Origin of the sequence: Streptomyces sp. NPDC058751 (assembly GCF_042746485.1) — a bacterium.
Taxonomy (GTDB): Bacteria; Actinomycetota; Actinomycetes; order Streptomycetales; family Streptomycetaceae; genus Streptomyces.
Window position 1 is genome coordinate 141,834 of the sequence record NZ_JBHYPZ010000002.1, and the last position, 110,607, is coordinate 252,440.

The following is a 110,607-nucleotide window of genomic DNA, read 5'->3' on the forward strand; positions in this document are numbered from 1 at the left end:
GGCTGGAACTCGGTCTCGACCAGGGCGACGGGCGCGGCGACCCCGGCGGGCCCCCCCCCCCCGGTCGCGGGCGCGGGGTGCCCCGCGCGGGAGGGGGGGGGGCGGTGGGGGGGGGGGTGGTGCAGGGCGGCGCCCCCCCCGCCCCCGCGGGGGGGGCGGCCGGGACACCAGGATCCGTGACGAGGGTCCGTGACGCCGGTCCGGCGGGAGCCGCCGTCAGCCGAGCTTGCCCCGGCCGCTCAGGGCGTCGCGCAGCCGGTCGACCATGCCCACACCCGGTGCCAGGAGCTTGTTGGCGGGCGGGGTGTCGGGGGCCGACGGGTGCGGGCGGGTGGGCGCCACCTTCTTGGCCTGGCGCACCTTGTCGCCGAGATCGTCCAGAGCCTCCGGAGGGCACGCGGCGCGCAGCATCGGGAAGAGGTTCTGTTCCTCGTCGGCTACGTGGGCGCGGATCTCCAGCATCAGGGTCCCGAGGAGCCGGTCGAACTCGGGATCGTCCGCCCCGTACCCCTCCAGGTCCTTCATGAGCCGCTCGGCCTTGGAGTGGTCCTCGATCTCCCGGTCGGCCAGCGCGTCACCGTTCGGCACGTGCTTGCGCACGGCCGGGTACAGGTAGGCCTCCTCGGCCACCGAGTGACGCACCAGTTCCATCGTCACCTGGTCCGCGTAGACCTTCCGGTCCTTGTCGCCGGGCGCGCACCGGTCGATGCGCCCGAAGATCTCCTCGACCTCCCGGTGATCGGTCGTCAGTTCCGCGATGACGTTTCCACCGTGCCCCATGTCCTCCACCTCTCAGACGCGGTGACGGCCCCTGGATGGTCCGTCCGGTGTGCCTCCGGGTGCCCACCGGCCGCCGGTTGACACGGCTTTTCCCTCCACCGGCCGCCGTCGGCTCCCGCTGTGGTGGGCAGGGTCCGGGACGTTTGAGGCCGTGGCTGGGGGACACTCGCACGCCCCCTGCCCAGGAGGTGGTCGGACATGAGCGAGCGGTCGGTGATCGTGTACCCGCCCACGAAACGCGACGGGCGTCAGGTGTGGGTGGACGGAAAGCTCGTGGGAACGGCCCGGGATCTGCGGGTTCTGACCGAACTGCTGAACGCGGCGGGCTGGGAGGACATGGACGAGGTCGACGTGGCCGAGTGGGAGGTCGTCAAGTGGTACGGCGGAGGGCCGGAGGCATGGTCCCTGTGGTCCGACCCGTGGCCCGCGAGCGCCCGGCAGTCCGGAGTCCGGTGAACTCGTCCCGGTCCTGGTCCCGGTCCCGGTCCAGGCCCTGGCCCGGTTCGGCCGGCTGAAGCCGTGTCGCCGGGCCGCGATCGGGCCGGCTCCGCGTGGTCGGCTCCGTGGAGGAGCCGTGTCAGCCCACGCCCATGCGCAGGTACTTCACTCCGCACTCGGGGCAGAAGGGATCGGCCGCGGCGCTGCCCCACGCCTCCGGCGGCTGCGTCCAGGCGGCCGGATCGAGCCGCCGCCCGCAGAGCGTCACGGCCCTGCCCGCCGCCGTCATGTGCCAGAGCGCGACGCGCGCGCCGACCGATCCCGGCGGGGCGCCTTCCGCGTACTCCGCGCGCAACTCGTACTCCACGAGCCGTCCTCGCCTCCCTTCCGAAGAACCCGTACCGGGTTCCCGCGGCGGTGCGGGCGAATCACCGGCCGGGCGCCGTGAGAGGAGGGACATCGTGGGAACTGGGAGGGAGACACCTGGGCGGCCGGTGGACGGGGCCGGCGCCGTTCCGCCGGGCGGAGCGCGATCCTGGACCACGGACGAAGCGGGTGGCACGGTGAACACCGAGGACGAGACGGCCGACGTGACCGGTGACGCCCATGTCGTGCGCGCCGTGTTCGACCAGATGCCCCAGATGATGGCCGGCCTGGAGGGACCCGAGCACCGGGTCGTGGCCGCCAACGGCGCCTTCCGGGAGGGCGCCGGCCGGGCCGCCCCGGTCGGCGCGACCCTGCACACCGTCTTTCCGGAACTGGCGGGTCCGCGGATGCGCGAACTGTACGACCGGGTACTGGCCACCGGGCGGACGGAGTCCCTGCGCGAGGGGCCGGTCCGTACGGAGACCGGCGGCCGGGTGGTGGAGGGCTTCTACGACTGCACCGCCGTCCCGCGTCTCGGCGCCGACGGCACGGTCAGGGGCGTGTCCGTGTCCGTCACCGACGTGACCGACCGGATGCGTGAACGGCGGGCCGCGCACGACCGGGCCGAGGAGGCGGAACACCGCTGCGCGCAGGCGCGCGAGACGATCGCCGGACCGCGGCGGGCCCTGCCGCCCCAGTACGTTCCGGTGCTGCCCTCGGTGAGCGTGGCCGCCCGTCACATACGCTCCGGGGCCGACGAGAGGGCGGGCGGGGACTGGTTCGACGCGCTGGATCTGCCGGGCGGCCGGATCGCCCTGGTCGTGGGGGACGTCGTCGGCAGTGACGCGGCCGCCTCCGCCGTGATGGTCCAGCTGCGGACCGTCGTGCTGGAACGGCTCCACAGTGGTGAGGGTCCGGCCGCGGCGCTGGCCGCCGCGGACCGCTTCGCGGCCCGGGTGCCGGGGGCACGCACGGCCACGTGCTGCATCGCCGTGCTCGTCCCGGGCGACGGCCGGCTGCTGTACGCCTCGGCGGGGCATCCGGCGCCGCTGCTGGTCGCCCCCGACGGGACCACACGGCACCTCGCCCGTGGAGCGGGCCCGTTGGGAACCGGTGCCTCCTACCGGGACCAGGACGACCGGATGCCGGACGACAGCGTGGTCCTCCTGTACACCGACGGCGTGACCGAGCGTCCCGAGATCACCTGGGCCGAAGGCCGCGCGGGGCCCGCACCGCCGGCCGACGGCGCGGTCCCGGACCGTGCCGTCCGGCGGGGGAGTCCGCCGGACGGCGTGGAACAGGCGCTGGAGCGGACCCTCGGGCGCCTGCCGCGCGAGGGCGGGCACGGCGACGACGTGACCCTGCTCGCCGCCCACCGCACCCCGCCCGCGCCCGCCTTCGAGACGGTCCTGCCCGCGGTCGTGGGCAGCGTCCGCGCCGTCCAGTTCGAACTGGGCCGGTGGCTGCTGCGCCTGGGCTGCTGCGACGAGGACGAGACCGCCGTCCAGCACGCCGTCGTGGAACTGGTCACCAACGCGGTCGACCACGCCTACCCGGACACGGACGTACCGGACGCCGACAGGAGCGTGCGGGTCAGTGCCCGTCTGGCGGAGAACGGGACGGTCGTCGTCGAGGTCGCCGACCACGGCCACTGGCCGGACGACTCCGGGCCGGAACCTCTGAGGGGACGCGGGCTGGCCATGGTGGAACTGTTCACCGGTGCCTTCACCGTCGACCGCGGTGACGCCTCGACGGGCAAGGGAACGACGGTGCGGATCAGCCACCGGCTGCGCCGCCCCGTCGTCGTCACCACCGGTACCGCCCCCGCGGCCACCCGGCCCTGGGAACTGCGGATCGAGGAGGAGCCCGACGTCATCGGCCGTCTCGCCGTCCGCGGCATCGTCGACATCACGACCGCGCCGCGGCTGAAGGCCGCTCTGATGTCGGCCTCCCACGGGGGCACCACCGACCTCACCCTCGACCTGTCGGCCGTCACCCACCTGGCCGGCGCCGGCGTACGGGTCCTCCACGACGCCACCGCGCTCTGCGCGGAGAACGGCCGGACCGGACTGACCCTGATCGCCCGTGCCGGCTCCGTCGCCGCGAGCGTCCTCGAACTGGCCGACCTGCCGTACACCCCCGGGACGGCCCCGTGACCCGGGCGAGGAGCCCGCGGCCTCAGCCCTGGGCGTGGAGGTGCTCCAGGGCGTCCAGGACGACCGTCCGCCGGTACCAGGAGTTCCAGCGGGCCAGATCGTCCGCCAGGGTCCGCAGTGCGGTGAACCGCACGTCCGTCAGCCACGGGCCCGGCCGGGAGTGGTGGACGGTGATGACGCCGGTGCACGTGCCGTCCTCGGCGAGGACGGGCACCGCGTACAGGGCACGGCTGCCCGTGGCCAGCGCGGCCCGGCCCTCCACGGTCGCGGCGAGGTCGGGGTCGGTCGTGACGTCCGGGACGAACACCGGCCGTTGCAGCAGACGGGCCCGCGCGCACACGGCCGGAGGCCCGTTGACCTCGGCGACGTGGTCCCGGTAAACGGCGTCGAGACCCGAGTGGGCCTCCAGGACGAGGGAGTCCCGCAGGGCGGGGTCGACCAGGTGCACTTCCGCGCCGTCCGCGTCGGTGACGGCCACGACCTCGTAGACCAGGGTGCGCAGCACCTGCCGCCGGTCGTACGCCCCCTGCTCGGGGACGTCCAGCAGCTCGGGTGAGGGCGGGGGAGTGCGCAGGCGGCCCGGGAACCAGCCGGACGGGCGTGCCGCGGGGCGCGGCGCGGTCACGAGGGCGGAGGCGAGGACGCGCAGCGGCACGTTGTGGTGCTGGGAGGTCTCGCGCAGCAGGTCGAAGGCGGCCTGGAAGCCGGCCAGCGCGTAGCGCTCGAGCACGACTCCCTGGGCCATTCCGATGACGGCGCTGGTCCGGGCCTTCGCGCGCAGGCCGAGGAGTTCGTCCGACTGGTCCTCCAGCCCCTCCGCCGTCTCGGCGGGCCGGCGCGGAGCGGTCTCGGGCAGGGCGGCCAGGGCCGCGTCGAGGGTCGGGCAGACGCGCAGGCCGGGGGCGGGGGCGAGAGTGAAGATCTCCCGTACGTGCGGGGCGGCGGCGACCACCAGGACCGGGGTGTCGGACAGATGGCGCGTGTGGGTGTCCAGCACGTGGATGCCGGCCGCGCTCAGCAGCCGCAGCCCCGTCAGATCGAGGATCACGCGCCGGTGGGAGCCCGTCGTCCGCAGGTACGCGGTCAGTTCGTGGCCGAGCGCGGTGGCGCCCTCGGTGTCGAGGATGCCGGACAGGCACAGCACGTCAGCGCCGTCCGTCACCCGTCGTACCGAGAGTGTCGCGTTCAGCTCCCGGCGACCGGTCCTCGGGGTGACCACGTGTTCCTGTGACATGCGGCCCGTCCTTCCCTGGGCGTCGGCCGCTGTCCGACCCTGTCTCCACCTTCGCTCCGTGAGGGCGTCAGGGCAAGCATCGACTCCGGACGACCCGGAGCGTTTCCCGCGCAGACCTTCCGGCCGTGGACGAGTCTGCGGGCGGGTCCGCGGACGAGAGCCCTCCGACCCGTACGGCGGCGGCGCGAAAACGCACCTTTGCGTCCCCCGCGGACGGGTACCCGGCGCGCAGTCGGCAGTCCCCGGGCCGGCCGTCCGAGATCCTGGCCGAAGCAGGAGGCGGTTCGCCCGTGACGAGTTCCCCGCGTCCCCCGAAGACCCCGGCGCTCGACGTGGCCGGGCTGCGGGCCGTGCTGAGTGAAGGCGTGGACGGCGAGGTCAGGTTCGACGCCGGGAGCAGAGGCGCGTACGTCACCGACGGCCCGGCCGGCCCTCCGGAGCGGCCCGGTGGGCGGCCACCGCGGGCGCCACGGTACTCGCGGCCGGCCTCGTGACCACGGCCGGACGGGCCGTGCACGGGCGTTGGCGCCGCCCCTGACCCGTGCCCGGACCGGGCACCGGCCGAGACCGGCACGCACCGGGACCGGGCAGGCGGCCGGACCGGGAACCCGCCAGGATCCGGCACCCGACGAGACCGCCCGCGAGCCCGAACCCCCGACCCCGGAAAACCGAAAGGTCCCCATCATGTCGAAGAAGGTCTCCGACCACGTTCTCGAGCGTCTGCGCGACTGGGGAGTGGAGCACGTCTTCGCCTACCCCGGCGACGGCATCAACGGACTGCTCGCCGCCTGGGGCCGCGCCGACGACAACCCCCGCTTCATCCAGGCCCGCCACGAGGAGATGGCGGCTTTCCAGGCCGTCGGCTACGCCAAGTTCTCCGGCAAGGTCGGCGTGTGCGCCGCGACCTCCGGGCCCGGCGCCATCCACCTCCTCAACGGCCTGTACGACGCCAAGCTCGACCACGTGCCCGTCGTCGCGATCGTCGGGCAGACCGACCGCAGCGCCATGGGCGGCTCCTACCAGCAGGAGGTCGACCTGCTGAGCCTCTACAAGGACGTCGCCTCCGACTTCTGCGAGATGGTCACCGTCCCCGAACAACTGCCCAACGTGCTCGACCGCGCCCTGCGCACCGCCATGGCCCGCCGCTCCGTGGCCGCGGTCATCATCCCGGCCGACGTGCAGGAACTCGACTACACGCCGCCCGGGCACGCCTTCAAGATGGTCCCCTCCAGCCTCGGCACGCCCCACTACGCGCCGGTGCCGGGTGACGACGACCTCGCCCGTGCCGCCGAGGTCCTGAACGCGGGCGACAAGGTCGCGATCCTGGTCGGCCAGGGTGCCCGCGGTGCCCGGACCGAGGTCATGGCCGTCGCCGACCGGCTGCGTGCCGGGGTCGCCAAGGCCCTCCTCGGCAAGGACGCCCTCGACGACGAACTGCCCTACGTCACCGGCTCCATCGGCCTGCTCGGCACCCGGCCCTCGTACGAGATGATGACCGGCTGCGACACCCTCCTCGTCATCGGATCCTCCTTCCCCTACACCCAGTTCCTGCCGGAGTTCGGACAGGCCCGCGCCGTGCAGATCGACATCGACCCGCACATGGTCGGCCTGCGCTACCCCTTCGAGGTGAACCTCGTCGGCGACGCCCGCGAGACCCTGACCAGGCTGCTGCCCCTGCTGAAGAGCGGCGGGGACAAGGGCTGGCGCAAGAAGATCGAGAAGGACACGGCCCGCTGGTGGGAGGTCATGCAACGGCGCGCCGCCGTCGACGCCGACCCCGTCAACCCCGAGTACGTCGTGCACACGCTCAACGACCTGCTGCCGGACGACGTCGTCCTCGCCGCCGACTCCGGCTCCGCCGCCAACTGGTACGCCCGGCACCTGAGGCTGCGCGGCGCCATGCGCGGCTCGCTGTCCGGCACCCTGGCCACCATGGGCCCCGGAGTGCCGTACGTCATCGGCGCGAAGTTCGCCCACGGCGACCGCCCGGCCATCGCGCTCGTGGGCGACGGGGCCATGCAGATGAACGGCATGGCCGAGCTGATCACGATCGCCAAGTACTGGCGCGAGTGGGCCGATCCGCGCCTGGTCGTGGCGGTGCTGAACAACCGCGACCTCAACCAGGTCACCTGGGAGATGCGCGCGATGTCCGGAGCCCCGCAGTTCCTGCCCTCCCAGTCGATCCCCGACGTCCCCTACGCGGATGCCGCCCGTCTGTTCGGTCTGGAGGGCATCCGGATCGAGCGGCCGGAGGACGTCCAGGGCGCCTGGAAGACCGCGCTCGCCGCGGACCGGCCCTGCGTGCTGGACTTCGTCACCGACCCCGCCGTGCCGCCGGTCCCGCCGCACGCCGACCTCGACCAGATCGAGGCGGCGGCGCTGTCCGTCGTCAAGGGAGACAGCGACCGCACCGGCATGGTCCGCCAGGGCTTCAAGGCCAAGGTGCAGGAGTTCCTGCCCGGCCGCCGGCACCGGGAGGACCGGCCCGGAGCCGAGGACGGCACGTGAGCGACACCCCGGTCGTGGAACGGGTGGACACCGCGGTGTTCACCGTTCCCGCCGACACGCCCGAGGACGACGGCACCCTGACCTGGGACAGCACCACCCTCGTCCTGGCCGAGGTCCACCGCGGCCTTGTCACGGGCCTCGGCTGCACCTGCGCCCCCGCCGCCCCGGTCGGCCCCGTCGACCGGCTCCGCGCGCCCGCCCGGCCGAGGAGCCCGTCTGCCACGACACCCGCCACCCGCCGGGCGCGGCGCCGACTGCGGTGCCAAGCACGCCGTCAACGGGTTCACCCCCGCGCTGCGCACCGAACTGCGGCACCGCGGCAGCAACGTCCACGTCACCATCGCGCAGCTGCCCGCCGTCGACACCCCGCAGTTCTCCTGGGTCTCCTCCCGCCTGCCCAGGCATCCCCGGCCGGTCCCGCCGATCCACCGGCCGGAGGTGGCCGCCCGCGGCATCGCGCACGCCGCCGATCACCCGCGCCGCAAGCGGTACTACGTCGGCGCCACCACCCTCGCCACGATCTGGGCCAACCGCGTGGCCCCCGCCCCGCTCGACCGCTACCTGGCCCGCACCGGCTTCGGCTCCCGGCAGAGACGACATCTGGCACCACCGGTCCCTGGAGGCGGCACTGGCCCGGCACCCGGCGACGGCCGACGCGGTGCTCGCGGCCGGCCTCGCGGTGGCGGCGAAGACCGGACCGGCCGGACGGCGCGCTACCGCTCCACGGCGCGGCCCCCTGGCTCCCGTACGGCGGTGAGGGTCGCGTACACCACCACGTTGCCGCGGTATCCGCCGTTCCCGGCCCGGCCTCCGCAGGTGATCACACGGAGTTCGGGCCGCCCGGAGCCGCCGTAGACCTTCTCGCTGGGGAAGCCGTCCTTGTCGTAGACCTCCACGGCGTCGACGGTGAAGACGGCGGTACGGCCGTCCGCCCGGCCGACCTCGACCGTCTCGCCCTTGGTGACGGCGCCGAGCCGGTAGAAGACACCGCGACGTCCGTCGCGCGTGTCCACGTGTCCCGTGGTCACGGCCGTGCCCCGCGAACCGGGTGCCGTGCCCCCGCCGTACCAGCCGGCGAGGCCGGTGTCGCCCTCGGGCGGGGGCTTGAGCGCCCCCGCCCCGTCGAGGCCCAGCCGTGCCAGGGAGGCGTCCACACCGATCGCCGGGATACGGAGCCGGACGGGCACGGAGCGGGGCAGCGGCGGGACGGCGGGGTGTGCCGGCGGGGCGGCAAGGCCAGCCGACGGGGTGGAGAACGCCTGGTCGGCCGACGGCTGCGGGGGCCGCCTGTCGACCGTCGTGCCGAGCACCAGCAGGATGCCCGCCACCAGGGCCACGACCAGATACGCGACCGGTGGGACGAACGGACGTGCCGGCGCGTCGGCCTCGTCCCTGGATTCCTTCAACGTCGGGCCTCTTGCCTGGAGGGAGCCGGGTGGAACTCGTTCCCGCGGCGCGCGGAACGAGGCTGGGGCCGGGGAGGCCGGAGCGCAGGGTCAGGCCCGGGTGCCGTACGAGCGGCGGCGGATCCTGTACAGAGCGCCCGCCGCGGCCGCGGTGATCAGCGCACCGCCCGCGGCGACCTGGGTGTTGGTGTCCTGGACGTCCCCGAAGCCGGCCCGGACGGCGCCGTTCGGCTGCGGCTGCGCGATCTCGTAGGTGTCCGTGAGCTTGATCCGCGGCGGGCACTTGATGGTGACGGTGTCCGTGCCTGACGCTCCGTCGGCCGGGATCTGGAACTCGCCCGTGAGCACGCCCGCGCGCTCGCCCCCGAAGAGGTGGAACTTGCCGCCCACCACCGACTCGCCCTTGCCGTACGTCACGTCCGGGCCGCAGGCCGTGACCGTGACCGTGACCGTGGAGCCCGGCAGCGCGCTGCCCGGGTCGATGCGGAGCGCCGGGTCACCGGCGGCCACGGCGGCCGGGCTCTGCAGGGCCAGGACGCCCAGGAGCAGTCCGACACCGACGCCAACATGTGTGTTTCGCAAGGGAATCCTCCGACAAAGCAGTGGCCGACCTGTCCGCTCGGCGCTCCTGTGATCTCCTCCGACGAGAAAACCGACGCTCCGTCAGCTCCGCAACAGGAGGCGGGGGCACGGGCGTCACCCGGGCGGATGCGACGACTGTTCGGGGACCGGCGTTTGCGCAGGTCGCGGAAGCGGTGGCCGGGTCGCCGCGGGAGGCGGATGGGCTAACGGCCCTCATCCCGAAGGGGGCAGGGGGCGTACGGCCGTATGCGCGGGGTCAGGTCGCCGCCCGGTCGGAGCCCACCCGCTTCACGGAACGCCGGCCCCGGTGGCGGTGTGGAGGCCGTCACCGCCGTGGGCCGTGTCCGGAGCGCGCGCGGGAAGACGCCGCACGGACGGGACGCAGAGGAGCGCGAGCGCCGCGGGGACGCCGACGGCCGTCATCGCGTACAACGTGGGCCGCAGGCCGAGGGCGTCGGACACCGGGCCGGCCAGCACGAGGCCCAGCGGCATGAGTCCCGACGACAGCAGATGGTCGTAGGAACTCACCCGGGACAGGGCCGCCTCGGGTATGTGCGTCTGCAGCGCGGTCTCCCAGGTGACGAAGAAGACCGAGACGGCGACGCCGGTGACTGCCTCGAGGACGGCCGTCACGGCGACGGACGTGCCGAGGCCGATGACGACCGCCTGGCAGGAGGCCACAGCGAGCGCCGCGGCGGCGAGCGCCATCGGACGCCCGACCTCGATCCGGTAGGCGCACACGTCCCCCACGACGGAGCCGATGCCGAAGCCCGCCGTCACGACCGCCCAGCCGGCCGCGCCGCCCCACCGGTCCTCGGCCAGGACGGGCCCCAGCACGAACACCGACGGCAGCACGACGACGTGGTAGACGGATATCGCCGCCATGCCCGACCACACCCACGGACGGCCGCGCACCTGCGCCCAGCCGGCGCGCAGCTCCCCGAGGAACCTTCCTCCCGGGGCGGGACGGGCCGCCTCGGCCGTCATCTCACGGGGTGTCAGCCGGGCCAGGAACGCGGCGCTGACCGCGAAGGTCAGCGCGTCCACCGCCAGGGCGCCGCCGGGGCCGGCCGAGGCCACCAGGAGACCGGCCAGGGCCGGACCGGCCACCAGCCCCGCCGACTGGACGAACCCGCGCAGGGCGTTGGCCTCACGCAGCCGGTCGGCGCCGACGAGCAGGGGGGTCAGTCCCGTGGCCGCCGGCATGAAGAACGCGTCGGCCGTGCCGAACACGGCCATCAGCAGCACGAGATGACGGACCTCGGCGACGCCGGTCAGCAGCAGGACCGCGGCGAGCCCCTGCGCGGCGAACCGCACCAGGTCCGACACCAGCATGATGCGGTGCCGCGGGAAACGGTCCGCCCACACCCCGCCCACCAGGGAGAACAGCAGCGTCGGTACGAGTCCCGCGGCAGCCAGCAGCCCCACGTCGGAGGCGGACCCGCCCACCGAGAGCGCGGCGAACGGCACGGCGACGAACGACACGCGGTCGCCCAGTACCGACAGGGACTGCCCGATGAACAGGCGGGCGAACTGCGGCTCGTCACGCAGCACGCCGGGAACGACAGACTTCACGAGGGGGACCGATCAGGGACGGAGGACAGGGACCGCGGCGCCCGATGGTAAGCGGTGCCGTCCTCGCGGGTCACCCGTATTCCGCGGGGGAGGGACCGGCCGGCCTGCGCAGGAGCCACTGGCCGAACGTCCGGCGCGGGGGCCGCACCACCACGCGGCCGTGGACCTTCTCGCCGACCAGCTCGACGCGCAGGACGACCGGCGTGTCCGGACGCGCCGGAGTCCGGTGGTGTCCGATCCGGCAGTGGACCAGCCGCAGGCCGTCGGTGTCGACCACGACGCCGGGCCGCGTGACCAGCGTCAGGGTCTTCCCCACCATGCCCACGTCGACGCGCAGGGTGTCGTGCGTGATCACGGCCTCGGTGAAGTCGAGCGTCACCTCGCAGAACGTCACCGCGAGTTCCAGCCTCCGCGGCACGACCCAGCGCCCCACGCGCTCGACCGCGCCGCTGTGGACCTGTTCGATCCGGACCGTGTCCTTGGCCTCCGCCCCGGCCGCGCCGACGGGTGGCAGGTCGCCGGTGAGCGCGGCCAGTTCGCCCAGGGTCCGTGCCGACAGGGCGACTTCCAGGCGCTCGTCCAGCTCGTCCGCGGTCAGCAGGCCGTCCCCGGCCGCGATCCGCAGCACGTCCACCACCCGGTCCCGGTCCGCGTGCGAGGCCCGCAGCCCGGGCGGCGAACCGGTGCCGACGGACTTCCCGGCGGGTGCGATCTCTCCTGACATGCTTCTGTCCTCGTCCCCTCGAACGTCTCTGCACGACGCGGGCAGCGGCGCCGGAAGAAGGTTAACGCTATATCGCGATACGGATCGTGGCCGGGCTCCATCGCTTCGTGGCGGCGAGCAGGAACCCTGTCCCGCACGTGCGGGACAGGGTTCTTTGCCGTTCGGGGCGGGGCCCGCCCCCGCGGACCGTGGTCTCCTACGGGTGCGCGATCCCGGTGATGACCTGGTCGTAGCGCCGGACCGTCCCGGTGAAGGCCGAGTTCGGGTACTTGTTCCGCAGACGGGCCAGGGCGGCGTCCACGTAGGCCCACATGTCACCGGCGTCGGAGTGGGCGTCGAAGACGGCGTGCGCGACCCATTCGCCCTCGTCGCTGCTGACGAAGGCCTCGTACTTCTGCTCCTCGGTGGTGACGGCCATGGCTGTGTCGGTCTCCTGGGTCGTGGTGTGCGGGGTGTCGTCACTCGTGGCGCCCGAGGACGGGGCCGCTTGCGCCGTCCCTGGCGCTGTGAGGAGCGTCGTCGTCGCGGCTGTGCCGACGGCGGCCCCCAGTACGGTCCGCCGGGAAATCTCTGACACGGTTCTCCCCCCCCTGTGCCGGCCCCCTCGCGGTGAGGGGCCCGTGACCGACCCTATATTCAACTACCTTCGACAGATGGGGAGTTGATGGCCGGGCGTGTCATCTCCGCCCTGGGGGGTGCCGACGGCACGGCGCATGAGCCCGCGACGGGGCGGGGCGGTGGGGAATCCGGGCTACCGGCGTGCCCGGCGGTAGGCGATCAGCAGTCCCAGGAGGATGCCGACGAGGAGGGTGACGGTCAGGACGATCCACAGGGGGAGGGTCACCTGCGGGATCCAGAGCCGGATGGTCACGGAGCTGGTGTTGGCCGCGATGAACCAGATCGCCAGGCCCGCCAGCACGAAGAAGCCGATGTTGCGCAGCCGGTAGTCCCGCCCCTTGACCGTCACCGTGGACGGCCCGTGTGCCTTCGCGGTCTTCTGGCCCATGAAGCCAGTATCCGGCCGTTCGTCCGAGCGGGCGACTCGATGAGGCCGGTGACCGGCCGGTTCGAGCAGGAAATCCGGAATGCGGGCCGGACGGGACGGCGTCCCCCTCCGTCGGCCCCCGCCGGGCGGACGCGGCCGTCCTGCGGCCGGAGCCGACCGGTAGCCTCACCCCATGGACGCGCTCGTGCCCTTCGCGTCATGTTCGGCGGCCTCGCCGCGGTCCTGGGCTTCCTCGTATGGCTCGCCGCCCGCGTGCGCGCCCGGGGCCTGGCCGGCGGAGCCGTCAACGCGGCGCTCGCCTCGTACGAGGAGGCGTTCCGCGCGACCTCGCACGCGGCCCACGTCGAGATCCAGGTCCAGAAGGAACGCAAGGCACCGCTCCTGTCGCCCGACGACCACCGGGAGCGCGAGCCGGGCGGCAGGAGCCCGGCGGGTTCCCGGGACCGCCGGTCCGAGGCCCGCTCCCGCGTACGCCGCTCGCGATGGACCCTCCGCCGCCGGACCGGCCGCTTCCGGGGAGATCACTGAGCCGTGCCACCCGACGGGCCCCGGGCCGCCACGGTCCCGGCGGCTTCGCGGACCCGTCCGGGCTCAGGCCGCGGCCCCGTCCAGGGGGACGCCGAGCCGGCCGGCCACGGTGGTCAGGGCCGTACCCAGGGGCAGCGCGACCCGGGCGACGGCGTGCAGGTCGCCCCGGGTCGCGTCCCGGTTGACGATCAGCACCGGCTTCCCGGCCTCGGCCGCCTGGCGGACGAACCGCAGACCCGACATGACCGTCAGCGAGGAGCCCAGGACCAGCAGGGAGGTCGCCTCGCGGACCAGCCGACGGCAGTGCTCGACCCGCGGCGGCGGAACGGACTCGCCGAAGAAGACCACGTCCGGCTTGAGGACGCCCCCGCACACCGTGCACGGGACCACGTGGAAGTCCCCGACCTGCTCGTCGGTGAGGTCGGCGTCACCGTCCGGGTTGACGGCGGCCGCCACCGGGGCGAAGCCCGGATTGGCCTCCTCCAGCAGACGGGCCAGTTCGCGGCGCGGCGTGCGGGAACCGCAGGAGAGACAGACGACCCGCTCCAGACTGCCGTGGAGTTCCACGACGTCCCGACTGCCGACCGCCTGGTGCAGCCCGTCGACGTTCTGGGTGATGACCCCCGACAGCAGACCGTGCCTCCCGAACGCCGCCACGGCCCGGTGCCCGTCGTTGGGGCGGGCGCGGCCGAAGGTCCGCCAGCCCAGGTGGCTGCGCGCCCAGTACCGCCGCCGGGCCTGGGCGGTCGCGGTGAAGTCCTGGTAGGTCATCGGGGTGTGCCGGCGCAGGCTCCCGCCCTCGCCCCGGTAGTCGGGGATGCCCGACTCCGTCGAGATGCCCGCCCCGCTGAGCACCAGCACACCGCCGGTGCGCAGCGCGGCGGCTACCGGCTCCAGATCCGTCGTGCCGGGCGGGAGATCCCCGGAAGGGATCCAGCTCAGAGTGGGGCGCATGCGCATGCGTCCAGGGTACGGAAGGGCCGGCGTCCCGTACGGGCCCGCACGGCACCGCCGCGACCGCTCTCCCCGGTGCCCCGGAACGCCTCCTCCGCCGTCACCGGCCGTCGTAGGGTGACCGCCGTGAAGGTGGGAACGGAGGAGACCCGGCTGATCGTCCTGCGCGGCAACAGCGCCTCCGGGAAGTCGTCCGTCGCCGCCGGTCTCCGCGACGGATTCGGCCGCGGTCTGGCCCTGGTCGGCCAGGACAACCTCCGCCGCGTCGTGCTGCGCGAGCACGACCGGCCCGGAGCGGCGAACATCGGTCTGATCGACCTGACCGCCCGCTACGCCCTGGACGCCGGCTACCACGTCGTGGTCGAGGGCATCCTCTGCGCCGACCACTACGGCCACATGCTCGCCCGCCTGCGCACCGACCACCGCGGCCCGACCCACGGCTACTACCTGGACGTGCCGTTGACCGAGACCCTCGCCCGCCACGCCACCAAGCCGATCGCCGGCGAAGTCGACGAGGCGCGGCTGCGCGACTGGTACCGGCCGCTCGATCTCCTGCCCGGCGGCACGGAGACGGTCATCGGCGCCGGCAGCGCCCTGCACGAGACCGTCGACCGCATCATGCTCGAAACCGGTCTGGCCCACCTGCCCGCGCCGGACCGCTGACCGGGGCGGTGCCGGGAGGCGAGGGCTCCCGGCACCGCCGCGTGGTCAGTCCCCGTCGCGCAGCCGGGAGGCCAGGGCGGCCAGCTGTTCGGCTCCCTCGGCGTGGCCCCGGGCGGTCAGCAGGGACACCGCCTTGTCGAGGCGGGCGAGGGCGGGGGCGACGCGCTTCAGGTAGACGCCCTCGACGGCACCCGCGAAGCGGACGCACTCGGCCCACTCGTCGGCCCGGTCGTCCCCCGGTCCGGGCTCGCCGAGCAGGGCGAGCGACTTCTCCAGCGCGGCCAGGGCGTCCTCGTACCTCCTGGCGTAGGCGTTGACCCGCCCGTGTTCGTAGGCCAGGGCCGGGTCCAGGGGACGGCCCCGGGGCTCGTACCCGGCCTCGCGGGCCTCGTCGGCGATCCGGCTGGCGTCGGCGAGGAAGGCGAGGGCACCGGGGAGGCCGTCCTCGCCCTGCTGCTGGGCCTGCAGACGGGCCAGTTCACGCAGGCAACCGCTCAGCTGCTCGTAACGCGGTGCCCGCGCGTGGACGGCGATCGCCTGGGCCACGGCCTCGCGGGCAGGGCCGAACTCGCCGGACTCGCCGAGGAGCACGGCCGCCTCGGAGGCGATCATGCCGTGGCTTCCCGGGTCGTCGTCCCAGCCGGCCGACTCGGCCGCGAGGGCGACGAGTTCGGTGGTGGCGGCCTTGAGGTCCTCTCCCGCGTGCAGGGCCCGGGCGCGGGTCAGGCGCAGCTGGGCCAGGAGCCGGTCGTCCAGCTCTCCCGCCACGACGTCCGGTTCGGCCATCAGGGAGTCGAGCAGGGCGATGCAGTCCTCGACCCGGCCCATGTCGAGGCTGAGCTGGGCCGCGTTGCTGTAGGTGCAGAACGCGTCGGTGCGGCTGCCGTGACGGAGGTCGAGCTCCGCCGAGCGCGTCAGGTGGCGCAGCGCCTCGTCGGGCCGGCCCAGGTGCATGCAGACCTCGGCCAGGTCGCCGTGGAGGCGGCCGGTGTCGACCGCCTCGGCGGGCCAGTCGGCGGCCAGCCGCAGGCCCTCGGACAGGCTCGCGTGCGCGGCTTCCGCGTCGCGAAGGCCGAGCTGGAACCGGGCCCGCAGCCCGAGCGCGCGGGGCAGGTGCCAGGCGGGGCCGTGCTCCCCCAGCCGGCCGAGGAGGCCGTCGACCCCGGCGACCGCGGCGGGCAGGTCGCCGGCGAGGGCGTGCGTGCCGGCCTTCAGCAGCAGCGCGCCGGCGATCTGCCCGACGACGTCGTGCCGCGTGGCGAACGCGAGGAGCAGGTCCACCTCGGCGAAGACCGGTGCGGCGTCCTCCTCGTTCCCCGACGTCTGCAGACGCAGGGCGAGCACGGTGGCCCGCAGCCGCAGCATGCGGGCCTCGTGGACGGGCGTGAGGCCGGACGTCCCCTCGTGCAGGGCGACCATGGACGCGTGGGCGGCGGTCAGCGCGGCCGTTTTCGTCCCGGACCCGTCCTCGACGCCCTCCGCGGCGGCGAGCAGGGCACCGGCGCGGGCGAGCGCCGCCGGGCCCGGTGCCCCGGCGTCCTCGTACAGGCCCGCGGCCTCCTCGTACAGCGCCTCGGCCTCGGCGAAGTCGTCCTTGTCGCCCGCCCGGCCCGCCTCGTCGTCCAGCAGGTCCGCGCGGAGCAGTACGAGCGGGCCCACCGCCGGGTCGTCGGGGTGGACGTAGTCGCGGGCGGCCGTGAGCGTGCGCAGGCGTGCCCAGTGGGCCGATGAGTCGGGGTGTCCCTGTTCGTCCAGCTCCCTTGCCCGGAGGATCGATTCGCCGACCGACTCGGGCACGGCGGCGGTGGCACGGGCGGGGGGTGCGGCGGCCGGGACGGCCGTGGCCATGTCGTCCAGGCTGCGGGGGCGCAGGGTCAGCTCCAGCGCGTCCAGGAGCGGGGCACGGCCGACGCGGGCCCCGCGCCGGTCGGTGTGGGTGGTGGTCCCGTTGCGGGCGTCGAAACGCGCGGCGAGGTCGTCGGCGCGCTCTCCCGCCTCGGCGCGCAGCGCGGCCACCGTCCAGGCGCGGCCCGCGAATCCGGCGGCGGGCAGTTCGCCGTGGCCGAGGTGCTCGACCCGTCGGAGGAGGACGTCCACGCCGGTGAGGAAGTCGAGCATGTCCCGCGGCGACTCGACCTCGTCGAACAGTCCCCGGTTCTCGGCGAGCAGTTCCAGACCGCGGGCCTCGTTGCCGGTCAGCGCGCAGAACTCCAGGTGACGGCCGACCTCTCCGGCCATCGAGGGGTTGCGGCGGCAGGCGCGGTAGCCGGCGAGGTGCAGCTCGACGGCCCGTTCGAGGGCGCCGGTGCGCAGCAGGGGCAGCAGCGCGTGCGAGATGGAACGGGCCGGCTCCTCCTGGCAGGAGTCCTTGCCGGCGAGGACGGGCTCCCACACGCGCAGAGCCCGCTCGTCGTCGCCCGCCGCGAGGTGGTGGAGGGCGCGCTCGCAGATCTCGCAGGCCTCGCAGTCACTGAGCTGCGTGCGGGGCCGGCCGGCCCACAGTTCGAAGGCGAGGGCGGTGTCCTCGCCGATGTGGGCGGCGAGCTGGTACGCCTGTCCGTAGCAGGGCTGGAGGCCGAGGCCGGCCTTCTCGTACCGGGTGCGCATCTCCGTCTGCCACTGGCGCAGGCTGCTCAGCGGTACCTCGGGCAGCGAGAGCAGGGCGTTGGCCACCCACTTGAACCGCCAGAACAGCAGGTGGCGCAGGCGCGCGTCGAAGGCGTCGGGCTGTTCGTCGAACAGGGTGAGCAGACGGGCGAAGACGACGGGCGACTTGCGGGGTTCGGAGCCGTAGGTGTACGCCTCCTGCAGTTCGAGGAGAGCGCGGACGATCGGTACGGGCTCCGCGAACTGCTCGGCCGCCTCGACGAGTTCCTCGGCGGTGACGGTGCGGGTGCGGCCGTAGGGGCGGCAGCCGTTCTCCTGGAGCGCCCGGAGCAGCTCGTCGGTGGTCTGGGGTGCGGTCGGCATCGTCAGCTGTCCTTGCGGAGGGCGTGGGCGAGGAGGTCGAGGAAGGAGCGGTTGATGAGGCTCGACTCGGCGGGCCTGAGCGGACGCCTGGACAGCATCGCGGCCTGGCCGTAGAGGGCTTCGGCGCTGGTGCGGGCGAGCTCGGGCTCGGTGATGGTGACGGCGGTGCGGACCAGCGGGTTGAGCTGGTTGAGGATGAGCTGGGCCCGCGGGGCCTCCTGGCGCAGGGCGCCGAGGATGTCGCCCCACACGCCGCCCTCCTGCTCACGGGCGAGCTGGGAGCGGGTGCGCTCGTGCCGGGCCTCGCGGCTGTCGACGAGGAGGGCGGGCGCGGAGGCGGGCTGGAAGGAGCGCAGGGCGACGTCGCAGTCGAAGACGGCGAGGGCGTCGCGGGCCCGGGCGAGGTAGGCCGCGGCGGCCAGCTCCGTCTCCCGGTCGACGGGGTCGAGGTGGGCCGTGAGGGTCGCCGGGTCGAGGTCCGCGACGCTCGCCCCGGGCCTGATCTCCGGCAGCCGGTGGACGAGTTCACGGTCGTACGTGTAGCCCCCGTTGACGACGCCGAGCCCGGCGGCCGAGGCGATCGCGGCGACCTGCCGGAACTCCTCCACGCTCGACGTCACGAGCACGGTGCGGTGGGTGCGCGCGAACTCGTCGAGCGTGGCGTGCCCGTCGGTGGTCTCGAACGGCAGCCAGGGCAGCAGCATCCGCAGGATCTCGTCGTCGTGCACCGCCAGCGACTTGACGGCCAGGTGGTGCACCTGGAGGAAGCGGGCGAGCAGGTCCGGGTCGCTGGCGGCGGCCCGGGCGATCCACTCCCGCAGCCGTTCGGCCAGGGCGTCGCGGACGGCGGCGAGGGTGTCGTCCTCGTACAGGGACTCGCGGGACGCCGTCGGGCGCAGGCTCTCGGCGTCGACGACACAGCGGACGAAGAACGCCCACTCGGGCAGGATCTCCTCGGCCTGCTCGGACAGCAGCATGCCCTTGACGTGCACGCGGTGGCCGTGGCGGCGCCCGGCCGGCACCGTCTCGGGCAGCACGCAGGCGATGCCCTTCAGACCCACGGCCGGCAGGTCCAGCTCGATCGTGTCCAGCGGCTTGAACCCGAGGACGTCCTCGCCGTACGCGGCCAGGGCGCGCGAACGGGCTCCCGGCGTGGGGTACGTGACCGCCCAGGGCGCGGGTTCGGGGTTGACCGGCGCGGGCGTGCCGCCCGTCCCGTCGGTGAAGGTGACGGGGTGGCGCAGCAGGGAGCCGAAGTGCCGGGCCAGCGCGTGGACCTGGACCGGCCGGGTCCACTCGCCGGCGTCCGGGCGGGGCGTCAGGGTGACGGTGGTGCCGGGGCGGGGGCGGGCGGACGCGGGCAGGGTGCGCACGGTGTAGCTGCCGTCGCCGCGTCCCCGCCACTCGACGGCGGGGGCGTCGGGGGTGCGGGCGGAGCGGCTCAGGACGTGGATCTCGTCCGCGACCAGGAAGCAGGAGAGCAGACCGATGCCGAACTGCCCGATGAAATCGCCGCGTTGCTCGGCGATGCGCTCCGCGCGCTTGCTGCTGCGGCCGATCGTGGCGAGGAAGGTGTGCACGTCGGCCTCGGTGAGACCGACGCCGTCGTCCTCGACGCGTACGACCGAACCGTCGGCGTACAGACGGATCCCGAAGGCACCGGTCGGGGCACCCGGTTCGAGGGAGTGCCGGGCCGTCAGCGCGTCCACCGCGTTCTGCAGGAGTTCACGCAGATAGACGCGGGGGCTGGAGTAGAGGTGGTGGGAGAGGAGGTCGACGAGGCCGCGCAGGTCCACTTGGAACGTGCGGTCGTCGCCGACCGGGGTCGCGGCGGTGTCGGGCAGTGTCATCGGGCAGTCCGGAGGGGGAGAGGAGACGGGTGGCGGGATCGGCGTGCGTCCGGGCGCCGCGGTGGCGGGACCGGCGTGCTCAGGTGCTGCGGTGGCGGGACCGGTGCGCGCTCAGGTGCTGCGGTGCCGGCGGACCGGTGTGTGCTCAGGCGCGGCGGTGGTGGCGGGCGAACTGCTTCTCCGGCTCGGCGAAGTACGTCCAGGGCCAGCTCGTGTACGCGCCGTCGAGCGTCTGGAAGACACGCCGGACCGTGTGACGCTCGCCGGCCAGCGACAGCGCCATGGCGAACATGTTGAAGTCGTGCTGCCAGCCCGGGTGCCACGCATAGCCGGGGTGCAGGATGCTGTGGTCGGCCGCCTTCCGCAACTCGTCCTGGATCTCCGGGGTCTCGAGACAGTCCGCGCTGTCCGACTCGACCCAGTCCTCGATGTGCGCCATGGCGACGACGCAGCCGAGGCGGTGCCCCTGCGGGGCGCGGCCGATCGCGTCGCGGGCGAACGCCAGGGCCTGGCCGGGATCGCCGCCCCAGCGGGGCTGCAGCTGCGACACCCACTCGACGTGGGTCTCCAGGTCCAGCGGGTCACGGCGCAGAGCGGCGTCGAGCCGGGTCTCCTTCACGACCTGGGGCAGCGACATGCCCCGGGCGGAGGTGAGGAGGCGGCGCCACGGGGTGACCCAGTCCGGCCGCAGCTCGGCGGCCTCCAGCAGCTGCTCCTCGCCGATCAGGAGCCGCTCGCGGAAGACGCGCCACTGCTCCTGGGTGACGTTCACGGCACGCGCGCTGGTGCGCGCCTCCCAGCCCCAGTCGATGTGGCGCGTCCCGGATATCAGCAGGGCCGTCGCCCGGTGCTCCTTGTCCTCCTCGACGGCCCGGCCTATCCAGTCCTGCACACCGTCCAGCTCGGCCAGCTCGGCGAGGACCTTGTGGTTGCGGCCGAGATCGAAGGGGACCAGCGCGGCCTTGACCGCCTCCCAGTCACCCGCGTCGGCCGATTCCACCAGCTCGAGCACCCGTACGTCCCCCAGGGCGCGCAGCGTGTACACCCCGTTCCTGCCCCTGCGCGGCACCGGGAGCGCGTACGGATCCGCCGCCGTCGGTCTGTCCGCGTTCCTGCCCGTCAGCCTGCCCCACATGCCGCACCCTCCCCTGGTCCTTCATGATCGTCCGGTGCAGCATAAACGGACCCGCCGACACCGCCGCCACGGAGTTTCCCGGGTGCTTCACGATCCCGGATCCCGCGCCCGGGCCGGATCCCGCCGAGCCCGCCGACCGGGCGAGGCGGCGGGCGGTCCGGCATGGTGCGCGGGCCTGGACCGGAGGGCGGCCGGAGACCGGTGGCCCGGTTCCAGGATCGAGCGGGAGAGCGCATGGACGACCTCGGCAGCGCAGGCTCCCGCGGATCGGTGAGCGCCGTCACGGACCGGGGAGCCGCCAACCGGGCCGGGGTGCCGAGCACCGCCCTCGCCGGCGTACTGGCCTTCGCGCTCTCCTCCGGGCGTGGCAGTGGTTCTCCACCTGCCTCGGCGCCACCCTGCTCGCCGCTGATCCTCGCCCGTACCCGGGCGCCGGTTCCCGTCCCCGGCGCGCGGTCCGCGTACGTGCGGAGCCTGACGGCCTGTCGGACACCGCCGGGACCGCGTCCCCGGCGTGACCCTGCTCGGCGACGCGGTCCACCTGATGTCCCCCTTCGCCGACGAGGCCGCCGACCTGGCGATGCTCGACGGCGCCGAACTCGCCCAGGCCGTCGCCGCCCACCGGGGGACCGGGAGGCGGCCCTCGCGGCGTACGAGGAGGCCCTCTTCCCCCGCAGCGAGGCGTCCGCCGCCCAGTCCGCCGCCGGCCTGGAGACGATGTTCGGCGAGAAGGGGTCGGCGCGGATGACCGAGTTCTTCACGTCCGCGCGGGACGGCGCGTGACGGGACCGCTCCCTCCCTGACGGTGTCGGCCGGCACCGGAGGGCGTCACCGGAGGGCGTCGAGCCGGGTGATCTGCTGGGCCACGCTCCTCTCGATGACGGCGGCGAGGTCCTTCGCCCGCTCGGCGCTCCCTGACGTGCGTTCACTCGTGCACAGCCTGCGGACCTGGACCAGATGGGCCCGCAGGCTCTCGGTGAAGAGGCGGTCGAAGCTCTCCCCCGTCACCGTCCTCGCCCTGCGCACCGTGTCGAGCGTGACCATGCCCGGCATGTCGTGCCCCTCGTGGGGGCGGGTGTCGGGAACACCCGAGACCTCCAACAGCTCACGCAGATCGACGAGTTCGTCCTTCAACCTCCTTCCCGCCTCCTCGGCCCGGCCGGCCAGGGCCGGGCGACCGGCGCGGGCGGGCGCCAAGTCGACGAGCAGCGAGGCCCGTTCGTCCATGGGGATCATCAACTGGATCCATGCCGTGTCGGTGTCGTCGAAGGCGGCGGGCGCGGGCCTGTCGGCCGCCGGCTGCGGGGTGCAGCCGGCGACCGCCAGGCCCAGGAGCAGGGCGGCCGCCGTCCGCCGGGTCAGAACGTTCCGGCGGAGTTGCACTTGGCGCTCTGCACGATGCAGTCCTTCACGCGCTGCCCGAGGGCCGCGGTGTCCCAGGCGTTGAAGAAGTCACCGTGGATGGACGAGGCCATGCCCGACGCCAGGCTGAACCCGTCGGCGCTCCCGCTGGTCGGGTAGCCGATGACGAACGACACCGAGGGGATGGCGACCGGGTAGGCGCCGCTGCACTTGCCGTCGTAGGTGAAGGCGACGTGCGACTTGTGGTCCGGGCTGTCGAGGTGCTTGCCGTCCCAGCAGTCCGGGAAGACCAGCTGGTACACCAGCTTGGCGGTGGGGGCGCACAGCGGCCAGTTGCCGTCGGCGCTGCGGCCGGTCTCGCCGCCGGGTCCGGCGCACCAGAACTGGTTGGGCGAGCCGGCCGGGGTGGCCACCTGCGACTTGGCATTGCCCGCGATCATGCGGAAGCCCTGCGGGAAGGGCACGGTCGCCGTGGCATCGGGCAGCCGCGACCCGTAGTAGACGATCATCCCGTCGGGTTCGACCGCCTTGCCGCGCTCGTAGAGCGTGGGGATCCAGTACGCCGAGAGGTCCTTGGCGGGTGTGCAGGTCGTGCCCGTGTTGCCCAGCAGGCTCTGGGTGGTGGTGAACGCGTCGGTGCTCCTGTTGCCGAAGAAGCTGTGCATGTGGGACGCGCCGGGCAGGCCCGGGGCGACGATCGGGTCGTCCGGCTTGGAGTGGCTGTAGGTGCAGGTGGCGTTGAACTCGGGGACGCGCACGGCGTCGGCGGGCACCGGCGCCGGAGTCATCGCCCGGAACTGGGCCAGCTGGGCCTGCCACTTGGTCTGGTCGACGTCGACCCAGCCCGGCGCGGGCTCGTCGCCGCCGCTGACGAACGAGAACCAGTTGATGTTGACGAAGTCGCCGGGCGTGGTGCTGCGCAGGACCGCGAACACGGTCTGGGCGCCGGTCGGGTGGGTGGTGACGTCGGCGCTGCGCGTCGCCCAGGTCTGCCAGCCCCCGGTGGGGCCGGTCTGGAACACGGCGAGCAGGGGACCGGTCAGCGAACCGGTGCGCAGTTCGACGGACCCGCTGCCCGTGGCGGCGGCGATGCGCGCCGACACCGTCAGGCGGCCGGCGGGCCCGAGGTCGACCTGGTCGAAGCGCATCCAGTCGCCGTCGGCGAGGTAGGCGGCGTTCTGCCCGCCGCCCATGTCGGCGGTCGTCTCCAGGACGACGCCGGACTGCGCCGCGTAGGACTCGGCCTGGACGGTGACGGTGGCGGCCCGCGCCGCGGGGGCGCCGAGGGTGATGCCGAGGGCGGCGGCCAGGGCGATCACCAGGGCACCGACCAACACGGGATAGAGGTGTAAGGAGTGTCTGCGCATGTCACTTCCTCATCGGAGGGGGTGGGGCGGCTGCGGTCCGGCCCGGGACCGAGGTGTCCGGGCCGGACCTGACAAGGGGGCCGGTGCCGGCTGCGCTACTGGTACACGCGCACGTAGTCGACGAGCATCCGGGACGGGAACGGCGTCGACGCGTCGGTCGGGCCGGGCCAGTCGCCGCCGACCGCGAGGTTGAGGATCATGTAGTGCGGGTGGTCGAAGATCCAGGGTCCGCGCGTGCGCTCCACCTGGTCCTTGTCCAGGGTGAACACGGTGCGCCCGTCGAGGCTGAAGACGATGCCCTTGCTGTTCCAGTCGGCGGCCCAGGTGTGGAAGTCGTCCGAGAAGTCGGCGCCCGAGGGCAGCCGGTAGGGCGAGCCGATCCCGTTGCCACCGTTGTAGGCGGGGGCGTGCACGGTCGAGTAGGCCGTCTTCACGTCCTTGCCGAGGACCTCCATGATGTCGACCTCGCCGTTGTACGGCCACGGACGGCCGGTGAGGAAGTCGGCGCCCATCATCCAGAAGGCGGGCCACAGCCCGTTGCCCTTGGGCACCTTGACGCGGGCCTCGACGCGTCCGTAGGTGAACTGGAAGGTGGCGCCGGTGTTCATGCGGGCCGAGGTGTACTGGCAGGTGGTGCTGCCGGTCAGCGGGTCGGGCGGGCAGGCCCGGCCGGGGCTGGCCTCCTTGCGGGCCTCCATGACGAGGTGGCCGCCGCCGTCGAGCGCGGCGTTCTGGTGGTCGGTGTAGTACTGCAGCTCGCCGTTCTGGCCGGTGCCGGGGTCGGCGCGCCACTTCGCCGGGTCGGGCTTGCCGCCGACGGCCCCGTCGAAGTCGTCGCTCCACACCAGCCGCGGCGGCTGCGCCGGGTCCGGCGGCAGCGGCGGCGCCGGGACGGGGGAGCCTCCGGTGCCGTACACCTGGAACTCCCAGAGGGAGTAGCCGTAAGGGGTGGCGCGTTCGGTGCCGTACATGCGGACGTGGCGCCCCGTGCCGGAGACGGCCAGGGTCTGTTTGAAGCCGGTGCCGGACGTGGTCGAGTAGACCGGCGTCCAGTCGGTGCCGTTGGGCGAGACCTGGATCTGGAAGGACTTGGCGTAGGCGGGGTCCCACTGCAGGACGACCTTGGTGATCTGCGCGGTCGCGCCCAGGTCTACGGAGATCCAGCCGGGGTCGGTCCAGCCGGTGGTGGAGCTGGTCGCCCACCGGGAGGCCGGGTCGCGGTCGAAGGCCCGGGCCGGTGTGCACTCCCAGCAGTTGCCGTCGCTCTGCGACGAGGAGGCCGCGCCGGTCTTCCCGTACGACAGCAGGGTGTCCCCGCCGCCGGGGTCGCCGCCGGCCGTGCCGTACACCTGGAACTCCCAGAGCGAGAAGCCGTATTGAGTGCCGCGCTGGGTGCCGTACACGCGGACGTGGCGGCCGGTGGCCGTGAAGGTCAGGTTCTGGGTGCCGCCGGTGCCGTCCGCCGTCTCGTGGACGGTGGACCAGGTCTCGGCGTCGTCCGACACCTGGATGCGGAAGGCCTTGCCGTAGGCGGCCTCCCACTGGAGGGTGACACGGCTGATCCGGGCCGGGGCCCCGAGGTCGACCCTGATCCACTGCGGGTCGGAGAAGGCGCTGGACCAGCGCGTCGCCGGGTTGCCGTCGACGGCTCCCGGCGCGGTGAACGGGTCCTCGGTGCTCGACGCGACGACGGGCCGGCCCTGCGACAGCAGGGTCTCGGCGGCGTGGGCGCGGGGCGCGGGCAGGCTGACGAGGGTGAGCAGGACGGCCGCGACCAGGGCGGGTAAGCCGAAGCGGCGGAGCAGGGGATGCACGGGCGACTCCTCAGTGGGGGAAGGGTGAGGGAGCGCTCCCTGAGGGGTGAGAATGGGCCGGTGCCGGTGGCCTGTCAAGGCTTTCGGCAACAGGCCCGTAACACCACCGACGCACGTGCCGCGTGTCAGGGAACGGTTCCTGAGATCCACTGCGGCGGTGCGCGCGACGCCGGCCGACCGGCGCCGGAGACCGGCCGGTCGAGGCGAGGGACCGTCAACCAGGTGCACGGGAGGCGTCGTTGACAGGCGGATCGGGCCGAGGTCATCCTGGGGGAAACGCTCCCTGGACTCGACGACCGGGCACCGGTGATCGGAAGGCGATGAAACGACCCACGCTCACGGTGGTCGCCGCCCGGGCCGGCGTGTCCAAGTCGAGCGTCTCCCGGGTCATCAACGGGGAGACCACCGTCGCGCCGGAGATCCGGGACGTCGTCATGCAGGCGGTGCGGGAACTCGGCTACGTGCCGAACGCCGCCGCCCGCAACCTGGTCACCCGCCGCACGGACGCCGTGGCCGTGGTCGTGTCCGACCCGCCCAAGGGCGTGGTGTCCGACGACCCGCTGTTCTCCACCGTGGTGCGCACCGTCAGCCGGGAGTTGGAGGCCGTCGGCAGACGCGTGGTGCTGATCCTCGCCGAGTCCGACGAGAGCCGGGCCCGGGTGGAGCGCTACGTGGCGGGGGGCCACGTGGACGGCGTGATGCTCGTGGCGCTGCACGGCGCCGATCCCCTGCCGGCCGCGCTCGCCCGCATGGGCCTGCCCGTCGCGTCCTTCAACCGCACCGCCGCGACGGACGTCCCGTACGTGGCGCTGGACAACGCGGGCGGTGCGGAGCTGGCCGTACGGCACCTGCTGGAGCGGGGCAGACGCCGGATCGCCACGATCACCGGGCCGCTGGAGCTGTACGAGTCCCGCGAACGGCTCGAGGGGTACCGCGCGACCCTGCGGGACACCGGCCGCCGCTCGATCGTCGCGCTGGGCGACTTCACACGGGTCTCGGGCGCGGAGGCCATGCGGCAGCTCCTGGAGGACGACCCGGACGTCGACGCGGTGTTCGCGGCCAACGACCTCATGGCCATCGGGGCGCTGCGCACCCTGCACCAGGCGGGCCGCCGGGTCCCCGACGACGTGGCCGTGGTCGGGTTCGACGACATCGAGGCCGCCGCCTACACCACTCCCGCGCTCACCTCGGTGCGCAGTTCCATGGTCGACCAGGCCACCGCGACGGTGCGCCTGCTGCTGGCGCTCATCGAGGGCGGCCCCAGGAAGCCGGTGATCATGCCGAACGAACTCGTGGTCCGCGAGTCCAGCTGAACGGAGGGCCCGGGCCCGTTTCCCCGCGCCGGTGGTCTGGTTCCAGATGGTGAATGGGACGGTCGTCTCGAAGTGGTGGCGGGCGGCGGCGAGGTTCGCGGCCCACCGGGCGTCCTGCGACCGGGGCGCACCCGCTTTCTGGCTGGCGACAGGTGGGACCGGTTGCTCTCACCTGAGATCCTGGATGAGCTCCGCCGAGCTGACCTTGACGGCGTCTTGCTGGATGAGGCAGCCCGGTCCAGCGGCAGCCCGTGGGACCGGGGCCTGTCGAGCAAGTGACGGTGAGTCGCTGTCGCGTCTCTTCCTCGACTCGTTGCCCAGCGGCGGGGTGGGTGGCTCACATGGTGACGGTCGCGCGGACCAGGTTGTGGTCCGAGAGGCCCTTCGTGCTCTCGACCGCGGCGTTGCCGGCAACAGCGCCCCGCACGACCACGTGGTCGATCCACTGTGCCTTCGAGCCTGACGTGCGCGGCCGTGTCGGCAGGCTGTTTGGCGGGAGGTCCACGACGGCGAAGCCAGTGCCCAGAGCCGACGCTACGGTGGCACGGTCGGTGTTGAAGTCCCCGAGAAGTACTGCTGCGTATCCCCGGGGAGAGGTGGCCAGTTCGGCCAGGCGTGCCAGCTGGCGCGTGTGCCGCTGATCGCCGCTCACGTGCGTGGCGACGATCAACGTTCCGGCGGTCTCGACGGCGAGCGCGCCCTTCCCCGGGTCGTCCTCGAAGGACTCGGCAGTGATCTCCCGGGTCGGTCCGTCGACAAGGAGCACGAGGTACTCCTCGGGGTTGCGCAGCGAGCAGGTGCCGTGGCGCGGTGTCGGGACGCGCGGGTACCTCAACGCGTGGATGGTCCGGTCGGTCAGCGCAAGGCGGAGGCTGGCCAGTTGGTCACCGCTGACCTCCTGCAGGGCGATGACGTGCTCGTCCCGTCCCACCAGCAACGCCGTGACCGCGGCGATCCGCTCCGACTCGTCCGGGCAACTTCTCAGGACGTCCTCGCCCCAGTTCTCGGCGTGGACGCGGTGCAGAACGTTCCAGCTGGCAACCGTGATCACACTTCGCGATGTTAGACGGTGATGTCCCACCCGTAGTCCGGTCCGACAACTGAGCGGAACAGGCCATGAGCCCATCGGCTGCCGGCCTGTCGAGGAAATGCCGCGGATCTGAGACTCAAGCCGCATGACACGGCGTGAGACAGTGCGAGAACACCCAGCTCACAGCCTCGGCGTATGTCGCCGAGATGGAGAACCCACACCTCAGTTGCCCCTCGGCCACCCCGCAAAGGCGCTGAGTGGCCCGCACAGCGCCGATCTCTCCCCCTGCCGGGCCCTCCGCCCGCTCCGGGGCGGAGATCGGCCCTCGCAACGCCCCACAGGCGATCAGGGAAGGAGCCCCGCGGATGCCCGAGAGGAACCTCGAGTGCGGCAAGTGCGGCAAGTGCGGCGCACGCGGCATCAAGGGCCATGAGGCCGTCGCCCGCCAACTGGACGCGCTCGCCGGATACATCGCGCCACCCCGATCACCGCCCGGCGCGGCCTGCTCGCCTGCCTGCACCACCTCACCCGCACCGCCGCCTGCGACGCCCGCCTGACCGCCGCGCTCCGCACCATCAAAGCCTGGCTCGCCGGTACCCGCCAACCCTCCCGCGCGAACCTCGCCGCGATCGAGCGGGCCTACCGCACGGTGCGCCGGGAGAACGTGGTCCGCTGCCTGCTCGCCCGCCTCAACCGCGACGGGCGCGGCATCCGCGTGGAGGTCCACCCGCTCGACCAGCCCCAGGTCGCCCGGCCCTCGGTGGCAGGCACTCCACCCCGACGGCAGCTCAGCACCGGTGTGACGGAGCACTGCATCTGGCCCGTATGGACAGCCTCGATGCTCGGAATCGGCCCGATGACGACTGACAATTCGCTGTGGCTGGAGGACGCGGCGCTCTTTCAGTGTCCCCAGCCTGCGTAGATGATGACGTTCTCGCCGTTGTCCCTGGCTCCGATGCATACGTCGCGCCAGTCGAGCAGCCAGCCGCTGGAGCGGCAGCTCTCCTGCTGGAGGCCCAGTTCGCGGATGATCTCCGGGCGGGACAGGCCGTTCTCACTGGTGACCGTCGCGGCGCGCCAGCAGCCGCCGGAACCGCAGCTGGTGCCTTCGTCAACCATGGTGATGCCTGGCGGCAGTGAGGGGAGGGCTTTGGAGGGCGGGGCGTCCGAGCCTTCGCTGATCATCAGGGTGTACAGGAGGCCGGCCGCGAGGGTGAGGGCGAACTGCGTCCCCAGGAAGCCGATCGCTTTGTTGCGGCGGGGGATCCATTCCGGGGGAGGGGAGTCCTCGTGCCGTCCTTCCAGTCCCGCGCCGCAGGCGATGAGCAGGGGCGCGAGAGCCGTGAACACGAGATGGGCGTCGGGCCTGGGAGCGTCGATCCAGCCCTGCTGGACGCTGATCAGCAGACCGGCTCCGGTGAGCAGCGCGCCGTCGATCGCGAAGCCGACGGAGCGGGTGCGGGCGATCGTCCCCCAGACGACGGTGGGCGCGACGGCGAAGAGTATTCCCAGGACGGTCAGCATGCACGGGAGACGTGCGGCCCCGAGCGCTCGGTTTCACGAGGCGCAGCCGGGCAGGAGCATCCTGCCGCATCTCAGCCGCCAGCCCTACCGGTACGCCCTGCAGCAAGCCGCCCCGCTCAGGACTGTTGGCCGGCGCCGGCTCGCCCAGCTCGACTCCGACCACGGCCTGCTCGGCCCCCACGAACAGCCCGGCCGACCAGGAGAAGGAAGACAGCCTCCAGCCTGTCCCAGGGCAAGCCGACCCGCGAGCAGCCACCCCCTCCACTCGCCCGACCAGCCAGGCAAGACCCCGGCGTTCCTGCCGCCGGCGCTTGCGTGCCCACTGCCGTACCCACTTCCGCTGTTCCCTGACCCGCAGTCAACGGCCCGTCTCGGCCCCGCCCCGAACACCAGGAAGCTGCTGGTCCAATGGGTGTTGCACAAGGCTGAGTGTGGGCAGGGCGGAGTGGGTGAGCGGGGTCGCCTGCTCATGTCGGGAGGGCGAGGTTGTGCATGTGGGTGACGGTCTGGACCGCGTGATGGAGACCGTCGCCCCGATGGCGGCAGTCACGCAGGATCTTGTAGTTCTTCAGCCGGCCGATGACGTGCTCCACTCGCGCACGGACCTTGCGGTGCTCGGCGTTGTCGTCCTCCTGGGCCTTGAGGAGAGGCCGTCCGGGGCGTTTGCGGTGGGGCACCGCCATGCCGCAGTCGAGATAGGCGCCGTCGCCCAGCACGGTCACTCCCCGGCAGTGCCGGCTCGGCCCGGACGCCCGCCAGGCATGGGCATCCGCGGCGGTGCCCGGCACCGGCCGGGCGGCCGCGATCACCAGCCGGGTGTCAGCGTCCACGACGACCTGCGCGTTCGCCGAGAACCGGTGGTTGTGCGAGGAGGCCGCCACGTTTCGGTCCCGCAGCGGGATCAGCGTGCCGTTCACGATCCACAACCGGTCCGCGGCATCCGCCGGAGGGCTGACAGGCTCGATGGCGAGCAGGGGCCCAGCCGCCGGACGACCTGGCACACCGTGGAGGAGGAGACACCGAACAGCGGGCCGAGCTGCCGCATCGTGAGGTTCGTGCGGTAGTGCACCGCGACCATCAGCACCTTCTCGGCCAACGGCAGCGACCACGGCCGGCCCCGCAACGTGCCGTCGCCGCCCCGCTCCCGCACCACCTTCAAGAGACGGGCGAACTGCGTCACCCGCAGCCCGGTGAACGTCTCCACCCCCACCCGCTCAGCCCTTAACAGCCCAGCCCTACACCAGAGATGCCCAGCTCAGAGCCTTGTGCAACACCCTTTGGAGGACGTGCCCGCGTGTACAAACGCGGTGCAGAACGTCCGGGCGGCATCCGGCTCCAGTATTGAGCCTCCTTCTTGCTGAGCGCCAGGATGATTCGTCTGGACTGCGCGTAGTGTCAGTCGCTGCTGAGGAAGGGTTCGGCCTCCGCCCAAGGGTGGTCGTGCGTCGGCGGCCCAAAGAACACCAGACAGTTGACGTTCGTGCTGTCCGCAGCAGCTTCGTCCAGACCTCCTCCACCTTGGTGTCCGCGCCAGCGGCCCGCGCCGGCATCGGAAGTCACGGACCGCAGCGGCCCACGCCGTATGCGGTTCAGCTCGTGAAGGTGAAGTACTTCCACGCGCCGTGCGTCGTCGAGTTCACGGTGTCGCCCGAGGAGGAGTTGACGTACGAGGAGCGAACGCGCATGCGCCAGCCCGTCTGGTGCTCGCCGGTCAGTTCCACCTTGGACACGCCTGCGGAACTGAGCGTGAAGTACTTCGAATCGTTGTCGTACCAGGTGCCGTTGGAGTAGATCTGGAACTGGAGGCGCTGCTTGCGTCCCGGGTAGGCCGTCATCGTGTTGGTGAACAGCGGGTTCTTGGTCTTCTTGAAGTGGTAGTAGGTGTGGCCCCAGGTGGAGGCCGTCTTGTAGTGCCCGCTCACCGACGTCGACACCTTGACCTGGGCGCCGACCGTGCTGGTCACCGTCTTCGGCATGTAGCGGGCGTCGCCCGGGAACTTCGCCGTGACCTTGGTGTCCCGCTTCAGGTCCAGGGCGACGGACAGGTTGCCGCTGGAGTTGACCGTGCCGGACTTCACCAGGGTGTTCGGCTTGTCCGAGCCGAACGGGTCGGCCCAGATCTCCACCTTGCGGTTCTTGTACGTCGTGCCGAGGTGCGCGGTGAACGTCACGTCGGCGCCGTACGAGTAGACCTTGCCGTTGTTGTTCAGCGTCAGGGCAGTCGCGGCGCGCGAGACCTCGACGGCGTCGGAGCCGGTGCCGGAGGCGTGGCCCGCGTGGCCAGCGCCTTGCCGCTCGGCGACTCCAGGTCGGTGCGGGGCACCGTCAGCTTGATGCCGGCGGGCAGCGCGCCCCTGGAGGAGACCTTGCCCTTGACGGTGAGCTGCTTGGCGCGGGTCGCGGTGGCCGGGGCGTCCACGGTGATCGAGGTGGCCGCCTTGGTGGGCGCTTCCAGGACCCGCAGGGAGTACGCCCCGGAGATGCCCGCCGCGACCGCACCGTTCGGGGCGATGGCGACCGCGTTCGGATAGGCGTCGCTGGCGTAGGAGCCGTCCGCGGTGAGGTCGGACGTCCTGATCACCTGGTGGTAGTAGGGCGCACCGCTGGCCACGATGACGTGCTGGCCGTCCGGGGTGACCTGGAGGTCCCCGAGGTTGCTGGCGTCGTGGCCAGCGAACGCCGTGCGGGTGAGGGGGCCCGAGGAGACGTCGTAGGAGGCCATGAACACCGGGCTCCCGCCGGTCGCGGCCGCGATCAGGGTGCCGGAGCCGGGAGCGGCGTCCAGCACCGGGGCGTTGTACCAGATGGAGCCCTCCTGCTCGAGGGTGACCACGGGCTGCTCGACGGAGATGTCGACCGAGCCGATGTTGCCGTCAGGGGCCTCTCCATAGCTGAACCACAGCTTGCCGCCCGCCAGGGCGACGCTCTGCGGGATGTCACCCACCGTGTAGCGGACGGTCTCGGTGCCGGTCGCGGTGGTGTCCGCGGTCGCCGGCGTGGCGGTGAGGACGGCCGAGCTGAAGAGGGCCGCCAGTGTGGTGGCGGTCGTGAGGGTGCGCATACGCACTGGTGGTTCGAACCCCCCGGAACGAGAAGAGGATGTCGGCGCGTCCGATGATGTGTGGGAACTGTAGGGCGCGTGTGACTGGTGAGCGAAGAGTGGGTCATGCCATCAGCGCAGTCGGCACAGGGGTTCCGTCGTGGACGGGTGAACCTCCAGAGACGCAGAGTCCACGTCGGTGGCGCCGAGCCGCACCGGCTCCGACGAGAGCTGCCGTCAGGGCACCGGCATGCAAAAGACCCCGCCGGAGCGGGGCCTTCGCTGAGCAGCCGGGCGCGGTGACCGTGGAACGGGTCTCAGGTCACGTCGACGTAGTCGCCGGATGAGTTGCTGGCACCGGTGGTGGTGTTGCCGCCGTAGCTCCAGCGCCAGGTGCCGTCCTGGGAGGCCGTCACGGTGGTCTTCAGGTGGCCGGTACTGCTGGCGGTCACCGTCTTGATGGTGGAGTAGCTGCTGGAGCCGGCGGGCTTGAACTGCAGCTTCACCAGTCGGCCACCGTAGTTGTCGTAGCGGTGCTGACTCCAGTTGGCGTGCTGCACGGTGCCGGTGACGGTGATCGGCTTGCCCTTGGCGACGGGTTCCGGGGACGCGTTCGCGTTCTGGATGCGCGAGGCACGCTGGAGGCGGACCGTCGCGGAGAGCAGGTCGGTGTCGTAACCGCCGTTCTTCTTGATGGCCGTGCCGAGGGTCTTCCATTCGGCGGCGTCACTGTTGACGAGGTGGTTGCCATTACCGCCCGGCATGCCGTCCGGGTCGATGGTCATCGTCTCGTCGCAGTCGCGGAAGGTGTAGCCCCCCGCGGAGGACGTCCTGCAGTTCCACTGGATCGTGGAGATCGCGAGCAGGTACTTGGTGGACCCGTTGCTGCGGTACGCGGAGACCCACCAGTCGTCGAGCGACACGCTGCTCTTCACCGTGTACGTCAGCGGGGCCTCGACCTCGGCACTGATGCCGACGACGATGGGCTTGCCGTTGTTGAGGACGACGTTCGAGAACGAGATGTCGCCTTCGGCCGCGTGTGCGGCCGGCGCCGTGAGTCCCACGCCCGCCAGAGCCATCCCCCCGGCCGCCGCCGCGGCGGCCACGCGCCGCGAGGTCGCCGGCATTCTCCGCTGCACAGCAGCGGATTCTGCAGTGATCAATCCCCACCCCTGAGTCGAGTGTCTGAGCGGCGGGTCGACTGCCCGCCGCCGGAACTCTAGATCATCCAGGAGCGGCACCCCACGCCGCTCCGCACCCGGTGACCAGGCATGCTGGCCGAGCCCCCGAGCAACCAGATGCGCCACATATCGGGTATCCGGGCGGCCAGTAGAGGAACCGTACGTCCTGGTGCCGGGTGGTCAGCAGGGTCCAGCGCAGTGCCTGGGCGACAGACGCTCGGGCCTCGGTGGCATCATCGGCTGCTCCTCGGGAGGTGTTTTCATCCTCGGCGCCGCAGGTCAGGGCAGCTGTTTCGCTGGTGGGGCCGAGGCGGCGTTCTGCGGGACGCTTCGGTAGCGGCATTCGCGGTGCGATGGAGCGTTTCAGACGGCAAGCGCCGGTCGTGCGCGCATCGAGGCTGCGATGCCGCTCTCCCCAGGGGCGCATCCCGTGGGCCTGTGCAGCCCGCGGGATGCGCCGTGGCCGGGGAGGACTTTTGCGGTGTCGTCCGCCGGCTACTTCAGGTTGAGCACGTCTCCGGCCGACGTCTTCAGTGAGGTGGTCGTGGTGCCGGGGAAGTGCCAGCGCCAGCTGCCCGCCGAGGTGACGGTCACCTTGGCGGTCAGCTTTCCGGCGTCACCCGTCGTCACGGTCCTGACTGTGCTGTAGTGGGCGGCGCCCTTCTTCCTGAACTGGAGTTTGACCTGCTGCCCGGTGAACCCGTGGTACTTCAGGTCCTCCCAGTTGGCCCGCGACAGCTTGCCGGTGACAGTCACCCTGGCACCCTTGGTGACCTCCCCGGGCGTGATCACCGTGGTGAGCCGGGCGGCGCGCTTGACCTTGTACAGGGCGATACGGTCGGAGATCCAGTAGTCGCCGTCGTTCGCCTTGACAGTGGCGTTGACCTGCCAGACTCCCGCGGCCTTGTTGCTGTCACTTCCGCTGTAATCGGGGATCCAGGCCGGCGTGACGGACATCGTGGCCCTGCACACCGATGTCGTCGCCGACTTCTTGGTGCAGGACGTGCCGGTCCAGTCCACGAAGCCGCCGCCGGCGGCGCTGGAGGTGTTGTACGTGCTGACGTGCGTCAGCCCCTTCACGCCCGAGCCGTCCTTGACGGTGATGTCGATCGGGTACCGGATCGTCTTCGACGTTCCCACGATGACGTTGCCGCCGTTGTTGACGACGGTCTTCACCACCCGGACGTCGCCCCGCCCCTCCGCGTGCGCTCCGGTCGCCGTCGCCAGTAATAGGGCCGCAGCCCCGCCGGCCGCGGCCCAAGCCGTTCTGCCTCGCATAACCCTCCCTTTGTCGTGTTCGTGCCACACGAGGCTATGCGATCAGAAGCATTGCCGTGACGACACGGACCTCCTGGGCTGGTGTGAGAGGGCTCCGCGGTGAACCGGTTCAGGAGCCGCCAGGGCAGATTTCCTTCCAGGGACCTCCATCCATCTACTCGCTCATGCGGCCATCAACAGGTCGCCCGTCCGCACGTCACGCAGCGCCTTGCGGCTGCCGTCGGCCAGGACCACCTCGGTCGTGCCGGGGAAGCTGTTGGCCGAGCACGCCGTGCGGAGCTCCTCGTGGATCTGGACCTCCTTGTACTTGATCTTCGAGGTGATCGTGCAGTTGCCCTTGTAGGCGAGGTGGTTCCACCAGTGGTCGCAGCCGTCGGTCTTCTTGATGACCTCCGGATCGCCGATCTTCTCGATGTGGTCGACGACGTGGAACACGTTGCCGATCGAGCCGCCGTTCCCGTCGGGGACGGGTCCGGTCCGTCGGCGTTCGCGTATTCGTTCTCCTGTGCGGTCGTGCCGCCTTGATCGCGGCATCTCCACCGGTGTTCCATGACTTCCGCAGGAGCGTCACCGGTCCCAGTGGTGCGCTCAATTCGACCTGTGGGGGGCACAGTTGAATACCGCACACCGTCCCGGACGTCTCGCGGCCACGCTGCTCGCCGCCGCGCTCGCCGGGGCCGGCCTGACCGTCGCCGCCGCGCCCGCGGCCCATGCGGCGGCCTCCGCGGCCGTGGCCAAGCTGCCGATCGCCTCGTACTCGGCGCTGGCGGTGGACTCCGCGCACCAGCGGGTCTACGTCGCCGACAGCAACCTCGGCAGCTACTACAACCCCGGTCTGATCGCCGTCTACGACTTCCAGGGCAAGCGGATCACCACGATCAGCACCGACCGGCACATCTCCGGCCTCGCGCTGAACGCCGACGGCTCCACGCTCTACGTCGGCGGACGCGATGTGATCTGGCGCTACGACACCAGCACCTACACCCCGAGCGGCAACTACGTCTCCACCGACACCTGCGGCCGTAGCCTCGCCTTCTCCGGTGGCGCGCTGTACTACACGTCGCCGTACTCGGAGTACATCTCGCAGTGCGACACCGTGCTGAACTACCTGGACTCCTACGCGCCGGTCACCAACATCACGACGCGCACCAACTGGCAGGACCACGGCACGCTCCAGCTCGAGGCCGGTCCCGGCGACCGGATGCTGATGGGCCAGCCACTCAACTCGTCCGCCGCCGACCCGTTCCTGGCGGTGTACGACACGGGCGGCGGCACCCTCGTACGCAATGCGGCCCGCCGCTTCGCCGACGCCGACGGCAAGGGCGCCCTGAACCTGAAGGACATGGCGTTCTCCGCGGACGGCAGCAAGGTCGTCGTGGCCGACGCGAACGCCGGGACCCTGTTGCTGAACACCACCGACCTGTCCGACGCGGCGGACGGTTACCAGGCCCTGCCCGCCGGGGCCTCGGCAAGCGCGGTCGCCTTCGGCGGCGACGGCAAGTACCTCGCGCGCGGCGCCTCGGCCGACGGCTCCACGCCGGACCTGCTGGTGCAGCCCGCCGATCCGGCCGACTCCACCGCCCCGCTGGAGTTCGCCTTCGAGGGCAGCCTCGACGGCGACCGGGTCGCGCCGCGCGGCCTGGAGTGGGCGGCGGACGGTTCCCGGCTGTTCGCGGTGACCACGAACGCGGCCGGCAACCAGTACTGGCTGCACATCATCCAGCCCCCGGCCGTCCAGTACGACGCCCGCTTCACCGGCGCCCTCACCCACAGTCCCGCCCAGGCCGTCGTCGGCGAGGCGTTCGCCGTGCGCGGCAAGCTGGAGCAGGACGGACCGGCGCCCGCCGAGCCCCTGAAGGTCAGGGCGACCCGCACCGACGCGGACGGCACCCACGACCTGGGCACCTTCACGGTCAAGGGTGACGGCACGTTCTCGGTCCTCGACGAGCCCGACCTGGTGGGCGACGCCACCTACCGGATCTCCTTCCTCGGCGACCTGACCCACCGTCCCGCCGAGGACGTCACCACCACGGTGTCCGTCGGCAAGGCCCCCACCTCGATCGCGCTCACCGCGCCCGAGGAGGTACCGATCGGCTCGGGCGTGCAGATCGCCGGCACGTTCGCCGCACAGGGCAAGGCCCTGCCGGAGCGTGCGGTCCTCGCCGTCGAGCGGTCCGACAGGCTCGGCACCGGCACGCTGTCGTCGGTGACCGTGGCCGCCGACGGCACCTTCACGATCAACGACATCCCGCGCACCCGACGCAAGGTGACCTATACGGTCAGCTGGCCCGGCGACGACCTGCACGGCGCGTCGACCGCCTCGGCGACGGTGCTCGTCACGCGCTGACCGCCGGGTGTGAGCGCGTCCCGTACCGGGGTGTCCTCCCTGGCCTGCGTCATCCGACGCGACTCGTCCAGTTGGAGGACGATTGGGGCTGCCTGACCCGGGCCTGTACGGCGTGTCCGGACCGTGCCGGCACCGGGCTGTCGTATCCGGTTCCTTGCCGGACGCCCGAATGCCCGGGAGGGTGTTGCCGGGCAGTGGCAACAGAGTGCGCCCGTCCGGGCGGCGGGTGTTCGCGGGCCCGCCGCCCGGACGGGCCCGGCGGCGATTCTGCGGTGAGGTGATCCGAGCGGCACGGAGGAGCAGGTGACCGAGGCGCTCCCGACCGGCCGCCCGCCCGTCCCAGGCTCCGGTGACGCGGACGCGTCACCGGTCGGCCCAGTGAGACGAGTGAGAGACATCCAAGTGGCGGCGCCGCCCGCGGACGGCATGCCACCGGCGGGACCGGGTGCCGAGCATGCGGATCCCTCGCCCATGGGCCCGCGAGGGTTCCGCTGCACTCGCGGGGGCAACCGGGATGCGTAGGGTCCCCCCTGTAGCCCTGCGCATTCGCCAGGTACGCGGGGGCGAAGGCCGGGCTGCCACGCCTGGTGGATACCAGGGGCCGCCCCTGCGGGCGAAGTCCCGGCATGCGGTCAACGAGACGGCGCGGCCGCGCCCGGATCCTGATCGGAGACGCCGGCCTGTCTCGGTGACAGCCGCCCACGCCGAGCCGCGCCCCCAGCCGGACCGGCACCGGGGTTCGGTTGCCCACGGCGGCGAACGCAAGGAGGGGGCTCAGCGCCAGGGGGTGGTGTCGGAGACGAGGAGCCGGTGCCGATGTCGAGGCTTCGTCGGGTGAGCAGTTCGGCGATGTCGGCCGCCACATCGCTCCAGTGGTGGACGGTGAGCAGGGCCGCCACGGCATCCGCGCAGCCGTCCGCGAGCGGGAGGCGCTCGGCCACGGCCCGCACGGCGGGCGCACCGCCGGGCGGCCGCTGGGCGATCATGACCGGGCTGGGTTCGACGGCGAGGACGGTGTGCGCGTCCTCGTAGGAGCCGCTGTCGGCACCGGCGCCGACGGCCGGGCAGCGTACCCCCGGGGGAAACTGCCGGTGCGCTGATGTCACCCGCACCTGCCCCGCACCCGCACCGGCTTCCCGTCGGCACGGACAGGGGGCGGCCGAGGGGCCGGTGGTGGGGTGTCAGGTGACGGCGAAACCGATGGAGACGGCGTTGGCGATGACGTAGGCGGCGGTCGTCGACCAGGCCACGATGCGGTTGGTGCGTCGTACGGCGGCACGTTTGTCAGGGCTGGCCCAGCTCAGGAGGATGTAGGTGGTGCAGCCGACGCCGACGAGGGTGTAGAGCAGGGTGGCGAGGTGGATCTGGTCGACGAGGGTCACGCCGAACTGGGTTCCGGTCAGGCTGGTGGAGCGCATGCTGACGACCACGCTGAACAGGGAGGCGCCGAGGATACCGAGGCGGGCGGCGAGCACGGTGAGGAATTCCGGTGCCCAGATGAAGTAGGACATCAGGGAGATGAAGAAGGCGACGTAGGCGGGCCAGGCCTGGCGGATGAAGCCGGCCAGGTCGACGCGGTCGAGGTGGAGTTCGATGACGAACTGGCTGTAGCGGCTCTGCTGCCCGTGCTTGATGCGGGGGTCGCCGAAGGACGTCTGGTAGGTGTGGGTGACCACCCTCACGCTGAAGTCGCGGATCACGAATCCGTCGAGGCTGATGGCGTGGTCGTAGCCGGAGTTCGCCCGGTCGGCGACGTAGGCGAACTGGGAGGCGTTGAGCTGGGAGTCCTCGACCTGGATCCGGACGTCCTGCTTGTCGAAGGGGTACTCGCTGAGGTCGAACTGCTGGCGGAAGGTGCCGGAGACCTTCACCTGGGACCAGTACCGGTCGCCGACCTTCTCCACGGACCGGTCGCTCTGGTCGACCTGGGTGGCGTTGATGAACTCCAGCCGCCGGGTGGCGTCCAGGCCGGCGCCGGGGCACACGCTCCACAGCCAGAAGTCGGCGTTGATGGTCCGCGGTGAGACGTCCAGGCCGTAGAGGTCGGTGACGTAGGCGCCGACCTGGCAGGTCGGCGCCGCCGCCGGGGCCGCGGGCGCTGCCGGGGCGGCACGGGTGGTGGCTGCCGGCGCCGCAGGTGCCGTCATCGCCGGGGCGGCGGCGAACAGCACGGTGTACAGCAGGAGCGTGACCGCCCTCCGGCATGTCCGGCGTCGCGGGTCTCCCTTCGCCGAGGCGGCGGGGGAGCGGTGGCCGGGACGGGGGTGGTCGGGCGTCACCATGCAGGGGACCGTACCTGCGCGAGCGGATCTTGCTTCGGGCTGACACACCCTGCCCGCTGCGTTTTCATCACGCAGTGGTGTCGCAGGCTGCGCACCCCCTCGGCGCGGCGGCAACATCATCGAGACCGGCACCGACTCCTACCGCCTCACGACCGAGCCGGAACCACAGAATTGATCGGCGCCTACGAAAATTTCGGAAGAGCCGGATGTCTTACGGTCCCCCTTCCTGAACTTGCCCCCTTCACCAGATCAGGCACCAGTAGTTCCCCTCGTTGCCGATACCGATCCGGTCCACGCGGGGGACGAGGCCGGGGTCCGGCGGGCCTGCCGAGGCCAGGGAACATGCGGGGTCGCCGACGGTTCCGGCCAGGGCCATGCGCTGTGCGGCGGCGACAGCGGTAGGGGACGTGTACCAGATGGTGGTGACCGGCCCGCTGCTTTCAGGGCGAGGCGTTGATGTCGACGGGCTGGGGAGTGGAGCCGAGGCGGCCGACGTCGGTTGCGTCATGGTTTCGGAGGGCCGCAGCACCGGCTGAGGACGTGTGGGTGGAGGGGGCGTGTGTGTCGGCGGCGGCGATGGCTGGGCGGTATGCGGGCCGACCGCCGGTGGGTGGGCTGTCGGGCGGTTGGTGGAGGGCACCGGCCTGGGGGAGTGGGACGTTGTGGTCGCGGTGGGTTCGGGTGTCGAAGGCGCTGAGGTGGAGGCGTGCGGCTCGGGTGTTTCCGACGGTCCCGCTCTTGACGGGGGTGTGCTCGGAGCAGTCGCCGCTGAGTCGGGCGTGTTCCCCTCCGATTCCAGCAACAGCCACGTTCCGGTGCCGCCGAGAACGAGAACGGCGGCGCCGCCCGCTATCCACGAGGCCCGCCGCGAGGGGCGTCGGTGACGGCTCATGGTTTCACTGTCGCATTGCCGCGGTGATCCCGCAGTGGTAAGTGGTCGGAGGCTCGACCGTGCTCTCCTGCGCGCGGGCCGAAGACGATCCTGCCCGCAGGGCCCATGAGGAGCCTGTGACCGCCTCCCGGATGCCGGTGAACCGCAGCCGGAGTTCACGCCCGGCCGTTCGGAGCCGACGCCGACCGCTACGCGTACGGTCACATGTGTCCACCGAGAGTCGTGAACCGTTGCTCCACCGGATCATCCGGTTCCACTGAGATCCGGCCACCGCCGCCTCGTCCCGTTCGACGGCCCGCCGCGCGGGCTGCGACGGCACGACCAGCCGTGCCGTCGCAGCAGCTCCCCCACTCCCCGGATGGACAAGGACACGCCGAGGTGGTCCGCGATCGGCACGCGCGCCCTTGAGAGCGCCCACCGCTCGTCCGTCCGCCCTGGGCCGTCGCACCGTTCAGCAGGAGCGGCTCGAACTCGGCGAAGCCACTGTCGTCGACCTCCGGCCGCTTGGCGGGACCCGAAATGCACAGTGCCTGCCGGCCGCAGCGCGATACAGCGCGACCGCGTCGTTCCTGAACTCCTCCGGATACGGAGACCTACGTCCCACCAGGACACCCTTCCTCGGACCCTCAAGATCCATGGATCAGTGCTCGGATGGGGGTTCGGCTGCAGCGGGAAATCCCAACGCGTCCAGCAGGTTGAAGAAGACTTCCTCCGCGAGGACTTCCTTCGAGCGCAGTACCTCTTCGATCCGCGCTCGGTCCGGCACTGCAACGCCCGCGGATGCGGCCCAGGCGATGGCGCTCGCTGCGACGTCCGGCACCTCTGCGTCGAGTTCCGCGCGTATGAGCCGTGCTGCCTCGGCGAACTCGGGGCTGTCCCACCACACGCTGCTGTCGTCCATGTCTTCGGGATCTTCGACCTTGAGCGCGGCGGCCATGTCCAGGTGGAGCCACGCTTCCCACTGGCGGCCGTCTGTTCCGAGGCCGGTCACGTGGGCCATGTCGCTGTCGTAGATCCATGCGGTGCAGGCCGGTGCGCCAGTGCATTCCACCAGGGCGGGCAGTTTGTCCTCACCCCAGCCGTCAGTGTCAAGCTGAAGCGTCTGCCAGCCGCCGGGCCGTGGCCGCAATGTGTGCACTTCGGCCTTCTGGTCCTGGCCGAGACCGTCGAACACCGGCGCTTCCAGGAGCGGTTGCTCGCTGCGAGCGAAGATGAAATGGCCCCAGAAACCCATGATCCCCTGCTTTCCCAAAGTTGTCCGCATGCTAAGGCTGGGCACTGACAACGACCCTGCCGACCAGAGCCTTCGGACAGTTCCGGCCCTTCCGCGAAGGACGTCCGGGCCTGGCTCTGCGAGATCGGCTCACGGTCGGCGAGGTGTGAGCACCGGCCCAGGACCGGGTCGGCGCGCGTGCGGCGTACGTCCGGTTCGGAGGTCTGGTTTCCTTCCCGGACCATGCGGCGCAGGATGGCGCGGTATTCCGGTATGGGCAGCGGTTGGCGCCCTGACGACCGAAAAATCTGCTGGTCGCTGTCGGAGTCCGTAGGGGATGCTGCACGCGTGATTGAGCGAGATGCCGCGGTTCGGATCGTCGAGGAGGAGCTGGAACGCGACTATCAGCGTGAACTGGCGGCAGGACTGGAGCCGATGCGCATGGCTGTGGCGCACGTGGAACAGCACGAGCTGGTCTGGGTGGTCTCCTGGACGTCCGAGGAGTACCTGCGGACCAGGGATCCCGGCTTCATGCTCGCCGGAAACGGGCCGTACTTGGTTGATCGCCTCGACGGCAGTCTTCACCGGGTCGGGGTCGTCTCCGCGGTGACTGAGGCCTGGGTGTTCGACTACCGAGTTCGCATACGAGGCCAGGCCGTACGGACCGCAGTCGACGATCTGCATGATGAGGTTCGGGCGGTAGCGACTGCTCGCGGACGGATCCATGCCCTGCGCACCTTGCGCCAGAGACTCCCGGTGCTGACGCATGCCCAGGTCATCGAGTACGTGACCGCTCTGAGGGACGGCGATCCTCCGCTCCATCTTGTTGAAGTCGCTGACAGGGAGCTGGCACCACCTGTCGATCCGGTTCTGTCGGTGGAGACCATCCGCGGGCCTGCAGAGCGCCACGGGTAGCGGGGCCGGCAGGTGTCCACGCAAGGCGCTCGGCTGGGGTTTCCCAGCCGAGCGCCTGCACGCTCGGGTCTGCCGCCCGAGTCGGACCCATCGCGTATGGCGACGGTCGCTACAGACCGTGCTCCCTGCTTCTGCGCGGTTTACGCGGCGCCTTCCCCCAGGGTCCGGCAGGCCGTTCCTGCCGGACCCTGGCCACGAATTCGGCACGGGTCGGAACGGTCCGTGCCTGCGGGTGCAGGAGCGACTCTGTGTCCCACGGTTCGACATCCGTCCATCCGAACCCGAGGACGATTTCGTCGAAGACCGGTGCGAAGTCCGCACCGGCCAGGTCCGGCATCTGGTGGCGCAGCCCTCGAACCCGGGAAACGAAGCTTGCGGGCAACGGCACATGATACGACTCCAGATAGTGCGCAAAGTCCGCTCGCCATACCCACATGCCGTCGGTTACCAGCGACGAGCAGCCGGACGTGTGCCGGTGAACCTCTCCCGTGACGACATCGACCCCCGCTTCCATGAAGTATGTGAGGTGATGGCCTACGTCGAGATACTCCACGATGTCGGCTTCATCCGGTTCGCCGGACGCTTGCACCTGAGCCCCCAGCGGTCCAGCAGCCAACTCGCTCGAATAACCGAAGTCATCGAAAAAGCCGAGCAGCCTCAGCACGCGTCCCCGTCCCAGCCTCTCTGAGCAACGATCGAGGCGAGCATACGCAGGTTCCGAGCGCCGCCAATCCGGCCCATGCGTGATCATAGCCACCCGGCCACGTGTGCACGACCGGGATGCAGTTCTCGCGCAGGCTCAAGCACTTACGGCGTTTTCCCTGCGTCAACGTACAACCGTTCGGCCCCATCGTCGGTCTCCTGTGCGCGGACCTCACGCGTCACCCGGGGCAACTTCCGGTGAACGCGCCCCGGCCACGCATCCCGCTTCGGCGCCCGGATCGCCGACCGACCCATCGTCTCCGCGACTCACGAGGAACCCCGACGCCCATGCCCAACCGCACAGCGACCACGCTCGCCACTTTCCTGGTAGCGGGCCTCGTCCCCCTCGCCCTGCCCGCCGCGGCAGTGAGCGCCGCGCCCGCGAAGCACGGCGACGACTTCAACGGCGACGGCTACCGGGACTACGCGTACGCGAGCTTCAGCGCCCACGGGGGCGGCGGCGTCAGCGTGGTCTTCGGGACCCCCACCGGGCCCGGCTCCACACAGCAGCGCATCACCCAGTCGAGCGCCGGCGTGCCCGGCTCCGACGAGGCCGACGACATGTTCGGCGAGGTGCGGGCCGCCGCGGACTTCGACGGTGACGGATACGGCGACCTCGCGGTGGCGGCGGTCGGCGAGAACGGCTCCCACGGCGCCGACCAGGGCGCCGTGACAATTCTCTGGGGCTCCGCCTCCGGCCTGTCCACGGGCACGACGCTCCCGAACAAGAACCCGGGCCGCAACAACTACATGGGCAAGGATCTGGCGGCCGGCGACTTCAACGGAGACGGCAAGCAGGACCTGGCCGTCATCAACGGATCCATGACCTACGTCTACCGCGGCCCGATCAAGCGCTCCGGCACCACCGGCACCGTGACCAAGCTCGACAGGACGACGTCCTTCTACGCCACGGCCCTGATCTCAGGCAAGGTCAACGGCGACACGAAGACCGACCTCGCGATCATCGGCGACGTGGCCACCCCCGACTACATCGCCTCCGACGTCTGGTTCATCAAGGGCGGCGCGAGCTCGCTCACCCCGGCCAACAGCCTCCGCCTGGAGTCCCAGTCCGGCAACGGCGGCAGCTCCGAGCGCGGCGGCGACGGTGTCATCGCCGACTTCGACAAGGACGGCTACGGCGACATCGCCGTCGGCACATCCCTCTACTCCAGGCACAAGGGCCGCGTCAGCGTCTGGTACGGCTCCTCCGCCGGCCCGTCGCGAAACACCCGCCTCACCCAGTCGACCAGCGGCGTCGCCGGAACTCCGGAGGACTACGACGAGTTCGGCTCATCCATCTCGGCCGGCGACGTCAACGGCGACGGCTACGCCGATCTCGCGGTCGGCGTGCGGGGCGAGAAGATCGACGGCCAGGACTACGCGGGCGGCGTGCACGTCTTCAAGGGACGGGCGAGCGGTTTGTCCGGTACCGGTTCGCAGTGGTTCACCCGCAACACCCCCGGCGTGCCCGGTGCGTTGACGGCCGACGATCAGTTCGGTGGCCTGGTACGGCTGCGCGACACGAACGGTGACGGAAAGGCCGACCTCTACGTGAGCGCCGCCGGCGGTCTGCGGCTGCCCGGCTCAGCCGGCGGCATCACCACGACGGGCGCGACGGAATACGACGAGGTGCCCATCGACGGCTTCCTGCAATAACTCCCCCCGACGAAGCAGGAGTCTGTCTCTGGCCCCGGCACCCACGCGGAGCGCGGGCGCGGCATCGGCGTGACTGCGAAACCTCCACGCGAACAAGGCAGTTGGGCCGCAGATCACGTACCTCTGATCATCCTGGCCCTCGTCGTCCTGGTGCTGGGGATCGTGGGCGTGGCGTCCAACGACAGCGTCACCCGCCCCGGCGGATCCGCGCGGCCGGCTTCCCTTGCCGGAAGCGGCTGCGCTTGTCAGGGGTTGGTGATTCAGATGGATCAGTTGTTGCTGATCAGGACGTTTCCGACGCCGTCGGCCTCGTGCGACTTAATCGGGTGCGAGAGTCCCGGTCCGGGTGGTACAAGGTCTGCGTGACTGGGCATCTCTGCTTCCCCACCCTGCTGCGGATGATTGACGAGCGGTCCGCCGCGTTCCGCGCCGCCGTCGCCGCGGCCCCCAGCCTCGACGCCGAGGTCCCGTCCTGCCCGGGCTGGACGCTGTACGACCTGGCGAACCACCTCAGTGAGGGGGACCGCTTCTGGGCCTGCATCGTGCTGAACACCGCGCCGGGCGACGAGCGGCCGAGCAAGGACGGGCTGGCGGCGCCCAGGGAGCGCGAGGCCCTCATGACCTGGCTGGCCGACTCGACGGAGCAGCTGCTCACTGCTCTGCGCGAGGCCGGCCCGGACCGGGGCTGCTGGGCCTGGTGGGAGCCGCTGGCCTCGCCGCACACGGTGGCCGCCGTGGCCCGCCGCCGCGTCCCGGAATCGCTGATCCACACCTACGACGCCCAGCTGGCCTCCGGTAACCCGCAGGAGCTGCCGACGACCGAGGCGGTCGACGCCATCGAGGAGTTCCTCGCCACCGTCTGCACCGTCACGGTCCCGTGGCCGGGCGAGCCCGCCACCATGGACTACCACGCAGCCGAGGCCGGCTCCTGGCGCCAGACGGTGGACGCCGCCGGTTCCCGCTTCACCCGCCTCACCGCGGCGGAGGCCGCCGAGAGCAAGCCCACCGCCGCCGTCTACGGCACGGCGAGCGAGATGGCCCTGCTCATGTACATGCGCATCCCGGCCGGCTCGCTGCGGATCGAGGGCGACGCCGACCTGCTCCAGCAGCTGCAGGACTGGGACTGATTACCTTCTTGCGCCGCTTCGGCCTCGGCCAACTCCTGCCGCAGCCGCTCGTAGTGGGTGCGGGCCATCTCCTGCTGCACGGCAGCGCCGTAGCGAAGCCTCCTCGGTCACGGTGCGGACCGCTGACGGAGTGCTATCAGCGCAGGACGCCGGCACTGCGGCGGATCGTCGAGGCTGTCGCGGTAGTGCTGGCCGGCTGCGCGGGGGCGAGACTGCTCGCGACGCTGCACCACACATTGTCCTCGGCATCGGTACTGAACCGGCTGATGCGTATCCCGCTGCCCAGCCGGCCGACGCCCGAAGCGGTCGGCGTCGACGAGGGTGATTTCATCCGTCATCACCGCATGCCCGACCAGCCAGGAGAGTGACCTCACCACTGTGACCCCGTAAGCCTTTCGGCGTTGCCTCCTCGGAGTGGGGACGGCCTCGGCCGGCTCTCCACCGGGGCTCCGGAGCCCCGGTGGAGAGGCCTCGTGCCTCGTTGCGCTGGAGTCGGGCGAGGGCTTCGGCGGCCGAGCGGCGGCGCTTGTCACGGACGTCCACGAGGGTGCCGGCGCCCTGGCCGGAAGCGGTCTCACCGGCGCGGAGGCGCTCGGCGACGGCTGCCAGGCGAGTGTTGCCGGGGCCGACGGCCAGGTAGGAGAGAGCCTCGTCGACGGCACGGTCGTCGCCGCCCCAGCGGACCACGCCGTCGAGTTCGGCAAGGATGTCGCGGAGAACCTCGAGTTCGAGGGGGAAGTAGCCGCCCTTGCTGCCGGGCGGGCAGTGGCCGGGACGGATGCGGACGGCGGTGCCGGAGGCCAGGTTGCGGGCGGGGCCCCGAAGCCCCTCCGGAGCGCTCCAGCCGACGGCCTCGGCGGGCTGGAGCTCGGCGATCTCGTAATGGAAGCGGCGCAGGAGGTGGACCAGGACGGTCTCGGGTGTGCCGAGCCGGACCTGGAAATCCGTCACCGGGGTGCCGGGCACGGGCCGGGTCTCGATGGATCCGCCCTGGTCGGCGGCGGTCTCCATGTCCCAGCCGTTGGCCGAGCGAGCCCCGGCGAGGAGTCGCTGGTTACGGGCTTCGGCCCGGGCGACGCCCTCGCGGACGGCTTTGGGGAAGGTGTAGTCCTGCGGCCCGGCGGCGTACGCCGGGGAGGCCAGCGCCTGCGAGTACGGGAGCGCCGCGGCAGTGGCGCTCACGTGTTCCTCTTCACCGTCACCGACGGCCGTATCACCGTGATCACCGCCGTGATCGACCCGGCCGAGCTCGCGCTCATGGACCTGCCGGACCCGGTGTGACTCCCGCGGCGCCCGTACGAGGGCTGCCGCTCCGGCCGGAGCGGCGGTCCCTCACCCACCCCGGTCCGGGAGCCGTGACCGCTCGGCCGTGTCAGCCGCGCCTGACCACTTCCTCCGCGTCGCCCTCCTCGAAGCCCCGCCGGACGGTCGCGCCGGCCCGCTCGGGATCGGGGTGCACCTGGCGTACGCGCAGGTCGGCGACGGACAGCAGCAGCGCGATCACGCTCATCCCGACGGCGGTGAGCAGCCCGAGCTGAATGGCCGTCACGGAGCGGCCGTGATTGGCCTGATGGGCGAAGTACACCGCCCCCACCACGGCGATCCCGGCCGCCGAACCGATGCGCTGACCCGTCTGCAGCACCCCGCCGGCCGCGCCGGCACGCTGCACGGGGACGCGGGTGAGGGTGAGCGTCGTGTTGGGGGAGACCGTGAGACCCGACCCGATCCCGCCGACGACCATGGGCAGAGCCGTGGCCCACCCGACGCTCTCCAGCGGTACCAGTTGCACCGCCACGGCCACCCAGAGCAGCCCCGCCACCACCAGGAGCAGGCCGTAGACGACCAGCTTGCGCCCGTGGCGCATCACCAGCTTGCCCCCGATGGCGGCGCCCACCGCGGACGCGGCCGCGAAGGGCAGCACCGAGACACCGGCCGCCAGCGCGCTGTATCCGGCCGTGTTCTGCAGGAACAGGGAGTAGACGAAGAAGACCGTGGTGAAGCCCGCGAAGTAGGTCAGGCTGATCAGCGAGCCGAGCGTGAAGGAGCGCAGGGCGAACAGGTCCAGATCGACCAGCGGAGCACGCCCGCGCAGCTTCTGGCGCCGTTCCCACGCCCAGAACGCGAGCAGCAGCACCGCGCCCAACGGCAGCAGGGCCCACTTCAGCCGTCCGGTCCACTGCTGCTCCTGGACCAGCGGCAGCATGAGCGCGAGCACGGCGGCGCCGAGGAGCAGTACCCCGAACGGGTCGAACTCCTCCCGCCTGCCCGCCACCGGGAAGCGGGGCAGCAGCCGCAGCCCCGCGGCGAACGCGGCCACGCCGATGGGCAGGTTGACGAAGAACACCCAGCGCCAGCCGTCGCCGGTGCCCACGGCGTCGATCAGCACACCGCCCACCAGGGGGCCGGCCGCCGTCGAGACCCCGATGACGCTGCCCAGCAGACCGAACGCCTTGGCCCGCTCGGCGCCCTGGAACATCTGCTGGATCAGCCCCGAGGTCTGCGGGGCGACCATGCCCGCCGCCGCGCCCTGGATCAGCCGGAACACCACCAGCCAGGAGGCACTGGGAGCGAGGCCGCACGCCCACGAGGACAGCGTGAACAGCGCCAGCCCCACCAGGAAGGCCTGGCGCCGCCCACGCATGTCGCCCAGCCGGCCCGCCGGCACGAGCACCAGCCCGAAGGTCAGGGCGTACCCGGAGACCACCCAGGACTGGGCGGCCTCCGAGGCGGCCAGCCCGCGCTCCATCGAGGGCAGCGCCACGTTCACGATCGAGGTGTCGAGCAGCGAGATGAAGCCCGCGGTCAGACAGACGGCGAGCGCCTTCCACCGCCGTTGGTCGGGGGCGGGCGGGGACTGGACAGTGGTCATGAGGTCACGCTAAGCAACCATCCCGCCCGGCGCATGCCAAGGAACCGTTCCGCGCGCGCCGCAGCCGCCGAACCCGGCATGGGGGCAGCGGTCCGGGAACGGCACATGACGATGATGCAACTCGCCCCGTGCGCAGTTGACTTGGCGTGCCGTACGGGTACTCTTCCAGGCTTGCCGGACCCCCGGCCGCCGCGGTGGACCGCTGAACGCACAGGGCCCACCCGACCGAGGAAGCCCCAGCCGTCAGGAGGAAGGCACCGATGGCCGACGTCGACGTCGAACTGCACGGGCCCGCGGACCGGGAGGGACCGCCCCGCCGGTACGGACCCGTCGCCCGGGTCGCCGTGCTCTCCGACGTGCACGCCAACGTCCCCGCCCTCGACGCGGTGCTCGCCGAACCGGACGTCGCCGCAGCCGACCTCGTCGTCCTCTGCGGCGATCTGACCTGGGGCCCACAGCCCCAGGAGACGTACGAACGGATCGTCGCGCTGGGCGAACGTGTCCTGTGCGTACGCGGCAACGGCGACCGTTACGCCGCACGGATCGGTACGGCGGCGCGGGCCGCCGACACCCCGCGTCAGTCGTGGATCGTCGCCCGGCACTCGCCCGAGGCGATCGCCTTCCTCGACCGCCTCCCCTTCGGGGTCGTCATCGAGGTCGACGGACTCGGACCGGTGCACTTCTGCCACGGCTCGCCGCGCAGCGACCACGAACTGGTCACGCCGGGGACACCGCCCGAGCGGTTCGCGGAGCTGTCCGCGGCCGTCGACGCGCTGGTCCTGGTCACCGGGCACGCGCACCTCCAGTTCGACCGTGCCGTGGCGGGCCTGCGCAGTGTGAACCCGGGCAGCGTCGGGCTGCCGTACCACACCGGTGAGCCGGGTACCGCGTACTGGGCGCTGCTGGGCCCCGACGTCCGGCTCAGGACCACCCGCTACGACGTCGAGGACGCCGTCGCACGGGCCCACCGGGCCGCCGACCCGGAGGCGGACCGCTACGCGGACACCCTCATGAACGCACCCGATCCGGAGAAGATCGTCGCGGAGGCGGAGAGGCTGGTCTTCGTGAACTGACCCACGCGGCCGCGGGCACGGTACGGAACCGACCGGACGTCACCGGAGGACGACGCTCACGCCCCGTTCCCCGAGGATCTCCAGGACCAGGTGCGGGCGCGGGCCAGGACGAACGGCGCCTCCCACCGCGCGTTCTCGATGAGCGCTGCGCGCAGGGGCTCCGGATAGGGACGTGTCTGCTCCCGCAGGGTTCGAAGCTCGCCACCGGGGTCGGCGAGGACGCGGCCGCCGTGGAGGCGCCTTCTCACAACAGGCCGAGCCTGGCCAGGTCGAAGTGTTCGTCGGTCGGGCTCTCGTACCCGCGCTCGGTCTTCGTGGTGATGGATCGCTACGCAAAATATTGCGCTGCTTGCGCTCGCTTGCGTGATGGGTGACGTAAGGCGTTGAGTGCTGCGTGCGGGCGTTGGGGGCGAGTGGTGCCCGTGTGGGCGAAACCCCCTCTGTCGGTAGGCGACGGGAGTCTTTGGGCAAGAGCGGTAAGGGGATCGGCTCCGTAGGGGTGGCGGCTCAGGAGCGCCCCTCTGGTTTCCCCCGCCTCTGTGGGTCTCGTGCGTCGACCCCGTCGCCGGTGCGCTGACCGTGTGCGTCGTGCCGTCGGCGTTGGGGTGCGGGTGTTGATGGTGAAACTTGTGGCGTCCTGACCGTAGACGTGCTCGCAGTGCTCTGCAATATTGCGATGAAACAATGCAAGAAGCTGCGTGTAATCTCCGTCGGGGATCTTGTGTCCCCGCGCGGACAGCTCTTGCCGATCTGCCGTACCGCGCCACCGCTCTGCCCAGGAACGAGCCGACCCCGCCGCCCCTCCGGCGCGCGAACCTCCGCAGGGAGTGAACCCCGCATGACTCCACACGAGCCGAGATCCTGGAGACGCCGCGCAGCGACCGCCGCGCTGGCATCCGCCGTCATGGTTCTGGGCCTGCCCGCCGTCGGTGCCCACGCGGCCGGCGGCCCCGACGCCGCCGCGGAAGCCGCCACCAAGGCCGGCAGCGCCCGCGGCGGCCACACGGCCGCCAACATCACCGACGGCGACGCCGACACCTACTGGCAGGCCGGAAAGAAGTCGGCCCAGTGGGTGCAGACCGACCTCGGACGGACCGAACGGGTCCGCGAGGTCGTGCTGCGGCTGCCCGCACACTGGAAGGCCCGCAAGCAGACGCTGGCCCTCCAGGGCAGTGCGGACGGAAAGAGCTTCACCACCCTCAAGTCGTCGGCGCAGTACGTGTTCGGCCCCGCCGACGGCAACACGGTGAAGGTCTCCTTCCCCGCGACCCTCGCCCGCTACGTAAGGGCCGACTTCAGGTCCAACTCGGTCGCCTCCACGGCCCAGTTGGCCGAGATGCAGGTCCTGACGTCCGCCGCCCAGACCCCCAACCTCGCCCAGGGCAAGCCCTTCACCGAGAGCGGGCACGCCGACGTGTACGGCGCCGCCAACGCCGGCGACGGCAACCGGGCGACCTACTGGGAGAGCACCAACAACGCCTTCCCGCAGTGGCTCCAGGTCGACCTCGGATCCTCGGTCAAGGTGAACCAGGTGACCCTGCGACTGCCGAGCGGCTGGCCGAGCCGCAGCCAGACCCTGAAGATCCAGGGCTCCACCGACAACCAGAACTTCACGGACCTGACGGCCTCGAAGGCGTACACCTTCGACAGCGGCAGCGACCAGTCGGCGACCATCGCGCTCGACACGACCACGACCCGCTACGTGCGGGCCGTGTTCACGGCCAACACCGGCTGGCCCGCCGGACAGGCGTCCGAGCTGGAGGTCTACGGGCCGGCCACCGGCGACACCCAGGCGCCGACCGCGCCGACGAACCTGGCGTTCACCGAGCCCGCCACCGGGCAGATCAAGCTGACCTGGAACGCGGCGAGCGACGACACGGCCGTGACCGGGTACGACGTCTATGCCAACGGGCAGCTGCGGGCGAGCGTCGCCGGGGGCGTCCTGACCTACACCGACACCCAGCCGGCCGGCACCGACGTCACGTACTTCGTGCGGGCCAAGGACGCCGCGGGCAACGTCTCCGCCGACAGCAACAGCGTCACCCGGCAGGGATCGGGCGGTGACACCCAGGTGCCGACGTCGCCGGGTGCCCTCGCCTACACGCAGTCCGGCGGCGACGTGAAGCTCACCTGGCAGGCGTCGAGCGACAACGTCAAGGTCACCGGGTACGACGTCTACGCCAACGACCAGCTCCTCAAGTCCGTCGCGGGCGACGTCACCACGTACACCGACACCCCGTCGGCGACGGCCACGGTGACCTACTACGTGAAGGCGAAGGACGCCGCCGGGAACGTGTCGGCGCCGAGCAACAGCGTCACCCGGACCGGCTCGACCGGCTCGGGAACCAACCTCGCGGAGGGCAAGCCCATCGAGGCGTCCTCCTCTACCTTCACCTACGTCGCCGCCAACGCCAACGACGGCCAGATCGGCACCTACTGGGAGAGCGGGGGCGGAGCCTACCCGGCCACCCTCACCACCAAGCTGGGCGCCAACGCCGACCTCGGCCAGGTCGTCGTCAAGCTCAACCCGGACGCCGCCTGGGCGACCCGTACCCAGAACATCCAGGTGCTCGGCCGCGACCAGGACGCGACGGCCTTCACCAGCCTCGTCGCGGCGAAGGACTACACGTTCAACCCGTCGAGCGGCAACACCGTGACCATCCCGGTCTCCGGATCCGCCGCGGACGTCCGGCTCAGGTTCACGTCCAACTCCGGCGCCCCGGGCGGCCAGGCCGCCGAGTTCCAGGTCATCGGCACCCCGGCAGCCAACCCCGACCTCAAGGTCACGGGTATCACCAACACCCCCGCCGCCCCTGTCGAGTCGGATGCCATCAGTCTCACGGCGACCGTCACCAACAGCGGCACCAAGGCGTCCAAGGCCACGGACCTCGACTTCACCCTCGGCGGCACGAAGGCCGCCACGGCGGACGTGCCCGCGCTCGCCGCCGGTGAGGCGAAGACCGTCACCGCGAGCATCGGGGCCCGCGACGCGGGCAGTTACCCGGTCGGCGCCGAGGTGGACCCGTCGAACAAGGTGATCGAGCAGAACGAGGCGAACAACACCTTCACCCGCTCCGACGCGCTCGTCGTCAAGCCCGTCTCCAGCTCCGACCTCCTGGCCGCACCGGTCTCCTGGAGTCCCTCCAGCGCCTCGGCGGGCGACGAGGTCAAGTTCACCGTGGCGATCAAGAACCAGGGCACGGTGGCCTCCGCCTCCGGCAGCCACGGCGTCACCCTCACGGTCCAGGACTCCAAGGGCGCCACGGTCAAGACGCTCAGCGGCTCCTACGACGGCGCCATCGCCGTGGGCCAGACGACCGCGCCGGTGAACCTCGGCTCCTGGACGGCCGCCAACGGCAAGTACACCGTCAGGACCGTCATCGCCGACGACACCAACGAACTGCCGGTCAAGCGGACCAACAACACCACCGCACAGGCCCTGTTCGTCGGCCGCGGCGCCGACATGCCCTACGACATGTACGAGGCCGAGGACGGCACCCTCGGCGGCGGCGCCAAGGCCGTCGGACCGAACCGGACCGTCGGCGACGTCGCCGGCGAGGCCAGCGGCCGCAAGGCGGTGACCCTCAACGGCACGGGCCAGTACGTCGAATGGACCACCCGCGCGGCCACCAACACCCTGGTCACCCGCTTCTCGATCCCCGACGGCACCAACACGACGCTGAACGTCTACGTGGACGGCCAGTTCCTCAAGGCGATCGACCTCACCTCGAAGTACGCCTGGCTCTACGGCAACGAGACCGCGCCCGGCAACTCGCCCGGCTCCGGCGCCCCCCGCCACATCTACGACGAGGCGAGCCTGCAGCTCGGCAGGACCGTCCAGGCGGGCTCCAGGATCCGGCTCCAGAAGGACGCGGCCAACTCCTCCACGTACGCCATCGACTTCATCAACACCGAACAGGCCACGGCGGCCCCCAACCCGGACCCGGCCGCGTACGCCGTCCCGACCGGATTCACCCACCAGGACGTGCAGAACGCCCTCGACAAGGTCCGCATGGACACCACGGGCCGACTGACCGGCATCTACCTGCCCGCGGGCGACTACGAGACGTCCAGCAAGTTCCAGGTCTACGGGAAGGCGGTCAAGGTCGTCGGCGCCGGGCCCTGGTTCACCCGCTTCCACGCCCCCGCCTCGCAGGAGAACACCGACGTCGGCTTCCGGGCCGAGGCGAGCGCCAAGGGATCCACGTTCGCCGGCTTCACCTACCTCGGCAACTACACGTCCCGGATCGACGGTCCGGGCAAGGTGTTCGACTTCTCCAACGTCTCCGGCATCACCATCGACGACATCTGGGTCGAGCACATGGTGTGCCTCTACTGGGGCGCCAACACCGACGGCATGACCATCAAGAACACCCGCATCCGTGACACCTTCGCCGACGGCGTCAACATGACGAACGGTTCCACGGACAACCACGTCGTCAACAACGACGCGCGCGCCACGGGCGACGACAGCTTCGCCCTCTTCTCGGCGATCGACGCCGGAGGCGCCGACGAGAAGAACAACCTGTACGAGAACCTGACCTCGACGCTCACCTGGAGAGCGGCCGGAATCGCCGTCTACGGCGGCTACGACAACACCTTCCGCAACATCCGCGTCGCCGACACCCTCGTCTACTCCGGGATCACCATCTCCTCACTGGACTTCGGCTACCCGATGAACGGCTTCGGGACCCAGCCCACGACCATCGAGAAGGTGTCCCTGGAGCGGACGGGCGGCCACTTCTGGGGCTCCCAGGTCTTCCCCGCCATCTGGGCGTTCTCCGCGTCCAAGGTGTTCCAGGGCATCCGCGTCAACGACGTCGACATCGACGACTCCACCTACGGCGGCGTCATGTTCCAGACCAACTACGTAGGAGGACAGCCCCAGTTCCCGGTGAAGGACACCATCTTCACCGACATCTCCATCACCGACTCCAAGAAGAGCGGCGACGCCTTCGACGCCAAGTCCGGATTCGGCATCTGGGCCAACGAGCTGCCGGAGCCCGGCCAGGGACCGGCGGTCGGTGAGGCCACCTTCCGCAACCTGCGGATGAGCGGCAACGCCCAGGACGTCCGCAACACGACCAGCACCTTCAGGATCAACATCGAGTAGGTGCCGGACAGCACCGATCGGGTACGGGGCCGCCCTCGCGTGAGGGCGGCCCCGTGCTTCACCCGAGCGGTCACCGCGCGGGCCGGGCGGGCTACTGGCGGGTGGGAACGGGTCCGCCGGTGAACGCGTCGAGGAGGATGCGGTCGCCGACCGGGCGGCGCAGCTTCACCGTCACCTTCTCGACGCGCGATTCGGATGTGCACGGCCCGTCGGAGGTGCCACGGATCGACGCCGAGAACACCACGCTGCCCTCGGTCTCGAGCACATCGACGGCCGGGCCGTCGTCGCACGCTCCGTGCTTGGCGCGCACAGTGAGCGTCCTGCCGTCCCGCGCGATGGTGCCCAGCCCGTCGAGCGGCATCAGTTCGTCCGTCTCGTGCTGTACGGCCCCGATCGGGGAGCGGGGCGGTTTCGAGGGGGTGACCGCGACGCGTTTGAGCGGAGTGTCGTAGCCCTTGAGCGTGAAGAGCCAGGCGGGCACGGTCGCTTCTCCCTTGCTGGTCAGCAGCGTCATGTCGCCGAGCCGGACACCGGTCACGGTGAGCGCCGGACCGGGGTTCTCGCCGCGGTCCAGCTTGTCGTAGGCCGCTCGTGCCGAGATGAGGGGGAGGGAGAGGGTGTCGCCGTCACTCCACCGGATCTTCCCCGGCTTCTTCGGAGGGGCGGGGAGGGAGGTGCGCAGGTCGAAGTTCTGGGTGGCGTACGCGCGTTTGTCGGCGTCGTCGTGAAAGGCGCCGTCGGGCAGCTGAACGGCGTCGTCGAGCGAGTAGTAGGCCTGCCGCCACACGCGCGCCGCCTCGGAGGGCTCCCAGGCGGCGGCGACGCGGCGGGCGCGCTCGGCGGTGTCGTCGTCGCCAGGCGCACTTTGGTTGCCGCATCCGACGGCTGCGGCGGCGACAAGGCCGAGGATGACGAGTAACTTGCAGGATCGCACGATGCCCCCATGGAAAGACGGTCGAACGGAGCCGGATCCGGTTCCGCACCTGTGACGCCCAGGGCGTGCCGGACGTTCGGCTCCCGACGCGGGTCGCGCGTCTCCGCCGTCATCGCCGGGATATCCCCATTTCCCTCTCCCGGATGGTAACGGCTGTTACCATGCCGGTATGGCGAAGACACAGCTGGGCGCGCGCGTGGACGAGGACATCGCTGATCTCGCGAAGAAGCGGGCCGCCGACCTGGGGCTGAGCGTCGGGGACTATCTCGCCCGACTGGTGCAGGACGACACCAGCGGGCTGCGCGCCCGGGCGGTGGACGCGGCCGCCCGCTTCCTGACCGAACACCAGAGCGTCTTCGACGAGGCCGAACAAGCCCAGCAGACGGCCCGGGGAGCGCACGCCGCCTGATGGACCTGCACATCGACGTCCCCTGGATCCTCCAGGTCGCCGCGGCCGCCGGCGCCGACGATCCGGCGCCGGACGACTACGGCGTTCCCGCCTCCGCGGTCGCCCGGCACCGCGCCGAACTGTTCGAACAGCCCGTCTACGAAGGCCCCTACGCCAAGGCCGCCGCACTGGTGCACACCCTGGGCCGGTGCCGCTGGCTGGAGCGCTCCAACCTCGCCGTCGCCGCGGCCAGCGGCGTCATGTACCTCCAGGCCGCCGGGATCGGCGTCAAGCCCGTACGCGAGGACGCCGTCGCCCTGAGGGACCTGCTCCTCGACCCCTCCTGCACCGCCGGAAAGATCGCGGCCCTGCTGCGCACCTGGCCCACCACCTGACGCCCACCGACCACCAGGCGCTGCTTTGCCTTCGCCCCTGTGTGCTCTGAACCTCCACGTCGTGGTCCACGGATCATCACGTGCGGCCGGGCAACGGGCTCCCCGGCCGACGGGTCTGACAGGGTGGACCAAGGAACCGCATCCGCACGTCGGTGAACCAGCCCTGTTCGACTCCTGACCGCGGGATCCGCGCCCCTTTCGGACCGGCCGCGACGGCCTGGACCTGGAAGGCCGGTGATCACGGCCGGCCCACTGCCCATGGCGTCCTGCGCGGTACGGATGCGAGGACGCCACGGGTGTACGGGGTGGGGTCAGCGGGTGGTGCGGGAGGAACCCGAGCCGCCCGGGGTCCGGGGTGCCCAGGTGGGCTTCGCCGTGGCCTCCTTCATGGACGGTTCGTCCATGAGGACGTGCCAGCCGCTGTCGCCCGCGTCTCCGTCGAGGCGCACACTGATCTCCTTCGTCTGCCCGGTGTTCCGGAAATAGAGGACGACGGTCTGGCGCTCGGATCCTTCGTCGTAGAAGTCGGCTGTCACCTTCCCGCCCGCTCCCTTTCCGAACGCCTTGATCCAGTTCTCGGCCGTGCTGCGCGCGGCGTCCTCGTCGCCGTCATCGGTGGCCAGTTCCGCGAGTCGGTCCGGAGAGTCGTCCGCGATCCGCCAGACGAGCTGTTGCGTGACGCCGAGCGAGCCGGTGGAGGGATAGCCGAGTACGTGCAGCGGCTCATGGCCCGCGTAGTCCTCGGCGTAGCGGGTGCCGGCCGTGTCGTCCGCGGACGAGCATCCGGTCAGCGTCGCGAGCAGCACACCGGCTGCCAGCACCGTGTTCATCGGGGCGCGCGCGGCGGTCCCTGCCCTCACTTGGCACTCCTGGGTCGAATGATCAGAACTCGTTGGATCGGATTGCTGGTGCCGCGGTAGCGCGCCAGCACGTCGTCGAGCGTGGTGTGGTTCTTGCTGCCGTGCTGGGACAGTCCCAGGTGCCCCTGCACCTTGGAGGTGACCACCGCCGCGTGGTTGTAGCGCCGTTCCTTCTTCCACTTGAAGAAGACGATGTCGCCCAGCTGCGCGTTGTACGTCTTGGAGACGCGGGCCGAGGGGCGGTGCCCGGAGAAGTGACGGCGCAGGTTGTCGGCGCCCGACCAGGTATAGCTCTTGTTCTTGATCGAGCCGAAGAGGTAGTACTGCTGCCACCACGCGCCGTCGGTCTTGCGACCGCCCCATCGGAACTTCATGCCGCCACCGTGGTAGAGGGCCTTGGAGACGAAGTTGGTGCAGTCCTGGGAGTACTCCCAGCCAATGCCGGTGTGGTTGTAGGCCCAGTTGGCGGTGCCGTGACCGCTGACCGATCTGGCGCCGAGGGCCCTGGCTGTGGACGCGGGCGCCGACGGGGTCTCGTCGGGGAAGCCGTTCTCGCCCAGTTCGATCGAGCCGAGGTCGTCGGAGGTGTCGTCCGGAGCCTCCGAGTCCGCCGCGGAGGTGGTCTCCACCTGCGACTGCGCGGCCGCCGTCGCGGACAGTGTCTGCCCGGCGTCGAAGTCGTCGGCTTCGCTGTCCATGACCGCAGTGTCTCCGGTCAGGGCGAAGGTGTACCGCTTGAGGGCGCTCCCCTTCGTCGGTTCGTCGCCGCCGCCGTGCAGCGTCATCGACTCCGTGACGGTGGCCCGTACGACGACCTGGTCCGCTGTGGCCCCCTTGCTGACCAGGACATCCGTCATCTCCACCGACGCGCCCGCGTAGTTCTGGCCGTTGTCGGCGAGTGCCTGCCTGTTGTCGACGAGGTTCGGCTCCTGCGCGCCGAGCAGAGCGGCGAAGACCGGGCCGTGCGGTGCGTCGGCGGCCGCGTCGGCCGCGGAGAGGCTGCCACCGGTGAGGATCTTGTCCCGGGCGGCCAGGTATTCCTGGACACCGTCACGGTACGGGGAGGTTCCGCCTGGGACCGCGGCGCCCTGTGCCGGCGCCGAGCGCGTCACGGGCCCGTCGCCGACGGCGTTCTTCACACGCACCGAGACGCGGTACGGGACGCCGTTGTCGAGCTTCGTGAACACGGCGCGCGGTGTGGTGGTCTCCTGCTCGGCCACAACGGCGCCGTCGGTCTTCTCGGCCTGGACGGCGTAGCGGAGCTCACCGGCCGCGCCCGGATCGAGCGGCGGGTTCCACGTGGCCATCAGACCTGAGTCGCCGGGTACCGTCACGACGTCGGTGACCGTTCCGGGTGTCGTGGGCGGCAGGTACCGGATCGTCAGCCGAGGCCGCGCTTTCGGGTCGGCCGCGGTGAGCGAGTGGTAGGCCGCCCCGTGCGCGTCGGCCGGGAGGGTCAGGGCGAAGCCCTGGTTCTCTCCCCGATCGGTCCAGGACTGCACCAGCGCGCCGAGGTCCAGCTCCGGCAGCGGTGTGCCGGACGCGTAGTCGTCGGTTCCGGCCGCGTCGAGGAGTTCCCCGCCACTCCGGGAGGGTGTCCAGGCGGACGACAGCTCGTAAACGCCGGGCTGTTGTGGGGTGCAGTCGGCCACGCAGTCGGAGCGGGTCAGCGACAGCGCGGCCGAGGTGACCCGGGCACCCTTGGGCAGGTCGGAGAGGTCCGCCTTGAAACGGGCCGCCCACTGGTGTCCGTCGGCCGGTCCGATCCGGAGTGTCCCTTCGGGCGCGGTGGGGCAGGGCGTGGTGGCGCAGTCGGTCGCGGTGGACACCTGGTCGAGGGTGTCGTCGGCGAGGGTGAGCGTTTTGCTGTCGGGTGCCGCGGGCAGCGGCTTCTCGCGCACGCTCATGGTCTTTTGCGCCGACCACGGCGAGCAGCCCACGCTGGTGCAGGCGCGGACGGTCCAGCGGTAGGCGGCGCCGTCGGTGAGGACTCGTTCGGGAAGCCGGAGGGCGGCCCGCCGGCCGCTGTCCGTCCACACCGGCGAGAGGTTCAGTCCGGGTACGGCGTTGCCGGCCGAGTCCTTCACCGCGAACTCGGCACTGATCCGTCCCTGCGCCGGATTCGTGACGACGGCGGAGACGATCGGCGTCAGGGTTTGCTCGGCCCCGGCCTGAAGGTCCTGCGGGGTGTCCGGAAGCGCGGCGACACTGAAGGTGGCCCAGGCCGACCATTCCGTGTTGTAGTGCGTGCCGTCGTACGGTGAGGTGCGGAATCGGTACGTCCTGCCGTGCCGCAGCACGCCGTCCGGTACGGCGACCTCGGCGGGGGTGCCGCTCGCCGTGTACTTGGACACCAATACGTCACCGACCTGGGTGTTGGTCGCGGAGTCGAAGATCTGGAAGCTCCCGTTGACCTGGTCGCCGTCCGGGTCGGTGAACGTGTCGCGCAGGGTCGGTGTGTCCGTGTCGACGCGCCAGGTTCCCGTCTTGTCCTGGGTGAACGGCGGACCGGCCTGCTGCTTGATGCCGGTCCGCGGCCGGTAGTTGTAGTTCACGGTGAGCCTGGGCGGATTGGCCGCGGCGTTGGCGGAGTTGACCCGCTTCCACTGGGCGACGACGTTCTCGTCGGCGGCACGCAGTCCCATCGTGCCGCGAGTGGCCTTGGCGGAGGCCCAATTCTGTGCCAGTGCGGTCGCGTCGGCGTTTATCCATCCGTCGGATGCCGACGTGCAGACGGAGTTGCCACGCGTCTCCGTGGAGGTGGCCGTCCGGGAGTTCCATACCGGCTGGGACGTCCAGCGGGTGCCGGTCGAGGCGGCTCCGGTGGACCACACCTCCCACGGGGCCGCCTTGCAGTCCGTGTTGCCCGAGTGGAAGTTCCAGAGGCTGAGCCGGGCGCTGCTCACGAGGGCGTTCGCGATCGGCGCGGTGTTCCAGGTGAGGAACGAACGTGCGGTGCGCGGGGTGCCGTCGGAGTTCTTCGTCCCCGGGTTGCCCAGGTCCAGTTCGGTGTCGGTGGACAGGTCCCCGGTTTCGCCCTGCTGGACGTATGTGTCCATCACGTTCGACAGCGCGGACGTGGAGGGGTCCACGGTCACCGGGTACTTGGTCTTCGGGTCGGCGAGGAACTCGGCGTCGGGTGTCACCACGAGGTCGACGGAAGAACCGTCGTGGACGACCTTCATGGCCGCCGGCACGGTGCGGGTGTGTTCGCCGGAGACCGCGTCGACCGTGGCGTCCCACATCACCGGCGCCGGCATGACCGCTGTCTTCTCGCTCCGCCGGTCGGTCAGCAGCACGCTGCCGTCGGGTCGTTGGGTCACCGTGAGACCGCGCGCCTTCAACGGCAGCGTGTAGCTGTAGGAGTCTCCCGTCGGCCTCTGCTTCAGTTCCACGAACTGCTCGAAGCCTGTGCGGGTGGCCTCGACGACCACATCGGCACCCGGCAGCGCGTTCTCGTATTCGGCTCGGTTGCCCTCGAGCACGGGCGCGGGCAGGGCGCCTTGCCACTGCAAGGTGATCTGCCCGTCCCCTTCTCCGAGACTCACCAGGTCGGTCGGGCCGGCCGAGTGGGCCCGTACGGCCCGCGAGCCCTTCGGAGAAGCCCGCCGAACGCCGTCGCCAGTACTGCGTCCGGCCAGTCTCAGCCCCTGCGGGTGAGCTTTGGACTCGACCACCCCGTCGGCATCCCGGGTCAGGTTCACGTCCACCGAGCGCCAGGTCCTGGTGTCCTGGTCGTAGAAACGGATGGGGCCCGCCGACACCTCGGTGGTCAGTGATTCATTCTCGTTCACCCAGGTCGTGGAGGTTTCGGTACGCTCGGAGAGCGCCTCGACCCGGTGTCCCGACGTCCGCGCGGCAGCGCGCGCGGAAGGGATGTCCACTGCTTGAGTCACGTCGGCGGCCGCGACCCCGTTGGCCTGTGCCGGTGCTGCCACCACCACGTCGGCACTCTGCAGCACTGTGGCGGACAGGGCCAGGACGGCCCCTCCGGCTATCCATCGCGCGGGTCCCCCGGACCCCCGCCGTCCGCGCCGCGGCACGGACTCACGCCTTGTCATGCTTCCTCAAACTCTGTCGAACACCGCGCGAACACGCACACGGTGTGGGCTTGGGATTTCCGCTCTTGAGGATGTTTGGCATGGTCGCGACGTTCCGGAAATACGGCACAGAGCGCCCCGCTCGGGGGTGTGTCTGATCACATCGGTCTGATGGCGCGAATCGTTCCGGGCGGGCCGGAGGGGCTCGGGGCGTGGAGAAACAGGCCGCAGGACTGGCGGTGACGGCCTGCGGAGCGCGGGTAAGACCAGGACTCGTCCCGGCACGGTGCGAAGAAACGGGAAGTCACGGAACCCCTGCCGGGTGCCGCGCCGCGTCGCGGCACGGCACCCGGCAGGGACGGTCGGGCTCCTCGGGCCTCAGCCCGAGGAGCATGTCAAAGGGACATCTCGTACGCGCCGGACAGCGCCTCGACGAGCTCCCAGACCCGCGCCGAACGCGCCTCGTCCACGACGGGACGCCGGACCGCGCCGAGCGCCCAGCCCTGCTGCCGCTCGGTGGCGGAGTCCTTGCCGTGCAGTTCGACGCAGTGCCCGGAGAAGTCGCGGACCAGCACGGCGAACAGCTCGTCGAGCACCGACTCGTCCAGGTCCGTCAGACGCGCCTGCTCCAGGATCAGCTGTCCGTGCACCACCAGCGCGAACAGCTGCCCCACGGAAAGCAGGAAGTCGAGGTCGCGGCCCTGCTCCTCGTCGGGGGCCATGGTGGTGACGAACTCGCACAGGGCGTCGGCCTGTTCGCGGAAACGGGCGACGTTCGGGACCTCCGCGTACGCGTCGTAGGCGGCGCGCCAGTCGTGGAAGCGGACGGAACCGAGGCCGCGCGCCGGACCCTGCCGGAAGAGGAAGTCGTCGTCGGCCGCGTCGAGCCGGGTCGGTACGGCGGGAACGTCGATCGGGTCCAGCAGGTGGTTGCGCATGAACTTGAGGATCAGCGCGAGGTTGACGTGGACGGTGCCCTCGAGCTTGGGCAGGCCCCGGATCTCGATCGCGGCCTGGGAGAAGTAGTTGTCCTTCTCGAAGCCCTTGGCGGCGATCACGTCCCACATCAGGTCGATGACCTTCTCGCCCTCCGTGGTCACCTTCATCTTCGTCATCGGGTTGAAGAGGAGGTAACGGCGGTCCTCGGGACCCGCCGTGCGGAAGTAGTCGACGGCGCGGTCGCTGAACAGCTTCATCCCGACGAGACGGACGTACGCGTCGGTCAACTCCCGGCGGACGTGCGGGAAGGCGGTGACGGGACGGCCGTAGAGGATGCGGTTGCTCGCGTGGGTGACGGCCTCGTACATCGCGTGCTCGCAGATGCCGATCGAGGCGGTGCAGAGGTTGAACTTGCCGACGTTGACGGTGTTGAGGGCGGCGTCGAAGGCGGCGCGCCCGGTGTGCAGGACGTCCTCGGGGGCGACCGGGTAGTCCTCCAGGCGGAACTCGCTGACGAACTTGGAGGAGTCGACGACGTTCTTCACCAGGTGGTACGCCGGGTGGCGGCTGTCGGCCGCGAAGAAGACGTACCCGTCCGGACCCTCGACGTCGGTGCGGCGGCCGAACACGGAGACCAGACCGGCCGCGTTGCCGTTGCCGATGTAGTACTTGGAGCCGCTGGCCAGGAAACCGCCGTCGGCCTGGGGCTCCAGCAGCATGTCGGTGGAGTAGATGTCGGCGCCGTGGGCCTTCTCGGACAGGCCGAAGGCGAAGACCTCGCCCTGGTCCAGGAGGTCCGCGGCACGCGTGCGGGCGGCGGCGTTCTCGCTCTGCCAGACCGGGCCGAGACCGAGGATGGTCACCTGCCAGGCGTACCAGTAGTCGAGACCGTAGAACCCGAGGATCTCGTTCAGGGCGGCGATCCGGGCGGTGTCCCAGCGCTGGTCCTCGCCCGTGGCGGCGGAGGCCGGGGTGAGGAAGGTGGCGAACAGACGCTCCTTGGCGGCGAACGCGAGGAAGTCGCCGAGCCAGGCGCGGGTGCGGTAGTCCTCGATGATCCGGCGCTTGCCGCGCTCCTCGAACCAGTCGACGGTGGCCCGCAGCAGCCTGCGGGTCTCGGGGTCGAAGTGCGCCGGGTCGTAGGTGCGCGGGTTGAACAGCGAGGGAGTGGTGGTCACGGGGGTTCGCCTTCCGGGGATCGGGGTCGGGGACTGCGGTACGGGGACGGAGGAAGCGAGGGGGAGGGGGAGCGGGGGCGGGTCAGGCCGAGGGCCGCGAAGGGCCGTCCTGCGGGCCGTCGCCCGTCCCGTCGGTCTTCGTGCCGAGGGTGTGGAGCGTGGCCAGGACGTCGTCGAGCCAGGCGATCGTCATCCGCTCGAACGCGATGCCGCCGCGCAGGACGACGTGCTGGAGCTCCTGGCCGGCGTCGAGCGGCGCGGGGGCCTCGGGCCCGGTGAAGTCCCGCTGCTCCCCGGCGAGATAGCGCGCGAGCCGGTCGCTGTGGACCCGGCGGTGCCGCTCGACCTCGCCGACGAGCGCCGCCGGGTCGTCGAAGGCGGCGCCGCGGATCTTCACCGCGAGGTCGTGGCGGATGCTCTCCGGCTCGATCGGCTCGTGCAGCCACCGGGAGAGGGCGGCGCGGCCGGGGCCGGCGACCGAGTACACCTTCTTGTCCGGCCGCCCCTGCTGCGGCACCTCCCGCACGGCGAGGACGCCCTCGCCCTCCATGCGCTTGAGCACGCGGTAGATCTGCTGGTGCGTGGCGGTCCAGAAGTACCCGATGGACCGCTCGAACCGCCGGGCCAGCTCATAGCCGGAACCCGGCTTTTCCAGCAGGGAGACGATGATCGCGTGTTCGAGCGCCATACCGCACAGCTTTCTATGCAACTCGTTGCATAGGCAAGCGTGGCAGCCCTGGTGAGACGCGGCTCACCCGGGGAAGGGAGCTTTCCGGACGGACGCGGGCCCTGCCCTGCCTGAGGCCGGGCGACTCGGTTCGGGCTCAGCCGTCGTGATGCGGGGACGACCGGTCCGAAGGGGATGTCGAGGGAGTGGCGGAGGTGGTGGCGTTTTCGTCGCTTCTGCCCAGCGCTCTGGCGAGCACGGCCGTGAAGAGGCGGTCTTCCTCGGCCGGAAGCAGGATCTCGAGCCGCCGCCCGGCCACGTCGTACACCAGCATCGAGCGTTCGGCGACGACTTCGGCTTCGACCGTGGGGCTCGGGGCGCCGAGCCGCAGTTCCGTGACCGTGCCGTCAGCGGTGGAGGGGAAGACGCCTTCGGCCTTCACCGTCAGACGGGCTCGGTGCCGGCCTCCGCCGGAGTTGCGGAAGCGTGCGGCACAGCGGATGCGGGCGGTGTCCCCACGCTCCAGTGCGGCGACGGTCCGGACGATGCGCATACGGCGCCATCGCTTCTGCACCCGGCTGAGGATCGGCTCGGTGACGAGAGCGAGGATCATGGTGACGGCGAAGTTTTCCCACATGAACGTCTCCCGCGGCTCGGCACTTCCACGATCCGGGTTCTGCTCGGCCTGTGCTGTCGGCCTCGGGATCCGGTGCCCCGGGATGATCCCACGACCCTGGCGGCGTGCTTCGGCCGCATCCGGTGGATGCGTGCATGCGGCACGGCTCCCGCTGAGCCGTCTCGGCCGGTGGCGGGAGGCGACGCGTCCGGCGCGATGGCGTCAGGGGTTCGCCCAGGCCCCCGGAGTGTCGGTCAACGCGCTCACGTCGGGAGGCAGTTGGGATGACGCCACGTCGGCGAGCGAGACCCCTTCGAGGATCTCGCGCACGTTGGACCGCAGCGCGATCCACAGGGGGAGCAGTGACTGGGCGGGGCCGGTGTAGGAGAGGTCAGGGGGGCGGACCCCGCGCACCGAGACGAGGGGCCCGTCCACGGCGCGTATGACGTCGGCGATGCTGATGGACCCCGCGGGCCTGGCCAGGCGGTAGCCGCCGTTGCCGCCGCGCCGGCTCAGCACGAGACCGCCCCGGCGCATGTCGTTCAGGATGCCCTCGAGGAACTTGTGCGGGATGTCCTGCGCCTCGGCGATCGCCTCGGCCTTCAACGGCCCCGCGTCCGGTGACGCGGCGAGCTGCAGTGCGGCACGTACCGCGTAGTCCGCCCTGGCTGAAATCCGCATGTGCGCATTATCCCGTACGGCTCGGACCGGTTCCCCGCCGACGCGTTCACGGGTCCCGCTCAGACGGGCAGGACGAACGGGGGGTGCGCGCCGTTGAGGAAGTAGTCACCGACGTCGCGCAGGCGGTGACCGGCGGGCTCGTACAGGGTGTGGGTTCGCGCGTTGCGCCAGAAGCGGTCGAACGACAGCCGGGACGAGGCGGAGAGGGCGCCGACGACGTCGAGGGCGCGGGCGGTGGACTCCTGCGCGGCCCTGGACGCGGCGGCTTCGGCCATGGCCACGAGGACGGAGACCTCCGCGTACTCGTCGTAGCTCAGGTCCTCGCCGCGCGCCAGCCCGTCGTGCACGGCCCGCACCGCCTGCTCGGCGAGCGCCGAGGCGGAGCGGGTGAGGACGGTGAGTTCCCCGTGCAGGGCCAGCGTCGGTGGGTCCGCGGGAGAGTCCGCCGGCCAGGCGGGATGCCGGAGTGAGTGCCCCGCCCTGCTGTACTCGCGCACTTCGGCGAGCACTCCCTCGGCGATGCCGAGCAGGAGGTGGACGGAGAGGAGGCGCCCGACCGGCGCCGTGAAGGCGGTCGGCGGGGACAGGACGTCCTCGTCCGCGGACAGTGATCCGAGCACGTGGGCGGCGGTGACCGGCACGGCGTCGAAGTCCACGCCGCCGCCGGCCGCGAGCCGCTGGCCGAAGGTGTCCGGGGTGCCGTCGATCCGCACACCGGGATGGGCGGGATCGACGACGACGGCGAAGGGCTCGCCGGTGTCGGTCCGCTCGCCCCGTACGGCGAGGCGGTCGCAGACCAGGACCCCCGTGGCGTAGCTCTGCCGGCCGTCCAGGACGTAGCCGCCGCCTTTCCTGGCCAGCCTCAGGGGCGATTCCTGGCGGGCGAGACCGCCGCCCCAGAGGTGGGGCTTCCTCGTGGAGCGCTGCACGGCCTCGGTGGCGCGGGCGGAGTCGGCGAAGGCCAGCGCGCTCCACGACAGGAAGTAGTGACAGCCGAGCAGTTGGCCGATCGCGCCGTCGGCGGCGGAGATCTCCCGGACGACGGCGTAGGCCGTCGTCCAGTCCGCGCCGCCTCCGCCCGCGGCGGCCGGAACCAGGAGCGTCAGCAGTCCTGCCTCGCGCAGCCGGGACACCTCGTCGAAGGGGGGTCTGCCCGCCTGTTCCCTGGCCACCGCGTCCGTGGCCAGGTCGTCCGCCGTCTCGCGGGCCGCTCGTAGCCAGAACGCGTGGTCGGTCCCGGTCGGGTCGGATGCGGAGTCTGCCTCGGGCAGTGCGGCGGCAACGGCCATGATGATGGTTTCCTCAAGAGTCGGCGGTCGGGCGCCGGGGCGGAGTCTTCTGCCGGGCGGGCACCCGGTCCACGCGCCGGACGGCGACGGTGCGGCGCCCGCCGGGACCCGCCCGGCTCGTGGCGGGGGCGGATTCGCGGGATCACCTGGGGGCGGGGGAAAGGCCCGGCGGCACACGAGACATGTGTGCCGGGCGTCCTACGCGCCGCGACAGACCGCGCTGGCGACGTGACCGAAGTCGACGTGCCGACGGCGAACCAGTCGCTGCTGCGTGGGGGGCATGTACATCATCCTGCGCATCCGCCGGACGCGCGGTCAATGGTTTCCTAGTAAATCGATAGGAAATATGGCCGCCGCGGGAGGGAGGGCGCCCGACGCCCCGATGATTACCGGCCAACGCGGGTCGTCCGGCGGTCGGGATCCGGACGCCGGCCCAGCTCGGGGGCGACCAGGTGGAGGGTGTCGTGCAGGATCTGCTCGTACTCCTCCCGGTGGAACTCGTAAGGCAGTTCGAGGCGCAGCTCCGACACCTGCGCGAGGACCGGGTCGGCGGTCAGCTGCTCCAGGATCTGCTCGGCGGTGCCCACCACGTCGGGGGCGAACAGCGTGCGCTTCGGGCCCTGGGGTGCCAGCGTCCGCGCGTGACGGCTCGCCGCGTAGGCGCGGTAGCGGGCCCGCCCGGCCGCGTCCGCGCTGTCGAGGGGCACGATCACCCGGCCCAGCGCCACCCGGGCCGGAGGCTCCGCGTCCCGCGGGGGCAGCGCCCGCCGGTACTCGGCCAGCAGATTCAGCTGGGCCGTCGTGAAGTCGTCGGTCCCCTCGCCGGTGACGATGTTGCCGGTCAGCAGGCTCAGGCCGTTCTCCGCCGCCCAGCGGGCCGAGCGCAGGCTCCCGCCGCCGTACCAGACGCGGCGCGCCAGACCGGGACTGTGCGGTTGCAGACGGGGACGCTGGACGTTGCCCGGCGAGTGGATGACCGTGTCCGGGCCGCCCAGGTGGTCGCCGCGCAGATTGCCGAGGACGCGGGCGATCCTGCCGTACGACAGGTCGAAGCCGCGCCAGTCACCGTCGTGCACCAGGTCGCCGAGCAGCTCGGCGTGCGGCATCCCGGTGCTGAAGCCGACCTGGAGCCGGCCCCGGGACAGGACGTCGGCCAGCGACAGGTCCTCGGCGAGGCGGAAGGGACTCTCGTAGCCGATCGGTATGACGGCGGTGCCGAGTTCGATCCGCTCGGTGCGCTGACCGGCCGCGGCGAGGAACACGGCCGCCGAGGCGACGCCGTGTTCGAGGTGCCGCTGCCTGATCCAGGCCCCGTCGAAGCCCGCCCGCTCGCCGTACTCGAACAGCCGGAGCGTCTCCTCCAGGCCGGTGTACGGGTCGTCGTCGGCGAAGTTGCCCGGGGTGAGGAACGCCAGGGAGGTGATGGCGGGAGTGCTCATGAGGCACCGGCCCTTCGGCTCGTGACGGTTCCGGCGGGGGAGGGGACCCGCCCGCCGGGGATGGCCGCCAGCAGCTCGCGGGTGTACGCGTGGCGGGGGCGGGTGAAGAGATCCTCCGGAGGGCCCGTCTCCACGACGCGGCCGGCCCGCATGACCGCGACCTGGTGCGCGATCTGGCGCACGACGGCCAGGTCGTGGGAGATGAAGAGGTACGCCACCCCCGTGCCGGCCTGCAACTCGACCAGCAGTTCCAGTACTTGGGCCTGCACCGACACATCGAGCGCGGACACGGGCTCGTCGCACACCACCAGGTCGGGGGAGAGGGCGAGCGCGCGGGCGATCGCCACCCGCTGACGCTGCCCGCCGGACAGTTCCGCGGGCCGGCGCTCCAGAAAGGCCGTCGGAAGAGCCACCCGGTCGAGCAGTTCGCGGGCCCGCGCGAGCCGGGAGGCACGGTCGCCGACCCTGAAGGCGCGCAGCGGCTCGGTGATCACCTCACCGACGGAGAAGCGCGGATCGAGGGACGCGTACGGGTTCTGGTAGACGAGCTGGGCACGGCGGCGCAGCTGCCTGGCGCGGGCGCCCGTGGCGGCGCTGACGTCGGCGCCGTCGAGCAGGACCTGCCCGGAGGTCGCGTCGGCGAGCCGGAGCACCAGCCGGGCGGTGGTGGACTTGCCCGAGCCCGACTCGCCGACCAGGGCGAGGGTCTGTCCGCGCCGGAGGGCGAAGCTGACGTCGTCGACCGCGCGCAGCGTCCGGGGCCCGTCGGCCGTGCGGGGCAGCCGGAACTCCTTGACGAGGCCGCGTGCCTCCAGCAGGGGAGCCGCCCTCGCCGTGGCCGCCGGTACGGAAGGGCGGCGGCGTAGGGCGCTCATGCTCGGGGCGCTCGCCAGCAGGTGCCGCGTGTACGCGTCCTGGGGACCGGCGAGGACGTCACGGGTGCGGCCCGCCTCCACCACTCGCCCCTGTGCCATCACCACCAGCCGCTGCGCCCGGTCGGCGGCGACCCCGAGGTCGTGGGTCACCAGCAGGACCGCCGTGCCCGACTCCTCGGCGAGGCGCTGGAGGTGATCGAGGATGACCCGCTGCACGGTGACGTCGAGCGCGCTGGTCGGCTCGTCGGCGATGATCAGCTCGGGGCGCGCGGCGATCGCGACGGCTATCAGGACGCGTTGCCGCATACCGCCGGAGAGTTCGTGCGGGTACTGCCGGGCCCGGACGGCGGCGTCGGGCAGTCCGGCCCGGTCCAGGACGGCGATCGCCTCGGCGGCGGCCGAGCGGCGGGTCGCCAGACCGTGGATGCGCAGCACCTCGGCGACCTGTTCACCGATCCGTTTGACGGGGTTGAGCGACACGGTCGGGTCCTGGGGCACCAGTCCGATCCGCGCCCCGCGCACGGTGCGCAGTTCCGGCTCCGACAGCGTGGCCAGGTCGTGCCGGCCGAAGCGGACCGTGCCCGCGTCGATGCTCCCGGTGTCCGGCAGGAGACGGGTGATCGCGTGCGCCGTCGTGCTCTTGCCCGAGCCGGACTCCCCGACCACCGCCGTCACCTGCCCCGGCCACACGTCGAGGTCCACGCCCCGGACGGCCGGCACGGTGCCGCCGCGGGTGCGGTACGACACGGACAGGCCGCGGATCTCCAGCAGTGGTGTGGTCACGTCCTCGCCCCTTTCACCGTTCTCGCTCCTTTCACCGTTCTCGCTCTCGTCGGTCACCGCTGCCGGGACCATTCGCCGTCCAGGGCCCGCGCGACGCGGTTGGTGGCCAGGACGGTCGCGGCGATCGCCAGTCCGGGCAGCGCGGTCAGCCACCAGGCGTTGGCCAGGTAGTTGCGGCCCTCGGAGATCAACGTGCCCCACTCCGGGGCGGGCGGGGGAGCGCCGTAGCCGAGGAAGCTCAGCGCCGACACGGCCAGGACGGAGGCGCCGAAGTCGAGCGTGGCCAGGACGATCACCGGGCCCGCCGCGTTGGGCAGCACGTGCCGGCCCAGCACCGTGTACCAGCGTGACCCGCAGGAGCGCGACGCCTCGACGAACACCGCCTGGCGCACCCGGAGCACCTCGGCGCGAGCGACCCGGGCGAAGGAGGCGACGCTCGCGATGCCGACCGCGACGGCCACCTTCACCGTCCCGTACCCCAGCGCGGTCACCAGGGCCAGTGACAGGAACAGCGCGGGGATGGACAGCAGGACGTCGACGAAGCGCATCAGCACGTCGTCGACCCAGCGGCCGACGAACCCGGCGAGCACGCCGATCAGACCGCCCACCACGAAGGCCACCAGCACCGCGATCAGCGTCGCTTTCAGGGACAGCTGGGCGCCGTGCACCACCCGGGAGAACACGTCGCGCCCCAGTTCGTCCGTGCCGAACCAGTGCGCGCCGCTCGGAGGGCGGAAGTTCTGCTCGGGCACTCCCTTCAGCGGGTCCCGCGAGGTGAACAGCCGCGGCCGGAACGAGGCCAGCACCACCAGCACGATGACGGCGGCCGACAGCAGCAGACCGGGACGGCGCACCAGGAACCGCAGCACCCGCCGTACGCCGGCACGGCGCCCCGGTCCGGGATCCGGCACCGTGCCGACCGGCCGGGCCTGGCCGGGCGCGGACTCGGACGTGTCATGGACGAGGCCCTGGCTCATGCGGCACCCGCCCTTCCGCCCGGGGCCACCACGATCCGCGGGTCGAGCAGCGGATAGACCAGGTCGACGACCAGGTTCGTCGTCACGAAGATCAGCGCACCGAACGCCACCACCCCCTGCACCACCGGGATGTCCTGGGCCGTGACGGCCGCCGCGGTGACGCGGCCCAGGCCGTCACGGGAGAACACCGTCTCCACGACGACCGAACCTGCGATCAGCTGCCCCATCAGGAGGCCGACGACCGTCAGCGCCGGGAGGGAGGCGTTGCGCAGCGCGTGCCGCAGATGGACCCGCCACCGGCCCGCGCCCTTGGCGCGGGCGGTCTCCACGTACGCCTGGTCGAGCGCGGTGAGCAGACTCTTGGCCAGCACCTGCGCGATCTGGGCGCCGGTCGGGACCGCCAGCGTCAGCGCCGGCAGCACCAGCCCCCGCACCCCGTCGTTGCCGAACGCGGGAAGCCAGCGCAGCCGGAAGGAGAACGCCTCGACGAGCAGCAGCCCCACCCAGAACGTCGGGACGGACACCCCCAGCGGCGGCAGCGACAGAAGGAGCTGCCGCAGCCAGCGCCGTGTGGTGTACGTCGCCGCCACCGCCAGTCCGCCACCGAGGAGCACCGCGAACAGCAGTGCCGCACTCGTCAGTTGGAGGGTCTGGGGCAGCGCGTCGGCCAGCGTCGAGGCGACCGGCCGGCCGGTGGCGACCGAGTCGCCGAAGTCCCCGCGCACCGCCCGGCCCAGGTAGTCGGCGTACTGCGCGAGCACCGGCTCGTCGAAGCCGTACTCGTGCCGCAGGGCGGCGATCCGCCGGGGATCGACCTGTCCCGACTCCATACCCGCGCCGGCCATCGCCGTGACCGGATCGCCCGGCAGGAAGTACAGCACCAGGAACGACACGGTGTACGCCGCCCACAGCACCCCGGCCGCCTGCGCGAGCCGTTTGACCACGTAGCCGCGCACGGTCAGCCGATCCAGGTGTCGTGCAACTGGATCCGGCTGGAGGCGTCGAAGGCGAGGCCGTGCACCTTCGTGGACACGCCCAGCTGGGTCTGCAGCTCCACCACCGGCGCGTTGTACGCCTCGCGCACGATCGACCGCTGTGCCCGGGCCACCAGCCGGCCGCGCTCGGCCGGGTCGGCGGTCGCCGCCTGTGCCGCCAGGGTCGTGTCCAGGCCGCTCGGCGGCACACGGTAGAAGTTGGCGAGCTTCGTGGAGAAGGAGCTGCGCAGGATGTCGGGGTCGGCGCGGGTGATGTTCCCCCAGATCGCGTCGTACGCGCCCGACTGCTGTATCGGCGTGAGCTGGGGGAGCTGGAGCTGCTTGAGGACCACCTGGACGCCGACCGCCTTGAGTTGCTGCTGTACCAGCTCCAACGCGGGCTGGTTCGTGGCTGCGTTGGGAACCCAGTCGACGGTCAGGCGCAGCTTCCTGCCGTCCTTGGAGCGGATGCCGTCGGCGCCCGTCCTCCAACCGGCTTCTTCCAGGAGGGACTTCGCCTTGGCCGCGTCGAAGGCCAGCTCCGGGGCGAGACTGGTGTAGTCGGGAGTGGTGTGCGAGAGGACGCTGGTCGCCGCCCGGGTGCCGGTGGGGAAGACGGTACCGGCGATCTGCTCGCGGTCGACGGCGGCCAGGATCGCCCGCCGGACCCTCGCGTCCTTCAGGACCGGCCGCGTGTTGTTGAACCCAAGACCGAAGACGATTCCGGGGTTGGCCCGCCTCAGGAAGGCGGCCTGACCGCCCTTGAGCGCCGCCTCGTCGGCCCGGCCCACGCTGCCGATCGCGTCCACCTGGCCGGACCGGAGGCTGCCGGCGCGCACACCCGCCTCCGGCACGACCTTGAACACCAGCCGGTCCAGGTACGCCTCGCCCTTCTTGTCCCACCGGGAGGAACCCCAGGCGTAGCCGGGGCGTTTGTCCAGGGTGACCGACTGGTTCTGCACGTACCGCTTCAGCACGAAGGGTCCGGACCCGACCACCCCGTCACTGCACTTCCGCTGCGGGGACCTCTTCACGCTCGCGGACGACTCGATCCCGAGCGAGTGAGTCGAAGTGGCCTGCAGGAACTGGGCGTTGGGCTGCCGGAAGGTGACCTTGACGGTGAGCGGGCCGACCACCTCGGTGCTCTTGACGCCGCTGAGGTAGCCCTGGGCCAGCGTTCCCAGGACACCGAGTTCCGGAACGGCGTCGAAGTTGTCCTTGACCACCTGGGCGGTCAGCGGGGACCCGTCGCTGAAGGTGACCCCCGACCGCAGGTGGAAGGTGAAGGCCGTCGTGTCGGCGTTGACGTCCCAGCGCTCGGCCAGCCACGGCACGATCTTTCCGGTCCTGGGGTCCTGGTCCGTCAGGGAGTCCACGACCTGGCGCACCGAGTAGATCGTGTCGTTGCTGCCGACCTGCTGGGGATCCACGCATCCGGCGTCCGAGCCCACCGCGAAGGTCAGGGTGCCGCCGGAGCGCGGCTTGCCGCCTCCGGCGCCGGGGCCGTCGGTGCCGGAGGCGCACGCGGCCAGCAGCACGCCGGTGGTGACGAGGGCGGTGACCGCCGTCCATCGGGGTGATCGGAAATCCGGAAGTGCTCTCACGGAGGGTTCTCCTCTTGGGGTCGCCGGGCACGGGGCACCGCGCGGGCACGACCGCGCACCGGTGTGCGCGCCCGCACCGGGCGCGGTGCCGGTGCGGGAGCGCTGTGCGGGAGTGCCGTGCGGGAGTGCCGTGCGGACAGGGCCGGGCGGAAGACGGATCGGAAGGACCGGGAAGAAGCGGCAACCGGGCGGGACGCACGCCGCGACGGGTGACCACGGGCGTCGACGGCGGCGGGCCGCACGTACGCAGGTGGTCGACGGGAGGCCCGTCAGCGCCCGGTGGTGGGAAGGGGCGTCAGGCCCGACAGAGGCAGCTGGTCGAGCGCTTCAGATCGATGTGGCGTCGGCGCGCCAGCCGGGAGAACACCACGGCGACGGCGAAGGAGGCGTCGGGGCCACCGGCGTGCCGCATGACGGTCCTCCCTGTTTCCGGCCCCGGTCACGGGGCCACGCGCTTGCGGGGACCGTCACCGGTCCCGCCGGGCTTTCACCTGGAGCACCCCACCGCGCGGGAGGGTTGCCGGTCAGCGAGCCAGGGCTTGACGCTGACACTCAATGCCGTTTCGTGATCGTACGGAGCGCTTCTCGCGTACGTCAATGGCGGGTCCCGACTCCGCCGCGGGGGCCGGGCCGGCCACCGGGACAGCCGGTGGACGCCCGCCCCGTAGGGGAACACGGGTCAGGAACCGCCGCGTTCGCGCGGGATCTTCTGGCCCGCCTCGATCGCCACCGGCAGCCGGTTCTCCGCCGGGGGCAGGGGGCAGGTGGCCAGGTCCGTGTAGGCGCAGGGCAGGTTGGCGGCGCGGTTGAAGTCGAGGACGACCGTGCCGTCGGCGGCGGGCGCCTCGACGGACAGGGTCCGGTTGGCGGCGTAGGTGGTGACTCCGGAGGTCGCGTCGGTGAACAGGACCGTGAGCCCGCCCGGGACGTGTCCGGGGAACGCGGTCAGCGCCAGGGGGCGTCCGCCGAGCTCGAACTCGATCCGGCCGGGAGCGTCGTACACGTGCTCCAGGCCCTCGACCGCGGCTCCCACGGTGGTGGGCCGCGGCTCGTCGAAGGGGACGTAACGGCCCGTCACGGCCCAGCGCGGGTCGGGGGCGTAGGCGGGCGTCCCGGTGAAGGCCGTGCGCAGCGGCGCGTCCGGGTGCCGGGGGCGCACGATGTCGTGGCCGCCCCGCTTGGCGACCTCGATGACGGCGTCCTTCCAGACGGCTTCGGCACCACCGCGTTCGGGCAGTACGCCGAAGCGGTGCTCACCGCGCACCGGTGTTCCGCCGACGACCAGTTCCTCGTCGTCGTCGAGGGTGACGACGACCCCGGCGGGGCCGGTGTGCCAGGCGCCGGGCGCGTCGGGGAAGCGCCGCGGCCGCTCGTCGAGCCAGTGCAGGCCGGTGATCGCCAGGAAACCGTGCGGGCCAGCGAGCCGGGCTTCCTGTTCGCGGTACCAGTCCAGCCATGTCTCGGTGAAGGCACGGAGGTCCGCGGGGGTCGCCTCGGTGGTCATGGGCTCTCCTTCGGTGTACGCGTGAGGTTCGTCCTCACGCCGGGGTGCGGGGATGCGGGAACGCGGGGGCGGTGGTGGGGGACCACTGGGACGGGGACACGGAAGTGGTGGGGCAGGGACGTCGGGGCGAGAGGACGGGGACGCGGCGGCAGGGGCGTGGGCGTGGCCAGTCGCACACTGGCGTCGACCTGGTTCTGCGCTTCGGATGCGTCGAGCACTGCTCCGACAGTCATGTCAGGTGGAACGGGCGGTCGGTGAGCCCGCATTCCGTTCGTGTGTGACGGCTGTATGTCAGTCGTGTGATGCGCGGTCCGCCGACCGGGCGGCGGAGGGAGGGGCGCGGCGGTCGCGCGCGTCGACGGGCCGGGGCGGTCGTTTCCCGCGCACGGTCGTTCCGTTGACGCCGTGCGCCCCGCGTGGTTGCATCCCGCCATGCCGTTGCCGGAGCCTTTGACCCGCCGTCGTGCCGTGGACCTCGTCCGCGTGGCCGCCGCGTTGTGTCGGACGACCGGCTGACCACTCTTCTCCTCGCGTCTCTGCTCGACCGCCGCTCCGGACGTTTTGGCCGAGCGCACACCGGTCCACCCACGCGTGCCCGCGTCGGCACGCGTCGCCGAGCCCACCGTCCGTCCCGCCCGTCATGACGAGGACCTCCCATGCCTTCTCCCACCCCCGCAGGCCGGCACCACGAAACCGAGTACGACCACCGCAGACTGCGCCAGTGGCTCGCGGGTGAGGCCAGAGCCGACGGAGTCACCCGCCGCCGGCTGCTCACCCTGCTCACCGCGACCGCCACCGCGCTCGGCACCGCACGGCCCGCCCACGCCGCGGGCGGGATCGTCAAGCCGCTGCCCGCCGAGTGGTTCATCGAGCGCGGCACCAACGCCGAGACCCGCTGGGAGGCGCTGCGCGGCACCGGCCGCACCACCCCCAACGAACTGTTCTTCGTGCGCAACCACACCGCCACACCCGTCCTGGCCGCCGACGACTGGCGTCTGCGGCTGTGGGGGAGCGGACTGCGCGGAAACCCCGGTGAGGACCGGCCGGTGGAGTTCGGGTACGACGACCTGCGCGCGCTGCCGGCCGTCACCCGGACCGCTTTCGTCGAATGCGCCGGGAACGGCCGCTCGTACTACACGACGCAACAGGGCGAGACGGTCACCGGCACCCCCTGGACCCTGGGGGCGATCGGCGTCGCACGCTGGCGCGGGGTGCGGCTGGCCGACGTGCTGCGCCGGGCCGGACTGTCCCCGCGCGCCGTGGACGTGCAGCCGCGCGGTCTGGACGCCGAGTACGTCAGCGGCGGGGAGAGCCTGGGACGGGTACGCCGTCCGCTGCCGCTGGCCAAAGCCCTGGACGACGTACTGCTCGCGTACGAGATGAACGGCGAGCCGCTTCCGTACGACCACGGCCATCCGGTCCGGGTGCTGGTGCCCTCCTGGGTGGGGATCGCGTCGATCAAGTGGGTCGGCGACATCGAGGTGTCCGCGGAGCCGCTCTACTCGCCCTGGAACACCACCTTCTACCGGCTGTTCGGCCCCGCCCACCCCGAGGGCGGCAGCGCGCCGATCACCCGGCAGACCACGAAGAGCGCCTTCGAGCTGGCGAGCGGGGCCACGTTCGCGGCCGGCGGCAGGCACGTACTGCACGGACGGTCGTGGTCGGGCACGGGAGCCGTCGCCGAGGTCGACGTCAGTACCGACGGCGGTGCGAGCTGGCGGCCCGCACGGCTGCACGACCGGCCCCGGGCCGGCACCTGGACCCGCTGGTCCCTCGACTGGCGGCCCGACACACCCGGCGCCACCCACCTGCTGGCCCGCGCCACGGACACGGCCGGCCGGACCCAGCCGGACACCGCCGTCCCGAACACGCAGGGGTACCTGTTCGGCGCGGTGGTGCGGCATCCGGTGAGCGTGGTCTGACGGACGGGACCGAGCCGGCAGCGGCTCGGTTCCACCGGGGCCGGTGAGGTTTGGTCCGTCCCGGTGACGTGCGGGAGGAACGGCACCGGTCTGGCGTGCCCGTCCGCCGACCGGCCACGCGGCATGCTTTCGTTTGGGTTCCGCGCTGCGAAGGGTCCCGCGTTCCTCGAGCGCGTCCACCGGCCGAGCCCGCCACAAGGCCCGTCACGGGCATGGCGGCAGCGCCCTCCGACACGCCCGAAGGAAAGACCATGGTCGCAGGAATGGCCGACGAGCCCCGGCAGACGTGTCCGGAGGGCGTCGTCGACGCGATCGCCGCCGCCCCGTCCGGCCCGCTCGGCCACGCCGTGGGCGCCACCTCGTACGCCGACGGCCGGACGGCGCTCTTCCCCGGTCCGGTCGCGGCCGGCTGAGTGACGATGGAGGACCACGTCACGCCCCGCCGGGTGGTGATCATCGGTGGCGGGTTCGCCGGACTGTTCGCCGCCCGCGCCCTGCGGCACGCGCCGGCCGCGGTGACGGTCGTCGACCGCCGGGCCCACCACCTGTTCCAGCCGCTGCTCTACCAGTGCGCGTCCGGCATCCTGTCGGAAGGCCAGATCGCGCGGCCGCTGCGCGCGGTCCTGCGCCGCCACCACAACGTGAACTGCCTGCTCGCCGAGGCCACGGACGTGGACCCCGACGCGAAGACGGTGCGGGCGCGGCGGCCCGACGGCGGGCTCCTGGAGCTGCCCTACGACGACCTGATCGTCGCCGTCGGCATGCGCCAGTCCTACTTCGGGCACGACGAGTTCGCCGCGCACGCGCCCGGGATGAAGACCCTGGACGACGCCCTCGGCATCCGCCGCCGCCTCTACCAGGCCTTCGAGATGGCCGAGACGGCCACCGATCCCAGGGAACGCCGGCGGTGGCTCACCTTCGCGCTCGTCGGGGGCGGTCCGACCGGTGTGGAACTCGCCGGACAGATCAGGGAGATCGCCGGCCGCACGCTCGACCGGGAGTTCCGGGCCATCGACTCCGCCCAGGCACGGGTGCTGCTCTTCGAAGGGTCCGACGCCGTGCTGGGCGCGTTCGGTCCCCGCCTCGCCGAACGCGCGGCCCGCACCCTGCGCGACCTCGGCGTGGAGATCCACCTCGGCACGACCGTGACCGGTGTCGACGCGAACGGACTGACGGTCAAGGACGGCGACGGCGCGAGCACGCACTTCCCGGCGCACACGGTGCTGTGGACGGCGGGTGTCGAGGCCCCGCCCATCGCCGCGGCGCTGGCGCGGGCCACCGGAGCGGAGCAGGACCGGGCCGGGCGCATCGCGGTCGAACCCGACCTGACCCTGCCCGGACACCCGGACATCCGCGTGACCGGGGACGTGATGGGCCTCGACCGGCTCCCCGGGCTCGCCGAGGTCGCCATGCAGACGGGCGCGTACGCGGGCCGCGCCGTGCGGCACTCCATCGAGGGCAGGAAGAAGCGGCCGAAGCCCTTCAAGTACGTGGACCTGGGCAGTGCCGCCTACATCTGCCGCGGGAGGGCCGTCGTCAAGGCAGGCCGGATGCACCTGTCCGGAAGGACCGGCTGGCTGGCCTGGCTCCTGATCCACCTGGCCTTCCTCACCGGATTCCGCAGCAGGTTCGGCGCGGTGCTGAGCTGGGCCGTCGTGTTCGCCTCCGGCTCGCGGCGCGAACGCGCCTTCACCATGCCCGACCGGGATCCGTCCCCCGGGTCCCCCACCGGAAAGAGGGCGCCCTCCACCTCCACCTCCCCCTGACGCTGCCCCGGCCGGTCCGCGCCGGCCCACCGTCGCCGTTTCTCCGCAGCCCCACCGCACGCGGGGCAGACCATCGAGGCGTACATGTCCACCATCGCCGTCCACCTGGCGAACACACCTCCCCAGCTCCTGCCGGCCCGTGAGCAGATGGCCTTCACCCTGGCCATGCACATCCTGCTGGTGCCGTTCGGCGTCGCGCTGCCGTTCATCACGGTCCTGATGCACCACCGAGGGCTGCGCCGCAACGATCCCGTGGCCCTGCTCCTCGCCCGCCGGTGGTCCGCGGTGATGGCGGTGCAGTTCGCCATCGGCATCATCACCGGGACCGTCCTGTCCCTGGAGTTCGGCCTGCTGTGGCCCGGGATGATGGGGCGCTGGGGCGACGTGTTCGGCCTCGGCTTCGGCGTGGAGGCATGGGCGTTCTTCCTCGAGGCCGTCCTGATCGCCGTGTACCTCTACGGGTGGCGCCGGCTCAAGCCGTGGACGCACTGGTGGCTGGCCGTGCCGCTGCCGTTCACCGCGGCGCTGGGGGCGTTCGGCATCATCTCGGCCAACTCCTGGATGAACACCCCCCAGGGCTTCCGCCTGGACCCACAGGGCAACCCCGTCGACGTCGACGTGCGGCAGGCGATCTTCACGCCGATGTTCGGCCCCGAGTACTGGCACTTCATGGTGGCCATGTTCCTGACCGCCGGTTACGTGGTCGCCGGCGTGTACGCGGTCGGCTGGCTGCGCGGGCGGCACGACCGGTACCACAAGCTCGGCTTCACCGTTCCGTTCACGGTCGCCGCGATCCTCACCCCCGTCCAGTTCTTCCTCGGCGACTCCGCCGCCCGCGCCGTCTTCAACAAGCAGCCGGTCAAGTTCGCGGCCATGGAACTCGTCTGGAAGACCGACACGCACGTGCCCGAGTACGTCTTCGGCCGGCTGCACGGGGACGGGACGATCTCCGGCGGGATCAGGATCCCGCAACTGGACTCCGTCCTCGCCGGGTTCAAACCCAGCACCCAGGTGACCGGACTGACCGCCGTACCGGCCTCCGACCGCCCCACGCCCACCCAGGCCACCATCGTCCACTGGGCCTTCGACATCATGGCCACGATCGGCAGCGTGCTGATCCTGCTCGCGCTCTGGTACGCCTGGATCTGGTGGCGGCACCGGGACCTGCCGCTGAACCGCTGGTTCTTCTCCTGCGCCGCGCTCGCCGGAGCCGCGTGCCTGGTCACGGTGGAGTGCGGATGGATCACCACCGAGGTCGGCCGCCAGCCCTGGATCGTCTACAACCACATGCGGGTGTCGGAGGCCGTCACCACCACCCGTGCCAGCGGGATCTGGACGATGCTCGTCATCGTCATCGTCCTGTACACGGCCGTGTTCGGGTCCTTCCTGGCCGTCGTGCTGAAGATGCGGACCCGCTGGCGCATCGCCGACGAAGGGGCGGCGACGCGAGGGGCGCACGGTCCCGAGACCGACATCCCCTACGGGCCGAGACGAGAGCCCCTGCCCGGTGAGGCCGGGGCGGCGACCGGCGGCGGATCCGGCACCACGTCCGGCGGTGCCCGGTGATGGCCGACGTCATCGCCTGGCTGCTGGTGGTCGTGATCGCCGCCTACGCCTGCGCCGGCGGCACCGACTACGGCGCGGGCTTCTGGGACCTGCTGGCCGGCGGCGCCGAGCGCGGCAAACGGCCGCGCTGGCTGATCGACCACGCCATGGCCCCGGTCTGGGAGGTCAACAACGTCTGGCTGATCTTCATCATGATCATCATGTGGACCGGCTTCCCCGTGATGTTCCAGACGGTCTTCGAGGCACTGTGGCTGCCACTCGCCCTCGCGGCCGTCGGACAGGTACTCCGCGGGGCCGGGTTCGCCCTGCGCAAGCCGACCCGCCGGATCGCCCAACGGCGCGTCTACGGAGCGGTGTTCGCGATCTCCTCACTCCTCACGCCGTTCTTCCTCGGAGCGGTCCTGGGAGGTGTCGCCTCCGGGCGGGTCGCGGTGGGCACCGAGGCGTCCGCGGACGCCTGGGCCAACCCGACCTCGCTCGTGGCCGGACTGCTGGCCGTCGCCGCCACCGCTTTCCTCGGCGCGGTGTTCCTGTGCTCCGACGCCCGGCGGTTCGGGGCGGACGACCTCGTCGGCTACTTCCGGCTGCGGGCGTGGACCGCCTTCGCGGCCCTCGTGGTCCTCGCCCTCGTCGCCCTGCCGGTCACCCGGGACGACGCGCGGTACGTCTGGGACGGCCTCACCGGCGGCCTCGGACTGCTGATGGCGGTCCTGGCCGGGGTCTGCGGCCTGGCCGCGGTGCTCTTCCTGGGGCTGCGGATGTACGGCTGGTCCCGCTGCTCGGCCGTGGCGACCGTCGCACTGGCCGTACTGGCCTGGGGCTTCGCCCAGCGGCCCTACCTCCTGCCGACCACGCTGACCGTGTCCGAGGCCGCCGGGGCCGCGCACAGCCTGCGCTGGCTGGGGATCGTGACGCTCGTCGCGGTCGTGCTCGTCGGTCCGGCCCTGGTGCTGGTCTACCGGCTCGACACGAAAGGCCGGCTGGAACCGCTCACCGACGCCGACACCTCGGCCGCGGGGCTGCCGGGGGACGACCAGTGAACGCCGATCACCGATCTCGAACCCGGAGCGTGCTGATGGACCGCTACCCGCCGATCGCCGACCACGGCCCGGTGGGCGACCTCCAGACCGTCGCGCTCGTCTCCGCCAAGGGCGTGATGGACTGGTTCGCCGCGCCCAGGGCCGACTCGCCGAGCATCTTCGCCGCCCTGGACGGGGACCGCCGGCTGTTCGCCGGTCAGGACACCGTCGAGGCGGCCTGGCGGATCGTCGACCCCGTCCTCGGTGACACCGTCCCCGTCCACCCGTACGCCCGCGGCACCTGGGGAGCCGAGGAGGCCGACGCCCCTCCTCCCCGGCGACGACACCTGGCACGACCCGGCAGGCTGAGACGGCTCGTCGGCCCGGCCGGGCCCCCGGACGGCGCACGCGGTCAGCCCTGGCCGGGTGCGCCCTCGGACCGTGCGGAAGCGTGCGGTGCGGGGCCGAGGAGCACGAGCGTGTCCTCGGCGGCCGGAGTGACCTCCTGCGCCTCGGTGACCGGTTCGAGCCGGCCGTCGGCCCGTACGACGAAGAGCAGCTCGTGGCCCGGCGGGAGCGGGTCGGCGGCGGGCCGCACGACGAAGAGCGCACCGTCCTCGTGGCGGGCCTCCAGCGCGCTCCGGACGAGACCGGGTCCGAAGAGGACACCGCTGCCGCCGGTGTACGGGGCGACGATGCCCTCGCCGCCGGGCGCCGGACCGACCCGGTACACCGGGCCGTCGATGCCGTCCTGCACGACCACCGACGCGAGCGCGTTCAGGTCGTCGTCGTCCGTGAGCAGCAACGCGACCGTGACGCCCTCCAGACGCGCCCGCGGGTCGGCGGCCGTGGCCAGGAGCTCCCCCGCGGCCAGCTCGATCCCCGCGTCCCTGATCCGCTCCCGCTCCCGCGGGAGGCCGGCCCACATGAGCACGTCCAGGCCGGCCGCGCCGAGCGACCGGGCGAGGTCGATCACCCAGGGGGCGCCGCCCACCAGCAGGGGCCGCGAGCGCGCCGGCCGGCCGACCCCCAGCCGCACGGCGACCGGCCTGGCGGTCAGCGCGTAGACCAGGACGGTTCCGACGATCACCAGGAACGTGATCGGCAGGATCTTGTCGGCGCCGGACAGACCCTGGTCGACGAGCGACGCGGAGAACGTCGCGGCGGTGGAGGCGGCGACGATGCCCCGGGGCGCCATCCAGCCGATGAAGGCCCGCTCCCCGGGGCCGACGTCCGTCCTCGCCGCCGAGACGAGGGACACCACCGGCCGCACCACCAGGACGAGCGCCGCGACGAGCACCAGCGAGGGGAGCAGCACCGAGGCGACGGCCTTCGGAGCGACCGAGGCCGAGATGGAGATGAACAGGAGACCGATGACGAGCTGGACGACGGTCTCGAAGAAGGGACGGCGCGCCGGCATGTCGAATCCGGGCAGGTTCGCCACGACGATGCCGATGACGATCGCCGCGATGAGCCCGGTGTCGTCCAGGACCATGTCGCAGCCCGCGGACACCGCGACGACCGTGGCCAGTTGCGCGAGCGTCCCGAGCGTCCCGCCGAGCCGCAGCCTGCGCAGCGTCAGCCACAGCAGGCCGACACCGACCAGGCCGCCGGCCAGCCCCACGGCCATGCTCCCGAAGAACGTGCCGAACCGGAAGCCCTGGCTGTCCTCGGACCGGACGATGATGTGGAAGACGACCGCGCCGAGGATGCCCCCGAGGGGGTCGGTGAGGGTCCCTTCCCAGGTCAGGATCCTCCGCACCCGGTCGACCGGCCTGGCGTGGTCGAGCAGCGGGCCGACGACGGTCGGTCCGGAGACCACGAGGATGACGCCGACCATGACCGCCACGGCGAACGGGACGTCGAACAGCGCGGCGACCAGTCCCAGACAGGCTCCCCAGGTGACGGGGATCCCCAGCACGATCAGCCGTGTCACCACACTCCGGGTCTCGCCCTTCAGCTGCTGCGGATCGAGACCCAGCCCCGCGTCGTAGAGGATCACGGCCACGGCGAGCGACACCAGGGCCGTGAAGTCGGGTACCAGACTGTCGGGGCGTACGACGTCGGTGAGTGCCCCGGCCGTGAATCCGACGGGCAGCAGCACGATCAGCGACGGGACGTGCAGCTTGCTCGCCAGGATCTGCGAGCCCACGGCGAGCGCGACGGTCAGACCGACGCCCAGCAGGATCTGGTCCTCGGTCACGGCCTCCCCGCCCCTCCCGGACGCGCGGAGGGCTCCGGCCCGATCCGGTCCCGCACGCTCATCGCGTTCCCGTCCTCCCGGTTTCCGGCACTGCAGGTGACCGAGGGGCCCACACCGGCCTCCCGGGCGCCACGCAATCACCCTGCGCGGGAGACGGCACCTCGAAGGGGCGGGTCTTGCGCCGCCTGACCGACGACATTCCTCCGTCCTGTCGGCGCCGCCGGACCGCCGGACCGCCGGACCGCCGGACCGCCGGACCGCCGGACCGCCGGACCGCCGGACCGCCGGGCGGGCGGACTGGCGGACCGGATACCAACAGGCCCCGGACACAGGGACGTTCGGCCCCATGGCGGCGGCCTTTCGGTATCGGGTGCCCGACGGCGCACGGGACGACAGTGAGACGTGTCGGGCACCCGATACCGAAGACCGGCCGCCACAGGAGGTGGAGATCATGCTCCGCACCGTCACCGTAGGTCTCGACGGCTCGCGCGAGAGCCGGGCCGCCGCCGAATGGGCGGCTCGCGAGGCGAAGCTGCGCGACCTGCCGCTGAGGCTCGTCCACGTGTGGGAGCCGGTGCCGGAGCCGATGGCCCGGGCGTCGCTCCTGGACGCCGACACCCAGCAGCACTGGAGCGAGAGGATCCCCCGGGAAGCCGCCGAGGTGGTCCGGCTGCGCCACCCCGACGTCGAGGTGATCACGGAACAGCTCTCCGGCTACCCCGGCGACGCGCTCGTGAAGGCGGCGGAGAACGCCGAACTGCTCGTCCTCGGCTCCCGCGGTCTCGGCGGGCTGGGCGGCTTCATGGCCGGCTCGGTCGGCCTGTCCGCCGTCGCGCACACCGAGCGCCCCGTCGTGCTGGTCCGCGCGTCCGAGCAGGCCGTCGACGAGCACGAGCCGGACCCCACGGGCGGGCCCTCCACGGCGACGCCCTTCAGGCCGGTCCTGCTCGGGCTCGACGTCAGGCACCCCGACGAGACGCTGATCGGCTTCGCCTTCGACGCCGCCCTGCGGCGGGAGACCTCGCTGCGCGTCCTCCACGCCTGGAACCCGCCGCCCTACTACGCCTTCGGCACCCCCGTGAATCCGCCGCTGCACGAAGCCCTGGCACTGTGCGCCGCGGAGGAACTGGAAAAGGTCCTCGGCCCCTGGCGGACCAGGTTCCCGGACGTGGACGTCGTCGAACTCACCCGGTACGGCAGCCCCGCGCTCCACCTGGTGAAGGCGTCCCACGAGGCATCCCTGGTCGTCGTGGGCCGCAGCACCCGCCGGGTCCCCCTCGGCCTCCACATCGGCCACACGACGCACGCCGTCCTGCACCACGCCACCGTCCCCGTCGCCGTCGTCCCCCACGCCTGACGACCGTCCCCGAGAGGAACAGACCCATGAAGCCGGCAGACGTGCGAGAACCGGTGGGACTCCCCCTGGTCGTCGGCGTGGACGGATCCGAGCCGAGCCTGCGCGCCGCGGACTGGGCGGCCGACGAGGCCGCGCTGCGCGGCGTGCCCCTGCGGATCGTGTACGCCTCCCTCTGGGAACGCTACGAGGGCACGGCACTCGCCGGGGAGCACAGGTCCTCGGAAGAGGTCCGTGCCGAGGACATCGTGGCGGTCGGCCTCCGCCGGGCCCTGAGGCGCCACCCCGACCTGGAGGTCTCCGCCGAGATCCTGGCCGAGGAGCCCGAGTACGCCTTGGTGCGGGAGGGCCGCGACGCCGCAGCGCTGGTCCTCGGCACCCGCGGCCGCAGCGATCTCGTCGAGATGCTGCTCGGCTCCGTCAGCCTCGCGGTGGCCGCGTACGCCGAGTGCCCGGTGATCGTGCTGCGCGGCTGCCACGACAACCAGGTCACGGCCGGTACGCGCCGCGTGGTCGTGGGGGTCGGGGAGACGGGGAAGGACTCGGCGGCGATGCGTTTCGCCGTGGGGGAGGCGGGACTGCGCCGGGCGCCCCTGGACGCCGTACGGGCCTGGCGCTGCCCCGCGCACGAGAGCGTGGACCACCCGCTGCTCACCGGTGAACCCGCCCGGCTGCACGAGGAGCGGGCCCTCACGGTGCTGGACGAGGCGCTGAAGGGAGTGCCGGACGACGTCGACGTGCGCCGCCGCACCGTCGAGGGCCCCGCCCGCCACGTCCTCCTGGAGGCGTCCCGCGACGCGGGTCTGCTGGTGGTCGGGGCCCGGCGCCGGCACGGACGGCTCGGACTCCAGCTCGGCCGGGTCGCCCACGGAGTCCTGCACCACGCCGCCTGCCCGGTCGCCGTGGTCCCCGAGCCGGAGTGAGACGGGACGGCCCCGCGGCCGCCCCGCACCACGGTCCGGCCACGCGACGGGGGCCGGTCGGCGGGGACGACCGGGCCGACCGGCCCAGGGACTGCCCGTACAGCCCATGGGCCCCCTCCCCGCCCGGGCGGACGATCGAAGTACCGACGCATGGAGGAGGCCCGCGATGACGGACGACCTGCTCGAACGGCACCCCGTGCACGCCCTGCTCGCCGACGGCACCACCGTACGCATCCGGCCGGCGCTCCCGGGCGACCACGACCGGCTGCGCGGGTTCTACGAGGAGATGTCGCCGGAGAACCTCCGTCTGAGGTTCTTCTCGATCGGTGAGCGCTCGGCCGTCCAGGCCGCCGACCGGGCCTGCGCCCCCGTCCGGCCGGGCTACCGCGCCCTGCTGGCCGAGGCTGACGGCAGGGTGATCGGGCTGGCCGAGTACGACACGGGCGGGGAGGACGGCGCCGCGAGGGGAGAGGGCCGCACCGCGACAGGGACGGGAGACACACGGAGGGCGAACGGCGCCACGAAGGAGGCGGACATCTCCATCGCCGTCGCCGACGGCCTCCACCACCGGGGCGTGGGCACCCTGCTCGTCGAGCACCTCGTCTCGTCCGCCCGGTCCGAGGGGATCGCCACCTTCACCGCCGACGCCCTCAGCGAGAACCACGCCGTGCTCCGGCTCTTCGCCGACCTCGGGCTGCGCACCACCCGCCGCTTCGAGGGCCCCGAAGTGCGCTGCACCATCCACCTCGACCAGGACAACGCCTACCTGGCCGCGGTCGAGGCCCGCGGCCGCGCCGCCGACGTGGCCAGTCTGCTGCCCCTGCTGCGGCCCTCCGTGGTCGCCGTGGCCGGGGCGGGACGCACACCGGGATCGGTGGGCCGGGCCGTCCTGCACCGTCTGCGCACGGGCGGCTTCACCGGCCGTCTCCTCGCCGTGAACCCCGGCGTCACCTCGGTGCTCCGGGTGCCGTCCTACCCGTCGGTCACGGCCCTGCCGATGACGCCCGATCTCGTGGTCGTGGCCGTACCGCCCGCCGCGGTGCCCGCCGTCGCCGAGGAGTGCGGGAGGTCCGGGGTCCGCGCGCTCGTCGTGGTCACCGCCGGCCTCGACCCCACCCAGGCCCGGGCCCTGCTGACCGCCTGCCGCACCCACGGCATGCGGCTCGTCGGGCCCAACTGCCTCGGCGTCGCCAACACCGCCCCGGACCTGAACCTCGACGCGACCTTCGCCGCCGAGCACCCGCGCCCCGGCACCGCGGGCATCGCCGTCCAGTCCGGCGGCGTCGGCATCGCCCTGCTCGACGGCCTGTCCCGGCTCGGCATCGGCGTGTCGTCCTTCGCGTCCCTGGGCGACAAGTTCGACGTCAGCGGCAACGACATGCTCCAGTGGTGGGAGAGCGACGGCCGCACCGACCTCGCCCTGCTGCACCTGGAGTCCTTCGGCAACCCGCGCGCCTTCTCCCGTACCGCCCGGCGCGTGACCCGCCGCATCCCGGTGCTGACCGTCGACGCCGGCCGCACCGAGGCCGGCCGCAAGGCCGCCGCCTCCCACACGGCCGCCGCCGCCACCCGCACCATGACCCGCCGGGCGCTGTTCACCCAGGCGGGCGTCACCGCGACCCGCTCGGTCGGCGAACTCCTGGAAACCGCGGCCCTCCTCCATTCCCAGCCGCTGCCGGAAGGCCCCCGCGTCGCCGTCGTCACCAACGCGGGCGGCGCCGGAGTGCTCACCGCGGACGCCTGTGCCGAGGCCGGGCTCGTCCTTCCCCCCTTGACCCCCGCGACGACCGACGCACTCCGCGCCGTGCTGCCGGACGGCGCCGCCGTCGGCAACCCCGTCGACACCACCGCCGCGGTGTCCGAGGAACAGCTCACCGACTGCGTCGACCGCCTCACCCGGTGCTCCGGCGTCGACGCCGTCGTCGTGGCCCTGGTCCCCACCGCGGTCGCCGCGGCCACCGGCGACGACCTGGTCCGCGCCCTCACCACGGCTCCCGGACGAAGGGCACGCCCCGTCATCGCCGTACGTCTGGAACAGGACCGGCCGGTCCTGCTGCTGCCCGCCGCCGACGGCGGCACCGTCCCCTCGTACGCCGAACCGCAGGCCGCGGCCCGCGCCCTGGCCCACGCCGCCCGGCGCGCCGCCTGGCTCGCCCGGCCGGCCGGAACCGTCCCCGGCCTGGACGGCGTCGAGTCCGAGCGGGCCCGCACGGTCGTCGAGGAGTACCTCGCCTTCAACCCCGACGGCGGCTGGCTCGACCCGCGCACCTGCGCCGAACTGCTCACCTGCTACGACGTCCCGCAGATCCCGTGGGCCTGGGCCGACTGCGAGGACGACGCCGTGCTCGCCGCCGACCGGCTGCGCGGCTTCGACGGCAGGGTCGTCATGAAGGCCCACTGGCCCGGCCTCCTGCACAAGACCCAGCAGCGGGCCGTCCACCTGGACCTGCGCGGCGACGCCCAGGTCCGCGCCGCGTTCCGCGACCTGGAGACCCGCTTCGCCGGCCTCATGACCGGCGTCGTCCTGCAGCCCCTCGCCGACCGGGGCACCGAACTCCTCGCGGGCGTCGTCCAGGACGAGGTCTTCGGCCCGCTCGTCCTGTTCGGACTCGGCGGTACGGCAACCGAGGTGCTCGCCGACCACACCGCCCGGCTCGCCCCGCTCACCGACCGGGACGTGCACGAACTGATCACCTCGCCGCGGTGCGCCCCGCTGCTGCTGGGCGCCGACGGACACACCCCCGTCGACCTCGAAGGGCTGGAGCGGCTGCTCCTGCGGCTGTCCCGGATGGCGGCGGACCTGCCGCAGCTCGCCGAGGCCGATCTCAACCCCGTCCTGGCCGCACCGGGCGGCATCACCGTGCTCGACGCGCGGGTACGACTGCTGCCCCGCCGCCCCCAGGACCCCTACCTGCGCAGACTGCGCTGAGGAGGAACAGCCGTGCGATACGACAAGACCGGTTCCGTGATGACGACGGACGTCGTCCGCGCCGAGTACGGCACGCCGTTCAAGGAGGTGGCACGGCTGCTCGCCGCCCACCGGATCAGCGGACTCCCGGTGGTGGACGAGGACGACAAGGTCATCGGTGTCCTGTCGGAGACGGACCTGATGATGCGCCATGCCACCATGCCGGATCCGTACGAGCCGGACCGTCGCACGAGGTTCGTCGGCCTGACGCCCGGCGCCCGGCGTCAGGCCGCCAAGAACAGGGCCCGTACCGCCGGTGGACTGATGACCGTACCGCCCGTCACCGTGCACGCCGACGACACCGTCGTCCAGGCAGCCCGCACCATGGCCCGGAAGCACGTGGACCGGCTCCCCGTCCTCGACGGGGAGGACCGGCTCGTCGGGATCGTCACCCGTGGTGATCTCCTGCGGGTCTTCCTGCGGCCGGACGAGGAGATACGGCACGAGGTGATCGACGAGGTGCTGGTTCGCTCGCTGTGGCTGTCGCCGCGCAGCGTCGATGTCTTCGTGGCCGACGGCGTCGTCACCCTCACCGGGGACATGGACCGCAGGAGCGAGACCGAGATCGTGGTGTCCATGACCCGTCGGATCGACGGTGTGGTCGACGTCGTGTCCGACCTCACCTACCGGCTGGACGACGCGAACCTGCGTCCCGACGACCGGACACCGCACGGCGTGACCGAGGACCGGCTGCGCCGACTGTGAGAGAAGGAGGCGGACCGTCATGACCGACACCGTGCTGGTCACCTACGGAACGACGAACGGATCCACGGCGGAGATCGCCGAAGCGGTCGCCGACACCCTGCGCGAGGGCGGTCTGACCGCGCGGGCCCTTCCGGCCCGGTCCGTGACGAGCGTGGCCCCCTACGACGCCGTCGTGGTCGGCGGCGGGCTGTACGCGGGCCGCTGGCACAAGGACGCGCGGTGGTTCGTCCGCCGGCACCGCGCACAGCTCGCGCACACTCCGGTGTGGCTGTTCAGCAGCGGCCCCCTCGACTCCTCCGCCGCCGACCGGGACATCCCGCCCGTGCGCGGCGTGCGGCGGACCATGGACCGGCTGGACGCCCGGGGACACGTCACCTTCGGCGGATGCCTGAAGGAAGGAGCCGAAGGACGGATCGCCAAGATGATCGTCAGCTCCGGCAAGGGCGGGGACTTCCGGGACTTCGACGCCGTCGAGAAATGGGCGAAGGGCATCGCGGACTCCCTGAACCAGCGTGACCACGCCTGAGTCAGGCCCGGTCACGCCGCTCGGCTCACGTGTGGTCGCTCGACGGTGACGACCGGGACCGTACGGCGGGTTCCGCGGCCTTACGGGAGAACGGCCGGGCGGCCCCTGCCTCAGGGGCCGCCCGGTTCTCGTGCCGCGCGAAGGACCGCTTCCTCACGGGCTCACGGGGTCCTGGACGGCTCCGCCACGGTCCTGGACGGTTCCGCCGCGCCACGGCGGGGCCTTCGTGCCGCGGCTGTCGTCCCGGACGTGGGCGGCCCTGTCGGTCTGGCGGCGCAGCCGGTCCTGGAGCCGGTCGACGAGTTCGGTGCCCGTCGCCTCCTCGGCCAGCGCGACGATCTGACGCCGTCCGACGCGCAGGTCCGCCGTGGCCGACCACGGGTGGCCGGCGTGGTGGGCCGCCGCCAGGACGATGCGGACCTCTCCGGTGACGGCGGGCAGTCCCGGCCGGCCGAGGACGGCATCGATCTTCGTACGGGCGTACGCCAGGGTGTCCTCGTCCACGGAGCCGTCGTGGCGCAGCCGGACCGCCGGGGTCTGCCGCGTGCTGTCGGTGGTCATGGGGGTCCTTCCTTCGGACGGAACGGAATGGGGGAGGTCGGGCCGCGGTACCGGACGGTCACAGGGCGGGCCGAAGACCTCGGAGGGTGGTGCGAGAGGTGAGGAGCCGGGGCCGGTCAGTCGGAGGGGACGGCGGTGGTGTCGTCCGCCTCGCGGCCGTAGTAGGCCGTGCGCATGAGCTCCTGCATGTCGTCGAGCATCGGCATCCGGGGGTTGGCGGGCGCGCACTGGTCCTCGTAGGCGTTCAGGGCCTGCTGGGGCAGCGAGTCCAGGAAGGCGTGCTCGTCGACGCCGAGCGCCCGGAACGTCGGCTCGATGCCGACGCGGTCCCGGAGCCGTTCCACGGCCGCCGCGAGGGACTCGACGCCCTCGGCCGGGGTGGTGGCGGGCAGGCCGAGCGTGCGGGCGATGTCCTGGAAACGTTCGGGGGCCTGGTAGTTCTCGTACTTGGGCCAGCCGGTGAGCTTCGTCGGGACGGTGCCGTTGTAGCGGATGACGTGCGGGAGCAGGACGGCGTTGGTGCGGCCGTGCGCGATGTGGAACGTGGCGCCCAGCGTGTGGGACATGGCGTGGACGATGCCGAGGAAGGCGTTGCCGAAGGCCATGCCGGCGATGGTGCCCGCGTTGTGCATCTTCTCCTGTGCCCGCTCGCTGGCCGCGCGGTCGTTGACGGCCGCCTCGATGTTCTCGAAGATCATCCGGATCGCGTGCAGGGCGAGGCCGTCGGTGAAGTCGTTGGCGTAGACGGATACGTAGGACTCGATGGCGTGGGTGAGGGCGTCGAACCCGCTGTCGGCGGCCAGGGTCGGGGGCAGGGCCTTGGTGAGCAGCGGGTCGACGATCGCCACGCTGGGCGTGAGCGCGTAGTCGGCCAGCGGGTACTTCTTGCCGGTCGCCGGGTCGGAGATGACGGCGAACGGGGTCACCTCGGCCCCGGTCCCCGAGGTCGTCGGGACGCACACGAGCCGGGCCAGCTTGCCGAGGACCGGGAAGCGGAAGGCGCGCTTGCGGATGTCGGAGAACTTGTGCCGCATGTCGGCGAAGTCGACGTCCTTGCCCTCGGCCTGCTGTTCGTAGAGCAGCCACATCACCTTGGCCGCGTCCATGGGGGAGCCGCCGCCGAGGGCGATGATGGTGTCCGGGCGGAAGTCGCCCATCAGCCGGGCGCCGCGCCGCACGGAGTCGATGCTGGGTTCGGGCTCGACGTTGTCGATGACCTGGACGGTGACCGGCTCCCGGCGCCGGCGCAGGACGTTCTGGACCCGGTCGACGAGTCCGAGGCGGGTCATCGTCGCGTCGGTGACGACCGTGACGCGGTGGACGTCCGGCATCGAGGCGAGGTAGCGGATGGACTGGGGCTCGAAGTAGATCTTGGGCGGCACCTTGAACCACTGGAGGTTGTTGCGGCGCACGGAGACGCGCTTGACGTTGAGCAGTTGGGCGGCCGAGACGTTGTTCGACACAGACGTGCTCCCCCACGATCCGCAGCCCAGGGTCAGCGAGGGCAGCAGGCTGTTGTAGATGCCTCCGATGGCGCCCTGCGAGGACGGGGCGTTGACGATGATCCGTACGGTCTTCATCCGGCGGCCGTACGCCTCGGCGAGTTCGGGGTCGCCGGTGTGGATGACGGCGCTGTGGCCCTGGCCGTGGAAGGCGACCATGTCGGCGGCCAGGTCGAAACCCTGCTCCGCTGATCCGGCCCGCAGGACGGCGAGGACCGGGCAGAGCTTCTCGCGGGTGAGGGGTTCCTGCGGGCCGACCGAGCCGGCCTCGACGAGGATCAGCGAGGTGTTCGGGGGCACGGAGAATCCGGCCTGTTCGGCGATCCACGCCGGACTCCGTCCGACGGCGGCGGAGTTGACCTTCGGCTCGCAGCCCGCTCCCGCCGCGCCGGCCGGGAACAGGAACGCCTCCAGCTTCGCCTTCTCCTCGGCGGTGGCCACATGGGCGTGCAGTCCGCGGAACTCCGAGAGGACCGCGTCATGGATCTCCTCGTCCAGGATGACGGCCTGTTCGGAGGCGCAGATCATGCCGTTGTCGAACGACTTGGACAGCACCAGGTCGTTGACGGCCCGGCGGACGTCGGCGCTCCGGTGGACGTAGGCGGGCACGTTGCCCGCACCCACGCCCAGAGCGGGCTTGCCGGCCGAGTAGGCGGCCCTGACCATGGCGTTGCCGCCGGTGGCGAGGATCAGGGAGACACCGGGGTGGCGCATCAGGGTGCCGGTCGCCTCGACGGACGGGCTCTCGATCCACTGCACGCAGTGCTCCGGCGCCCCCGCCGCGACGGCCGCGTCGCGCACGATGCGGGCGGCCTCCGAACTGCAGCGCTGGGCCGAGGGGTGGAAGGCGAACACGATCGGGTTGCGGGTCTTCAGCGCCATGAGCGCCTTGAAGATCGTGGTCGAGGTGGGGTTGGTGACGGGCGTGACCGCGCACACCACCCCGACGGGCTCGGCCACCTCGGTCATGTCGTCGATGTCGTCGCGGGCGATGACGCCCACGGTCTTCATGGGGCCCATGCTGTGCGTGACGTACTCGCACGCGAACATGTTCTTGGCGGCCTTGTCCTCGAAGACCCCGCGGCCGGTCTCCTCCACCGCGAGGCGCGCCAGCGCGGTGTGCTGGTCGAGGGCCGCGACCGAGGCCTTCTTCACGATGTGGTCGACCTGTTCCTGGTCGAGTGCCTCGTAGTGCGCGAGCGCCTTGAGCGCGTTCTCCACCAGGTGGTCCACCGCGAGGGCGGTGTCGGACGGGGTGCTCGCGGGGGCGGTGGCGGTGGTCGCGGTGCGGTCGTCGTGGCGGGTCATGGGGCGAGCCTCCGGGGTCGGGTGAGGAACGCAACGCGGGTGGGGCGCTGGGGTGGAGCGGTGCTCCGGGGGCCGTGGTCCGGTCCCCGTCGCAGCATCAGCTTCTCCCGGCGGAGGCGTCCGCGAGCAGGTCCCGATGGGTCCTCGCCGGGGGCCGATCGGCCCCGAAGCGCCGGGAAGGGAGGGCCTGTTGACGGCACCGGCCCTGGCGCGCTCCCAGCACGCCCGCTCACCGGACCGGGACCGTCCGGCACGCCCGCTCACCGGACCGGGACCGTCCGACGTGCCCGTTCGCCGACTCGGGATCCGGTCGACAGGTCTGTCGACCGGATCCCGGTCCGCCGGTGTTCCCCAGGGACGGAAGGTCCGTGACGGACCGTCACCTCACCTCTGACGGAAGGCGTACGACCCCACGGAACCCCTGGCTCACCTGCTGTCGCTCGTCCCCGTCCCGGGGAGCGCGGCGCGCCCGGCCTCCAGACGCGCCACGGGGACGCGGAACGGCGAACAGGACACGTAGTCCAGACCGGCCGCGTGGAAGAAGTGCACGGACTCGGGGTCCCCGCCGTGCTCCCCGCAGACACCGATCTTCAGCCCGGGCCGCGTGGCACGGCCCTCGTCCACGGCGATGCGGACCAGCCGGCCCACTCCGTCGCGGTCGATCGTCTCGAACGGCGAGGTGGCGAAGATGCCCTTGTCGAGGTAGGCGGAGAAGAACTCCGCCTCGACGTCGTCGCGGGAGAAGCCCCAGGTCGTCTGGGTGAGGTCGTTGGTGCCGAAGGAGAAGAACTCCGCCTCCTCGGCGATGCGGCCGGCCGTGAGCGCGGCACGCGGGAGCTCGATCATGGTGCCGACCGGGAGCCGTACGGGGATGCCCGACTCCTCGGAGACCTCGGCCAGGACGCGTTCCACCTCGGCCCGCTCGATGCGCAGTTCCTCGACGGCGCCCACCAGCGGCACCATGATCTCCGCCCTGGGCCGGCCGCCGGCCCGCGTGCGCTCCACGACCGCCTCGGCGATCGCGCGGACCTGCATGGCCACCAGCCCCGGGACGACGAGGCCGAGGCGCACGCCGCGCAGCCCGAGCATCGGGTTCTCCTCGTGCATGCGGTTCACCGCGTCGAGCAGATCGGTCTCGTGCGCCTCCGGGCGCTCGCCCCGGGCCTCGGCGGCGGCGATCCGCACGGCGAGGCCGGTGCGGTCGGGCAGGAACTCGTGCAGCGGCGGATCGATGAGCCGGATGGTGACCGGCAGACCGTCCATCGCCTCCAGGATGCCGCTGAAGTCCCGCCGCTGCAGGGGCAGCAGCGCGGCCAGAGCCCGCTCGCGCTCGGCCTCGTCCGAGGCCAGGATCATCGCCTCGACCAGCTTGCGGCGCTCGCCGAGGAACATGTGCTCGGTGCGGCACAGGCCGATGCCCTGGGCGCCGAACCGCCGGGCGCGGGCCGCGTCCTCGGGGTTGTCGGCGTTCGCCCGCACCTCGAGACGCCGTACGCCGTCCGCCCGCTCCAAGGCGCCCGCGACGGCTTCGACCAGCGTCTCGGACCGCTCGCCCGTCTCGAAGTACCGCATCACCGCGGAGTCGACCAGCGGGGCGGCGCCCAGGTACACGGCACCCTCCGAACCGTCGACGGAGACGACCGTGCCCTCCTCGACGACGGTGGACCCCACGGTGAACCGGCGCGCCCCGGTGTCCACGGTGATCTCCTCGGCCCCGCACACGCACACCCTGCCCATGCCCCGGGCGACGACGGCCGCGTGGCTGGTCTTGCCGCCGCGGCTGGTCAGCACCGCCTGCGCGGCGATCATGCCGGGCAGATCGTCCGGTGTGGTCTCCTGACGGACCAGGACGACCTTCTCGCCCGCCGCGGACCGGCGTACCGCCTCCGCCGAGTCGAACACCGCGGCGCCCACGGCCGCGCCCGGCGAGGCGGGCAGACCGTGCGCGAGGGCGTCGCCGACGGCCGAGGTGTCGAAGCGGGGGAACATCAGCCGCGCGAGACCTTCCCCGCCGACCCGGGCCAGACTCTCGTCCGGGGTGATCAGGCCCTCCTCCGCCAGCTCCGTGGCGATGGCGAACGCGGCCTCGGCGGTGCGCTTGCCGACCCGGGTCTGCAGCATCCACAGCCGGCCGCGCTCGATCGTGAACTCGATGTCGCACAGATCCCGGTAGTGCGTCTCCAAGGTCTTCATGTGCGAGCGGAGCGCGTCGAACGACGCCGGATCCATGTCCGCGAGAGCGGTCAGCGGGACGGTGTTGCGGATGCCCGCGACGACGTCCTCCCCCTGCGCGTTCGCGAGGTAGTCGCCGTACAGGCCGGGCCGTCCCGTGGCGGGGTCCCGGGTGAAGGCGACGCCACTGCCGGAATCGGCGCCGAGGTTGCCGAAGACCATGGTCTGCACGTTGACCGCGGTGCCCAGGTCGTCGGGGATGTGCTCTCGGCGGCGGTAGATCCGCGCGCGCTCGCCGTTCCAGGACTCGAACACGGCGAGCACCGCCCGCCGCAGCTGCTCGGCCGGGGACTGCGGGAAGTACTCACCGGTCTCCTGGCGCACGAGATCCTGGTACGCCTCGACGAGCCCGGCCAGGTCCGCCGCCGTCAGGTCCAGGTCGCCCGCCGCGCCCCGTTCCCGCTTCAGGCCGGCCAGGACGTCCTCGAAGAGGGAGCCGTCGACGCCCATGACCGTGCTGCCGAACATCTGGACGAGCCGGCGGTAGGAGTCCCAGGCGAAACGGTCGTTGCCGGAGACCTTCGCCAGACCGAGCACGGACTCGTCGTTGAGACCGACGTCGAGGATCGTCTCCATCATGCCGGGCATGGAGAAGCGCGCCCCGGAGCGCACCGACAGCAGCAGCGGATCGTCCGGCTGCCCCAGCCGCCGTCCCGCCGCCTCCTCCAGGACCGTCAGGTGGTCGGAGACCTCCCGGATCAGACCGGCCGGCTCGGTGCCGTCGGCGAGGAAGGCCCGGCAGGCGTCCGTGGTCACGGTGAAGCCCGGCGGGACGGGCAGCCCCAGCCGGGTCATCTCGGCCAGGTTGGCTCCCTTGCCGCCCAGCAGACCGGCCAGGTCACGGCCGCCCTCCGCGAAGTCGTACACGTAACGGACCATGACGCCGGCCTCCTGTGTCGGGTTTCGGGCTGGAACACGTCTCCAGGCTCGACCGGTGCGTACGCGAGGAGCAGGTGCTGTCGGGCCCCTTCACGGGGCCGGTCGGCCCACCTGCGCGCGAGTGCCCGGAAAGCGGCCCGCGGCCCACTCCTACCGTGACACAGGACGCCCTTCCCGGCCGGAGGGGACCGTACGGCCGGTCGGCGCCGTGCCGAGCGGGAAAGGGGCCGTCCGGGACGGGAAGGCGGGACCAACGGCCCCCGGCGGGGATGTTCGGCCACTGAACACGGTCGCCGCCACCGCGAAAGAATCGTGTCAGGACCGGATCACGCGAAGCGACCCGCGGAAGGAGTGCGGCCATGCCCAGGACCCCGGGAGACAGCGCGGGGGCGCCTTTCGGGCCGACGCTCCCGCGCCGGGCGCACACCAACGAGGTCATCCCGGAGGACTGAGGCATGCGTATCGTCATCGCTCTCGGCGGCAACGCCCTGCTGCGCCGCGGAGACCGGCCCGACGCGGCGGTCCAGGCGGCCAACATCGACCGCGTCGTCAACGCGATCGCCGCCCTCGCCCGCGACCACGAGATCGTCGTCACCCACGGCAACGGCCCCCAGATCGGCCTGCTCGCCACCGAGAGCGCCGCCGATCCGTCCCTGAGCGCCCCCTACCCGCTCGACCTGCTAGGCGCGCAGACCCAGGGCATGATCGGCTCCCTGCTCGCGCGCGGTCTGCACGACGCCCTGCCGGGACGCCGGACGGCCGCGCTGGTCACGCACACCGTCGTCCGGTCCGACGACCCGGCCTTCGAGCACCCCACGAAGTTCGTCGGCCAGGTGTATCCCCACGACATGGCGGCCGCGCTCGCCCGCAGACGCGGCTGGCACGTCGCCGCCGACGCCACCGGCTGGCGCCGCGTCGTCCCCTCACCGGCGCCCGAACGGATCCTGGAGACCGAGACCGTCCACGAACTCCTCGACGGCGGCTCGATCGTCGTCTGCGCGGGCGGCGGAGGCGTACCCGTCACCGCCGACCCCGACACCGGCGCGCTCACCGGGGTGGAGGCCGTCGTCGACAAGGACCTCACGGCCGCCCTGCTCGCCGAGGACGTGAAGGCCGACTTCCTGCTCATCCTCACCGACGTGCCCTGCGTCTACACCGGCTACGGCACTCCCGGCCAGGAGCCCGTCCTCGGCGCCACCCCCGTCGAACTGCGCCGCGGCGGCTTCCCCGAGGGCTCGATGGGCCCCAAGACGGAGGCGGCGGCCCGGTTCGTCGAACGCACCGGGGGACTGGCCGCGATCGGCGCCCTGGACGCGGCGTACGAGATCGTCCACGGGACCTCGGGCACACTCGTCCGCCCCGACCTGCCCGTCTTCTGAGCATCCCGCGTCCACGGCGCACGCCCCTCACACCCCCGGAAGCTCATTTCTGGCGGTACGGCGACGGGTCCCCCACCGTAGGAACCAGAGCCGGACCGGTCAGGCGGGCGGGCGACGGACGAGGAGAGGCGAGACGCATGGACGAGGATGTCTCCGAGCGGCGGGTGGTGGTGGGGATCGACGGGTCGCCGTCCTCGTACGAGGCCCTGCGCTGGGCGCTGCACTACGCGGGCCTGATCGGGGGCGTCGTGGACGCGGTCGCGGTGTGGGACCTGCCGGGCCTGTACGGATGGTCGGGTCCTGTCGTGGACATGGACGTCGACGAGGAGGAGTCACGAAGGCGCATGCAGGCCGAGATGGCCGAAGTGCTGGGTCCCGGCGCGACGGACTCGGTCCGCACCCACCTGGTGCACGGCAACACCAGCGGCGTGCTGCTGCGGGCCGCCGAGGGAGCCGAGGTCCTGGTGGTGGGCAGCCGGGGCAGGGGCGGGTTCGCGAGCGCCCTGCTCGGGTCCGTCAGCCAGCACGTGGCGCAGCACGCGACCTGCCCGGTCGTGATCGTACGTACCACGAAGGAGTGACCCGGGCCGCGAGGCCGCGGTGACACGGCCGGGGGAAGGCGTCAGAGGACGTCGAGCACCTCGGCCACCGGCCGCCGTGGGCTCGCCTGGCCCTCGGGACCGTAGCCGAGCCGGATCACCATCTGCACGTTCGCCATGGCGGAGACGGGGTCTCGGACGGCCCACCGGGTGTCCGGCCACTGCAGCGGCTGGGACGTGAGGGAGGCGACCAGTCCGTCCGCGGTCGCCCGGAGCAGGACCCGCTCCATCGCCTGACCGGCACGCAGCCAGTCCACGGGCTCGTCACGGGCCGTTCCGAGCAGGGCGATGTTCGGGTTCTCCTCGAAGTGCGCCCAGCCCCGCCCGGGCACCGGACGGCCGGCGGCGAAGTCGCGCACGGGGACCGACGTGCCGCGTTGCCGCGGTCCGAACGCCTCGCCCGGGATACCGTCCGCCGCCCCGTCGGCGGCCGTCGGCTCCGTGTGCGTCCAGCGGACCGTCTCCTCGTGCACCTCGGGGTCGAGCGCTTCCGTGCCCTCGGCGTCCTGGACCAGTTCGAGGACCGACCGCACGTGCCAGGCGTCGGGGAAGAACAGGTCCGCGCCCTCGAGCCGGGCCGCCTCGGACAGCCGTTCCCTGGTGGTGGCGGGGACCTCCTCGTCACGGTAGGGAAAGCGGCTGGAGTGGCGGCGCGGGATGGCGGGGGCCAGCCGGGCGAGTGCGCCGTCGGCCGGCTCCGCGCCGGACAGACGCACCTCGGCGAGGAACTCGGCGGAGGCGGGATCGGGCAGCAGCCGGACGTCCGACGCCAGCCCGGCCGCCGCGGCGGCCACGCGCAGGTTGAACAACGCGGCCCCGCACCCCAGGAGCAGGCCGCGGTTGTCCGGATCGGTGTGCGGGAGCGCGCGCTCCAGGTCGGCGTACAGCCGTACGACGCCCGTGTCCCGCAGACAGCGGAACGCCCAGGGCTGCGCGTTGTGCAGCGAGGGCGCGGCGGTGGCGTCCGCTACGAGCGCCTTGATGGTGTTCACATCAAGCGGTTCTGCGTTCACGGTGCTTTCCTTCCGCGCGACTCCTCGTTCCGTCCCTTCGACCATGGTGGAGGGCGGGTCGCCTCCTGGCCTGCGGTGGCGTGGAGAAGTGCCGCCGCCGATTCCATGGAAGGCCTCCGGAGCGCCGGTCGGCAGGGCCATTGGTCCCGGAAGCGGGGACCGGCCGACCCTCCCTGCGCGCCGGGACCGGTCGGCCGGTGCCGGTGCGCGAGCGGACGGTCATGTTCTCTTCGGTCCGGCCTCCGTCCGCGGGAGGAGTTCGCCCACGAGCGCGGCGACCTGTTCCACCTCGATGAGGAAGCCGTCGTGGCCGTGGGGCGAATCGATCAGCCGGAGACCGTCCGCGGTGGAGATGCCCGCCGCCAGTTCCGCCTGCTGGGCCGGCGGGTAGAGGCGGTCGGAGCCGACCCCGGCCACGAGGGTGCGGGCGGTCACCCGGCGCAGGGCCGCGCGCACGCCCCCTCGGCCCCGGCCGATGTCGTGGCTGTTCATGGCCTCCGACAGCACGACGTAGCTGCCCGCGTCGAAGCGGTTCACCAGCTTGGCGGCGTGATGGCCGAGGTAGGACTCGACCTGGTACCGGCCGCCGCTCCAGGGGTCCTCCGCGCCCTGGGGCTCACGGCCGAACCGGACGTGGAGTTCCGGCTCGCTGCGGTAGGTGACGTGGGCGATCCGCCGGGCCAGCCCGAGTCCGGCGTGCGGGCCGCCGCCGGTCTCGTGGTAATGGCCGCCGAGCCAGTTCCGGTCGGAGCGGATGGCGTGCAGCTGGATGCCGGCCCAGGCGATCTGTTCGGCGCTCGCCGACGCGGCCGTGGCGAGCAGCAGGAGCGCACCGGTGCGCCCGGGACGCGACACGGCCCATTCCAGGGCCCTCATCCCGCCCATCGAACCGCCGATCACCAGGGCCCAGCGCTCGATGCCGAGGGCGTCGGCCAGGCCGGCCTCGGCCGCCACCTGGTCCCGCTGTGTCAGGAAGGGGAAGTCACCGCCCCAGCGGCGCCCGCCGGGCCCGGGCGACGACGGCCCGGTACTGCCCTGGCAGCCGCCGAGGACGTTCGGGGCCACGACGAACCAGCGTTCCGGGTCCAGGGCGCGTCCCGGTCCGACGAGGCCGTCCCACCAGCCGGGGGTGGGGTGCCCAGGCCCCGCCGGACCGGCGACGTGACTGTCGCCGGTGAGGGCGTGCAGGACGAGGACGGCGTTGGAGGCGTCCGGCGCGAGCCGCCCCCACGTCTCGAACGCGATCCGCACGCCCGGCAGTTCACCGCCCGCCTCCAGCGGAAGGGGCGTCTCGTGGCTGTACCACTGACGACGTCCCGGCGGGTCCCCCTCCCGCCAGGCCCCGGTGGCCGGCGGGAGGGATTCCTGATGGAGCGTCAATATGGTGTTCAAGAGGCTTCCTTGGCCGCCCGGAAGCCCGCCTCCAGGTCCGCCTTGAGGTCGGCGAGGTTCTCGATGCCGACCGACAGGCGCACCAGGCCGGGCGAGGCGCCGGTCGCCGCCAACTGCTCGTCGTCCAGCTGGCTGTGGGTGGTGGACGCGGGATGGATGATCAGGCTGCGTACGTCGCCGATGTTGGCGAGGTGGCTGAACAGCTCGACCGCGTCCACGAACCGCTTGCCCGCCTCCACCCCGTCCCGCAGCTCGAAGGAGACGACGGCACCGGCGCCGCGCGGCAGGTACTTGAGCCCCGCGTCGTACCACCTGCTGGACTCCAGTCCCGGGTAGTGGACGGCGGCGACCTCGTCACGCCCCTCCAGCCACTCGGCCAGTGCCCGGGCGTTCGCGGAGTGCCGCTCGATGCGCAGGCTCAGCGTCTCCACGCCCTGCAGCAGCAGGAACGCGGAGTGCGGGGAGAGCGCCGGACCGAGGTCGCGCAGGAGCTGCACCCGCAGCTTGACCGCGAAGGCGCCCGGGCCGAGGGCCGGCCAGTACCGGAGGCCGTGGTAGCTCGGGTCCGGCTCGGTGAAGTCCGGGAACCGGTCCGCGTGCGCGCCGAAGTCGAAGGTGCCGCCGTCGACGACCACACCCGCGATCGTGTTGCCGTGCCCGCCCAGGAACTTCGTCGCCGAGTGCACGACGACGTCCGCGCCGTGCTCGAGGGGCCGCAGCAGATAGGGGGTCGGGACCGTGTTGTCCACGATCAGCGGCACGCCCCCGGCGTGGGCGACGTCCGCGACGGCCCGTACGTCCAGCACGTTGCCGCGGGGATTGCCCAGCGTCTCGGCGAACAGGGCCTTGGTGTTCGGCCGGATCGCCGCCCGCCAGGCGTCGACGTCGTCGGGGTCGTCCACCTTGCTTCGGGCAGGGTGCCCGGTCCTTCGGGGCCGGGGTGAATGCCCGCCTCCTGCGGAGCGGGGCAGGGGAAGCCGAATCGCCGCCAGGGCGGTTCGGCTTCTCGGTAGAGACGGTGGCGAGGCCGGCTTCGAGCGGGTGCGGCAACTCGGAGTCGACGGTGGCCGGCTGGCTGGTGGTCGGTTGGGTTGGTGGCCGGGGTGGTCACTCGCACGGGTGATGTCGGTCGATGGCGTGGGCGGTCGGGGAACGCGTTGGCTAGGTTCACGGTCATGGCACGGTTTCGGATGTACCCGACGGGCGAGCAGGCGGGCGTGATGTTCGGCCACTGCGCGCACGCCCGGTATGTGTGGAACCTGGCCGTCGAGCAGCACGCGCACTGGTACAAGGGCCGCGGGGCGGCGCCCGGTTTTGCCGAGCAGTGCCGTCAGCTCACCGAGGCCCGGCGTGACAACGCATGGCTGGCCTCGGGCAACGCGGATGTGCAGCAGCAGGCGCTGAGGGATTTCGCCACGGCGAAGAACGCCGTGTTCGCCTCCGGTTTCGGTGAGCCGACCTGGCGCAGGAAGCATGTGCACGAGGGCTTCCGTGTCATCGGCACCGACCGCGTCGGGGAGTTCGAGGCGGACGGCTCGCCGAAGCTGAACGCGAAGACCGGTAAGCAGGTCATGGGCCGCTCGGTCGTGGTGCACAAGCTCAACCGCAGGTGGGCGCGGGTGAAGGTGCCCGGCTGCGGCTGGGTCCGCTTCCGGCTCAGCCGCAACGGCAAGGGCTCTGGGCTGCCGAAGGCGAAGACGTTCCGCGTCACCTTCCGCAACAACCAGTGGCACATCGCCTTCGCCGTCATCCCTGTACCGATCGAGGGGCCCGGCACGGGTGAGGTCATCGGCATCGACCGGGGCGTGGCCATCACCGCCGCCCTCTCCGACGGGCGGAAACTGAACTGCCCGCAGCTGACCGTCAGGGAACGCGCCCGGATCCGCAAACATCAGCGCCGGGCCGCCCGCGCGCCCAAGGGAAGCGAGCGCAAGAGCGCCGAGTACGCGAAGGCGGCCCGTATCAAGGCCCGTGAGGCGGACCGGCGCAGGGACTGGTGCGAGAAGACCAGCACGATGCTCGCCCGCACCTGTGACCTGGTGCGGTTCGAGAAACTGAACATCAAGAACATGACCCGCTCGGCCAGGGGCACCGTGGCGGAACCCGGCCGGAAGGTCGCCCAGAAGGCCGGGCTGAACCGGGCGATCCTCGCCCAGGGCTGGGGCCTGCTGCGGCGACGCACCGGGCACAAGGCCCCGGGCCGGGTCGAGGACGTCCCCGCCCCCTACACCAGTCTGCGCTGCAGTGCCTGTGGCTGGATCGACAAGAACTCGCGCAAGAGCCAAGCCGGGTTCGTCTGTTCCTCCTGCGGCTTCACCTGCAACGCGGACACCAACGCAGCAGTCAATGTCGCGGCAGGACAGGGCGGGATCCCCCGCCCCCGGCGAACAGCCGGTGCCGGAGGGGTGACAACGGCCACCAGCCGCTCGAACACCCGTGAACCCCAACCCACACGGGCTGGAATCCCCCTCTTTTAAGAGGGGGAGGATGTCAAACACGAGCGTCATGAACCAGCCAGACAGAGGTGTTTCACGCAGGGGAGTGCACGCGCTGTCGTCGGTCCTCCGTGTCGGTGGGGGATTTCCGGTCGACGGTCCGGCCGTGTCCCGAACGGAGAAACCCTCGGTGTCCGCCATGCAAGATCCCTCCCGAATTCCTTGACCGCCGTGGCGGACGTCTGCTGAACTCCCGTGCCATGAACCCGCACGTGGACCTCACCCGGCGGCGCCACATCGATCTGGCGCACGTCGCCAGCGCCTTCTGTTGTCGTTGATCCGACGAGCCGTCCCCGGCAGCCGTCGGTACGTGCCCACGGCGCGCACCTGACGGAGGCGGTACCGAACCGCCCGTACCGCGCTGCTGTTCCGCGGGATCGCCGCACCCGGCGTCTGAACGACCACTTCCACGGCCTCACGTCACACCTCTCCTTCCCGTCCGCGGACCGAACCGTCCGCGGCGCGGGGCCCGTACGGGCGGGGAGGCCGTACGAGCGGACCGACACGGTTGTCCCGGTCGTCGGACAACGGGTGGGCGATGGGCCCGGCCGCGGCCGGTGACACGGTCGCTGACGCGGCCGGTGAGGCGGCTCCCCTCGGCTCCGGCGAGCGGCGTCCGCTCCGCGGGCGGGGCGGTCCGCCCGCCGCGCTTCCCGTGTGACCGTCGGCTCGCGGCTTCGTGTCGTGACTGCAACGCCTTTCCCCTTCACGGCAGTTCGGCCCGCGAGCCGATCCGTCGTCGCCGTTCCCCGTCCCCATTGCCCCGTGGCACGCCCACCTCCCGAGAAGGGCTCCTCATGCCCGTGTCCATCCGTGAACTCACCACCGCCCAACCGACGGTGACGGCATGACCGAGATCCGTATCCCGGCGCCCGCCGTCCTCAAGGGCCGGGACGCCGCGGCGAACAGCGCCCGGGAACGCGAGGTGTTCCTGCCGCGCGGCGCCCGCCGCCGGACACCGTTCGCCGTACTCCGCGAGCGGCTGCGCTGGCCGCTGGGCATCTACACGACCCCGGTCGCGATCCTCCTCGCCTGGGAGGCGCTCGCCCGGGCCGGGGTGCTGACGAAGACCTACGCCCCGGCCCCGACCTCGATCGTGCGGTCCGCCGTCGACCTGTGGCAGCAGGGAGTGCTCGGCCCGGACCTGGCCATCTCCCTGCAACGCGCCGGCCTCGGACTCGCGCTCGGTCTGACGGTGGGCATCGTCACCGGAGTGCTCGGCGGACTCCTGCGCAGCGGTGAGTACCTGTTCAACGGCGTCGTACAGGTCCTCAACACGATCCCCCTCCTCGCGGTGCTGCCCCTGATGATCGTGTGGTTCGGCATCGACGAGCTCACGAAGGTCCTGCTGATCTCCTTCGGCGCGGGCGTCCCCATGTACCTCAACCTGTTCGCCGCGATCCGCGGTGTCGACCAGCGGCTGATCGAGATGGCACGCACGACCGGCGCGGGCACCTGGCGCCTGGTGACGCGCGTGCTGGTGCCCGGATCCCTGCCGGGCTTCCTGGTCGGCCTCCGCTTCTCCCTCGCGTACAGCGTCCTGGGCCTCGTCGCCGCGGAAACCGTCAACGCCGACCAGGGACTCGGCTTCCTCATCACCCAGGGACAGACCTATCTGCAGACCAACCAGGTGTTCGTGGGGCTGGTGGTCTACTCGCTCCTCGGTCTGCTCGCCGACCAGTTCGTCCGGGCTCTCGAGCGGGTGCTGCTGCGGTGGCGCCCCAGTTATGAGGCGTCATGAGCAGCACAGTCGCGACCGGTCTCCGCCGCGGGACCGGTGTCGTCGTCGAGCGGGTCGTCCGGCGGTTCGGCGACCGGACCGTACTCGACCGACTCGATCTCACCATCGAGAGCGAGGAGTTGGTGATCCTGCTCGGCCCCTCGGGCTGCGGCAAGAGCACCCTCCTGCGGCTGCTCGCCGGACTCGACCGGCCCGACGGAGGACGCGTCGAGGTTCCCGCGAAGCGGGCGATCGTCTTCCAGGCCGACCGGCTGCTGCCCTGGCAGCGCGTCCTGCGCAACGTCACACTCGGCCTCCACGGACCCGACGCCGACCGGCGGGCCCGCGAGGTACTCGCCGAGGTCGGACTCTCCGGCCGTGAGAGGGCATGGCCCAAGGAGCTCTCCGGAGGCGAGGCCCAACGGGTGTCGCTCGCGAGGGCACTGGTCTCCGAGCCCGAACTCGTCCTGCTCGACGAGCCGTTCGCGGCCCTCGACGCCATCACGCGGCTGCGCATGCACGACCTCGTACGCGCGCTGCGCACCCGGCACCAGGCCGCCATGCTGCTCGTCACCCACGACATCGACGAGGCGATCGCCCTGGCGGACCGCGTCCTCGTCATGAACGACGGCCGCATCGGCGCCTCGCACACGGTGCACCTCTCCGCCGCCGAGCGCGAGGCGGGCGGCGCACGCGAGGAACTGCGCGCCCGGCTCCTGGAGGACCTCGGCCTCGCCGGACAGCACTGACCTCACCGACCTTCCCGAACACCACCGTCCAGCACAGAAAGCACAGGACATCCCATGCGCAACGCAACCAGCAGGATCGTCATCGCCGTCGCCCCCTTCGCCCTCGCCGGCCCCCTCGTCGCCTGCGGATCGTCCTCCGACACCCCCGCGCCGCTGGGCAACGTCGGCAACGCGAGCAGTGCGAAGCACCCCGAGTGGAGCAAGTACACCTTCACCATCGGCGACAACGGCGGCGACGGCAGTCAGGAGCTGGCGAAGATCACCGGCGTGTTCGACAACGCGCCCTACAAGGTGAAGTTCGCCCGCTTCACCTACGGTCCACCACTCGTACAGGCGGCGGCGTCGGGAGACATAGACCTGGGCAGCGTCGGTGACGTACCGCCGATCACCGGTGCCGCGAAGGAGTACGGCTTCAAGATCGTCGCCGTGAACCGCTCGCTCACGCCCGACCAGGCGATCGAGAACATCATCGTGCCGAAGGGATCGAAGCTGAGGACGGCCGCCGACCTCAAGGGCAAGCGGATCGCCGTCCCGCAGGGCAGTTCCGCCCACGGACTGGCCCTGAACGCCCTGAAGAGCGTCGGCCTCGGGCCCAAGGACGCCGAGCTGGTCTTCCTCGACCCGGCGGCCGGCGCGACGGCCTTCAACACCGGCAAGGTGGACGCCTGGTCGATCTGGAACCCGCAGTCGGCGATCGCGGTCAAGAACGGCGCGCGGGTCCTGGTCAAGGGCCTCCCGCCGATCGACCAGACGAGCAGCTACTACGTCGCGACGGACAAGTCGCTGAACGACAGGACCAAGCGCGCGGCCCTCACCGACGTCCTGAAGCGGCTCTCCCGCGAATACGCCTGGGCGATCAAGCACCCCGACCAGTACGCGAAGGCGCTCTCGAAGGAACAGGGCATCCCCCTGGCCGACGCCAAGGCGTCCCTGGCCGCCTACTCGAACCGGGTGACCCCGGTCGAGGAGTCCGACATAGAGCTGGAGCAGAAGCTCGCGGACGTCTTCCTGGAATCGGGCCAGATCACCAGGAAGGTCGACGTCGAGTCGATCACCGACAACCTCCTCCCGGCCGGCTACGACAGCTCCGAGCTGACCTTCGACTGAGCCCCGTCATCCACCTCGACACCCCAAGGAGAGAACCCATGACCGCAGCACAGCGCAGGCTCCACCTCAACGCCTTCCTCATGGAAGCGGGCCACCACGAGGCGGCGTGGCGGCTCCCGCGCAGCAACCCCCGCGCGGACTTCGACCTGGGGCACTGGATCGAACTGGCCCAGCTCGCCGAGAGCGCCAAGTTCGACTCGCTGTTCCTCGCGGACGGCCCCGCACTCGTCGGAACCGGCGAGTTCCGGCCGCCGGGCCAGCTCGAACCGCTCACCCTGCTGACCGCCCTGTCCCAGGCGACCAGCCGGATCGGCCTCATCGCGACCGTCTCCTCGACCTACAACGAGCCCTACAACCTCGCCCGCCGGCTCGCCTCCGTCGACCACGTCAGCGGCGGTCGCGCCGGCTGGAACATCGTCACCTCGGCAGGAGCGGACGAGGCCGCCAACTTCGGCCTCGACGACCGGCCCGGCCACGCCGAACGCTACGCCCGCGCCGACGAGTTCCTGAAGGTCGCCAAGGCCCTGTGGGACAGCTGGGAGTCCGACGCCGTCGTCGCGGACAAGACCGCCGGGCGCTACGCCGACCCCGGGCGGCTGCACCGGCTCGGCCACGAGGGCGAGTACTTCAAGGTGGCCGGCCCGCTCAACGTGCGGCGCCCGCCGCAGGGTTACCCGCTGCTCGTCCAGGCGGGCTCCTCCGAGGACGGAAAGGACTTCGCGGCCCGCCACGCCGAGGCCGTCTTCACCGCCCACACGACCTACGAGCGCGCGGCCGCCTTCTACGCCGACATCAAGGCACGGACCCGCGCCGCGGGCCGCGACCCCGAGGGCGTGATCGTCCTGCCCGGAATCGTCCCGTACATCGGGTCGACCGAGGCGGAGGCCCGCGCCCTGGCGAAGGAGTTCGACGAGCTCCGCGTCCCGGAGTACGGACTGCGCCAGCTCGCCGCCGTGTTCGAGACCGATCCCTCGGTCTTCGAACTCGACGAGCCCCTGCCGGACTTCATCCTCGCCAGGCCCGAGCTGGAAGGCGCGCAGAGCCGTTCCGACCTGATCATCGAACTCGCGGTCCGCGAACGGCTCACGGTCCGTCAGGTCATCTCCCGGCTCGGCGGCGGACGCGGCCACTTCGAGTTCGTCGGTACGCCCGAGCAGGTCGCGGACACGATCATCGCCTGGTTCGAGGGCGGTGCCGCCGACGGATTCAACATCATGGCACCCGCACTGCCCTCGGGCCTCGCGGCGTTCGCCGAGCACGTCCTGCCGATCCTGCGCGGCAAGGGGCTGTTCCGCGAGGAGTACGAAGGCACGACCCTGCGCGAGCACTACGGACTCCCGGTACCGGCGAACCAGTTCCGGGCCTGACCGCAGCGGCGCGGACGGGGCCACCCCGCCCCGTCCGCGCCCGCCCGCCGCACGCGAGGTCCCCCGTGCCGTCCTGCGGGCGGGGGACCGTCGGACGCCGCGGGGAGGCCCTTCGGGCAGTCCACGGTCCTGTGCCCGATCGTGTGCACGTACCCCTGCCAGGAGAACTCGTGGCAGACCAGGACGTGGGTCGACTCGCCGGCGTCGAAGGGGGGCGCCGGTTCCTCAGGCCGGGGCGCCGCCGGGCTGGACGGGCAGTGCCGCCAGGCGGCGGTGCAGATAGCCGCCGCCCCATGCCAGTCCGCCCAGCGGCACCGCGGCCTCCAGCCGCCGCCACCGGCCGAGGACGGCGGTCAGCGCCACCGTGAGTTCCAGGCGGGCCAGCGCCGATCCGGGACAGTAGTGCGGACCCAGACCGAAGGTCAGATGGCGGCCGGCGGTACCGCGGTCCGGGTCCAGCGTGCCCGGGTCGGCGTGGCAGCGCGGGTCGTGGTTGGCCGCGGCCACGGAGAGCAGGACCCCGCTGCCCGCCGGAACGACCGTGTCCCCGAACCGGACGTCCTCGAGCGCCACCCTCTTGGTGCTGAAGGGACCAGGGGTGTCCCAGCGCAGCAACTCGTCCACCGCGCGCGGGATCCGCGACGGCTCGTCCCGCAGGGACTCCTGTACGTCGCGGTGGCCGAGCAGCGCCACCACGCTCATGCCGATCGCCTGCACCGTGCTGTCGAAGCCGGCCAGGAACAGCATCGCCAGGAGTGAGGCGACCTCGTCCTCCGTCGCCCCGCCCTGTCGGTGCCACGCCGCAAGGACACGGGAGACGACGTCGTCCCCGGGAACGGCCTCGCGGCGGGCCATCTCGCCGCGGACGAACGCGTCGATCCGGGCCACGCTCTCCTCGACGGCCCGGGCGGAGCGGCCCGTCTTGTCCGCGAGGAGCGCCACCGGCTCGTACAGCGCGGCCCGTTCCTCCTCGCGCACCTCGAAGACCTCGCACAGCGACCGGAAGGCGAACGGGCGTGCGAAGGCGTCCATCAGCTCCACCGGCCCCTGCCCCCGCGCCGCGTCCGCCGCGTCGAGGAGTTCACCCGCGGCCCGCTCGATGCGCTCCCGGTGGGCGGCCATCCGCGCCGGGGTGAGGGCCGGTGTCGCCAGCCGGCGGATCCGCGTGTGGTCCGGCGGGTCGTAGTTGACCAGCGTCACGTCCAGGGCGCGCCGTCGCACGCCGGGGTCGGGGACACGGCCGCCGCTCAGGGAGAGGCGCGGGTCCAGGAACCCGGCCCGCACGTCCTCGGCACGGGTCACCAGCCATGCCGGGCGTCCGGCGGGCGTCCTGATCCGGGCCACGGGACAGGTCTCCCGGATCTCGGCCAGCGTCTCCTGCGGACGGGCCAGGAACTCGGCCCCGAGCGGCTCCGGCAGCCGCTGCCGTCCTGCAGGTGCCGGTGCCGGTGCCGGTGCCGGTCTCGGTGTCGACGGGGCGGGAGGGGCTGCCGTGACGACGGGCTCGGTGTCCATGCGGAGGCGTCCTCTCGCGGTCGCGGAGCGTGCGGCGGTCAGCGTAGGAAGAGCCGGTTGCCCGCCGGTTCGCGCCCGGTGCGATTCCGGTATGCGGCCGGCCGGGCCGCGCCATTAGTGCCAGTGCCAGTGCCAGTGCTCGTGTTCGTGCTCGTTCTCGTGCCCCCACCAGGCGCTCCACCACGGCCCAACCGGCCGTGAACCGGTGCCGAACCCCCTCCTCCTAGCTTCCTGCCGGTCGGCGCACCGCTGCCGTCCGTCGTCCCGAACGCCCGTCGTATGGAGGACCATCATGGCCGAGAACGTCGAGCCCAACGAGGAGACCACCGAGACCCCCGCGGAGGAGACTCCCGAGGTCGTCGCGCACGCCGCCTCGAACGTCGCCTGGTGCGGGATCCACCAGGAGTCCGCCGTCGACGAGCCCGAAGTGGTCGCGCACGCCGCCTCGAACGTCGCCTGGTGTGGCGTGCACCAGGAGTCCGCCGTCGACGAGCCCGAGGTGGTCGCCCACTCCGAGGAGGGCGAGGACACCCCCTGGTGCGGTGTCCACCAGGAGCACAACTCCTGACCGGTTCACCACCGGCGCGGTCCTCCCGGTCGCGGGGGGGCCCCCCCCCCCCCCCCCCCGGCCCCGCCCCCCCCCCCCAAAACCCCCCCCCCCCCGGGGTCGCCGGGGCCCCGGAGCACTGCCACGCCCGACCCCCCCCCCCGGGCCCGCAGA

General features: G+C 72.0%; 84 protein-coding genes, 6 pseudogenes and 1 riboswitch. Of the genes and pseudogenes, 35 read left to right on the forward strand and 55 right to left on the reverse strand.

Annotated features, from left to right (window positions below):
- Positions 1-216 precede the first annotated feature (216 nt).
- Positions 217-780, reverse strand: coding sequence for a hemerythrin domain-containing protein (locus ACFW6B_RS02815; RefSeq protein ID WP_386591517.1), 564 nt, complete (start codon positions 778-780; stop codon positions 217-219).
- Between the two features lie 198 nt (positions 781-978).
- Here ACFW6B_RS02815 and ACFW6B_RS02820 point away from each other — a divergent pair, with 198 nt between their 5' ends.
- Positions 979-1,236 carry a hypothetical protein gene (locus ACFW6B_RS02820; protein ID WP_386591518.1) on the forward strand — a complete coding sequence of 86 codons (258 nt, stop codon included), beginning with the start codon at positions 979-981 and terminating at the stop codon, positions 1,234-1,236.
- A 121-nt stretch (positions 1,237-1,357) separates the two neighbouring features.
- On the opposite strand, the gene ACFW6B_RS02825 is transcribed toward ACFW6B_RS02820, so the two are convergent.
- Entirely contained in the window at positions 1,358-1,585 is a 228-nt protein-coding gene (locus ACFW6B_RS02825; RefSeq protein ID WP_386591520.1) for a hypothetical protein, read from the reverse strand.
- A gap of 196 nt (positions 1,586-1,781) precedes the next feature.
- Here ACFW6B_RS02825 and ACFW6B_RS02830 point away from each other — a divergent pair, with 196 nt between their 5' ends.
- Positions 1,782-3,740 carry a SpoIIE family protein phosphatase gene (locus ACFW6B_RS02830; protein ID WP_386591521.1) on the forward strand — a complete coding sequence of 653 codons (1,959 nt, stop codon included), beginning with the start codon at positions 1,782-1,784 and terminating at the stop codon, positions 3,738-3,740.
- A gap of 22 nt (positions 3,741-3,762) precedes the next feature.
- Here the strand turns inward: ACFW6B_RS02830 and ACFW6B_RS02835 are convergent, their stop codons facing one another.
- Positions 3,763-4,974: a GAF domain-containing protein gene (locus tag ACFW6B_RS02835; protein ID WP_386591522.1), complete on the reverse strand. Its 1,212-nt coding sequence runs from the start codon at positions 4,972-4,974 to the stop codon at positions 3,763-3,765.
- 684 nt (positions 4,975-5,658) lie between these two features.
- Between ACFW6B_RS02835 and ACFW6B_RS02840 the strand changes: the two genes are divergently transcribed.
- On the forward strand, positions 5,659-7,482 hold the full coding sequence (locus ACFW6B_RS02840; protein WP_386591523.1) for a thiamine pyrophosphate-requiring protein: 1,824 nt from the start codon (positions 5,659-5,661) through the stop codon (positions 7,480-7,482).
- 713 nt (positions 7,483-8,195) lie between these two features.
- Here the strand turns inward: ACFW6B_RS02840 and ACFW6B_RS02845 are convergent.
- The 6 genes from ACFW6B_RS02845 to ACFW6B_RS02870 all read right to left on the reverse strand — a co-directional run bounded on the left by ACFW6B_RS02845 (position 8,196) and on the right by ACFW6B_RS02870 (position 12,775).
- The gene (locus ACFW6B_RS02845) at positions 8,196-8,825 is read right to left on the reverse strand and encodes a class F sortase (RefSeq protein WP_386591715.1); all 630 of its coding nucleotides are present in this window, start codon (positions 8,823-8,825) and stop codon (positions 8,196-8,198) included.
- A 153-nt stretch (positions 8,826-8,978) separates the two neighbouring features.
- On the reverse strand, positions 8,979-9,470 hold the full coding sequence (locus ACFW6B_RS02850) for a sortase (RefSeq protein WP_386591524.1): 492 nt from the start codon (positions 9,468-9,470) through the stop codon (positions 8,979-8,981).
- 288 nt (positions 9,471-9,758) lie between these two features.
- The gene (locus ACFW6B_RS02855; protein WP_386591525.1) at positions 9,759-11,045 is read right to left on the reverse strand and encodes an MFS transporter; all 1,287 of its coding nucleotides are present in this window, start codon (positions 11,043-11,045) and stop codon (positions 9,759-9,761) included.
- A gap of 70 nt (positions 11,046-11,115) precedes the next feature.
- Positions 11,116-11,769, reverse strand: coding sequence for a DUF1707 domain-containing protein (locus ACFW6B_RS02860; protein WP_386591527.1), 654 nt, complete (start codon positions 11,767-11,769; stop codon positions 11,116-11,118).
- Between the two features lie 196 nt (positions 11,770-11,965).
- A complete protein-coding gene (locus ACFW6B_RS02865) occupies positions 11,966-12,346 on the reverse strand; it encodes a hypothetical protein (protein ID WP_386591528.1) in 381 nt (126 codons plus the stop codon).
- Between the two features lie 174 nt (positions 12,347-12,520).
- Positions 12,521-12,775: a lipopolysaccharide assembly protein LapA domain-containing protein gene (locus tag ACFW6B_RS02870; RefSeq protein ID WP_386591529.1), complete on the reverse strand. Its 255-nt coding sequence runs from the start codon at positions 12,773-12,775 to the stop codon at positions 12,521-12,523.
- A 198-nt stretch (positions 12,776-12,973) separates the two neighbouring features.
- On the opposite strand from ACFW6B_RS02870, the gene ACFW6B_RS02875 reads away from it, so the two are divergent.
- Positions 12,974-13,303 (forward strand): hypothetical protein, encoded by a 330-nt coding sequence (locus tag ACFW6B_RS02875; RefSeq protein WP_386591530.1) that lies wholly within the window; start codon positions 12,974-12,976, stop codon positions 13,301-13,303.
- A gap of 63 nt (positions 13,304-13,366) precedes the next feature.
- Here ACFW6B_RS02875 and ACFW6B_RS02880 read toward each other — a convergent pair whose 3' ends face one another.
- A complete protein-coding gene (locus ACFW6B_RS02880; protein WP_386591531.1) occupies positions 13,367-14,263 on the reverse strand; it encodes an NAD-dependent protein deacetylase in 897 nt (298 codons plus the stop codon).
- Between the two features lie 111 nt (positions 14,264-14,374).
- Between ACFW6B_RS02880 and ACFW6B_RS02885 the strand changes: the two genes are divergently transcribed.
- A complete protein-coding gene (locus ACFW6B_RS02885) occupies positions 14,375-14,920 on the forward strand; it encodes a kinase (protein ID WP_386591532.1) in 546 nt (181 codons plus the stop codon).
- 45 nt (positions 14,921-14,965) lie between these two features.
- On the opposite strand, the gene ACFW6B_RS02890 is transcribed toward ACFW6B_RS02885, so the two are convergent.
- The 3 genes from ACFW6B_RS02890 to ACFW6B_RS02900 all read right to left on the reverse strand — a co-directional run bounded on the left by ACFW6B_RS02890 (position 14,966) and on the right by ACFW6B_RS02900 (position 20,875).
- Entirely contained in the window at positions 14,966-17,890 is a 2,925-nt protein-coding gene (locus tag ACFW6B_RS02890) for a hypothetical protein (RefSeq protein WP_386591533.1), read from the reverse strand.
- Positions 17,891-17,892: 2 nt separating this feature from the next.
- Positions 17,893-19,740, reverse strand: a complete 1,848-nt coding sequence (locus ACFW6B_RS02895; protein WP_386591534.1) for an HSP90 family protein — start codon at positions 19,738-19,740, stop codon at positions 17,893-17,895.
- Positions 19,741-19,885: 145 nt separating this feature from the next.
- Positions 19,886-20,875: a hypothetical protein gene (locus ACFW6B_RS02900; protein WP_386591536.1), complete on the reverse strand. Its 990-nt coding sequence runs from the start codon at positions 20,873-20,875 to the stop codon at positions 19,886-19,888.
- 481 nt (positions 20,876-21,356) lie between these two features.
- On the opposite strand from ACFW6B_RS02900, the pseudogene ACFW6B_RS02905 reads away from it, so the two are divergent.
- Positions 21,357-21,658: pseudogene (locus ACFW6B_RS02905) on the forward strand (FAD-dependent monooxygenase); the annotation flags it as partial.
- Positions 21,659-21,703: 45 nt separating this feature from the next.
- Here the strand turns inward: ACFW6B_RS02905 and ACFW6B_RS02910 are convergent.
- The 3 genes from ACFW6B_RS02910 to ACFW6B_RS02920 form a co-directional block, all read right to left on the reverse strand.
- The gene (locus ACFW6B_RS02910; RefSeq protein ID WP_386591537.1) at positions 21,704-22,258 is read right to left on the reverse strand and encodes a DUF305 domain-containing protein; all 555 of its coding nucleotides are present in this window, start codon (positions 22,256-22,258) and stop codon (positions 21,704-21,706) included.
- Positions 22,234-23,604 carry a DUF1996 domain-containing protein gene (locus tag ACFW6B_RS02915; RefSeq protein WP_386591538.1) on the reverse strand — a complete coding sequence of 457 codons (1,371 nt, stop codon included), beginning with the start codon at positions 23,602-23,604 and terminating at the stop codon, positions 22,234-22,236. The genes ACFW6B_RS02910 and ACFW6B_RS02915 overlap by 25 nt, the downstream gene beginning before the upstream one ends.
- A 95-nt stretch (positions 23,605-23,699) precedes the next feature.
- The gene (locus tag ACFW6B_RS02920) at positions 23,700-25,418 is read right to left on the reverse strand and encodes a discoidin domain-containing protein (protein ID WP_386591539.1); all 1,719 of its coding nucleotides are present in this window, start codon (positions 25,416-25,418) and stop codon (positions 23,700-23,702) included.
- Positions 25,419-25,738: 320 nt separating this feature from the next.
- Here ACFW6B_RS02920 and ACFW6B_RS02925 point away from each other — a divergent pair, with 320 nt between their 5' ends.
- Entirely contained in the window at positions 25,739-26,731 is a 993-nt protein-coding gene (locus tag ACFW6B_RS02925; protein WP_386591540.1) for a LacI family DNA-binding transcriptional regulator, read from the forward strand.
- A gap of 337 nt (positions 26,732-27,068) precedes the next feature.
- Here the strand turns inward: ACFW6B_RS02925 and ACFW6B_RS02930 are convergent, their stop codons facing one another.
- Positions 27,069-27,782: an endonuclease/exonuclease/phosphatase family protein gene (locus ACFW6B_RS02930; RefSeq protein ID WP_386591541.1), complete on the reverse strand. Its 714-nt coding sequence runs from the start codon at positions 27,780-27,782 to the stop codon at positions 27,069-27,071.
- Positions 27,783-28,126: 344 nt separating this feature from the next.
- On the opposite strand from ACFW6B_RS02930, the pseudogene ACFW6B_RS02935 reads away from it, so the two are divergent.
- A pseudogene (locus tag ACFW6B_RS02935) lies at positions 28,127-28,518 on the forward strand (transcriptional regulator); the annotation flags it as partial.
- A 143-nt stretch (positions 28,519-28,661) separates the two neighbouring features.
- On the opposite strand, the gene ACFW6B_RS02940 reads toward ACFW6B_RS02935, so the two are convergent.
- The 7 genes and pseudogenes from ACFW6B_RS02940 to ACFW6B_RS02970 all read right to left on the reverse strand — a co-directional run bounded on the left by ACFW6B_RS02940 (position 28,662) and on the right by ACFW6B_RS02970 (position 35,318).
- The gene (locus ACFW6B_RS02940; protein WP_386591543.1) at positions 28,662-29,285 is read right to left on the reverse strand and encodes a hypothetical protein; all 624 of its coding nucleotides are present in this window, start codon (positions 29,283-29,285) and stop codon (positions 28,662-28,664) included.
- 467 nt (positions 29,286-29,752) lie between these two features.
- Positions 29,753-30,513 (reverse strand): annotated as a pseudogene (locus ACFW6B_RS02945) (transposase family protein).
- Between the two features lie 361 nt (positions 30,514-30,874).
- Positions 30,875-31,456, reverse strand: a complete 582-nt coding sequence (locus ACFW6B_RS02950; protein WP_386591544.1) for a hypothetical protein — start codon at positions 31,454-31,456, stop codon at positions 30,875-30,877.
- 41 nt (positions 31,457-31,497) lie between these two features.
- Positions 31,498-32,346, reverse strand: coding sequence for a hypothetical protein (locus ACFW6B_RS02955; RefSeq protein ID WP_386591545.1), 849 nt, complete (start codon positions 32,344-32,346; stop codon positions 31,498-31,500).
- Between the two features lie 296 nt (positions 32,347-32,642).
- On the reverse strand, positions 32,643-33,452 hold the full coding sequence (locus ACFW6B_RS02960; RefSeq protein ID WP_386591546.1) for a hypothetical protein: 810 nt from the start codon (positions 33,450-33,452) through the stop codon (positions 32,643-32,645).
- Between the two features lie 549 nt (positions 33,453-34,001).
- The gene (locus tag ACFW6B_RS02965) at positions 34,002-34,784 is read right to left on the reverse strand and encodes a hypothetical protein (protein ID WP_386591547.1); all 783 of its coding nucleotides are present in this window, start codon (positions 34,782-34,784) and stop codon (positions 34,002-34,004) included.
- 162 nt (positions 34,785-34,946) lie between these two features.
- Positions 34,947-35,318 (reverse strand): hypothetical protein, encoded by a 372-nt coding sequence (locus ACFW6B_RS02970; protein WP_386591548.1) that lies wholly within the window; start codon positions 35,316-35,318, stop codon positions 34,947-34,949.
- A 79-nt stretch (positions 35,319-35,397) separates the two neighbouring features.
- On the opposite strand from ACFW6B_RS02970, the gene ACFW6B_RS02975 reads away from it, so the two are divergent.
- A complete protein-coding gene (locus ACFW6B_RS02975; RefSeq protein WP_386591550.1) occupies positions 35,398-37,131 on the forward strand; it encodes a YncE family protein in 1,734 nt (577 codons plus the stop codon).
- 632 nt (positions 37,132-37,763) lie between these two features.
- Here ACFW6B_RS02975 and ACFW6B_RS02980 read toward each other — a convergent pair.
- The 4 genes from ACFW6B_RS02980 to ACFW6B_RS02995 form a co-directional block, all read right to left on the reverse strand.
- Entirely contained in the window at positions 37,764-38,243 is a 480-nt protein-coding gene (locus tag ACFW6B_RS02980; protein WP_386591551.1) for a methyltransferase domain-containing protein, read from the reverse strand.
- A gap of 69 nt (positions 38,244-38,312) precedes the next feature.
- The gene (locus ACFW6B_RS02985) at positions 38,313-39,413 is read right to left on the reverse strand and encodes a hypothetical protein (RefSeq protein ID WP_386591552.1); all 1,101 of its coding nucleotides are present in this window, start codon (positions 39,411-39,413) and stop codon (positions 38,313-38,315) included.
- A gap of 1,135 nt (positions 39,414-40,548) precedes the next feature.
- Positions 40,549-40,917, reverse strand: a complete 369-nt coding sequence (locus ACFW6B_RS02990; protein WP_386591554.1) for a winged helix-turn-helix domain-containing protein — start codon at positions 40,915-40,917, stop codon at positions 40,549-40,551.
- Positions 40,918-40,945: 28 nt separating this feature from the next.
- A complete protein-coding gene (locus ACFW6B_RS02995; protein WP_386591555.1) occupies positions 40,946-41,539 on the reverse strand; it encodes a hypothetical protein in 594 nt (197 codons plus the stop codon).
- 327 nt (positions 41,540-41,866) lie between these two features.
- Between ACFW6B_RS02995 and ACFW6B_RS03000 the strand changes: the two genes are divergently transcribed.
- Positions 41,867-42,433, forward strand: coding sequence for a YrhB domain-containing protein (locus ACFW6B_RS03000; protein WP_386591556.1), 567 nt, complete (start codon positions 41,867-41,869; stop codon positions 42,431-42,433).
- A 109-nt stretch (positions 42,434-42,542) separates the two neighbouring features.
- On the opposite strand, the gene ACFW6B_RS03005 is transcribed toward ACFW6B_RS03000, so the two are convergent.
- Positions 42,543-43,097, reverse strand: a complete 555-nt coding sequence (locus ACFW6B_RS03005; protein ID WP_386591557.1) for a hypothetical protein — start codon at positions 43,095-43,097, stop codon at positions 42,543-42,545.
- A gap of 326 nt (positions 43,098-43,423) precedes the next feature.
- On the opposite strand from ACFW6B_RS03005, the gene ACFW6B_RS03010 reads away from it, so the two are divergent.
- Entirely contained in the window at positions 43,424-44,791 is a 1,368-nt protein-coding gene (locus tag ACFW6B_RS03010) for an FG-GAP and VCBS repeat-containing protein (protein ID WP_386591559.1), read from the forward strand.
- Between the two features lie 362 nt (positions 44,792-45,153).
- A complete protein-coding gene (locus ACFW6B_RS03015) occupies positions 45,154-45,918 on the forward strand; it encodes a maleylpyruvate isomerase family mycothiol-dependent enzyme (RefSeq protein WP_386591560.1) in 765 nt (254 codons plus the stop codon).
- Positions 45,919-46,054: 136 nt separating this feature from the next.
- Here ACFW6B_RS03015 and ACFW6B_RS03020 read toward each other — a convergent pair whose 3' ends face one another.
- The 3 genes from ACFW6B_RS03020 to ACFW6B_RS03030 all read right to left on the reverse strand — a co-directional run bounded on the left by ACFW6B_RS03020 (position 46,055) and on the right by ACFW6B_RS03030 (position 48,787).
- Positions 46,055-46,249: a hypothetical protein gene (locus tag ACFW6B_RS03020; protein ID WP_386591561.1), complete on the reverse strand. Its 195-nt coding sequence runs from the start codon at positions 46,247-46,249 to the stop codon at positions 46,055-46,057.
- A complete protein-coding gene (locus ACFW6B_RS03025) occupies positions 46,246-47,100 on the reverse strand; it encodes a hypothetical protein (RefSeq protein ID WP_386591562.1) in 855 nt (284 codons plus the stop codon). Before ACFW6B_RS03025 ends, ACFW6B_RS03020 begins: the two co-directional genes overlap by 4 nt.
- 190 nt (positions 47,101-47,290) lie before the next feature.
- A complete protein-coding gene (locus ACFW6B_RS03030) occupies positions 47,291-48,787 on the reverse strand; it encodes an MFS transporter (protein WP_386591564.1) in 1,497 nt (498 codons plus the stop codon).
- A 260-nt stretch (positions 48,788-49,047) separates the two neighbouring features.
- Here ACFW6B_RS03030 and ACFW6B_RS03035 point away from each other — a divergent pair, with 260 nt between their 5' ends.
- Positions 49,048-49,860, forward strand: coding sequence for a metallophosphoesterase family protein (locus tag ACFW6B_RS03035; RefSeq protein WP_386591565.1), 813 nt, complete (start codon positions 49,048-49,050; stop codon positions 49,858-49,860).
- Positions 49,861-49,952: 92 nt separating this feature from the next.
- On the opposite strand, the pseudogene ACFW6B_RS03040 reads toward ACFW6B_RS03035, so the two are convergent.
- Positions 49,953-50,087: pseudogene (locus ACFW6B_RS03040) on the reverse strand (DNA polymerase subunit beta); the annotation flags it as partial.
- Between the two features lie 611 nt (positions 50,088-50,698).
- On the opposite strand from ACFW6B_RS03040, the gene ACFW6B_RS03045 reads away from it, so the two are divergent.
- Positions 50,699-54,973, forward strand: a complete 4,275-nt coding sequence (locus ACFW6B_RS03045) for a discoidin domain-containing protein (protein ID WP_386591566.1) — start codon at positions 50,699-50,701, stop codon at positions 54,971-54,973.
- A gap of 91 nt (positions 54,974-55,064) precedes the next feature.
- Here ACFW6B_RS03045 and ACFW6B_RS03050 read toward each other — a convergent pair whose 3' ends face one another.
- Complete coding sequence (locus ACFW6B_RS03050) at positions 55,065-55,907, reverse strand: hypothetical protein (RefSeq protein WP_386591567.1); 843 nt, start codon at positions 55,905-55,907, stop codon at positions 55,065-55,067.
- A 169-nt stretch (positions 55,908-56,076) separates the two neighbouring features.
- On the opposite strand from ACFW6B_RS03050, the gene ACFW6B_RS03055 reads away from it, so the two are divergent.
- Together ACFW6B_RS03055 and ACFW6B_RS03060 are read left to right on the forward strand one after the other, a co-directional pair.
- Entirely contained in the window at positions 56,077-56,316 is a 240-nt protein-coding gene (locus ACFW6B_RS03055) for a hypothetical protein (RefSeq protein ID WP_386591568.1), read from the forward strand.
- Positions 56,316-56,690, forward strand: coding sequence for a fic family toxin-antitoxin system, toxin component (locus ACFW6B_RS03060; protein ID WP_386591569.1), 375 nt, complete (start codon positions 56,316-56,318; stop codon positions 56,688-56,690). The genes ACFW6B_RS03055 and ACFW6B_RS03060 overlap by 1 nt, the downstream gene beginning before the upstream one ends.
- A gap of 311 nt (positions 56,691-57,001) precedes the next feature.
- Here the strand turns inward: ACFW6B_RS03060 and ACFW6B_RS03065 are convergent, their stop codons facing one another.
- From ACFW6B_RS03065 to ACFW6B_RS03130, 14 genes and pseudogenes are all read right to left on the reverse strand, one after another.
- Positions 57,002-57,550, reverse strand: a complete 549-nt coding sequence (locus ACFW6B_RS03065) for a hypothetical protein (protein WP_386591570.1) — start codon at positions 57,548-57,550, stop codon at positions 57,002-57,004.
- Positions 57,547-58,884: an amidase domain-containing protein gene (locus tag ACFW6B_RS03070; RefSeq protein WP_386591717.1), complete on the reverse strand. Its 1,338-nt coding sequence runs from the start codon at positions 58,882-58,884 to the stop codon at positions 57,547-57,549. Before ACFW6B_RS03070 ends, ACFW6B_RS03065 begins: the two co-directional genes overlap by 4 nt.
- A gap of 54 nt (positions 58,885-58,938) precedes the next feature.
- Positions 58,939-61,524: pseudogene (locus ACFW6B_RS03075) on the reverse strand (DNRLRE domain-containing protein); the annotation flags it as partial.
- Positions 61,525-61,985: 461 nt separating this feature from the next.
- Positions 61,986-63,707: an acyl-CoA dehydrogenase family protein gene (locus ACFW6B_RS03080; protein WP_386591571.1), complete on the reverse strand. Its 1,722-nt coding sequence runs from the start codon at positions 63,705-63,707 to the stop codon at positions 61,986-61,988.
- Positions 63,708-63,789: 82 nt separating this feature from the next.
- On the reverse strand, positions 63,790-64,395 hold the full coding sequence (locus ACFW6B_RS03085) for a PadR family transcriptional regulator (RefSeq protein ID WP_386591572.1): 606 nt from the start codon (positions 64,393-64,395) through the stop codon (positions 63,790-63,792).
- A 136-nt stretch (positions 64,396-64,531) separates the two neighbouring features.
- Complete coding sequence (locus ACFW6B_RS03090) at positions 64,532-65,011, reverse strand: hypothetical protein (RefSeq protein ID WP_386591573.1); 480 nt, start codon at positions 65,009-65,011, stop codon at positions 64,532-64,534.
- A 201-nt stretch (positions 65,012-65,212) separates the two neighbouring features.
- Complete coding sequence (locus ACFW6B_RS03095; protein ID WP_386591574.1) at positions 65,213-65,671, reverse strand: RrF2 family transcriptional regulator; 459 nt, start codon at positions 65,669-65,671, stop codon at positions 65,213-65,215.
- A gap of 59 nt (positions 65,672-65,730) precedes the next feature.
- Entirely contained in the window at positions 65,731-66,960 is a 1,230-nt protein-coding gene (locus ACFW6B_RS03100; protein ID WP_386591575.1) for an acyl-CoA dehydrogenase family protein, read from the reverse strand.
- A gap of 386 nt (positions 66,961-67,346) precedes the next feature.
- Positions 67,347-68,399, reverse strand: coding sequence for an LLM class flavin-dependent oxidoreductase (locus tag ACFW6B_RS03105; protein WP_386591576.1), 1,053 nt, complete (start codon positions 68,397-68,399; stop codon positions 67,347-67,349).
- Entirely contained in the window at positions 68,396-70,129 is a 1,734-nt protein-coding gene (locus ACFW6B_RS03110; RefSeq protein WP_386591577.1) for a dipeptide ABC transporter ATP-binding protein, read from the reverse strand. Before ACFW6B_RS03110 ends, ACFW6B_RS03105 begins: the two co-directional genes overlap by 4 nt.
- Complete coding sequence (locus ACFW6B_RS03115) at positions 70,111-71,034, reverse strand: ABC transporter permease (RefSeq protein WP_386591578.1); 924 nt, start codon at positions 71,032-71,034, stop codon at positions 70,111-70,113. The genes ACFW6B_RS03110 and ACFW6B_RS03115 overlap by 19 nt, the downstream gene beginning before the upstream one ends.
- On the reverse strand, positions 71,031-71,990 hold the full coding sequence (locus tag ACFW6B_RS03120) for an ABC transporter permease (RefSeq protein ID WP_386591579.1): 960 nt from the start codon (positions 71,988-71,990) through the stop codon (positions 71,031-71,033). The genes ACFW6B_RS03115 and ACFW6B_RS03120 overlap by 4 nt, the downstream gene beginning before the upstream one ends.
- 2 nt (positions 71,991-71,992) lie before the next feature.
- Positions 71,993-73,612: an ABC transporter substrate-binding protein gene (locus ACFW6B_RS03125; protein ID WP_386591581.1), complete on the reverse strand. Its 1,620-nt coding sequence runs from the start codon at positions 73,610-73,612 to the stop codon at positions 71,993-71,995.
- A 446-nt stretch (positions 73,613-74,058) separates the two neighbouring features.
- Positions 74,059-74,172, reverse strand: a riboswitch (SAM riboswitch).
- Between the two features lie 119 nt (positions 74,173-74,291).
- Positions 74,292-75,116, reverse strand: coding sequence for a DUF1684 domain-containing protein (locus ACFW6B_RS03130; RefSeq protein WP_386591582.1), 825 nt, complete (start codon positions 75,114-75,116; stop codon positions 74,292-74,294).
- Positions 75,117-75,772: 656 nt separating this feature from the next.
- On the opposite strand from ACFW6B_RS03130, the gene ACFW6B_RS03135 reads away from it, so the two are divergent.
- From ACFW6B_RS03135 to ACFW6B_RS03185, 11 genes are all read left to right on the forward strand, one after another.
- Positions 75,773-77,038 carry a sulfite oxidase gene (locus ACFW6B_RS03135; RefSeq protein WP_386591583.1) on the forward strand — a complete coding sequence of 422 codons (1,266 nt, stop codon included), beginning with the start codon at positions 75,773-75,775 and terminating at the stop codon, positions 77,036-77,038.
- Positions 77,039-77,289: 251 nt separating this feature from the next.
- On the forward strand, positions 77,290-77,451 hold the full coding sequence (locus ACFW6B_RS03140) for a hypothetical protein (protein ID WP_386591584.1): 162 nt from the start codon (positions 77,290-77,292) through the stop codon (positions 77,449-77,451).
- Between the two features lie 6 nt (positions 77,452-77,457).
- A complete protein-coding gene (locus ACFW6B_RS03145; RefSeq protein ID WP_386591585.1) occupies positions 77,458-78,804 on the forward strand; it encodes an NAD(P)/FAD-dependent oxidoreductase in 1,347 nt (448 codons plus the stop codon).
- A gap of 84 nt (positions 78,805-78,888) precedes the next feature.
- Entirely contained in the window at positions 78,889-80,370 is a 1,482-nt protein-coding gene (locus ACFW6B_RS03150) for a cytochrome ubiquinol oxidase subunit I (RefSeq protein WP_386591586.1), read from the forward strand.
- A complete protein-coding gene (locus tag ACFW6B_RS03155) occupies positions 80,370-81,410 on the forward strand; it encodes a cytochrome d ubiquinol oxidase subunit II (protein ID WP_386591587.1) in 1,041 nt (346 codons plus the stop codon). The genes ACFW6B_RS03150 and ACFW6B_RS03155 overlap by 1 nt, the downstream gene beginning before the upstream one ends.
- A gap of 35 nt (positions 81,411-81,445) precedes the next feature.
- Positions 81,446-82,456, forward strand: coding sequence for a hypothetical protein (locus tag ACFW6B_RS03160; protein ID WP_386591718.1), 1,011 nt, complete (start codon positions 81,446-81,448; stop codon positions 82,454-82,456).
- A 1,587-nt stretch (positions 82,457-84,043) separates the two neighbouring features.
- On the forward strand, positions 84,044-84,949 hold the full coding sequence (locus tag ACFW6B_RS03165) for a universal stress protein (RefSeq protein WP_386591588.1): 906 nt from the start codon (positions 84,044-84,046) through the stop codon (positions 84,947-84,949).
- Positions 84,950-84,975: 26 nt separating this feature from the next.
- The gene (locus tag ACFW6B_RS03170) at positions 84,976-85,869 is read left to right on the forward strand and encodes a universal stress protein (RefSeq protein WP_386591589.1); all 894 of its coding nucleotides are present in this window, start codon (positions 84,976-84,978) and stop codon (positions 85,867-85,869) included.
- Between the two features lie 166 nt (positions 85,870-86,035).
- Complete coding sequence (locus tag ACFW6B_RS03175) at positions 86,036-88,798, forward strand: GNAT family N-acetyltransferase (protein ID WP_386591590.1); 2,763 nt, start codon at positions 86,036-86,038, stop codon at positions 88,796-88,798.
- 12 nt (positions 88,799-88,810) lie between these two features.
- Complete coding sequence (locus ACFW6B_RS03180; RefSeq protein ID WP_386591591.1) at positions 88,811-89,542, forward strand: CBS domain-containing protein; 732 nt, start codon at positions 88,811-88,813, stop codon at positions 89,540-89,542.
- A 19-nt stretch (positions 89,543-89,561) separates the two neighbouring features.
- Complete coding sequence (locus ACFW6B_RS03185; protein WP_386591592.1) at positions 89,562-90,068, forward strand: flavodoxin domain-containing protein; 507 nt, start codon at positions 89,562-89,564, stop codon at positions 90,066-90,068.
- Positions 90,069-90,221: 153 nt separating this feature from the next.
- Here ACFW6B_RS03185 and ACFW6B_RS03190 read toward each other — a convergent pair whose 3' ends face one another.
- The 3 genes from ACFW6B_RS03190 to ppdK all read right to left on the reverse strand — a co-directional run bounded on the left by ACFW6B_RS03190 (position 90,222) and on the right by ppdK (position 96,550).
- Complete coding sequence (locus ACFW6B_RS03190) at positions 90,222-90,629, reverse strand: hypothetical protein (RefSeq protein ID WP_386591593.1); 408 nt, start codon at positions 90,627-90,629, stop codon at positions 90,222-90,224.
- Positions 90,630-90,745: 116 nt separating this feature from the next.
- The gene (gene adhE, locus ACFW6B_RS03195) at positions 90,746-93,439 is read right to left on the reverse strand and encodes a bifunctional acetaldehyde-CoA/alcohol dehydrogenase (RefSeq protein WP_386591594.1); all 2,694 of its coding nucleotides are present in this window, start codon (positions 93,437-93,439) and stop codon (positions 90,746-90,748) included.
- 426 nt (positions 93,440-93,865) lie between these two features.
- Positions 93,866-96,550, reverse strand: coding sequence for a pyruvate, phosphate dikinase (gene ppdK, locus ACFW6B_RS03200; RefSeq protein WP_386591595.1), 2,685 nt, complete (start codon positions 96,548-96,550; stop codon positions 93,866-93,868).
- A gap of 455 nt (positions 96,551-97,005) precedes the next feature.
- Between ppdK and ACFW6B_RS03205 the strand changes: the two genes are divergently transcribed.
- Positions 97,006-97,929: a carbamate kinase gene (locus tag ACFW6B_RS03205; protein WP_386591596.1), complete on the forward strand. Its 924-nt coding sequence runs from the start codon at positions 97,006-97,008 to the stop codon at positions 97,927-97,929.
- Between the two features lie 137 nt (positions 97,930-98,066).
- A complete protein-coding gene (locus ACFW6B_RS03210) occupies positions 98,067-98,510 on the forward strand; it encodes a universal stress protein (RefSeq protein WP_386591597.1) in 444 nt (147 codons plus the stop codon).
- Positions 98,511-98,551: 41 nt separating this feature from the next.
- Here ACFW6B_RS03210 and ACFW6B_RS03215 read toward each other — a convergent pair whose 3' ends face one another.
- The 3 genes and pseudogenes from ACFW6B_RS03215 to ACFW6B_RS03225 form a co-directional block, all read right to left on the reverse strand.
- Positions 98,552-99,541: an Acg family FMN-binding oxidoreductase gene (locus tag ACFW6B_RS03215; RefSeq protein ID WP_386591598.1), complete on the reverse strand. Its 990-nt coding sequence runs from the start codon at positions 99,539-99,541 to the stop codon at positions 98,552-98,554.
- A 219-nt stretch (positions 99,542-99,760) separates the two neighbouring features.
- Entirely contained in the window at positions 99,761-100,933 is a 1,173-nt protein-coding gene (locus ACFW6B_RS03220; protein WP_386591599.1) for a homoserine O-acetyltransferase, read from the reverse strand.
- Positions 100,930-101,841, reverse strand: a pseudogene (locus ACFW6B_RS03225) (O-acetylhomoserine aminocarboxypropyltransferase/cysteine synthase family protein); the annotation flags it as partial. The gene ACFW6B_RS03220 and the pseudogene ACFW6B_RS03225, both read right to left, overlap by 4 nt.
- A gap of 267 nt (positions 101,842-102,108) precedes the next feature.
- Between ACFW6B_RS03225 and ACFW6B_RS03230 the strand changes: the two are divergent.
- The 5 genes from ACFW6B_RS03230 (at position 102,109) to ACFW6B_RS03250 (ending at position 108,371) form a co-directional block, all read left to right on the forward strand.
- Positions 102,109-103,410, forward strand: coding sequence for an RNA-guided endonuclease InsQ/TnpB family protein (locus ACFW6B_RS03230; RefSeq protein WP_386591600.1), 1,302 nt, complete (start codon positions 102,109-102,111; stop codon positions 103,408-103,410).
- Positions 103,411-104,275: 865 nt separating this feature from the next.
- A complete protein-coding gene (locus tag ACFW6B_RS03235) occupies positions 104,276-105,169 on the forward strand; it encodes an ABC transporter permease (protein ID WP_386591601.1) in 894 nt (297 codons plus the stop codon).
- Positions 105,166-105,897, forward strand: coding sequence for an ABC transporter ATP-binding protein (locus ACFW6B_RS03240; RefSeq protein ID WP_386591602.1), 732 nt, complete (start codon positions 105,166-105,168; stop codon positions 105,895-105,897). The genes ACFW6B_RS03235 and ACFW6B_RS03240 overlap by 4 nt, the downstream gene beginning before the upstream one ends.
- Positions 105,898-105,951: 54 nt before the next feature.
- Entirely contained in the window at positions 105,952-107,004 is a 1,053-nt protein-coding gene (locus ACFW6B_RS03245) for an ABC transporter substrate-binding protein (protein WP_386591603.1), read from the forward strand.
- A gap of 38 nt (positions 107,005-107,042) precedes the next feature.
- Positions 107,043-108,371, forward strand: a complete 1,329-nt coding sequence (locus ACFW6B_RS03250) for an LLM class flavin-dependent oxidoreductase (RefSeq protein ID WP_386591604.1) — start codon at positions 107,043-107,045, stop codon at positions 108,369-108,371.
- A gap of 225 nt (positions 108,372-108,596) precedes the next feature.
- Here the strand turns inward: ACFW6B_RS03250 and ACFW6B_RS03255 are convergent, their stop codons facing one another.
- Positions 108,597-109,886, reverse strand: coding sequence for a cytochrome P450 (locus tag ACFW6B_RS03255; RefSeq protein WP_386591605.1), 1,290 nt, complete (start codon positions 109,884-109,886; stop codon positions 108,597-108,599).
- Between the two features lie 292 nt (positions 109,887-110,178).
- Between ACFW6B_RS03255 and ACFW6B_RS03260 the strand changes: the two genes are divergently transcribed.
- On the forward strand, positions 110,179-110,454 hold the full coding sequence (locus ACFW6B_RS03260; RefSeq protein ID WP_386591606.1) for a hypothetical protein: 276 nt from the start codon (positions 110,179-110,181) through the stop codon (positions 110,452-110,454).
- Positions 110,455-110,607 lie beyond the last annotated feature (153 nt).

Excerpts from the sequence above, each read along its gene's own strand:
- ACFW6B_RS03140 (WP_386591584.1), top strand. The coding sequence starts at position 77,290 with ATGGTCGCAGGAATGGCCGACGAGCCCCGGCAGACGTGTCCGGAGGGC.
- ACFW6B_RS02965 (WP_386591547.1), bottom strand. The coding sequence starts at position 34,784 with ATGCGAGGCAGAACGGCTTGGGCCGCGGCCGGCGGGGCTGCGGCCCTA.
- ACFW6B_RS03175 (WP_386591590.1), top strand. The coding sequence starts at position 86,036 with ATGACGGACGACCTGCTCGAACGGCACCCCGTGCACGCCCTGCTCGCC.
- ACFW6B_RS02870 (WP_386591529.1), bottom strand. The coding sequence starts at position 12,775 with ATGGGCCAGAAGACCGCGAAGGCACACGGGCCGTCCACGGTGACGGTC.
- ACFW6B_RS02995 (WP_386591555.1), bottom strand. The coding sequence starts at position 41,539 with ATGGGTTTCTGGGGCCATTTCATCTTCGCTCGCAGCGAGCAACCGCTC.
- ACFW6B_RS03085 (WP_386591572.1), bottom strand. The coding sequence starts at position 64,395 with ATGGCGCTCGAACACGCGATCATCGTCTCCCTGCTGGAAAAGCCGGGT.
- ACFW6B_RS03135 (WP_386591583.1), top strand. The coding sequence starts at position 75,773 with ATGCCTTCTCCCACCCCCGCAGGCCGGCACCACGAAACCGAGTACGAC.
- ACFW6B_RS03010 (WP_386591559.1), top strand. The coding sequence starts at position 43,424 with ATGCCCAACCGCACAGCGACCACGCTCGCCACTTTCCTGGTAGCGGGC.
- ACFW6B_RS03130 (WP_386591582.1), bottom strand. The coding sequence starts at position 75,116 with ATGACCACCGAGGCGACCCCCGCGGACCTCCGTGCCTTCACCGAGACA.
- ACFW6B_RS03245 (WP_386591603.1), top strand. The coding sequence starts at position 105,952 with ATGCGCAACGCAACCAGCAGGATCGTCATCGCCGTCGCCCCCTTCGCC.
- ACFW6B_RS03100 (WP_386591575.1), bottom strand. The coding sequence starts at position 66,960 with ATGGCCGTTGCCGCCGCACTGCCCGAGGCAGACTCCGCATCCGACCCG.
- ACFW6B_RS03165 (WP_386591588.1), top strand. The coding sequence starts at position 84,044 with ATGCTCCGCACCGTCACCGTAGGTCTCGACGGCTCGCGCGAGAGCCGG.
- ACFW6B_RS03145 (WP_386591585.1), top strand. The coding sequence starts at position 77,458 with ATGGAGGACCACGTCACGCCCCGCCGGGTGGTGATCATCGGTGGCGGG.
- ACFW6B_RS02960 (WP_386591546.1), bottom strand. The coding sequence starts at position 33,452 with ATGCCGGCGACCTCGCGGCGCGTGGCCGCCGCGGCGGCGGCCGGGGGG.
- ACFW6B_RS03095 (WP_386591574.1), bottom strand. The coding sequence starts at position 65,671 with ATGCGGATTTCAGCCAGGGCGGACTACGCGGTACGTGCCGCACTGCAG.
- ACFW6B_RS03060 (WP_386591569.1), top strand. The coding sequence starts at position 56,316 with ATGGACCTGCACATCGACGTCCCCTGGATCCTCCAGGTCGCCGCGGCC.
- ACFW6B_RS02820 (WP_386591518.1), top strand. The coding sequence starts at position 979 with ATGAGCGAGCGGTCGGTGATCGTGTACCCGCCCACGAAACGCGACGGG.
- ACFW6B_RS03230 (WP_386591600.1), top strand. The coding sequence starts at position 102,109 with ATGGCACGGTTTCGGATGTACCCGACGGGCGAGCAGGCGGGCGTGATG.
- ACFW6B_RS03190 (WP_386591593.1), bottom strand. The coding sequence starts at position 90,629 with ATGACCACCGACAGCACGCGGCAGACCCCGGCGGTCCGGCTGCGCCAC.
- ACFW6B_RS02985 (WP_386591552.1), bottom strand. The coding sequence starts at position 39,413 with ATGGTGACGCCCGACCACCCCCGTCCCGGCCACCGCTCCCCCGCCGCC.
- ACFW6B_RS03250 (WP_386591604.1), top strand. The coding sequence starts at position 107,043 with ATGACCGCAGCACAGCGCAGGCTCCACCTCAACGCCTTCCTCATGGAA.
- ppdK (WP_386591595.1), bottom strand. The coding sequence starts at position 96,550 with ATGGTCCGTTACGTGTACGACTTCGCGGAGGGCGGCCGTGACCTGGCC.
- ACFW6B_RS02895 (WP_386591534.1), bottom strand. The coding sequence starts at position 19,740 with ATGACACTGCCCGACACCGCCGCGACCCCGGTCGGCGACGACCGCACG.
- ACFW6B_RS03090 (WP_386591573.1), bottom strand. The coding sequence starts at position 65,011 with ATGTGGGAAAACTTCGCCGTCACCATGATCCTCGCTCTCGTCACCGAG.
- ACFW6B_RS03170 (WP_386591589.1), top strand. The coding sequence starts at position 84,976 with ATGAAGCCGGCAGACGTGCGAGAACCGGTGGGACTCCCCCTGGTCGTC.
- ACFW6B_RS02915 (WP_386591538.1), bottom strand. The coding sequence starts at position 23,604 with ATGCGCAGACACTCCTTACACCTCTATCCCGTGTTGGTCGGTGCCCTG.
- ACFW6B_RS03020 (WP_386591561.1), bottom strand. The coding sequence starts at position 46,249 with ATGAAATCACCCTCGTCGACGCCGACCGCTTCGGGCGTCGGCCGGCTG.
- ACFW6B_RS03035 (WP_386591565.1), top strand. The coding sequence starts at position 49,048 with ATGGCCGACGTCGACGTCGAACTGCACGGGCCCGCGGACCGGGAGGGA.
- ACFW6B_RS02890 (WP_386591533.1), bottom strand. The coding sequence starts at position 17,890 with ATGCCGACCGCACCCCAGACCACCGACGAGCTGCTCCGGGCGCTCCAG.
- ACFW6B_RS02835 (WP_386591522.1), bottom strand. The coding sequence starts at position 4,974 with ATGTCACAGGAACACGTGGTCACCCCGAGGACCGGTCGCCGGGAGCTG.
- ACFW6B_RS02925 (WP_386591540.1), top strand. The coding sequence starts at position 25,739 with ATGAAACGACCCACGCTCACGGTGGTCGCCGCCCGGGCCGGCGTGTCC.
- ACFW6B_RS03155 (WP_386591587.1), top strand. The coding sequence starts at position 80,370 with ATGGCCGACGTCATCGCCTGGCTGCTGGTGGTCGTGATCGCCGCCTAC.
- ACFW6B_RS02840 (WP_386591523.1), top strand. The coding sequence starts at position 5,659 with ATGTCGAAGAAGGTCTCCGACCACGTTCTCGAGCGTCTGCGCGACTGG.
- ACFW6B_RS02815 (WP_386591517.1), bottom strand. The coding sequence starts at position 780 with ATGGGGCACGGTGGAAACGTCATCGCGGAACTGACGACCGATCACCGG.
- ACFW6B_RS03045 (WP_386591566.1), top strand. The coding sequence starts at position 50,699 with ATGACTCCACACGAGCCGAGATCCTGGAGACGCCGCGCAGCGACCGCC.
- ACFW6B_RS03255 (WP_386591605.1), bottom strand. The coding sequence starts at position 109,886 with ATGGACACCGAGCCCGTCGTCACGGCAGCCCCTCCCGCCCCGTCGACA.
- ACFW6B_RS03185 (WP_386591592.1), top strand. The coding sequence starts at position 89,562 with ATGACCGACACCGTGCTGGTCACCTACGGAACGACGAACGGATCCACG.
- ACFW6B_RS03115 (WP_386591578.1), bottom strand. The coding sequence starts at position 71,034 with ATGAGCCAGGGCCTCGTCCATGACACGTCCGAGTCCGCGCCCGGCCAG.
- ACFW6B_RS03150 (WP_386591586.1), top strand. The coding sequence starts at position 78,889 with ATGTCCACCATCGCCGTCCACCTGGCGAACACACCTCCCCAGCTCCTG.
- ACFW6B_RS02970 (WP_386591548.1), bottom strand. The coding sequence starts at position 35,318 with ATGCCGCGATCAAGGCGGCACGACCGCACAGGAGAACGAATACGCGAA.
- ACFW6B_RS03055 (WP_386591568.1), top strand. The coding sequence starts at position 56,077 with ATGGCGAAGACACAGCTGGGCGCGCGCGTGGACGAGGACATCGCTGAT.
- ACFW6B_RS02940 (WP_386591543.1), bottom strand. The coding sequence starts at position 29,285 with ATGCTGACCGTCCTGGGAATACTCTTCGCCGTCGCGCCCACCGTCGTC.
- ACFW6B_RS02875 (WP_386591530.1), top strand. The coding sequence starts at position 12,974 with ATGTTCGGCGGCCTCGCCGCGGTCCTGGGCTTCCTCGTATGGCTCGCC.
- ACFW6B_RS03235 (WP_386591601.1), top strand. The coding sequence starts at position 104,276 with ATGACCGAGATCCGTATCCCGGCGCCCGCCGTCCTCAAGGGCCGGGAC.
- ACFW6B_RS02860 (WP_386591527.1), bottom strand. The coding sequence starts at position 11,769 with ATGTCAGGAGAGATCGCACCCGCCGGGAAGTCCGTCGGCACCGGTTCG.
- ACFW6B_RS02955 (WP_386591545.1), bottom strand. The coding sequence starts at position 32,346 with ATGCGCACCCTCACGACCGCCACCACACTGGCGGCCCTCTTCAGCTCG.
- ACFW6B_RS03030 (WP_386591564.1), bottom strand. The coding sequence starts at position 48,787 with ATGACCACTGTCCAGTCCCCGCCCGCCCCCGACCAACGGCGGTGGAAG.
- ACFW6B_RS03205 (WP_386591596.1), top strand. The coding sequence starts at position 97,006 with ATGCGTATCGTCATCGCTCTCGGCGGCAACGCCCTGCTGCGCCGCGGA.
- ACFW6B_RS02880 (WP_386591531.1), bottom strand. The coding sequence starts at position 14,263 with ATGCGCATGCGCCCCACTCTGAGCTGGATCCCTTCCGGGGATCTCCCG.
- adhE (WP_386591594.1), bottom strand. The coding sequence starts at position 93,439 with ATGACCCGCCACGACGACCGCACCGCGACCACCGCCACCGCCCCCGCG.
- ACFW6B_RS02900 (WP_386591536.1), bottom strand. The coding sequence starts at position 20,875 with ATGTGGGGCAGGCTGACGGGCAGGAACGCGGACAGACCGACGGCGGCG.
- ACFW6B_RS03260 (WP_386591606.1), top strand. The coding sequence starts at position 110,179 with ATGGCCGAGAACGTCGAGCCCAACGAGGAGACCACCGAGACCCCCGCG.
- ACFW6B_RS03210 (WP_386591597.1), top strand. The coding sequence starts at position 98,067 with ATGGACGAGGATGTCTCCGAGCGGCGGGTGGTGGTGGGGATCGACGGG.
- ACFW6B_RS03160 (WP_386591718.1), top strand. The coding sequence starts at position 81,446 with ATGGACCGCTACCCGCCGATCGCCGACCACGGCCCGGTGGGCGACCTC.
- ACFW6B_RS03105 (WP_386591576.1), bottom strand. The coding sequence starts at position 68,399 with ATGAGCACTCCCGCCATCACCTCCCTGGCGTTCCTCACCCCGGGCAAC.
- ACFW6B_RS03110 (WP_386591577.1), bottom strand. The coding sequence starts at position 70,129 with ATGGTCCCGGCAGCGGTGACCGACGAGAGCGAGAACGGTGAAAGGAGC.
- ACFW6B_RS03240 (WP_386591602.1), top strand. The coding sequence starts at position 105,166 with ATGAGCAGCACAGTCGCGACCGGTCTCCGCCGCGGGACCGGTGTCGTC.